The organism is Pseudomonas sp. JZ114, from assembly GCF_051027705.1.
Lineage (GTDB): Bacteria > Pseudomonadota > Gammaproteobacteria > Pseudomonadales > Pseudomonadaceae > Chryseomonas > Chryseomonas luteola.
On record NZ_CP069256.1, the window covers coordinates 2,926,598 to 3,041,940 of the forward strand.

Consider the following 115,343-nt stretch of genomic DNA (forward strand, 5'->3'; position numbering starts at 1 on the left):
CCGGAAGTTCTCTTCGGTAGCCGGCTTGCCTGCCAGCAATGCTTCAGCCTCAGGTTTACGCCAGGGTTTATGGGCCACACCTCCCAAGGCAATACGGGCTGTGCCTATGTTGTCGCCGTTGAGCTCCAGCGCCGCGGCAACCGAGACAAGCGCAAAAGCATAGGACGCTCGGTCACGGATCTTGATGTAGGCGTAGTTCTCGGCAAATCCTCTGGGAGGCAGCTCAACAGCAGTAATGAGTTCATGCTGCCCTAGATTGGTATCCAGATGCGGTGTATCACCAGGCAGACGGTGAAACTCGCTCATCGGAATCACGCGGTCACCCTCAGGCCCTGACACATGAACCGAGGCCTCCAACGCAGCCAACGCAACGGCCATGTCAGATGGATGGACGGCGATACACTGATCGTTGTGCCCCAGAACGGCATGGATGCGGTTCTGGCCATTGAGCGCCCCGCAGCCTGAGCCCGGCTCGCGCTTATTGCAGGGCGTGCCGATATCGTAGAAGTAATAACAACGCGTGCGCTGGAGCAGATTGCCCCCGGTGGACGCCATGTTGCGCAGCTGGGCCGAGGCACCCGCCAGAATGGCTTGAGAAAGCAAGGGATACACCCGCTCGACATCAGGATGGTAGGCAACCGTAGAGTTCTTGACCAATGCCCCGATATGCAAGCCCCCGGCCTGCGTCGTTTCGATCTCGCGCAAGGGCAACGCATTGATATCGACCAGCTGGTCGGGGCGTGCCACGTTTTCCTTCATCAGGTCGAGCAGGTTGGTCCCACCGGCGATGAACCGCCCCGTGTCACTTAACTGCTGGATGGCATCGGTGACTTGCTGGGGTTTTGAATAACTGAAGCGATTCATTCCCGTGGCCCTCCCTTGCAGGCAGGCATGGCCTGCTCGATAGCCGCCAGAATGTTGTTGTAAGCACCGCAACGGCACAGGTTTCCGCTCATTTGCTCACGAATCTCATCACGCGTCTGCGCCTTGCCTTCCTTGATCATGCCAATGGCAGAACAGATCTGCCCCGGAGTGCAATAACCGCACTGGAAGGCATCTTGCTCAACGAAGGCTGCCTGCATGGGATGTAACTCATCGCCGTTGGCCAGGCCTTCGATAGTTGTGATTTCAGCGCCGTCCTGCATGACGGCCAGACTCAGGCAGGAGTTGATGCGGGTTCCGTTGACCAACACGGTACAGGCACCACACTGTCCATGGTCGCATCCTTTCTTCGTACCGGTCATGTCCAGGTGTTCGCGTAGCAGATCAAGCAATGTCGTCCAGGGCTCGACGGTCAGCTCATGCTGTTTACCATTGATGATCAGGGAAATCGTATGGGTATCAGCACCGGCGTCGGGCCGAAGCTGGCGAGCAGGAGTCGCATTCATAAAGGCCTCACGGTCGTAAAGGGGAGTGATCTGAAGTCACTCTTTTTTTCATGAAAGGCATCGATTGGATGTCTATTTCATGAATACGACTGAAAGCTTCCGTCAAGGGTTCAGCACAAACCCATGGCAAGATGTGATGGAGGACTCAGTGCGATGCTCGACCAGAAACCGTTATTCACTACAGATATAAAAGGCTTCGCCTGAAGGCTCGGTTTTTGCACAGCCTTCATGGTGTTTGAGCGGTACGTGAAGGCAGTGAGGAAAAGCACTATGGCAATGAGTCCCTTGCAATCCATTGCACAAGCGTTCGAGGCGGATTTCAGTATCAATTTTCTGATCGAAAATCTGGAAGGTAGCGTCACGCTGGTACTGACCGACCAGAAAGGCTCGAAAATCCGCCGAATCATCACAGCGGAACAACTGGCAGACCCGGCAAGGGTTCAGCGCGTAATCGACACCATACGGTTTGGGCTGGCCATTGACGCAGGCCAAGGAATTTCGGTGATGAAAGCGCTTTCGGAGCCGGCCAATGATCAGGCACTTACGCCATCAATTGGCCGGCAAGGTGCGGCTTCCGATGGCACTGCCTAGGTGCGCCGTTGACCCACGACGGCGCACGGAACGTGCTATCAAAAGGGTGTCAGCAACGCCTCTGCAACGGTGTCGCGCTGTTCCTTACCCACAAGCTGATTGACCAGCTCAAGAGCAAACAGCTGGGCTGTACCGGGGCCTTGGCTAGTGACACAACGGCCATCCACTACGACGGGCTCGTTGACATATTGCCCTTGCTCGAGTTGCTCGATAAAGCTTGGGTAGCAGGTTATACGCTTACCCTCGACCAACCCCCAGGGTTCGAGAATGACAGCAGGCGCAGCGCAAATCGCTCCGTAGAGTCTGCCCTGTTCTACATGCCGTCGCATGAAATGGCGCAGCGCCGTGCAATCGGCCAACCGTTGAGCGCCTGGCATGCCGCCAGGCAAGACAATAAGATCAAAGCTCATGGCCTGCACTTCCAGTAAGGTCACATCGCTCATCAAGCGGGTACCTCTGGCCAGCGTAATCTGGCGACGCGCCTCGATACTGGTTACCAGTACCTCGATGCCAGCACGACGCAGTACATCGATCAGCGTAACGGTTTCGATATCCTCATTACCGTCCGCAACGGCAAGCAAAGCGCGAATCATGGAACCTCCTGCTGTCAGACACGCATACCTTAGTGCAAAGCATAGGTTCTAAAAACAACAAACGGTTCAGTTTGTTACCTTCGTTGAGGAGATCGGCAGGAATAGAATCAATCGCTGCCATTCATAATGCAGCTAAACTCGCCATTCCAGAGCGTCCGGCAAAAGTCGAGCCTTGTTTGTACTACTCGCAAGATAAGTCGGCCCACTGCAACGACATACTCCTTCCTGCTCGCCTGTCATAAGCAAAGTTTGTGAATATCATTGCGCCTTAATATTATGGGCTGGTATTACTTTGCTTTAAGAGAAAAGGCGTCGCAGGCTCTGCCGTGACGCCCCAGCTCAACAGGTAGGTTGGTTATTTATGGTGACCCTGTAGGTTACAAGGTCACTTAAACGCCGGCTTGATGCAGCGTTCTGGATGTTTTACGACCACGCAAGCTGGGCGACCATAGCCCCAGACGCGCCTGAAGTTGCTCGATACGTGCCAGCGCCTCAGCGTATGACTCGTTCAGTCCTTCGATAGTGTGCTTCTGCTGCTCAAGCTCTTTACGCAGCAGTTCATTTTCCTGGCGCAGGTTCAGTTCAAGCAGGATTTCATCAGAGTGGAAAAGATCATTCTGCATTACGAACACCCTTGATACTGTACACGCATACAGTAACTCAAAACTCCTCCTTGACAAATCAAAACCCGACCAAATGCACCTGTTTTTGAAGGGCAAAACCTCAGCAATGGCGCGGCCTCCAGCCCTCCTGGCAACCTCAATTGACTGAACGAGCAGACAAATCGAAAAAGAGACATTTGAAATCAAACAGATAGCTATATTTTCTCGGAATTTCATTAGCATTTATCAGCCGCTTCGCTGAAATTAATCATTTTCTCTTCTTTTCCAACCTTATTGGCTATACCCCACCCTTAACGATATCTGTAGGATGCTGTTGATCCATTTCCTGATGTTTCTCTCATGTCTTATTCCAAACGCCAGTCGACTTCTGTAGCCCTACTGGTAGCTGCCACCTTTTTCATGGAAAACCTGGACGCTACCGTGATCGCAACGGCACTTCCACAAATGGGAGAGTCCTTTCGGCGTTCGGCTGTCGATCTTAACGTTGGGATCAGTGCCTACATTCTGGCGCTTGCTGTGTTCATTCCTATCAGCGGATGGATTGCAGACCGCTTTGGTGCCCGCCGTGTCTTTGCGAGCGCTATAGGCTTCTTCACACTGGCCTCGCTGCTATGCGGCATTGCTCAGACACTTGAGCAATTCATTGCCGCCCGGGTGTTGCAAGGCATTGGCGGTGCCATGATGGTGCCCGTAGGCCGTCTGGTAGTGTTGCGCATCACTGAAAAGAAAGATCTGGTCAGAGCCATTGCCTTTATTACCTGGCCTGGCTTGATCGCACCTGTACTAGGTCCTCCGCTAGGTGGACTGATTACCACCTATACGTCTTGGCGCTGGATTTTCTACCTTAACCTGCCCCTGGGGCTGATCGCCCTTATTCTGGCTCTACGAATGATTCCGACCGGCACCGAAACGCGCCGGGCACCACTTGATTGGTTTGGCTTTCTATTAGTAAGCGGTGCCTGCCTTACGCTTATGTTCGGCATGGAGCAAATCGGTCAAGGTCACGATACGCTGGGCAGTAATCTGGTATGGATACTGGCAGGCCTCATGCTGGGTGGATTGGCCGTCTGGCATATGCGCCAGCAGGAACATCCACTGATCGACCTTTCGAACCTCGGCATTCAGACCTACCGCGTGTCGCTGTATGGCGGCACTCTGTTTCGTATCAGCATCAACACCGCACCCTTTCTGCTGCCATTGATGTTCCAGCTGTGCTTTGGCTTCAATGCGTTTCATGCTGGCCTGATTCTACTAGCGCTGTTTGCCGGAAACCTTTTCATGAAGGTATTTACCACACCGGTCATGCGTCTGTTCGGTCTGCGGCGAACCCTGATCGTCAACGGTCTGGTTTGCGCCGTGACGCTTCTGCTCTGCGCTCTGCTGTCCGAGCGCTGGCCCCTGCCCGCTATTCTGCTCCTGCTATTCGTAAGCGGCATGGCGCGCTCACTGCAATTTACCGCCAATAATACACTTGCCTTTGCCGACGTCCCCAAGCCCAGGATGAGCGACGCCTCCACCCTGTTCAGTACGGTATTTCAACTCTCGACCGGTATTGGTGTGGCTATTGGCGCATTGGCGCTCAGGGCCTCCATGGAGTGGAACGATCATGCCACAGCGCAGCTTACCGATTTCCACACGGCCTTCATCGTCATTGGCGTAATAGGCTTGTTAAGCGTAATAGACAGCCTTGGACTGGCCCGCAATGCAGGGGATGCCGTTACGGGACATCAACCGCGCCACGGATAAATAGGAGCGAGATGTCAGCCCTCTGCCAATGCGGCTTCGTCTGCTTATCGCTTTCAGAAAGATTATGAACGGAAACATCGGCTTGGGGACCTGCTATCATGCGCGCCCTTCGCTGACTTCAACTTATTCGGAGCCTTTTCCCATGCTGGAAAAACTCTTCCAACTCAAGGCCCATGGCACGAATGTGCGTACGGAATTGCTGGCAGGGGTTACGACCTTTCTAGCCATGGCCTATATCCTGTTCGTCAACCCGAGCATCCTCGGCGAGACCGGCATGGATAAAGGCGCGGTATTTGTTGCGACCTGCCTGGCAGCCGCTATTGGCTCAGCCATCATGGGCATGATTGCTAACTACCCCATTGCGCTGGCGCCAGGGATGGGCCTTAACGCCTTCTTTACCTATACCGTCGTGCTTCACATGGGGCATACCTGGCAGGCAGCACTGGGGGCGGTATTCCTGTCTGCACTGATGTTTTTCATCCTGTCGGTCTTTCGCATCCGCGAATGGATCATCAACAGCATCCCACTGGCGCTACGCTCAGGAATTGCAGCCGGTATTGGCCTGTTCCTGGCACTGATTGCCCTTCAAGGTGCGGGTATCGTTGTAGATAACCCTGCCACCCTGGTAGGCCTGGGTGATCTGACGAAACCCGGTCCGATCCTGGCGATCCTGGGCTTCTTCCTGATCGTGGCGCTGGAGGCCCGTGGGGTCACAGGTGCCGTCCTGATCGGTATTCTGGCCGTCACGCTCGTGGCTATCGGTATTGGTGCCACGCCGTTTGGCGGCGTGCTGTCCATGCCGCCCTCGCTGGCGCCAACCTTCCTACAGCTGGATATCAAGGGCGCGCTGGATATCGGTCTGGTGAGCGTGATATTCGCCTTCCTGTTCGTAGACTTGTTTGACAACTCCGGCACCTTGATCGGAGTGGCCAAGCGCGCCGGTCTAATGGGCCCGGACGGTCATCTGCCCAAGATGGGTCGCGCTCTGATCGCGGACAGCAGCGCGGCCATGTTTGGCTCGTTGCTGGGCACCTCTACGACAACCAGCTACATCGAATCGGCTGCAGGCGTCAGCGCTGGCGGTCGTACAGGTCTGACGGCGGTCGTGGTAGCCGGTCTGTTCCTGCTCGCCCTGTTCTTTGCACCGCTGGCGGGCAGCGTTCCGGCCTTTGCGACTGCACCAGCGCTGTTCTTCATCGCCGTGCTGATGGCCTCGGGGTTGGCCGAGATTGAATGGGATGATCTGACCACTGCTGCGCCCGTTCTGATCACGGCGCTGGCCATGCCGTTGACGTATTCCATTGCCAACGGCATCGCGTTCGGCTTCATCTCCTGGACAGTTATCAAGCTATTGTCGGGTCGCACACGTGACCTGAACATTGCCTTGGTCATCCTATCCATTCTCTTCGTCATCAAATTAGGCTGGTTCAACGCCTGATGTTGAGCACCGAGGGTGGGCCTAGCCCACCCTTTTTTACGCTGTGAGGCAGTGGTACTGCCTGATCAGTCTGGACGATGCGTAGCGACAAGCCGTTGCCCTAGGATTTTTCCCTATGGTTTCGGCCCGAGAAAATTCTCAGACTAATGGCATTGGCTGAATAGCAGCCTTTGCCTCCACCCTAGCTGAAAAGCCCACTACGTTCACTGAGCTGACCATGAATGTTCCCTCCTTCGAGCCTGCGGATTACGCAACGCAGTTAATGGCGAAAAAGAATCGCCTCATCGAACTGCTGGCTCCATTCGATGCACCTGAACCTGAAGTATTCGACTCGCCTCTTGCTAATTACCGACTGCGCGCCGAGTTTCGTCTATGGCGTGAAGAAGGCGAACGGCATTACGCCATGTTCGAACAGGGCGACAAACATACCCCTATCCTGATCGAACGCTTTCCCATCGCAAGCCCGCTCATCAATGAGCTTATGCCCCGCCTCAAGGCTGCCTGGCAGGTGAGCGAGACGCTGTCATTCAAGCTTTTTCAGGTGGAGTTCCTGACCACCTTGTCCGGGGAAGCGCTGATCACTCTGGCCTATCATCGGCCATTAGATGATGCCTGGGAAACTACTGCGGAATGCCTGGCCGCCGAGCTGAACGTCAATATCGTCGGACGTTCCCGTGGCAAACGGATCGTGGTCGGGCGGGATTACGTCAACGAAACGCTGACCATTGCAGGCCGCGAGTATCACTATCGCCAGCCGGAGGGTGCCTTTACTCAGCCCAACGGGATGGTAAATCAGAAGATGCTGGGCTGGGCCTACGATGTACTTGGCGAGCGGGACGATGATCTGCTTGAGCTGTACTGTGGGAACGGTAACTTCACCCTGCCGCTGTCTACCCGCGTTCGCAAGGTACTGGCCACCGAGATCAGCAAGTCATCGGTGAATGCTGCACTGGCAAACTTGGCAGATAATGGCATCGACAACGTGACCCTGGCGCGCCTGTCTGCCGAAGAGCTGACCCAGGCCCTCAATGAGGTGCGTCCGTTCCGTCGCTTGGCGGGTATTGATCTTAAAAGCTACGCCTTTGGAAGCGTGTTTGTAGATCCGCCTCGTGCGGGGATGGACCCGGACACCTGTGAGCTAACACGTCGCTTCGACCGTATCCTCTATATCTCCTGCAATCCGGAAACGCTGGCTCAGAATATCGCCCAGCTACAGGATACTCACCGTATCGTGCGTTGCGCCCTGTTCGATCAATTTCCCTGGACGCACCACATGGAAAGCGGCGTCCTGCTTGAGCGCCGCTAAGGTTTGACCGGGCGGTTATTCCGCCCGGCTACTATCACTGCTTATCTTCGTGGAACGGCTCGATGGTCTCACGTCGGCCGTACATGAATGCATCCGCCACATGCCGCAACGGCGCGACGTCCACATCGGACTGACCGCTTTTGACCAGCTCGGCAAAGCGGGCATACAGGCCGGGATACTCTTCATCCGGACCTTCTTTTTCAAGCTGATCATTGATGTAGATTTGGCTGCCGCCCTTGGACAGGGTCAGTTTGCCTTGATCGGTCTCGACATGAATGTCCCATGTCTGCGGTCCCGTTTGCAGGAAATCCAGGTCGGCCTGAATGGCTGCACCGCGCTCATAACTGAATTCCAGCTGCGCACGAATCGGCGTCTGGCAATTCTCCGGAACCTGCAACGCTGCCTGCTTAAGAAAGAACGGCTTGGGCAGGATTTCGGTCACGATGGACAAGGCATTAATGGCCGGGTCAAAAATGCCCATACCACCCGGCTCCCAGATCCAGGTTTGCCCCGGGTGCCAGACGCGTACATCTTCTTTCCAGTTGACCTGCACGGCTTTGATGGTTTTGTCGGCCAGCCAGGCTTTGGCCGGTGCCACTCCTTGAGCATAACGGGAGTGCCAGCTGGCAAACAGGGTCTTGCCCGCGGCCTTGGCCTGCTCCGACAGTGCCTCGACCTCACTGAGGGTTGCCCCTGGCGGCTTTTCAAGAAATACATGCTTGCCATGGGCAAGGGCCAGTTGAGCCTGTGCATAGCGTACGGCTGGCGGTGCGCAGAGGGAGACGGCGTCCAAATCCGGCACGGCGTCGAGCAGCTCTTCAAGGGTCTTGTAGTGAGCTACGCCATCAAGAGAAGCATTACGGCTGGCGACAGCAACGAGCTGATAGTCAGGATTTTTTTGCAAGGCAGGCAGGTGTTGATCCTGGGCAATCTTGCCGAATCCGACGATGGCGATTTTGATCATATGATTTTCTCAATCCTTTTTTCAAAGCGCATGAGAAAGCGCGCCTTTATTCTTGTTCACGGCCTGTGCAGTTTCGCATTCGTCATACGAATTTCAAGCACCAAAAGACTTAACCGCCACATTTGACACGTCACTCTGCAAGGCAATCCACGCTTTGAGATTTGCACCCTGGCGTCCCTTGCGCCACATGAGCCATGTAGTGGCCGTGGCGAAACGGGCCTCGAGCGGATGGCACGCAACGCGGTCGCGCCCGGGCAAGCTATCCAGCATGGCCTTGGGCATCATGGCAACGCCACCGGCAATCACGCAGGCCAGCATGCTGTGATAGGACTCGATTTCCATGATAGGCCCCATGGCACCGCCTGTCGCCGCAAACCAGGCCTCCAGCCTCAACCGGTAAGAGCAACCGGTTCGGAACGTAAATACAGGACGCCCGGCCACATCGGCTGCTGAATGTACCGGAGGATGATCAGCTCCGGTCACGAGCACCATGGGCTCCTCGAACAGCGGAACGCCTTCCAGGCCGTCATGCCGGGCAGGCCCGTCAACCAACGCAGCATCCAGCCGTCCTTGCAGCAATCCATCGATGAGCTCGCCGCTGGGACCCGTCTGCAGTTGCAGCTCTACACTGGGATACTGCTGATGGTAGGCCGCAATCATGGCCGGAAGATGAATAGCGGCAGTACTGTACATCGACCCCAACACAAAGGCGCCCGCCGGTGCACCATCCTGCACGGCCGCTCGGGCCTCGTCCGCCAAGGCGAATAATCGCTGGCTGTATCCCAACAGCACCGTACCTGCCGGAGACAAATGCAGCCGCTGACGCTCGCGCTCAAACAAATCCACGCCCAGCTTGTCTTCAAGCTGACGCAGGCGCGTCGACAGATTGGAAGGCACCCGATTTAACAGCTCCGCTGCACGGGCAATGGATCCTGTTTCAGCCACCGCCTGAAAAATGCGCAGTTCAGCCAGTTCCATAATCATTCTCTTTAAGTGAACAACCCATTCTTATTTATTCAGTTTTAGAGAACCTTAACAAGCCCTACCCTATATACATCAATCAAGAACCTACATAGGGACCACTCATGACCGCCCTGCACCGCCTGCTTGCCTGCCTGGTCGCCCTGTCCGTTGCGATGGGCATTGGCCGCTTCGCATTGACGCCTCAGCTTCCGCACTTGATTGCGGAAGGCCAGATAGACCTGACAGCCGCAGGCCTGCTGGCTGCTGCCAATTACCTGGGTTATCTGGTAGGTGCATTGGACGCCTTCTTTGCTCGCCAGACCCGCTTTCGGCTCGGTGCCGGCCTGTGGTTATGTGTAGGGCTGACCCTTCTCTCGGTGTGGGCCGAAGGGTTCTTGCCCCATGCCCTGCTCCGCTTTGGCGCGGGCCTGGCCAGTGCCTGGGTGCTGGTGATGGTTACCGGGCTCAGCCAGGGCGTAGCGGCACAGGCAAACATGCCGAAACTGGGCGCACTGGTTTTTGCTGGTCCTGGCGTAGGGATCGTACTGAGCGGCCTGCTGGCCCTGGTCACCAATCTGAACGGCCAGGGTTCGGCAACCCTGTGGCTGATCTATGCAGCGGTGGCGCTGGTGATGACCATCGCTGTACTGCCAGCCCTGCCGCGGGCGACTACTGCTCATGCAGTTACATCAACCAAGCCGATCTCGCCACGCATGGTCCGCCTGACAGCCGCCTATGCCCTGGTTGGCATGGGCTATATCGTTCCGGCTACATTTCTTTCCCAGATGGCTACGGCGCGCTTCCACGGCGAATGGGTAGCTGATCTGTTCTGGCCTGCCTTCGGTTTGGCGGCCGCGCTGGGTGTGGTGCTGGCCAGCTTTCGTCGCCAGCGGCCCGGTGCCACAAGACGTTGGCTCATCGCGACTCTATGGCTGCAGGCCGCTGGCGTCTTGCTATGCCTGCTGCCCGGCATGAGCGCGCTGTTTCTGGGTGTGCTGCTGTGTGGGGGACCGTTCCTGGCCTCCATGCAACTGGTGATGCAGCATAGCCGTGAGCTGGCTCCAGAAACGCCTCACCGCAATGCCGGTCTGCTAACCGCTGCGTTCGCAGGCGGCCAACTATTGGGTCCTCTGCTGGCGGCTGTCAGCAGCCATTTCGGTGGTGGGCTTGGCCCGGCACTCTGGATGGCGGGTGCCGGACTGATCATGGCCGGAGGGCTGATGCTGCAACCAGCCCCTCAGGCCGCAACGCAGCCCTCCGCCAGCTGAGTTTCAATCGTCTTCGTAATCTCCGTAGCGCTCGTCCAGCATGCGATTCCAGCGATCCAAAAGGCGCAGCGCTACAATCGCCAGGATGGCAATGACAATCTTGTAAAGCTGGCTGTACCAGTCGAAGTTGGCCTCGCCCGCATCTGCCAACAGGGCGCCAATAAGCCGAACGCTGGCAGTCGACAACTGCAAAAAGACGATTAACAGCAAGGCAGCCCGTACCAGTTGAGGGCGGAACACTGCAAAGCCGGTGAACAATGCCAGACCGAATTGCAGGCCGCCATAGAAGACCTGGGTTTCGGTAACCGAGGCGGAGTCCATGAGCAGCACTCCGCTGGCATTGGTCATTTCATAGGGCCTGAACCAATAGGCCAGCGCCAGACCCGCCCAGACCAGTGTCTGAACGATCAGAACCGCACGAGCAAAACGCGTGTAAAACATCCCCTGTTCTCCCTTGGGGTGTAGCCGCATGGGCCAAACCAGACAGATCCATTCAAAAAGCCAGAGAGCAACGAGCCTTTCGAACAGTCCTTAACAAGTGGAAGCACTTTGCACAGCGAAAGACCCAATGCCTCCTGCTCTTCGAGCGGCCGTGAGTTTATGCTGCCTGTATGCCAACCCGAAAGAGACCTTTACATGCGCCGCCTAGTTCTACTCGCCGCTTTGCTCGGCAGCACAGTTCACGCAGCCGAAGCCTTGACGATTGACGTATACCGCGATCCCAACTGTAGCTGCTGTAGCCAGTGGATCAAGCATCTGGAGGCAAACGGCTTTGCCGTTCACGATCACATGGAACCCAACATGAGCGAACTCAAGGCCCGGCTGGGTGTACCGCCACGATTTTCGTCCTGCCATACTGGTGTGATCGACGGAAAGTTTGTTGAAGGACACGTACCAGCCCACGACATTCTGACTCTTCGCCAGCGCCCTGACCTGCTTGGCGTAGCCGTACCCGGCATGCCCCTGGGTTCTCCCGGTATGGAGATGGGTAATCGGAAGGACGCCTATGAAGTGCTGGGGCTCAAAACGGATGGCAAGGATGAAGTGGTGTCACGGCACTAACGGCCCATGTCCCTTTCATAAACAGTACAACGCCTCCTTTATTGGATAAGGATCTGCAACCCTATGGCTTCCGAGACGCTCGGCTCTCCTCCTCTGGTACTTTCCATCCAGTCCCATGTTGCCTATGGCCATGTGGGCAATGCGGCGGCAACCCTGCCGCTACAATTGCTCGGCATTCAACCGGTCGTCGTCAACACCGTGCAGTTTTCCAACCATACGGGGTATGGCGAGTTCAAGGGGCAGGTCTTTCCCCCTGAGCATATCCATGATGTGCTTGACGGGCTGAGAGCACGCGGCATTCTCGCGCGCTGTGATGCGGTCCTGTCGGGCTATCTGGGCGACGCCGCCATTGGTGAGGTCATCCTGTCCGTGGTACAGGAGATCCGAAAGAACAAGCCGGGCGTGCACTACCTTTGCGATCCGGTGATGGGCGACGTAGGCCGCGGCGTCTTCGTACGACCGGGGATCCCTGAGTTTTTGCGTCGACGGGCCATTGAACAGGCCAGCCTGATTACACCCAACCATTACGAGTTCGAGCTGCTGTATGGATCATCGCTGGCGTCGACAGAACATGCTATCCAGGCCGCTCGCGAGTTACTCGGCACGCCTGAATGCCCCGGCCCGGACACCATTGTTATAACGAGTCTGCGAACGCCGGATCTTCCACTCGACAAGCTCAGTACGTTAGCGGTGACCACCCGAAGTGCATGGATGGTACAGACCCCCTACGTTGAGCTGCAGCCACTGCCTAATGGCATGGGCGATGTGTTTTCGTCCGTACTGCTGGGGCATCTGCTGGGTGGGGTCAGTACGCCTGAAGCCGTGGCCAATGCCGTTAGTACGCTTTATGCCCTGGTGGCCCGCACTACACCGGGTAGCCGCGACCTGCCCTTGATCGCAGCACGCGATCAGATCATGTCCCCAAGCGAGCACTTTGAGGCAATACGCCTGACCACCTGAGCCCTCTCATGATAAAACCCGCGTCAGGCGGGCTTTATCGGCGCAACGCTATGATCAGGGATTTTTGCCCGTGTTGGCAGCCGGCCCCATGCCCGGCGTTGAGCCTGCACCTGTACCGTTAGTGTTGCTGTCCATTCCCATACCCGCCCCAGTGCCGGTATGGCTACCCTGGCTACGGTGCGTGCCATGATCCATGGTGTCAGGCCCTGTCTTCGAACCGGTGCTGTGATTCATGCCATCCGGTGTTGTAGTCCTCGCGCCTTTGCCATTGTTGGGTGAACTGCCTGAGTCGGCGCTTGGCGTCACATCATTGCTGTTCACGCTAGGGCCGGGTGTTACCGGCTCGGTCGGGGATGTCGGATCGGTCGGGCCGGTTTGAGCAAAGGCAGACGTGGAAAGCAGACTTGCCAACGCCGCTATAGCGAGTTTCTTGTTCATCGGGCACCTCCTGGCTCTTGTATGTGTGTGCCTAGGGTTTGGCATCAAGAGACTCGGGAGGTGCAGGTGCAGTGACCAGCGGTCAGGGAATGATCCGCTCGGCCCGCAGGCGATTGAACAGGTCGATGAAGGATGCCCGGCTGTCGTGGTATCCCAGGAAGCCCAGATCTCGGCTCTTAGTCATGTCGTTCAGGCATTCGATTTCACGTCCCAGGTCTGCATCGCTGTGCCACCAGGAGGCCAGCTTGCCTATGTCGGATTCGACGAGTTCATAGCGACGCGCCATCTCCTCCCATACCGGTCCGATGTCCTTCATCTGCTCTTCCAGCGGTTGACGCTCGTCTGGGCAGGGCGCAGCCTCCAGCTCGAAAAAGTCCGCGATCTGTGTCCACATCCAGCGCCAGCGGAATACATCGCCATTGACGGTATTGAGCGCCTGGTTCTGCCCGCTGGGCGACAACGCTGCCCACTCCATCTGGCGCGCCAAAAGACCGGCATCGGTGATATCCGTCAGGCCATTCCATTGCACCTTCGAGCCTGGGAATACGAAGGGACGTCCGGTCTCCTTGCAGATGCTTGCATAGATAGCCAGGGTCACGCCCATGTTCATGGCATTACTGCCACGCGCCATGCCGATCATGCTGTGAGAACGGTGCACGCTCCAGCTGAAGCCGCGGCGCTCAGCATGTTCAAAAAGGATGTCTTCCAGCGTGTAATAAAAGTTCTCGCCCGGCAGACGCGGGTGCTCCTCGCGGAATGGCGTCTCGGCGGCATTCTGACCATAGCTTTCGAATGGGCCCAGGTAGTGCTTGGTTCCTGTTACCAGCGCCATATGCTGAAGAGGCGCGTTTTCCACCGCCTTGCAGAGGTTGCGCATCATGGCACCGTTGGCCTCGACATTCTCTTTCTCGGTGTCGCGGCGGGTCCATGTACAGAAGAAGGCATGGGTAATGGGGAGATCCTTCAACGCGGCGGTCAGCGACTGCTCATCCAGCAGATCACCGGTCACGGGAATGACACCTTCCTGGCTTGAGGGCGTGCGAGCCAGGCCATACACCGTCCAGCCACTGGATATCAACACATTGGCCAGGTTGTAGCCGGAAATTCCTGTCACACCAACAATGAGCGCTGTACCTTTCAACATGAATATTCTCCACGATGGGGATGCCGGGCATCCGCATGAAACAAAGATGAGTCGCGCCGATTACCGGCTTGGCATGAGCCGTTGCGTACACGTAGCCTTGTGGACTCACCAACCCTTGTTAGGAGCCCCTATGTCGCCATTGGTTTACTGGCATGTGGATGTTTTTGCGAATCGTCCGCTTGCGGGTAATGGGCTAGCCATCTTCCCGGATGCCTCGGGCCTGCCTGTCAGTACGCAGCAGAAACTGACCCAGGAGCTGCGCCAGTATGAATCCATCTTTCTTGAGCCACGGGCGCAGGCAAATACCTTTGGTGCACGTATTTTCACGATAGAGGAAGAGCTGCCTTTTGCCGGCCATCCGCTAATTGGGGCTGCCGCCCTGCTCCACCATCAGCACGGGCAGGCCGAGCAGGAGACCTGGCGGATCGAGCTTTCGGAAAAAACGGTTACCCTGATGACTCACCGCGCCGCAACAGGCTATTACGCCGAGATGGACCAAGGCCTTGTCCAATGGGGATGCCAGTTGGATCAGGCGCAGAGCCAGTGGTTTGCCCACGCCTTTTCACTACGACTACGAGACCTTGATGCTGATTACCCGCCCATGGTTGTCAGTACCGGGCTTCCCTATCTGATCCTGCCGGTCAAAGGTAGCCAACTGGGCCGTGCGCGGATCGCAGCGCAGGATCTGGAGGCGCGTTTGCACGGTATTGGCGCGGCATTCGTATATGTGCTGGATGTAGAACGTGGCGAAGGTCGCAGCTGGGATAATGCCGGCCTGGTAGAAGACATTGCGACAGGTAGCGCAGCGGGTGCAGCAGCGGCCTATCTGGTCCGCCATGGCTGCCAAGGCGCTGGAAAGCCCTTCGTTATTCATCAAGGCGGTTTCACCGGGCGCCCCAGCCAGATGGATGTTTCTGTAGATGAACAAGGTGCCGTACGGGTAGGTGGACATGTTCACCTACTGTCTCGCTCCGAGTGTGTGGTCGAACTGCGAGTTCGCCAAACGGCTGAGGGCTCGAGTCACCACGTTTCGTAACATTTTGGCGCACTCTGCCAAACGCCCGTGGTCTCACCCACAAAGCGTTCAAGCGAGGCGATGAGATGGATTGGGGTAAAGGGCGGCGTAGCGACAACGTTGAACAGGCCACCGGTGGTGGTGGCCGTGGGCTGCAAATCGGCGGTGGCCTCGGTGTTGGCGGGGTTCTGCTGGTCGTGGTGTTCAGCCTGGTGACAGGCCAGGACCCGCTCCAAGTCCTGAGCATGGTGACAGGTTCAGGCGGCGGAGCGCAGGTAGCCCAGCAAACCCAGGCGCCGGACGCCAACTCCAAACAGGTGGATTTTGTCCGCGCCATCCTGGGCGACACCGAAGACACATGGGGCGAAATCTTTGCGGCCCATGGAGAACACTATCAACAGCCCAAGCTGATTCTTTTCAACGGTCATGTGCAATCGGCCTGCGGCTCCGCCAGTGCCGCAACCGGCCCGTTCTATTGTCCGGCTGACCAGCAGGTTTATCTGGACCTTTCCTTCTTCGATGAGATGGAGCGCCGCTTCTCGGCAGCCGGGGATTTCGCCCGTGCCTATGTCATTGCCCATGAAATCGGTCACCACGTGCAGGACCTGGTCGGCACTACGGAAAAAATGCAGGCTGCTGAGCGCCGTGGCATGCCTGCCCAAGGTGCGCAGGGGTTATCCGTTCGCCTGGAACTGCAAGCCGACTGTTACGCCGGCGTTTGGGCAAATCATGCCCAGAAACGCCTACACTGGCTGGAGCCCGGTGATCTTGAAGAAGCCATCAACGCAGCCCATGCCATTGGTGACGACCGTCTCCAGGAGCAGGCTCAAGGGCGCGCCGTTCCCGACTCGTTTACCCACGGCACCTCCGAACAACGGGCCCGCTGGTTCAGGACCGGATTCGACAATGGTGCGGTAGAGCGCTGCGATACGTTTACAGCGTCTCGTTTATAACCTTGCAAAGGCGGGTACCCGATCGATCGGATCGGTACCCCTCTCTCAAGCCCGCGCGATGCGCTGCGCCAGTGCGAAACAGTCCACGGCATGATCATCAGCCAGCTCTGGCCAGGTATTCTCCGGTGCGTTGACCAATACCGTACGCGTACCGGCTGCGCGGCCACACTCCAGATCAATTCGATGATCGCCGACCATGACCACGTCGCTCGGCTGCACCTGCCAGCGCTCGATAAAATGCTGCAGCCCACCTGGATGCGGCTTGGGTGGCGCCTCGTCTCGCCCAAGCACTTCCGCCCGATTGAAACACTCGGCAATACCAATAGCTTCCAGCGTTACATAGGCCAACTCCTGAGCATTACGGGTCAGGATACCGATCCGGCAGTTGCGCGCACATAACGCCCTGATCAGCTCAACCGCCCCTGGGGCAGGCTTGGAACCCATAGCCAGCTCCCGCTCATGCTCAAGCAGCCAGGCATGCTTGGCCTTGCTGTCCGCCTCGGGCAAGGCGGCCAGGTAATGGAGGATATCAGCCTCAGGTGGTATCTCCAGGGCACGCCGAATGGCTGCGAAATCATGCACGGCAACCGTCAAGGTACCGTCCATATCAAATACCCAATGGGTGTAGTCACAAAGGTTCATGGTCTTCCTAAGTCAGAGATTGGGGAACTGCGCCGCACCTCTTTCCGTCAAGACAGTAGGTACTTCTTACGCAGGCGATGAATTCGCAATGAAGACGACAGTACACGCACTTTTGTTCGATGTGTTCGGCACCGTAGTTAACTGGCGGGGCAGTTTAATCGCCTCACTTGAGTCCTTTGGGGAGAAAAACGGCCTTAAAGCCGACTGGCCTGCCCTTGTCGATGCCTGGCGAGCTGAGGCCTACGGCCCGCTGATGGATGAGATTCGCGAGCGAACACTACCTTGGACGCCGCTTGACGATCTGCACCGTGTGGCGCTTGAGGAACTGCTGCCCCAATACGGACTGGTTGGCCTGACCAAGGCTGAAGTGGACTGGATTCATCGCCTCTGGCACCGGCTCGATCCCTGGCCGGATGCCGTCCCCGGTCTGACTCGACTCAAGCAGGGCTATAGCATCAGCGCCTTGTCCAATGGCAACGTTGCCATGCTGGTCAATATGGCACGCCACGGCGGTCTTCCCTGGGACATGGTCTTCGGCGCGGATCTGTTCAATCACTACAAGCCTGATGCCGAATGTTATCTCGGCGCCTGCACCCTGCTGGGCCTTGAACCTGAACGAGTCATGCTGTGTGCGGCTCATAACAATGACCTTCAGGCAGCCAGTGAGCTGGGTCTGCGGACGGCCTTTATTCAGCGCCCTCTGGAAAAAGGACCAAAAGGTCCGATCGAACAGCCAGCCGACGGCTGGGATCTGGTTGCCAGTGACTTGCAGGATCTGGCCGATCAGCTAGGAATGAAAACAACAACCCACGAGGATGAACCATGACGCTGACTGTTGCCCTGATCGCCCCAGGCTCCATGGGCGCTGCTGTGGGCCGCTATTTGCGCGATCACGGCCTGGATGTCTGTACCACCCTGGCCGGCCGCAGCGTGGCTACCCGCGAGCGCGCCGCAGCGGCAGGGTTGCGTGAGGTCGAACAGGAACAGCTGGGTGAAGCCGATATTCTGCTCTCCATTGTGCCGCCGTCCGAAGCCTTACCGTTGGCGCAAGAGCTGGCCCCCCTATTGGGCCGCATGAAAAAGACCGTTTATGTGGACTGTAACGCCATTGCTCCAGCCACCGTCGAGCAGGTCGGCCAGACCCTTACCGATGCAGGATGTGCCTTCGTCGACGCGGCCATCTTTGGCACGCCTCCTTCGCCTGAACGAACGTGCCCCTCGTTCTATGCCTCAGGCGAGCATGCCGCGCGATTTGCCCAGCTCAACGACTATGGCCTTCCGGTGAAGGTACTGGAAGCACCCATCGGTGCCGCGTCAGGACTTAAGATGAGTTATGCCGGTATTACCAAGGGGCTGACCGGCCTTATCGCTGCCATGGTGCAGGCTGCCGAGCGCAGTGGTTCCGGCCAGGCATTGCGCGATGAACTCAAATGCAGCCAGCCGATGCTTTACGAGTGGGCTAACGAGAAACTGCCCGACATGTACCCCAAAGCCTACCGTTGGGTAGCAGAAATGGAAGAGATCGCTGCCTTTGCGCAAAAAGACCGTCCCAGCGAGGCACTGTACCTTGCCATGGCACAACTCTATTGGCGCCTGGCCGAAAACCGGGCAGCCGGCGCCGGAAACGATGTGGCAGAACTGGAAAAGTGGCTGGCGCGTTGAAGCAGTGGATTAACGGCAGCGCTGACGCTGATTACGTTGCCGGTTGTGCCACATAGCTAAGCACAAAGGTTACGACGCCACACGCATCCAGAGGCTCATCGCGACCGTAATTGATTGGGCGCGCCTGACGATGCCCACCCAACAGCAGGCGACCGCCCTGGTTATCATGCGTGAGTCGGCGTATTTCATACTGGCCGTTCACATCCATGATAACCAGATGCCCCGGTCGGCATTCTACTGCCCGATCGATAATTAGCCGATCTCCCGGATAGATCCCGAACTCAAGCAGGCTTTCATCATCCACCATCACCACCCAGATTGGTGACTCGCCCAACCCCACCAGCCTATCCAGCGAGATGGCGTTTTCTTCCCATTGACCCGCCGCAGACTGAAAGCCGCTGATCCGCAGAGAGTCCGCCTCGGGCAATAAATGGCGAAGCCGCTCGCTTCGCCCTAGTACGGTAATCGACATACCTGATGACCCAGATAACTGTATATGCGTACAGATACCAGAGCAGCAACCTCAGGTCAATCAAAGACTTAAACCGCAACCCAATGATCCAGATCTACCGCGCGATAACGTTGCAAGGGAGCCTGATAACCACGTGGCTTGATAGGGTCAGGCGTTTCGACTTCCTTGAGCAGGCTTTTAAAGTCCTTGCGGTGATCCACATCCGGCATGGGCACAGCAGCCAATAGCCGCCGCGTATAAGCATGTTGCGGATTTCCAAGCACCTGATCACACTGACCGATTTCAACGATCTGACCGCAAAACATGACCGCCACACGATGACAGATACGCTCGACCACTGCCATGTCGTGGGAAATAAAGACGTAGCTCAGCTGATATTCCCTCTGCAAGCGCTCCAGCAGATCGAGCACCTGTGCTTGTACGGACACATCGAGCGCCGATACGGACTCATCCGCAATGATGACCTTGGGGTTGAGCGCCAGCGCACGGGCAATACAGATACGCTGCCGCTGTCCGCCCGAAAACATATGCGGGTAGCGCTCCATTGCCTCAGCCGGTAAGCCAACCTGATCCAGCAATTGGGCGACACGCCTCTTACGGGCCGCAAGATCGCCTTGTCCATGAATAAGCAAAGGCTCGCCTACGAGATCCAGGATTGTCTTGCGCGGATTGAGGGAGGCGTACGGATCCTGAAAGATCATCTGGATATCTTGCCGCACCGGCTTGAGCGCATTGCCGACAAGCCCATTCAACTCCCGCCCCATGAGCTTCACGCTGCCCTGGTAACTCAGCATGTTCATGAGCGCTCTGCCGGTCGTGGACTTGCCGCAGCCGCTCTCCCCTACGATTCCCAAGGTTTCGCCCTGGTGCAGAGTGAAGCTTACGTTTTCCACCGCGTGAACGTTGCGAGCTTCCTCGAACCAGCCGCCCCGCAGCGGAAAACGCACGGTGAGGTCTTGAATCTCCAGCACTACTGGCTGCATTGCTCGCGATTCAGGTTTGGCGGCTGTTCCCAGTACCGGCACGGCCGCCAGAAGCTTTTGCGTATACGCTGCCTTGGGCGTCCTGAAAAGCTCGCGTACCGGTGCCCGCTCCTCCATCACGCCCTGATTCATCACCACGACCTCATCGGCCATTTCCGCCACCACGCCCATGTCATGGGTGATCATTAACAGCGTGGTGCCAAACTCGCCCTGTAACTCGCGCATGAGTTCAAGGATCTGGGCCTGAATGGTGACGTCCAGGGCTGTGGTAGGCTCATCAGCAATCAGCACCCGCGGACGGCAGAGCATCGCCATGGCGATCATTACCCGTTGCCGCATCCCGCCGGACAACTCGTGGGGATATTGCGTAAGGCGCTTTTCCACCTGGGGTACACGCACCGCGTCGAGCATTTCACGGGCACGCTGCCGCGCTTGACCACGACTCACCGCCTCGTGCCGACGTACCGTCTCCTCCAGTTGCTGGCCGACGGTCATCAATGGGTTGAGCGACGTCATGGGCTCCTGAAAGATCATGCCGATGTCCTTACCCCGGAGCGCCTGCATCTGCCGCTCGGGCAGATCCAGCAGATTCTGTCCCTCGAAAAGGATAACGCCGCTGGGCAATCGCGCCATCTTGGGCAGCAACCCCATGATGGCCAGCGAGGTGAGGGATTTACCACTGCCGGACTCTCCGGCGATACACAGGGTCTTGCCACTGTGCAGGGCAAAGCTGAGGTCATTCACGACGCGCCTGCTGCCAAACTCGATGGACAGGTGCTCGACCGACAGCAAAGGCCGGGGTGTCTCGGCAGTCATGGCATTACCTCAGTTGAAGACTACTTTGGGGAAGTAGAACGAGACCACCCAGTTCGGCATGTCCACCACTTCACTGATTCGCAGATCACCGCAGACCGAGCACAGCATGTAGGCTTGCTCGGCCGGCATGCCGTGTTCACGGCAGAGCCAGTCGATTGTGCTACTCACCGCCTGGCGAGCCGCATCCATCAGGTCAGACGCGACACCGGTAAAGGCCTCGTACCCCATGGCATCCAGGTGACGGGTTACCGGCCCTGGCGTACTGAAGCGCGGTGCGGCCAAGGGAGTGGACTTGATAAGGTCCAGCTTCACCACCACGTCCATGGCGCTCTCGATGGCCGTCCCGCAGACCTCACCGTCACCTTGGGCTGCATGGGTATCCCCTATTGAAAACAACGCCCCCTCCACTTCCACGGGCAGGTACAGGGTAGTGCCGGCGGCCAGATCGCGGATGTCCAGGTTACCTCCCACGCGACGGGGCGGGACGATCGAATGCGGCCCTGGCGCAGCCGGAGCAACGCCAAGGGTGCCTGCAAACGGCTTGAGCGGGACTTTGCCGAACTGGCCGAACGCAGCGGGTGCCAGGCTCTCCTTGTCGTAATGCCACAAGGCCAACGCCGGTTCCTTGAACTGATCGGCCAACAGACCAAAGCCTGGAATGTTCGCGGTCCAGCCAAAGCCGCAAGGCTTGAAGCTGTCGATCGTCACCTTGAGTACATCACCCGGTTGGGCCCCTTCGACAAAGATCGGCCCGGTAACCGGATTAATCTTGTCGAACGGCATCGTGGACACATCGGCGGCGACCGACTGTGCGTTGAAGTAGCCGTTGGAGGAGTCATGGCACTGAAACTCCAGCTCGGTTCCGGGCGCAACCCGGGCCGTTGGTTCGAAGCTGTTGTCCCAGCCGAAATGGCTGTTGATGCTATGGATCGTTTTAACCAAGCAGTTCTGGCACATTCACTTCACCCAGATGTAGTCGTAGTTGACGGGGACGTGGACAGGGTCGACATACAGCGCATCGTCACCTCCCATGCGAGCAGATCGCACGGTAAAGCGCTGCTCGTTGAAGATCGGCACCCACGGCGCATCGGCCATGACATCGGTAAAGATCTTTTTCCATAAGGCAATCCGCTCGGCCTGCTGTTCGGGTTTGGCCATCGAATCAGCCCTTTTCGCTTCGGCATCCAGCGCCTTGTTGCAGTACAAGGCCCAGTTCCAGCCACCCGCTACCGCCCCCTCGCACCCCAGGATCGGGCCGTAGAAATTCGATGGATCGGGGAAGTCGGCGATCCAGGCCATACCGCCCGACCACACCATAGGTGCCTTGTCTTTCTCGCTACCTGCCGCAATCACGTTGGCCTGCGCCAGGGACTTGATCTGTGCACGAATACCCACCTTGGCCAGGTCCTGTTGGATGGACTGGGCGATACGTGGCTGCGGGTCGGTATTCATCACATACAGCTCGGTATCGAAACCGTTGGGAAAGCCTGCATCGGCCAGGAGCTTCTTGGCGCCCTCCACATCGTAAGCATAGCCCTTGAACGCAGCGTCATATCCGGGCATGGCAGGCGGCAGTGGCTGGTTGGCTGGCTTGGCGCGACCATTGATGATGCGAACGATCCGGTCCTTGCTGATCGCCATGTTTACGGCCTTTCGAACCTCAAGTTTGTCGAACGGAGGCAGCGTGGTCTTCAGCGTGAGGTATCCCGTTTGTAACTGGTCACCGATGACCATCAGCTCCTTCTGCTGCGGGTTATTCTTGAATTGCAGAAATTGCGCGGGGGGCACACCATCCCCGGCGATGTCCACTTCACCCTTTTGCAGGCGCATCAGGGAGACCGTCGGGTCCTGGCCGATCTCGAACTTGATGCTATCCAGATACGGTACGCCAGCATGGAAGTAGTTCGGGTTCTTCTTGAAGACCAGCTGCTGGCCCAGTTTCCACTCGGCCAGCTCGAAGGCACCGGAACCTACCGGATGCTTGCCGAAGTCAGCGCCCCACTGTTCGACCGCCTCTTTCGGAACGACCGAGGCGAAGTTGATCGCCATGATGTGCAGGAAGGTAGCGTTAGGCTGATTCAGCTTTATCTTGACGGTGTATTCATCAGGCGTCGTGACCCCGCTCAGCGTCTGGCTCTTGCCAGAGGTCATGTCTTCATAGCCCTGGATGGACGAGAAAAATCCGGCGCCCGGACTCTGGGTTTTCGGGTTGACGGCCCGCTCCAAGGAATATTTCACGTCGCTGGCCTTCAACTCGCGACCATTATGGAATTTGACGCCTTTCTTCAGCGTAAAGGTGTACTCGGTGCCGTCATCAGAGACGGTGTACTGCTCGGCCAGTGACGGGATCAGCTCCGTCGTGCCGGGCTTGTAGTCGACGAGCCTGTCAAACAGGCTTTTGATCATGGACCAGTTTTGCCAGTCGTAGCCAATAGCTGGATCCAGCGTCGCCACATCGTTCTGATAGGTGATGACCGCCTCGCCGCCCGTCTTGGGTTCGGCCGCCAGCAGGTTGCCAGCGAACAGCGTAGCCGCAATGGCCAGGGATAAAGCGTTCCTTCTCATGCTCCTGCCTCTTTTTAGATGTCGTTAGTGCTTTTTCACATCGATACGCGGATCAACCAGCGGAATCACCAGATCAGCCAGCAGATTGCCCACGACAATCGCCACGGCCGAGACGGTCGTAACGCCAACAATGACGGGAATGTCCACTTGCTGAATGGCCTGCCAGGCGAGCTGACCGATGCCAGGCCAGCCGAACACGGACTCCACGACCACCAGCCCACCCATAAAAATGCCGATATCGATTCCGATCATCGGAATGATTGGAACGATGGCGTTAGGCAGCACATGGCGGAACACCACACGCAGACGACTCAGCCCCTTGGCCCGCGCCGTCCGAATAAAGTCCTGATGTAAGGCCTCGATCATGGAGGACCGCACCATCCGCGAGTACCAACCGCTCCCCAGGAGCCCCAGTGTCAGAGCAGGCAACAGAATGTGGTGAAACTCGCCATACCCCCCCATGGGAAACCAGCCAAGCTTTACGGCAAAGAAGTACAGAAAAAGCATGGCGGCGATGAACTGGGGGGACGACACGCCTATGAAGGAAAAGGCCATGAGCAGGCGGTCGGCAAACGAATCCCGCTTGAGCGCGGCGATAATGCCCAGGCCGATCCCGATGATCAGCTCGAACAGGATGCCCATCCCCATGAGCTGCAGCGAAGGCACAAGACGTGAGCCGATCAGCTCAGAGACCTCCGAGCGCTGGATAAAGGAGCGCCCCAGGTCGCCGTGTAACAGCCCTTTCAGGTAGTTGAAGTATTGCTGGTAGAACGGTAGATCCAGCCCCAACTGATGGCGAATGTTCTCGACCACCTCGGGTGTCGCGCTGCGCCCGGCGATCTGTCGCGCCGGATCGGCTGGCAGCATGAACAGGAGCAGATAGGTAATCAGCGTAACCCCTAGCAGGATCAGCAATGCGTACGCCACTCGGCGGGTTATGAAGGTCAACATCAGCCTCTCCCCTTCAGCGTCGGATCAAGGGCATCGCGCAACGCGTCACCGACCAGATTGAACGACAGCGACAGCAGTACGATGGCCGCCCCGGGAAACAGCACCAGCCAGGGCGCTGACGTAAAGTAGGTCTGGCTTTCAAAAATGATGTTGCCCCAGCTGGGTGTTGGCGGTTGAACCCCCACCCCCAGAAACGACAACGTAGCTTCCAGCAATACGGTAGTGGAGATGCCCAGCGTGGCCCAGACCAGAATCGTAGGTACCAGATGTGGCAATAGGTGGGAAAACAGAATGCGCATGGAGCTTGCACCCAGGGTACGCTCGACCTCAACGAAATCCCGCGCAGACAGCGCCACGGTTTCCGAATAGATCACCCGGGCGATCTGCACCCAGTTCACCATGGCGATGACCAGCGCCACAATCCACACGCTGGGCTGAAAGATGGCCGCCAAGGCGATGGCCAGCAGTAACGCTGGAAAGGCCATCATGAGGTCGGTAAACCGCATCAGGGTCGTTCCGAGCCAACCGCGTATGAAGCCCGCCGCAAGACCAACCAGCGTGCCGATCAATACGGCGATTCCATTGGCCAGCACGCCGATGAATAACGAAGTTCGTGCGCCATAGAGCAGACGCGACAGCAGATCACGGCCCAGCAGATCCGTTCCCAGGTGATACGTCGCGTCCGGCGGTAATGGCGCACCTTCCAGGGTCAGCCCCTCGATGAACTGCTCAGAAGGATCATAGGGCGCCACCCAGGGTGCCAGTACAGCCAGCAGCACGATTGCCACAATGAACAGCAATGCGATCACGACGGAGGGCCGACGGTACAAAGTGGCTACGCCCGTCATGAGCGAGCCTCCCTTGCATCCTGCCGATGCGCCTGAGTCAGATCCAGGCAGATCTCTTCCAGGCTCCGGTTGGTTTGCATCGAAAGGTGACGGATACGCTCGTAGGCCTGGGTTTCGGTGATCTCCAGCTCGACCATCAGCCAGGCCAGCGCCTGAGCCACGAGAGGGCGGCTGTCCACCTTGTCTTGCAGACCTACGACTTTCTGCTGCTCATCACGCAGCCGGTCGCGCAGCCCGATGGCCATCATCAGCGTGGTGTAAACCGAGCCCTGCGTGATGGGCTTGTTCAACATGGCAGTCGCACCTAACTCCAGCGCACGCTGAATCTGTGACAGCGTCTCGTGCTGGGTCAGTGCGATGATCGGCAGAGCGCGCCTATTCGCCTCGGCCAACAGCACGGGGCTGGCGAACTGATCCAGTTCCACGACCAGCGCCAATACATCATTCAGGCCGGTTTCGGCATCCTGCGCCACGACCGATGCCGCAACACCCAGACGCTGCAGGCTTTTTTGCAGACTCGCCTGGGCGCGTTCATCACAATCCACCAGCAGCAAACGGGTATTCTCGAAATCGGGACGCTTAAGCAGAGTCATTTGACGATCCTCAAATGGCGGGACGGTACGGCATGCCGCCGGGTACGAAATACGCTGAGGTCAGTTGCCGTCAGGTACGGGTCCGCCTCACACAATGCGGGCTCGACATGCCGGATCACGAATCGCTCGTCTTCAAGCTCGGCGATGTAGCACGGCAGACTGGTGTGGTTATTGCGGGGCGATACCTGTAGGTCGCCCAACGCTGTTTTCACCGGTGCGGCATACAGGGCTTTACAGACTTCGGCTGGTTTATCGTTGCCGCCTCTCTGGCAGGCCTCCGCCAGCAGATACACTCCGGCGTAGGTACAGGCGTAATAGTGTGAATAAGGGTGCGGCCCATGCCGACGGCGTTGGCGCAAGCTGAACACCGGGTCCACTGCCTCGAAGTAAGGACCGCAGGAAAACAGCCGCAAGGCCTGCATGCGTCCGAGCTCGGCCAGCTCCCCTTCGGTAAAGTTGCAGCTGAGCACCGGCAGGCGCATATCACGCTCGACGCACACCTGGTCCAGCTGCTGCAAAAAGGCATAAGAAGATTCGCCAACCAAGTTGTTCAGTACGAACGTTGGCCGACTGGTGAGTAAACTCTCGATCACCTCGCCGAACGCAGTGATGCCCAAGTGGAAATACTTCTCACCACAAGTGACGCCACCCGCTGCCTCCATGATTTCGCGGGCAATACGGTTGCTTTCCCAGCCCCATACGTAGTTGGAGCCAATCAGCATGGCTCGGCCGCCAAATGCCTCGATGGCAAAACGCAGCAGGGGAATCAACGTCTGGTTAGGACAGCCCCCGAGGTATAAGACGTTTTCGCTGCTTTCGAACCCTTCATAAGGGCATGGAAACCAGAGCAGACTGTTGCGCTGCTCAAGATCAGGGATGATGTCCTTACGGCTGGCCGAAGTGATAGGCCCGAAAATGTGTCGGACTCCCCGTGCATGCAGCTCAGCCAGCCCCTCACTGTAGCGCTCTGGTCTACCTTCGGGGTTGAAATGATGCAGACGAAGCTCAAAGTCCAGGTGACCGCTTCCATTAAGCTCGGCAATGGCATGCTCTGCACCCGCTAACGCATTTCGGCCCATACGCCGGTAAGTGCCGTCGGTAGAGAATAAAGCGCCAATCGATACCACCTTACCGTGCATTTTTTCGCTCCAAAAAAAAGCCCGAACAGGTGTCGTGAAACACGTGTTCAGGCTTCGTTACCCGGGCGCATCGGGGCGCATAAAGAGTCAAGGCTTACAGGCACATCGCCATGCTTTGTGAAATAGACAAGAAAAAATGATGCCAACTCTCCCTCTATCAGGGAACAAGGGCTCTAGCTCGCGCTCTAACCGCTTACCTCCTCTGATGATGTGCACCACTTTCAGGCATGATCAGACGGGAAGGCCCTGTTTCGGAGCGTTTCCATACTTGGAAAGTGTTTCGAAAGGCCCCATTCATTAGGGCTGAAAAATAACGCAATACATTAAGAATAGGTGACAAGACCGTTTAGGCCTTATATAAATAGGGCTTAGCCTGATGGCCGTTCAGTAATCTTTTCAACTTGGCCATCGACTCGTGCGGTCAGTAGCAATACACGCTCGCCCTGAGCGTGTATCAACCGCCTTGACTACAACAAATAGTGAAGATTTAAATAAAGTGACGAAAGAAGAACTTCGCGCCGAACTGGAACGCCAGGCCCAGCGCTTTCAAAACATCTATGGTGGTGAAATCACCACATACGCGGCTCAATCGACTCCTGACCGTAAACCCTGGCGGAAACGTCCCAGCGTCATGGACAAGGTCTACGAAGCGGAAGTGCAGAAGATCGCTGAACAAAAAGCTCATTCCGAGCAGGACGTTCATGAACAGGAAGCCTGACCGGCACCTGTTGTCTACCAAGACTACGAAGGCGCTCGCCGTCAGGTGATCACCTCACTTAATGATAAAAGAGGCATTGTCATGCCTCTTTTATCATTGCCTTCACACTAATCCTTTTGCCGACATACCACTTGAGCTGACGGCTACTCGACCTATTTCTATTTCCTTTAACCCGCCTGAATTCCCTGTCAGGGCTATCCAGGCAGACTCGAAGGAAAAGAATCAGTGCTGATGATGATGCTCATGGGCGTCAGGCGCGTCATCCTGAACAGCCACTTGTACTTCAATATTGCCTGCCTTCTCGAAATGCAGCGTCAGCGGAAAACGCTGCCCTGCAACCAGAGGCTGCTTGAGCCCGACCAACATCAGGTGATTACCCTGAGGCTCCAGGCGCAACTCGGCACCGGACACGATCTCGGCCCCCTGCTCCATATGGCGCATACCCATCATCCCATCCTTGTTGATAGTGGTGTGCAGTTCAGCACTAGCCGCGACAGGCGAATCAGCGCTTAACAGCCGATCCGCCTGCTTACCATGATTGTGCACGACAAAGTAAACCGCTCCGGTGGGCACCCCGGGAGGCGTAGCGCGTGACCAAGGATGATCAATATGCAGCTGACCCATTTCATACTCATGTGCCATGGCATAGGGCGTGAGAAGCAGTGCAGCAACAAGACTCAACAAAATACGCATAAAAATACCTTACAGGCGTCAGACGCCAGCGTGAACAAACAGAATTACCGTGCCGTCGAGGCACCTAAAATATCGAGTTGCTCAAACACCTGCAGGCGGCGCCCGGGTCATGGCCCCTATAAAAACGGGCAGCCGCGCAAAGCCCCGTGCAGCCAGGCCCAGGTACACCGGGCTGTCATACAGTGTGCGTGGCGGACGCATGACGAATTCAGATGAAAGCGGCGGATTATTGAACAGCAGATCGCAATAGCCGCATTTCTCCCAGACATACACCCAGTGTGGTGTCTGTGTAATCTGCAAGGTATTCGATACAGACGGCTGCTTGTCCAGAGAATGGGTCATGCCATCGTGATGATGCTCATGTCTGTGGACGTGATGGGCTGCCAGAGCCTGGGACACCACCGGTGCGACAAAGGCCATGGCCATGGCAAACAAGCCAAGCCAGGCAAAACGTCGCGGGCGCCTCTGCGGTATCACGTATCAGCTTCCAGTCTCAGTGAGTCCTTATGGTCGCATGTTTGATATTCCCAAGCGACCAGACATCCGAACCATCGCTCGGACACCCTTTACGCGCATCAAAAAATAATCCAACAAACCTCTATTTTTTAAATTTTTATTGCTTTAAAAAGCGTCTGACGATGATTTATACCAATTTTTTAAACATGCTTGCCATTCAAGGCATTCCTCACTAGTGTTGAGGGTATGACTACTTCACATACCCTCATCCTGCTACGGCAACACGCCTGCCTGCGTCTGGTCAGTCCGCGACTGCGACCCTGAACTCGACACACATCGAATTCACTTGCCGCAGTGCTTTCTAGCGCCATGACCGGCAATTCAACTATGGCGCCGCTCTTACGGTCGCGGAAAGAAACAAGAACTAAAGGATTATTCTCATGGCCATGCTCAAAGATCCGTCCAAGAAATACCGTGCATTTCCCACTATCGACCTGCCCAACCGCACCTGGCCGTCCAAGACCATTACCGAAGCGCCCATCTGGCTAAGTTCGGACCTGCGTGATGGAAACCAGTCTCTGATCGAGCCAATGGACAGCGAGAAGAAAATGCGTTTCTTCAAGACGCTGGTGCAGGTAGGCGTAAAGGAAATCGAGGTAGGCTTCCCATCAGCCTCGCAGACCGATTTTGATTTTGTCCGTGAGCTGATCGAAAACGGCCACATTCCGGATGACGTTACCATTCAGGTATTGACCCAGGCGCGGGAGGACTTGATCGAGCGCACCTTCGAGTCGTTGAAAGGTGCCAAGCAGGCAATCGTGCACTACTACAATGCCTGCGCGCCCAGCTTCCGTCGCATCGTCTTCAACCAGGACAAGGAAGGCGTCAAGGCGATTGCCGTCAATGCTGGTCGTGTCATCAAGCGCCTAGCTGATGCCAATCCGCAGACGCAATGGCGTTTCGAGTACTCACCTGAGGTATTCAGCTCCACGGAAACGGATTTTGCCGTCGAAGTATGCAATGCCGTGATCGACGTTTTCCAGCCGACCCCACAGAACCGCCTGATCCTCAACCTGCCCGCCACCATCGAGGCGGCCACGCCAAATGTCTATGCGGATCAGATCGAGTGGTTCTGCCGTCATGTCAATCGTCGCGACAGCGTGCTTGTCAGCCTCCATACTCATAACGACCGCGGTACTGGCGTTGCAGCCAGCGAGCTGGGCCTGATGGCAGGCGCTGATCGTGTCGAGGGCTGCCTGTTCGGCAATGGCGAGCGCACCGGCAACGTGGACCTTGTGACACTGGCTTTGAATCTTTATACCCAGGGAGTCGATCCCAAACTGGATTTCTCCGACATCGATGCCGTACGCAAGGTGGTCGAGGAATGCAATCAGTTGCCGGTTCATCCCCGCCATCCCTACGTGGGTGATCTGGTGCACACCGCGTTTTCGGGCTCACACCAGGATGCCATCCGCAAAGGTTTCGTCCAGCAGAAGCCGGACACCCTATGGGAAGTGCCCTACCTGCCGATCGACCCCGCCGACATTGGTCGCAGCTACGAGGCGGTCATCCGGGTTAACAGCCAGTCCGGCAAGGGTGGTATCACCTATCTGCTTGAGCAGGAATATGGCATTACCTTGCCGCGTCGGATGCAGATCGAATTCAGCCAGGTCGTTCAGAAGGAAACCGATCGCCTGGGGCTGGAAATGACGGCACAGCAGATTTACGACTTGCTTGATAACGAGTATCTGAAGGCCGTTTCGCCTTACCAGCTCAAGCGTCACCGTTTGCAGGAAGAGAACGGTATCAGCGCGGTCAACGTTGAAGTCATGGCCAAGGGTGAAACCCAGCATTGGCAAGGCACCGGCAATGGCTCACTGGAGGCGCTGGTGTCAGCTCTACCGGTCCAGATCGAAGTCATGGATTATCATGAGCACGCTATTGGTGCAGGCGCCAATGCCAAGGCGGCGGCTTATATCGAGGTTCGCCTGGACGGTGGCCGCCCGTTGCATGGCATCGGCATCGACGAAAACCTGACAACCGCCAGCTTCCGCGCACTTTTTAGTGCCCTGAACCGCGCCGTTTCCCAGACACAGTAACGCCTTTGGCCCCGGTCAATGACCGGGGCCCCACCCTTTCGCTCCTCCTTCCTTACGCCCGCGTCCAGAACGATCCCTGCTCACTCTAGTCACACCTCCTTTGAGGTCTGTTCGCCGCTTGGCAGCGGACGGTCCTATCGTCGTTAAAAGGAGAACACCATGAGCACACGTCAACTCGGTCAATCCGGCCTGCACGTTTCTCCACTTGCCTTGGGTGGGAACGTATTCGGCTGGACGCTTGATGAAGCCAAGTCGTTCACTCTACTTGATGGGCTGGTCGACCACGGGCTCAACTTCATCGATACGGCTGACGTCTACGAGCGCTGGGTACCCGGCAATCAGGGCGGTGAGTCGGAAACCATCATTGGCAACTGGTTGAAGAAGAGCGGTAAACGCGACCAGATCGTTCTGGCTACCAAGGTCGGTATGGATATGGGGAACGGTAAGAAAGGTTTACGCGCCGACTATATTCAGCGGGCCGTAGAGGACTCCCTCAAGCGCCTGCAAACCGATCATATCGACCTGTATCAGGCCCATATCGACGATTCTGATACGCCTCTGGAAGAAACCCTGCAGGCCTTGGCCAAACTGGTCGAGCAAGGCAAGGTCCGCGCTATCGGCGCATCCAACTACAGTGCCGAACGCCTACGCGAAGCGCATCAGATCGCCCAGCGTCTTGGGATTCCGGGCTATATCAGTCTTCAGCCGCACTACAACCTCTACGATCGCGAGGACTATGAAAAGAATCTTGAGCCTGTGGTACAGGAATTGGGGCTGGGTGTGATCAGCTACTACTCATTGGCCAGCGGCTTTCTGACCGGTAAGTACCGCACCAAGGATGATATCAAGGGTGCCCGCAGCGATTCCGTGAAGAAATACATGACCGAGCGAGGCGTTACGATTCTGTCAGCTCTGGACGAAGTGGCCGAGGAGTATGACGCGACCCCAGCTCGTGTGGCCCTTGCCTGGCTCATGGCACGTCCCAGCGTCACGGCCCCCATTGCCAGCGCCACCTCGCTTGACCAGCTCAAGGAGTTGGCAGAGGCCACCCGCCTTCAGTTGAGTGCCGAAGATATCAGCACGCTGGATCACGCCAGCGCGTACTGATATTTGGCGCTTCGAAAGACGTCGCGTTCTATTTCCTGGCTCAGGTCTCCCTGCGGTAGCGCCGCAGGGAGACCCTGTCGTGTCTGTTCTTTAGCTAACGAAGCGAAAGCTTTCGCTCTAGAACAAGGTCTTAGCGAACGTCTTTTTACTGTAATGGTCCATTCATGGGCACAGGGAGAGAACATCTGAACGCATGAGCCTGCATTATCCTTTTTACCCACAATGCTCATGTCGGTGGTTTCAGACGGTTCTTATAAGAAGCCGAACGGAGGAAGCTCCATCGTGCATATTGCTGATATGACCATGTTTTATGCACCTGCCAGCGGCGGTGTGCGCACCTATATTGATGCCAAACACCGCCGTCTACGTCGTTATCCTGGGGTTCAGCACAGTGTGCTTGTTCCAGGAGAAAGCTATCGACAAAACGGCGGAATCTACGAGATTCCATCGCCCCCCCTACCCTTTGGAAAGGGCTACCGCTTTCCAGTCCGACGCGGCCCGTGGCGCAACGTACTGCACGAGCTGCAACCTGATCTGATTGAAGTGGGCGACCCCTATATGACAGCCTGGGCAGCACTGGACGCAGGTCGCCGGCTGGACGTGCCCGTTATCGGTTTCTATCACTCCGACCTTCCGCTTCTGGCCAGTAACCGGCTCGGCACCTGGTTCGGCAGCAACATGAGCACCTACATCGCGCGCCTGTACCGCAGCTTTGATCGTGTCCTGGCACCCAGCAAGGTCATGGTCGAAAAGCTTGAGCGCATGGGCGTGAGCAATGTATATGTGCAGCCGTTAGGGGTGGATCTTGAAACGTTCCATCCATCCTTGCGAGACCCACATCTCAAGCGCGAGCTCGGATTGGATGAGTCTACTCGTCTGATGGTGTTTGCCGGTCGCGGTTCACGGGAAAAGAATCTGCCCATCCTGCTGGAAACTGCTCGTCAGTTGGGCAAGCCCTATCACCTGCTGTTAGTGGGCTCGAATATGCCCAGCCATGTACCGGACAACGTTACGGTCATGAATGGCTTTCGCCCGGCATCCGAAGTTGCACGCCTGGTCGCCAGTTGCGACGTGCTGCTGCACGCAGGGCATCAGGAGACTTTTGGCCTGGTGGCGCTCGAGGCCATGGCCTGTGGTATTCCGGTTGTTGCCGTCAAGGCAGGTGCCCTGGCAGAAATCGTTCCCTTCAATACCGGACGCCTTTGCCAACCCCATGATCCAGCTTCCATGGCGGCCACCGTACGCGAGCTCTTCGAGGACGACGCTCGTCTCGTGGGCCGTCAGGCCCGCCAACATGTAGAGGCCCATCATGCCTGGGATACAGTAGTCGCGGGTCTGCTCTCTCACTATCATGCCGTGCTGGGTACGTCTGAAATGCCGGTAGCTGCACATGGTTGAACGCAATGTCATGCTGGTGCTACATGATGTGGCACCAGAAACCTGGAAAGATTATCAGCCCTTTGTGGAGGCGGTAGACGCACTGGGCAATGTGCCCATGACGCTGTTGGTCGTTCCCGATTTCCATCATCGTAACCCGATCGATCAGCATCCAGCCTTCATCAAAGTCATGGATCAGCGTCTGGCTCGCGGCGATGAACTGGCACTTCATGGCCACTTCCACTGTGATGATGCCCCAGCGCCCACGAATCCGCGTGACTGGTTCATGCGCAGGGTTTACACCTACGAGGGTGAGTTCTACACCCTCGATGAAGCACAGGCCCGTGAGCGTCTTGAGAAAGGCATTGCGCTGTTTGAGCGCTTTGGCTGGTCTCTGCATGGGTTTGTGGCGCCAGCCTGGTTGATGAGCGAAGGAACACGTCGTGCCCTGAGCCAGACCGACTTACGGTATACCAGCGATCCTCAGCATTTTTATCTGCTGCCTGACCATCGCCAGGTAGAAGCGCCTGGGTTGGTATGGAGTGCCAGAAGCCCATGGCGAAGAGGCATGTCCTGGCTTATGAGCGAGCAAGCCGCTCGCCGTCATCGATCAGCGCCCCTGCTTCGCCTGGGGCTACACCCTGTCGATATGCGACATGAATTTTCCAGAGCCTATTGGCTGGGGCTACTTAAACGCCTGATGGCAGAAGGACGCACCCCCATCAATAAAATCGATTGGCTCAACCGGCATTATTTCAACGAGCGTCTCGCGGCATGAGCCGTGGTGTATGGCTGCTGCTCAGTGCATTGCTGGCAGCAGCACTCATTCCCCTTCTATTAGGCGGCACCGGGCTACTAGGCAAGCTACGGGACTTTCCACTTGATCTGCTGCTGCTCATGCTGGGCATGATAGTGCTGTGCTGGAACGTCAATGCGGTTCGCCTGCGCCTGCTACTCAGACGCCTGCATCGCACTACTCACCTTCGCTCCCTGGGCATTGTGATGGCAACCGAATTTGCCATTTGCGCCACGCCTGGCGGTGCAGGCGGTCCGTTTACCATGATGGCGCTTCTTGCACGCCGCGGCGTACGACCGGCACAAGCCACCGCAGTCTTTGCAGTGGACCATATCAGCGATCTACTGTTTTTCGTCTGTGCGCTGATCGGCATCCTGATTTATGCCCTCTTCCATGCGCTGAATCCCCACGTAGGTTTGCTGCTGGGAGGCACGGCTGCCCTGATGACAGGAATTATCGTCCTGCTGTTCGGATTGGCACGCTTTCATCGCGCCGTTTTGCGCAGCAATGGACGAATCATGAAGCGCCTGGGCGTAAAACAGTCACGACGCCTGCGCTGGGGACGCAAGGTACTGCGCTTTCGCAATGCCTTGAAGGAAAGCTTGCGGATGCCTCACTCCACTCTGGCGGCGGTGTTTGGCCTGACAGCCCTGCATTGGTTGCTACGTAACAGCATCTTGTATATCACGCTGGTCGGTCTGGGAGCCGTCATTCCTTGGGCGTGGACCTTTCTGATACAGATGCTGGCCCTGACCGCTGGACAGGCAAGCCTGCTGCCCGGCGGCGCTGGAGGTGCGGAGTTGGCATCAGGTGCGCTGCTTACACCCATGGTGGGCAAGTCGACAGCAGCGGCAGCTATTCTGATCTGGCGAGCCGTGACGTACTACTTCTATCTCATAGCAGGCGCCCCGGTGTTCATTCACCTGGCGGGACGTCCCTTGCTTAATCGCCTGATTCGCTTTCGCCAGACGTAGAGCCAGCCAAGAGATTCTGCCAGAGCTCAGCGGCACCCGGAAAATCGGTGCCGCTGTCTTCATTGAGCGCATCCGGGTCGTAGCGCTGCGTACATCCCTCCCCCAGGACGGGAGGAGGAAAAGCCACTGCACGCTCGAAAGGATCGCTCATAAGACCTCAGGACCTATCAGTTGAAGACGACCGTCTTGTTGCCATGTACCAGCACACGGTCTTCCAGGTGATAGCGCAGACCACGCGACAGCACCATCTTTTCAACATCCTTGCCCAGACGCACCATGTCCTCGACATTGTCACGATGGGTGATACGCACCACATCTTGCTCGATGATCGGACCAGCATCCAGCTCCTCAGTCACGAAGTGACAGGTTGCCCCGATCAGTTTTACGCCCCGCTTGGCGGCCTGGTGGTAAGGCTTGGCCCCCACGAAGGACGGCAGAAAGCTGTGATGGATATTGATGACCTGATGCGCATAGCGCTGGCACAGATCCGGCGGCAGGATCTGCATGTAACGCGCCAGCACCACAGTATCGGCCTGATGCTCATCGATCAGCCGGGAGACCTCGGCAAAGGCGGGCTGCTTGTCAGTCGGGTCGACCGGCACATGGAAATAAGGAATACCATGCCATTCGACCATGCTGCGCAATGCATCATGATTGGAAATAACACAGGGAATTTCACAATCCAGTTCGCCACTGTGCCAGCGATGAAGCAAGTCTGCCAAACAATGGGATTCGCGGCTGGCCATAAGTACCACACGCTTTTTAACCGCAGAGTCGGTAATGCGCCACTGCATGGAGAACTCTTTGGCTATTGGCGCAAACGCCTGATAAAAACCCTTTAAATCGAAGGGTAAAGAATCGGCGCGTATTTCGTGACGCATAAAGAACCAGCCACTCTCGGTATCAGAGTGGTGGCTGGCTTCACTAATCCAACCATTGTAAGTCGCCAGGAAGTTACTTACCTTGGCCACTATACCTACGCCGTCCGGGCAGGCAATCACCAGACGAAAAGTGCGCATAGAACAACCTCGAAAAAACGGAGGCCGCCATTCTAGCCTTGCGCACGGAAAACTTCAGCTTCCATCGACTTGCGGCGACGAATATCGCGCCTGAGTTTTAATGTTAGTTGAACATTATCAACCTTATTAACTTGTTTTATGCTTGCAAAAAGTTAATAGTAGGTTTACTTGTTGTTACGCCAACACTATCATTAAAAAAGACCAGCCCTTGCATTGCAGGTAAATGTATGTCCCTTATCAATGAATACCGTGCCACTGAAGAAGCTATTAAAGAGCTGCAGGAGCGCCTGCGTAATCTTTCCCAAGACGATAAACTGAAAAAAGAACTGGAATTCGAAGAAAAGCTGCGCGCATTGATGGGCGAATACTCCAAGTCCCTGCGTGACATCATCGCTATTCTTGACACTGATGCCAAAAACACTCGTGGCACTCGCGGTAATGCCAAGAGCACTCAAGGCAGCGGCACCAAGCGTGCACGTAAAGTAAAGCAATACAAGAACCCGCATACAGGGGAAGTTATCGAAACCAAAGGCGGCAACCACAAAACTCTGAAAGAGTGGAAAGCCAAGTGGGGCGCCGATGATGTCGAGAGCTGGGCCACCCTGCTCGACTGATATCCGTCAGTTAGATAAAAACGCCAGCATTGCTGGCGTTTTTTATGGGTAGTTAAAAGGTTTTAAACTCCGAACCGAGTTCTCAACTGCTGCGCATGTACTCGCCATGTATTGAGCAGGGCTTGCTGTGATTCGCTGGCAGTCTGCACCAGTGCATGCAAGGCTTCCTCAAAAGAGGACAGTGTATTGGGTGCGCCCAATTCACTATTGATCAAACGATCACGGCAGAATGAATGCCAACGCCCTTGCTCCTCAGCCGTCAAAGTATGGGAAAAGTTACGAGCCCGATAACGGAAGTAAAGTTCAGGCAAACGTTCGTCTGTGAATAACCACCTTTTATCTACCAACTTAATAGGGTCACAGCTTCGAATCTCATCACATAAGCGTCTATCGCTCTCACATATAAAGCCATTGTACAGCTGCTGTTCAGGATCAAAGACTGCATTCTCAGCCTTTATTTGATAAAGCTGCGACAATTTGTCTCGCCATATTTTTGCCTTACTTTGTAAAAGAGCCGCACGTTGCTTGTACATCTGCATATTTATTTGCAGTCTTTCCTGATCCTGCTCTCTTAGAACAGCCAAAGGTGCCAACACCGGGCATCGGTTTATCTGGATAAGTTTAAGCGGTACTGGCAGTTCGTCATTGGCTAACAAGTCCTCACGCCGGGTATAGAGTTTTTGATGTAGCGTTTGAACGTCCAGCTCTAATATAGGGCTTGGGTCAAGATGAAGATCACAGACAACTAAGGCATTACGGTTATGAGGATGCCAGCAAAGCGGCAATACAATGGAAAGAAAATTACGCTCGGCTGAAAACCGTCCCGAAACATGGACTAGCGGTTTAAGTAACGTAATGTGCTCCAACACTGAACGTTTGTGTCTGAGCTGATACAAGAAATGATACAGCCGTGGCTGCCGGTCACGTACCAGCCGAGCGAGCTGTATCGTAGCGTGCACATCCGACAGAGCATCATGTGCCTGACCATGCTCCAAGTCGTTGGCCTGGGAAAGACGCTCAAGCTTCAAGGTCACCCGCCCCTCATCCTGAGGCCACTCGATGCCCTCCGGCCGCAAGGCATAAGCCGCACGTAGCAAATCGATCAGATCCCAGCGGGTATTCCCGCCCTGCCATTCCCGCGCATACGGATCGTAGAAATTTCGATACAGGCTATGCCGTGTCACTTCATCATCAAAGCGCAGCGTGTTGTAACCAGCCGTACATGTACCCGGCTGGCTTATATGAGCATGCAGGTGGGCCATGAAGGTGGCCTCGGGAAGCCCCTCGCGTTCGAGGCGCTCAGGCGTAATGCCGGTAATCAGGCAGGCAGCCGGATGCGGCAGGATATCGTCGCCCAAGCGGCAATACAGGTTGAGCGGCTCGCCAACAATGTTAAGGTCCTCATCCGTTCGCAAGCCGGCCACCTGTAGTGGGCGATCGCAGCGTGGATTGGTTCCTGTGGTTTCGAAGTCATACCAGAATATGGTGCGGCTCACGACAAAGCTCTCCTAGCTATCAGCGCCTCGAGTCGAGCACTCTGGATTTTTCAGTTGCCTATACGCCTGATGGGTCGCTAGGCTTATCATGTCGCAGGCTGCGACCGTATGTATGTCATTGAATTCATGATACCCATGGATTCCAAGCCGTGCGTCAGGATAGCCAAGCTGCGTTAACGTGCACAGACGCACCAGGCGTGGGTGATGACCTTATCAAAGGAGTGATAATGTGCTGAAGCGCTTGCCTGCCGACTGGTTATTTTTGTCGTTCCAGTCTGCGTAGGGGTTCTCATCCAATGACACCGTGTGAACACCGAGCAACCTCTTGTGCCGACCCACACTAGAGAAGGCTCACCTGTACCCATGCCACTTCCACTCGATACGTTGTTACGCGTCGAAACCCCGGAAGCCATCGACCTGATGTTGCGTCCTGCCAGCGTCATACCTCGCGCCCTGGCGTATGCCATCGACCTGGCTATTCGAGGCGCTATCATGGCGCTTGCCTACCTTGTGCTCGGCTTTCTGGGCCATGTCGGGGTTGGCTTGATCGCGCTGCTGACTTTTCTGATCAGCTGGTGGTACATGGTGCTGTTTGAAGTGCTCAACCAGGGCCGCTCACCAGGCAAGCAGCTCATGAAACTGCGCGTTTTGAATGATGATGGCACCCCGGTGGGCTGGTCCGGCTCGCTGCTACGCAATCTGTTGCGCGTCGTGGATCTTCTCCCCTTCGGCTATGCCATGGGTATCCTGAGCAGCCTGTTACATCCCAGCTTCAAACGCTTGGGAGATCTAGTGGCAGGCACCCTGGTCGTTCACCAAGAGCAACCACACGAGCGCTTTACCTTACAGGACGTCATTCCATTGTCCCCCCCGTTTGCGCTGGGGTTAATAGAGCAGCAGGCCATTCTCTCGTTTGCCGAGCGTCAGAACGGGTTGTCTCTATCCCGTCGGGACGAGCTGGCCGCACTACTGGCAGAGCCTCTGGGGGTAGACCGCAGCGAAGCCACTGAGCGCCTGAACCGAATTGCACAAGCCCTGCTAGGGGCTCACGTATGAGGCAGGCGCCTTTCGAACAGCGCTACCAGGCTGAGTGGGCTCGCTTCAGTGAGCAGTTGTCTGCGCTGGAAAAACGCACCCCGACTTCAACGCTCGAACACAGCAAGGCATTTGTTGCTAGCTACCGTCGTCTGTGCCAGCACTTGGCACTTGCTCAGGCACGTGGCTACAGCCCCCAGCTGATTGAGCACCTGCATCAACTGACGCTGCGTGGCCACCAGCTCATCTATCGCCATCCGGGCAATATTCGGCAGCGATTGCTCGGCTTCCTGCTGGCAGACTTTCCTCAACTGGTCCGGGCAGAATGGCGCCTGGTCGCTGTAGCAAGCGCCCTCTTCTATGGCAGCCTTCTCATAATGGGTTTACTGGTCTATTACATACCTGATCTGGTCTACAGCCTCCTGGACCCCGCCCAGGTTGCCAACATGGAAAGTATGTACAGGCCGGATGCCGAGCGCATAGGAGCCTTGCCCGAGCGGGCCAGCAGTCAGGACTGGCAAATGTTCGGCTATTACATTCGCAACAATATAGGAATCGCCTTTCAGACATTTGCAGGCGGGTTGCTGTATGGCCTGGGGACACTGTTCTTTCTGCTGTTCAATGGGCTTAACATCGGTGCGGTGGCAGGTTACCTGACGCAACTGGGCTCAGGCTCTACCTTCTGGCCCTTCGTGGTAGGGCACGGCGCATTTGAGCTGACAGCGATTACGCTGGCCGGCTCGGCAGGCCTGAAGCTGGGCTGGGCGCTGGTGGCGCCGGGCCGGCTGCGCCGCAGCGATGCCCTGCGACATGCTGCCAAACCCTGTGTTGGCATGATTGCCGGTGTCTTTGTACTGTTAACGTTGGCCGCCTTTGTCGAGGCCTATTGGTCCTCAAGCGCTGCACTCAGCCCTACCCTCAAGTACAGCGCAGGTGCGCTGTTGTGGCTGGCCGTTGGAGGTTATTTCGGGCTGGCAGGAAGAAATCGACATGCGCCTGAGTGAAAGCCAGGCGGTTATCCGCCCCCGTAGCCCTTGGGAAGCTCTGGATCTTGGCGTGAGACTCGCCCGTGAACACCTGCATATCTTGATGACCAGCTGGGCACTGCTCACCCTTCCTGTTCTGGCCCTGTTGAGCGCCGCCCTCTGGAATTATCCTTCCATCGTCATGCTGGTTTTCTGGTGGTTGAAGCCACTGTTCGAGCGGCTACCCCTGCATATTTTGTCCCGTGCGCTCTTTGGCGAAACGATTACGGCCAGACAAGCGCTGATGGCTTATCCACGGTTGCTGAGCGTACAGCTGCTGCCCAGCCTTCTATGGAGACGTTTTACGCCCAAGCGCAGCTTTCTATTACCCGTACAGCAGCTTGAAGGCCTGTCCGGCGCATCACGTCAGGCTCGTGTTCGGGTCCTGACGCAACAAGATACACAGGCCGCCTTCTGGTTGACCCTTACCGGTGCGCACATTGAAATGGCCCTTTATCTCGGTCTTCTGGGCCTGATTTATCTCTTCATTCCCTCGCAGATCGTCGAGCAACTCGATTGGCTCAAACTGATCGATGTTGAGGCTCATGGCCTGCTCTGGGTGGAGCACCTTACAAATTTGCTATATGCACTGGTTCTGCTTGTATGGGAGCCCGTGTATGTGGCGTGCGGCTTCAGTCTTTATCTGAACCGGCGTACAGCGCTGGAAGCTTGGGACATTGAGCTGGCCTTTCGACGCCTGCGCCAGCGTCTGACAGGTGCGATACCCATGCTGCTTGTGATCGGAGCCATGAGCGTTTTGCTCTCACCACCGCCCGTCCTGGCAGATGAGCCGTCAGCTGCGGCGATCTGCCCACTGCCACCTCAGGAAGCAGCCGGCCCGGATGCGCCTCGCCTGCTGAACCAGCCCCTGAACAGTCAGGTTGCCCGGCAGCACATCGGCGTCATACTGGCGAGCCCGCCCTTCAGGAATGAGCGCACCCAACTGGAATGGCACGTCGGCCAGCAAGACAAGAACAAGGCCTCGGTGACGTCATCCAATGGCCTGCACTGGCAGGACCTCGAAACACTTATTGCTCATGCGGCCCGCTTCATTGAGATCCTGTTATGGACGTTACTGATTGCAGGCCTTAGCGTGCTGCTCTGGCGTTACCGCGTCTGGCTAACCCTCTTTACCCGGCGAATCGCCACCAAACCTGCCAGACCTGTCGACACGCCTCGTCAGCTGTTTGGTCTGGAAGTCGCCCCGACCAGTTTACCTTCCGATATCCCTGGCGAAGCCGAGCGCCTTTGGCAACACGACCCTCGCAGCGCACTGGGGTTGCTTTATCGAGGCCTGCTGAGCCGTCTTTTGCATGACTTTCATCTGCCCTTGAAGGAGGCGCATACCGAAGGCGAAATCCTTGAGCTTGGCAGATCAATACCCAACGCCGATGTGGTCGGTTATCTGCACGGTGTGACGACCCAATGGCAGGCGCTTGCCTATGGCCATCGCATGCCTTCCCAGGAAACGCTTCAGGCGCTCTGTCACCAATGGCGTCATCTGTTTGGTCCGCAGGTGTCTGCATGACGCGTCGGCATTCGCTGTGGATTATTCTGATGGTGGCCGTCCTGCTGCTGACCGGGTTGTGGGCCTGGAAGTACATCACCCTGACAGAGACCCTGAAAGATGCAGGGCCCAGTCCAGAAGCCCGGAACAACCCCTATCTGGCTGCCGAGCGCTTTCTGAAGGAGCGGTCCATTACCATTCAACACAGTGACTCTTTTACGGTGCTGAATGGGCTGCCTTCGATAGGCCATACGTTGCTGCTGCTTGCAGAACGAGACCGTATGTCACCCGCCCAGAGTCAGCAGGTCCTGGACTGGGCCAGCCGAGGTGGACATGTCGTTTTCGTAGCCGAGCAGCTGTGGGATGAGCAGAGCAAAAAAAGCGGCGACTTCCTGCTTGACGCCATCGGTGTGCAGCAGTTGCTGACGCGCGACCTGGAGAATGAGGAGACGGATCAGCAGGACGCTGAACCCGCTCCTGCCGAAAAATGGGCTCCGTTGACCAAGCTTTACCTGGAAAACGAACAGGAGCCAGCCTATATCGGTTTCGACGACGAGTTTCATCTGTACGACTCCAGGAATCTAGCCCAGTCCTGGGCCAACAGCGAAGCCGCTACGCACATGATGCAGCTGCCATGGGGCAACGGTTTGATTACCGTCATGACGGACCCCTGGATCTGGCAAAACGCCCATATAGGCGAATATGACAATGCCTGGCTGCTCTGGTATATCACCCAGGACAGTGACGTCACGCTGCTATACCGCGCCGACAAGGAAAGCCTTGTTACGCTCATGGCACGCTACTTTCCTGAAACGCTGGCCGCCGCAGCCCTGCTTCTAGCGCTCTGGCTTTGGCAGTCAGCGCAGCGCCTGGGACCCCTGCTACCAAGTCCCGCCACCGGGCGCCGTCAGCTGAGTGAGCACCTGCGAGCCAGCGCCGAATTCATTCGCCGACATGCTGGGCTGGCCAGCCTGATCACGTTGCTGCAGAAAGATATTCAGCAGCACGCCCGACGCCGTCATCCCGGCTTCGAACGCCTCCCTGTTGCCGAGCAATGGCAGCTTCTAGGCCGCCTGGCTCGTTTGTCTGCGCATGAGATCAGCCAGAGCATGCGTCCGCTGACATCAGAGAAACTGTCTCCAATCGACTTCACGCGCCGCGTTGCACATTTGCAACGCATTAGGAAGGCACTATGACTCGCAGTGCACTCCCCTCGCGGCCTACTCAAGGAAATACGCCATGACCGAGCCTACTGCGACTCCCACGCCCCCTGATCATACGGCACAGCGTCAACGCGCCAGCAGCCTCGCTCAATCGCTGCGGCAAGCCCTCAACAAAGCATTGATAGGCCAGAGCACAGTAATTGATGATGTCCTGACCGCCCTGCTGGCTGGGGGGCATGTCTTGATCGAAGGTGCACCCGGACTGGGCAAAACCCTGCTGGTTCGCGCGCTGGCTCGCTGTTTCGAAGGCAGTTTTGCACGTATTCAGTTCACGCCGGACCTCATGCCCAGCGACATCACAGGTCATGCCATCTATGACCTGGCGACGGAGCAGTTCAAGCTGCGCAAGGGACCTGCCTTTACCAACCTTTTGCTGGCCGACGAGATCAACCGTGCGCCAGCAAAAACCCAGGCGGCATTGCTTGAAGTCATGCAGGAGCGGCAAATTACATTGGAAGGCCGAGCGCTGCCAGTTCCTCAACCCTTCATGGTATTAGCCACTCAAAACCCGATAGAGCAGGAAGGCACTTATCCGCTGCCAGAGGCGGAACTGGACCGTTTCATGTTCAAGCTCTATATCGACTATCCCGGCGAAGAAGACGAACGTGCCCTGGTCAGACAGGTCACTCGCTCCACACGCAGCGACATGTTGGATGTCACGCCTCTGCGCCCAATACTGCAAGCCAAGGAAATCATGGCCATGCAAAAGATTGCAGCGGACCTGCCGGTGGACGACCAAGTGCTGGATTATGCCGTGCGGCTGGCGCGCTCAACCCGTAACTGGCCCGGCATCATGCTGGGCGCCGGGCCACGTGCCTCTATCGCCCTGCTCCGCGGCGCGCGTGCGCGAGCCCTGCTGCGGGGTGGCGAGTTCGTTCTGCCCGATGACGTGAAGCAGTGTGCCCTGCCCGTTTTGCGCCACCGGATTAGACTGTCGGCAGAACTTGAAATCGACGGCATTACGGTTGATCAGGTGCTGCGGCAGATCATTGATCAATCCCCAGCCCCTCGCCTCTGATTCGCGCCTTTATGAAGCCCTCCAGACGTTTTCTGCTGATCCTGACCGGACTGCTTGGGACAGCACTGATCCTCGGTACGCTCGAGGCGCTGGGCCTCTCCGTGGCTGACACGCTACATACCGTCTGGTGGGGCGCTTTGCTGGCGCTTTTGCTGATGGCCGGAGGCGATGCTGTCAGTACCTATCGACGCGCCCCTCCCATCCTGAAGCGTACGCTGCCCGGGCAGTTATCATTGGGACGCTGGAGCGACGTTCAGCTTACGCTGTATCATTCCTATCCCCGCGAATGCTCCGTCACGCTGTTCGACCATATTCCCGCCTCCGTGGCCCACGAGCATCTACCGCTGGAGATGACTCTAAAGCCCGGCCAGCAGACCGAGGCGCACTACCGAATCAGGCCTCTGGAGCGAGGGCATATCCGCTTTCCGGCCTGTGATTGTATCCTGCCCAGCCCACTGGGATTCTGGCAGCGCCGTTACCGGCTGGAGCACCCTGGAGACGCACGGGTCTACCCGGACTTTGCCCGTCTTTATAGCTCATCGCCTCTGGCGGGCGAGCAATGGCTAGGTCAACTGGGTGTCAGGCAGAAACCTCGACGAGGCCTGGGGCTCGAGTTTCATCAGCTGCGAGAGTTTCGCCAGGGCGATACGTTGCGGCAGATGGACTGGAAAGCCACGGCACGCAAGAAAATGCCCATCGCCCGCGAATATCAGGAAGAACGGGACCAGCAGATCCTGCTGCTCCTGGACTGCGGCAGGCGTATGCGTAGCCAGGACGGTGAGCTGTCGCATTTCGACCAAGCTCTGGATGCGTGCCTGCTTCTGGCCCACGTTGCCCTTCGCCAGGGCGATGCCGTAGGTATCAGCACCTTTGCTCATGAGCAACCACGGCACGTGGCGCCTGCCAAAGGCCATGGGCAGCTGGGCCGACTGCTCAATGCCGTCTATGACATCAAGCCTACACTGACCCCTGCCGATTACAGTTCAGCCGCCCAGCAGCTTCTCAGCCGCCAGCGTCGCCGTGCACTGATCGTTCTGGTCACCAACCTGCGTGATGAAGACGACGATGATCTAAGGCTTGCCCTTGGCCATCTCGGTCGCCAGCACCGCATGCTGATTGCCAGCCTGCGTGAAGATATCCTGGATACGAAGATGCAGCAGGCGATAGAAACCTACGAGGATGCGCTGGAATATTGTGGGGCCATGGATTACCGCCAGGCCAGGGAGTCGCTGCACGAGCGCCTGTCGGCCCAAGGTGTTGCGCTCATCGATACACGTCCGGCCGCCCTAGGCCCTGAACTGGTCAATCAGTATCTCACCTGGAAACGCGCCGGAACCCTCTGACTAAGCCTTGCAGCGTTCGTCTGCCTAAACGGACTGCTGCATGGGGTGAAAGCTGAAATAGTTACGCAGCGATTCCACCAGCTCGGTGAACTCATGCGGTGGCGCCGAGATCGAGAAGCCTGAATCGTAATACCCTGGCGTTACGTCTTCCCGACTCCACTGACAGTTGGCATCGAAGTCAATGAAGTGCAACTGCCCATCCTGACCCGGCACCTTCAAACGCAATTCGAATCTGGCCCCAACCAGCAGCGGTAGCTGGCTAATGAGCAACATCCCGTCCAGGGAAATATTACCCAGATAGCCCATGGGCCTGTCAGTGAAACGATTGAACACCTTCAGAAAGTACGGTAACTGATGGCGCTCGATATGACGATTCTGTTTCATGGACCCATCCCGGAAGTCACTGCAGTCTGATGCCGCTCCAGTCGGCACCCATCAGACCACAAGCATAACCAGAAGCATGCGAAAGGGCATCTTTACTTGGCCAGCACCGGCTTGAGCGGCTGTGGCTGAACGATTACCGGTCTGGAACCATCGAGCCCCAGTTGGGTGAGCGTATCGATTCTGGCCCGGGCCCGGTACGCATACTCGCTGCTGGGGTAACGCCTCTCGATGAAGCGATAGGTTTCCACCGCATCGACATACAAACGCTGCCGCTCAAGGCATTGACCACGCAGCATGGAAATCTCCGGCTGAACCCACGGGCGAGCCCGGCTCTTGCGTTCGGCCTGGGACAGCTCCAGCATGACCTGATCGCAGTCACCTTCAGTATAGGCATCGTAAGCCTTGTCCATATGACGATTCATGGACGCACCCGTACAGCCGGCCAGCGACACGACGACGAGCGAAAATAAGATATGACGCATGATTGATCCTCCGTTGCCGGGTTATCGGCAGGCTCGTCCAGGCCTGAAGCGCAGCTCACCGGTTAATTCAAGCATTACTTTTTCAGGATTGCCGCACGGAGATGAAACCTTTCATGTGCCTGGACGCTCAGCAAGGCTACAATGCACAGTAGCCTTTGAAGCCAAACGTCAGATTCGGCCCATTTCATTGCCGATCACGGTTGAAACCATCTGAAAGGAAAACCTGAATGATTTATCGCCGTACCAAAATCGTTGCCACCCTTGGCCCAGCCAGCAATTCGCCTGAGGTGCTCGAGCAGCTCATCATTGCCGGTATCGATGTGGCCCGCCTGAACTTTTCTCACGGAACCCCGGATGAACACCGTGCACGGGGTCAGCTGGTACGCGAACTGGCTGCCAAGCATGGCCGCCATGTGGCCTTGCTGGGCGATCTTCAGGGGCCCAAGATCCGTATCGCCAAATTCACTGACAAGCGCATTCAGCTCAAGGAAGGCGACACCTTCCGTCTGTCCACGGCCCATCCACGTGATGCCGGTACCCAGGAGGTCGTTGGTATCGACTATCCGGGCCTCGTGACCGATTGCCATGTCGGCGATGAGCTGCTGCTCGATGACGGCCGCGTGGTACTACGCGTCGAAGGCGTAACGGCCAATGAACTGCATACCGTCGTTTTGATCGGCGGCCCGCTGTCGGACCACAAGGGCATCAACCGTCGCGGCGGCGGTCTGACCGCACCGGCCCTGACCGACAAGGATCGCGAAGACATCAAGCTTGCCAGCTCCATGGAAGTGGACTATCTGGCGGTGTCCTTCCCACGTGATGCGGCAGATATGCATGAAGCCCGTCGCCTGCTGGAAGAAGCCGGTGGCAAGGCCTGGCTGGTGGCCAAGATCGAGCGCGCCGAAGCTGTAGCCAATGACGAAGCACTGGACGGTCTGATTCAGGCCAGTGACGCAGTCATGGTGGCCCGTGGTGACCTGGGCGTCGAGATCGGCGATGCCGAACTCGTAGGCATCCAGAAACGCATCATTTCCCATGCGCGCCGCTTCAACAAAGCGGTTATCACGGCTACGCAAATGATGGAGTCGATGATTACCAACCCGATGCCGACACGCGCAGAAGTGTCTGACGTTGCCAACGCCGTACTCGACAACACCGACGCCGTGATGCTGTCCGCCGAGACGGCTGCCGGTGCGTACCCGGTTGAGGCCGTCAAGGCGATGGCCCGCATCTGTATCGGTGCAGAAAAGCAGCCTACCAGCAAGCTGTCCAGCCATCGCCTGGGGCAAACCTTTACCCGTTGGGACGAAAGTATCGCGCTGGCGTCCATCTATGTGGCTAACCACTTCCCGGGCGTGAAGGCCATCATCAGCCTGACCGACAGTGGTTATACCCCGTTGATCATGTCTCGCCTACGATCCTCCGTTCCGATTTTCTCGTTTGCTTCATCCCGCATAACACAGGCGCGCACTGTACTATTCCGCAACGTCTACACCATTCCGTTCGATCCCAAGTCAATGCCGGCCGACAAAGTCAGCCAGAATGCCGTAGACGAACTGCTCAAGCGCGGCATCGTGGAGCGTGGCGACTGGGTCATTCTGACCAAGGGCGACAGCTACACCAAGCGTGACGGCACCAACACCATGAAGATGTACCGTGTCGGTGATCTGCTCGTCTGATTATTGCTTACAAAAAAGCCGCCTTCGGGCGGCTTTTTTAATGCTAGAGAGCCTTGGACACAAAGGTCTCTGTCAGCAGTTGTCCCCGCGGAAGCCCTGCCATGAATAATCGACGGGACACAACCTCAACAAATGCGGGACTGCCACAAGCCAACGCGACCGTACGCCGACTGGATAGCCGCAAAGTCTTGAGCCACGGCTCCCACCCCTTTTCATCCAAGTACTCGACATTCAGCGCGGACTGCTCGGCGGCCAACCTATCCAATGCTGGCCTCAAGTAATGCCCAGACGCCTCACGCGCCCGGTGTACTACCGTGATCGGCCCAGCGTGCTCCTGATCCAGCGCTTCACGAAGAATGCCCCAAAGCGGCGCCAATCCTGAGCCGGAGCCCAGCAGCAGCAACGGAGAATCGGGTTGTTCTGCCGGATAGTGCAGCGCACTGGGATTCAATGCCCCCAGGCACAATCGATCACCTGGCTTTATTACGCGTGCGGCAGTGCTGAACTGGCCCGGACGGCTGCAATCGATGTGAAACTCAAGCCAAGGTACCTCGCCAGGCAAACTGGCTATGGAATAGGAGCGAGCAATACCGTTGAGCCAGAGCACTACGGACTGCCCCGGTCGATAACGTACGGACCGCTCCGGCTGCATACGTAAGCGAACCACATCTGCACCTAGCCAATCGACAGCCGTCAGCGTCGCAGGAATCCCATCTTCCTCAGGATTGAAGATCGACACCCGAACATCACCTACAATGCGGCACTGGCAGGCCAGCCGCCATCCTTCGGCCCGCTTTTCAGCAGGCAATGCTTCCGGCTGCGCGTCTGCAACATGCCCCTCAAGGCATCTAATCAGACACGCATGGCAACTGCCCGCCCGACAGCTGAAAGGCACTGCCAGGCCTACGTCGAGCAGGCTGTCGAGCAGGTTGCGATCCGACTCGACTGTCCAGGCCGATGCTCCTACCTCAAGCTTAGGCACGTCAGCTCTCCCATGAAACCTCACAGCGATTACGCCCATTACGCTTGGCACGATACAACGCCTGATCAGCCAGCAGTAACGACTCTTCAAGGGTACGTCCGGTCATGATGAGGCTCATGCCGATCGAAACGGTCAGGGTGCCCAGATCAGCGTGCTCGAAAACCGTCCTTGAAAAGGCTTCACGTAAACGCTCACAGCAGACTACCAGCTGCTGCGGATCGCTAAAGGGCAGCAGGAGGACGAACTCTTCTCCGCCATAACGCGCCAGGACGTCCTGCTCTCGCAAGCAGGCCTCGCCTACCTCGGCAAACGTTTTAAGCACCAGATCACCTATTCCGTGCCCAAACTGATCATTGATCTGCTTGAAAAAATCCATGTCGATCAATGCCAGCCCGTGCATTCGGCCATGCCCCAACCGATGAAGCGCCTCACTGGCTATTTGCAGAAAATAACGGCGATTACGCAGCCCCGTCAGCTCGTCCGTAATCACCTGAGCTTCCAACTGACGCATCACATGGCGCAGGTTGTCCTGATGCCGCTCCAGATCGTCCCGCCGAGCGTTGAGCTGGTAGCGGATACGGTGGTGGTAGCGAGCAAACAGCACCATGGAAACCAGAACAATGGCTAATATGATGCTCTGGACAATCATCATTCTGACGGTCCGGCTGTCTTGTGGCTCAAGGTTTATCCATAGGCACAGCCCTACATAGGCACCGTAGGCCAGCAGCGCACAGCGTACGAACGCCCCCAGTCGTATCTGAAAAATACCCAGCATCAATACAAGCACATAGGACACCAGAAAGGTGCCACGCAAATGCACGATATGAGTCAGAGAATACGTCAGAAACAGAATCGAGACGATGATATAGGGCTCGAGCGGCAAGGCCTTCAAATGCTTGCCTCCGCCCCAGACAATCACTCCCGTCATTACGGCGACTCCCACCAGAAAGCCTAGCGTGTCGGCAAAAAACGAGGCGATGGAAGATGAATAGAAGCCCACAGCCGTAGACAGCAGCAATGGGAGCAATGCCAGCACAACCACGGCTAGAGGCAATACCTGATGACCGATGGCAGACGCATTGATGCTGCGCGTGACAGTAAGATCCCGCATGGTGACGACACCTGATCCATGGCATAGCAATTAGCCAGCAGTTTACTCTGTTTCTGTGACGTATTTCCTTATCAGCTGGTCGGCTTCGCTCAAGCGTCTCATAGCGCTATACTGCCCCGCCTTTGTCGTGTCGGCTACACCTTAGACGTGGTGTCTGGACTTCTTTTCTCAGTGTTGGAAGCCGGACCTGCGCGCCCGGACGCTGCTTTTCGTGATCAGACGACTTTCGCCTGCTTCCAAAACGACGCCACGGACGAGACACGAGAACCGCGCAGTACTGATAGCCTAATAAGGAGCGCGTACATGACCGTGATCAAGCAGGATGACCTGATCCAGAGCGTTGCTGATGCCCTGCAGTTCATCTCCTATTACCATCCCGTGGATTTCATCCAGGCCATGCACGAGGCCTACCTGCGTGAGGAATCCCCTGCCGCACGCGACTCCATGGCCCAGATCCTGATCAACTCGCGCATGTGTGCGACCGGCCACCGTCCGATCTGCCAGGACACGGGTATCGTGACCGTATTCGTCAAGGTTGGCATGGACGTGCGCTGGGACGGCGCCACAATGAGCTTGGACGACATGATCAACGAAGGCGTTCGCCGCGCCTATAACCTGCCGGAAAACGTTCTGCGTGCATCCATCCTGGCCGACCCGGCCGGTGCGCGCAAAAACACCAAGGACAACACCCCGGCTGTCATCCACTACAGCATCGTTCCTGGTGACAAGGTTGAGGTTGATGTTGCAGCCAAGGGCGGCGGCTCCGAAAATAAATCCAAGATGGCCATGCTTAACCCGTCCGACTCTATCGTCGACTGGGTTTTGAAAACCGTTCCGACCATGGGTGCAGGCTGGTGCCCGCCCGGCATGCTGGGTATCGGCATCGGTGGTACGGCCGAAAAGGCAGCGGTTCTGGCCAAGGAATCGCTCATGGAGGAAATCGATATCCATGAGCTGAAAGCCCGCGGCCCGCAGAACCGTATCGAAGAGCTGCGCCTGGAGCTATTCGAAAAGGTCAACCAGCTGGGTATTGGCGCTCAGGGCCTGGGCGGCTTGACCACAGTTCTGGACGTCAAGATCAAGGACTATCCGACTCACGCGGCCTCGCTGCCGGTGTGCATGATTCCGAACTGTGCAGCGACACGCCATGCCCATTTCATTCTGGATGGCTCTGGCCCCGCTGCCCTGGAAGCTCCGCCGCTGGATGCCTATCCGGAAATTGTCTGGGAAGCTGGCCCTTCTGCACGTCGCGTCAACCTGGATACGGTAACCCCGGAAGAAGTATTGACCTGGAAACCAGGCGAGACCTTGTTGCTCAACGGCAAGATGCTGACCGGCCGCGATGCTGCGCATAAGCGCATGGTCGATATGTTGAACAAGGGCGAGACGCTCCCCGTAGACCTCAAGGGTCGCTTCATTTACTACGTTGGCCCGGTCGACCCGGTTGGCGACGAAGTCGTAGGTCCGGCAGGCCCCACCACGGCTACCCGCATGGACAAGTTCACCCGTCAGATTCTTGAGCAAACGGGTCTACTCGGCATGATCGGCAAATCCGAGCGCGGCCCAATCGCCATTGAAGCGATCAAGGACAACAAGGCGGTTTACCTCATGGCCGTAGGCGGTGCAGCGTATCTGGTGGCCCAGGCGATCAAGGCCTCCAAGACCCTGGCCTTCCCTGAGCTGGGCATGGAAGCGATTTACGAGTTCGAGGTCAAGGACATGCCGGTCACCGTTGCGGTCGATAGCAATGGTGAGTCCGTGCATAATACCGGCCCGCAAATCTGGCAGAAGAAAATCGCTGAAAGTCTGGCGGTTGAAGTTTCCTAAGCCCGTAGGATGAACAATAAAGCCCGGTACAGCCGGGCTTTATTGCATCTGCACCACTGACTCAAGGCTCGATACGTGTACCGAGCACTTCCAGAAACTTGCGCAACCACTCCACATGAGCGGTCCACACCGGACCGGTTACCAGCTTGCCGCTGACATGAGCACCGTCCATGGGTAATTCAATATAGGTCCCACCGCCCCCTTTGACATCAGGCGCACACGCCGGATAGGCATTGCACTCAACGCCATCCCTGAGCACGCCGGCCGCTGCCAGGATCAGGGGACCATGACACAGTGCAGCAACGGGCTTGTCAGCCTTGAAAAATCCTCTTACCAGCTCAAGCACCTGTTCGTTGACGCGCAAATACTCGGGTGCCCGCCCTCCAGGAATGACCAGAGCGTCATAGTCGTCTACACGTGCCTTGGCAAAGTCCCCATTGAGCGTAAAGCGATGGCCCGGCTTTTCACTGTAGGTCTGCTCACCAGTGAAGTCATGTATGGCGGTTTGCACAGTATCGCCGGGTGCCTTGCCTGGACAGACAGCATCCACCTGGTGTCCGGCAATCTGTAGCGCCTGGAAAGGCACCATCACTTCATAGTCTTCGATGAAGTCACCTACCAGCATGAGAATTTTCTTTGCCGCCATAGCAGTCTCCTTCCAAAGGTGGGTTCGACTGTTCTTCGAGCAGAGGGTCCACCTGCAGTTCCCTGGCAGACCCGGCGCCTGAATATTTCCTGTGCGCTATGTAGGCAGTTGCCTGGTCTTTTCTACCTTGGGCAACAAATGCCTGATCAACCATCGCCGGGTAGGTGCCACGGCCTGCTCCTGGAAAATCACACAGATGAAAATCACAAACAGCAGGAAGAGTCCGTAAACCTCAATGGCGTTCTCTACGTGACCGGCAGCCTCGATACACGCGCTCCAGTTGCTAAAGCACAACGGGAAGTCACCCATAATCCATTTCTCGAGCGTCATGAACAGTCCTGACAATGGCACATGCAGTGCGAACATGGACAGTGATGCCGCACCCAGCCGGGGCGACCAGTGTTTAAGCCATTCGCTCTTTGGTTCCTGCGCCAATGCGCTGAGATAGACCAGTATCAATTGAGACGGCAGTAACAGACCGTTATGAAGAAGGAAGTACCAGAGTTTGGGACCATGGGTAAACAGCGCGGTGGCCACTGCAAAACTCAATAGCAGATAGCCGGTCATCACCAGGCGGATGGCCCGGCTTGGCTGCGCGCCTCGCTCACTTTGCTGACGGAAGAGGCCATACGCCACGATGCCAGCCAGAAACTCCGGCAGGCGCAGCAATGGGACTCGTTGCAGCAAACCGGTATACGGCATGCCGTAATCCTGGCTCCAGATCACCAGAACAGGAGGAATCAGGTAGCACAGGCCTATGATGGCAAGCACACCCCATTTGTTGCGCGCACGCATCAGGCGCGGCGCCGCATAGGGAAAGACCAGATAGAAAAAGAATAACGCCGAAATGGACCAGAGCGGCGCATTGAAGGTGAGGTAGTAGGGATTCCAGGCCTGCAGCATCGTAATCTGCAGCAGCCCATTGAATGCAAGCTCCAGATTGGTCATGTAGTGCTGGAACAGTTCCGGATTGGTTCGGGCCAGCACCTCGTTGGTGTCGTAAACCACGAACCGGACGCTGGCCTTGGCTCCATCAGGCGGTATGGCCATGAAGCCGATCCAGGTTACGACGACTATGGAAAACAGCAGCGCGAATATATGAATCGGATACAGATTGGAGAATCGCTTAACCCAGAAACTCCTGGCAGGCTCTCGCATCTGATTATCAGTGAGATAGACGTGCGCCAGCAAGAACCCGGACAGAACAAAGAAGGTACTGGTCGCAAAAAAACCCATACTGGTCAGTTCGTCCAGCAACGGAACGGTTTTGCGTTCGGGATAAAAATGAATGGTGTGGTAGATGACCACATAAAGACCCATCAGGAAGCGAAGCCACTCAAGCCCAATGAATCGTTGTTTTTCTATTTTGAGCATTACGCTCACTCCTTACTGCAAGGCGCGTAGTGTATCGCCTTAAAAAAATGCAAGGCTTGCTTTACTCAAGACTTACGCTTGCTCAGAACGGTCAGCACCAGACGGTCCAGCGTACCCCAGAGACGCTCACGCAGGCGTTTCCACCAAGGGCGGTTGCGCCAATCCTTTAGCGTGATTTCGCGGCTTTGCTGGAAGTCCGCTAGAAAGCACTCACTGACGGCCTGACTCAGCGTCGGGTCAATGGCTTCCAGGTTGGCGTCAAGGTTGAACCGAAGATTCCAGTAATCAAAATTGCATGAGCCTACGCTGACCCAGTCATCGACCTGAACCATCTTGAGGTGGGAAAACCGCGGCTGATATTCATAGATCTTCACGCCTGCCCGGAGCAAGCGCGGATAATAGCGCTGCCCGGCAAAACGGACGGGGGGATTATCCGTATGCCGGCCCGTCAGAATCAGCCTCACGTCGACGCCTCGCTGAGCGGCCTTGCGCAAGGCTCGCCTGACCCGCCACGACGGTAGAAAATATGGCGTAGCAAACCAGATACGCTTCTTGGCAACAATCAGGGCTCGAACCAGGGACAGTACAATGTCCCGATGCTGGCGAGCATCAGCATAGGCCACCCGCCCAAGACCCGAAGTTGCCTGCGGCGGTCTTGGAACCAGAATACGACCACGGCTGGCCTCAGGCTTCCAAGCATGCCGCTGATGGCAGGCTTGCCATTGGCGCTGGAACAAGCTCATCCAGTCGGACACCAACGGCCCGCGCATGCTCACCATCACTTCATGCCACTGGCAAAGCTCCTCCCCTGGCGTCCAGAAGTCATTGGTTGCCCCGCTTCCACCCACAAAGGCCTGCGACTCGTCCACAATCAGGAGCTTGCGATGGTCACGGTATAGGTTGCGCCAGCCACGCCAGAGACCTACCGGATTATAGATACGCACCTGACCGCCCGCTTCGCTCAACTGGGTCCGGTGCATGTCGTCCATCTTGAGCGTACCAAAACCATCGAAAAGACAACGCACCTGTATTCCCCGATGCGCCGCCTCAATCAAGGCCTCCATCAGGGCAGTTGCACACGAGCCCTTTTCTACCAGATAGAGTTCGATGTCGATGCTATACCGGGCTTTGGATATGGCTTCCAGCATGGCAGGAAAAAAACACCCGCCATCAACCAGCAGCTCATATTCATTTTGTTCGCGCCATGGATACACCGCACCTGGCATGATGACGCTCCTGAAAAGCCCGCCACTCAGGTAGGGGTAGGCACGTGGCGAAGGGTTAACAGCACAGAAACGGGCACCTCAGGTGTAATCGAGGGGACACTGGCAATTTCCTTGAGCTTGTCCAGCCCTTCCAACAGGCTGAAGTCAATCGCCTTGATCAACACCGGCTGCAAAGTACTGACCTGAACCAATGTTTCCCCGATTCGGGTAACCGAAACATCCGCTTTCAAGCGCTGCTTCTGGCCGTTGATTTCAAGCTCGAAGTCCAGCTTTTCCTGGCGAATGCTTCCTACCGGCATTTGCTCCCAGGTAGGCAGATCGATCTGACTGGTAATGACCGCTTCCGGATACTGATCTGCCTTGAACAGAGTTTCTCTCATCCGCTCGGTTTGTAGCGCCAGGGTGTTGTCCAGTGACTCGTATGGAAGCGCCAATCGAGCACTACCATGCTGATCGATCACGCCCGTTACGGTGGAAAAAAATTGAACGTCAGCCATGTTGCCGCGCTTCACGGTTACAAAGCTGACACGAGAGTAGCTTGACTCAACCTGCCAATCCGCGAAGACAAAAGGACTGAAGGCCACTGTGAGGGCTAGGATAAATGCGCGCATGAGCTCTCCTGAGAGTTTGTCCGGCTCACCAGGACCTTGCCGCACAGTATTGACATGAGCCTCTTGCGAGCGCCTTCTATCCAACAGACTGAGCAGCGATAGACCCGACCGGACCTGATCCAATCACGGTATGGCTTATACGGCACCCATCACAACGGCGAGTTCCCTGCCCACATGAGGAGTGTGAGCAAGGACACTTCTATAGCGGGTAGTCGGGACGACGACTGCTCCAGTCCACGCGATCAGGAAAATGCTGGGTCACATCGGAATTGAGCGGCTTGGAAACCAGAAAGCCCTGCATGATCTCGCAGCCGTGCTCAAGCAGCCACTCCCGCTGCTCAAGTGTTTCGACACCTTCTGCCACCACCTCAAGCCCCAGGTTACGTCCCAACTCAAGAATAGTGCTGACGATTGCAGCATCACGTGGCGAGTCGAGCATATTGGCAATGAACAACTGGTCGATCTTCAAGGTATCGAGCTCGAAGTGACGCAGGTAGGCCAGTGAAGAATACCCCGTACCAAAATCATCCACGGCTGTTCGAACACCAAGCGCGCGCAGTTGTGCCAGTTGAGCACGGGTGTAATCAATGTCATGCATCAGAGCCGTCTCGGTTACCTCAATCTCGAGCTGATCGGGTCGCAAACCATAACTGTCGATGATCTGCCGAAGGCTTTCAGCCAACTGCGGCATGCCGAACTGGACAGGACTCAAATTGATGCTCAGCAAAAGCCCGTTGCCGTAGACTTCGGACAGGCTTTGCAGCTTCATAGCGCCTTCGCGAAAGATCCAATCACCGATGCGATTGATCAGCCGAGTCTCTTCCAGCAGCGGGATAAAGACGTTCGGTGAAACCTTGCCCGCCACGTTGTGCTCCCACCGCAACAAGGCCTCAAAGCCGCGCAGCTTGCCGTTTTTCAGGTATACCTGAGGCTGATAAGCCAGCACGAAATCCTTGTTATCGATGGCATTGCGGACGCTCTCCTCCAACATGAGGCGCGAGCGTGCACGGCCATTCATCTCCGGTGAGAAGAAGCGGTATTGCTGGCGGCCACCTCGCTTGGCTTCATACATGGCGATATCGGCCGAGCGCAGCAATCCGTCGACACTATGACCACACTCGGGATAGCTCGCGATCCCGATGCTTGCGCCCAAGCTGACCTCTACACCGTCAACAGTGTGCGTTTTGGTCATCAGCTCAAGCAGCTTTTCGGCGACCCGGGCGGCATCCTCGGGATGATCCAAGGTATCAAGCAACGCGGTGAATTCGTCACCGCCCATACGCGCCAGTACATCGTAAGGACGCATACAGGTTTTGAGCTGTTCGGCAATCATGCACAACACACGGTCGCCAGCCTCATGACCAAGCGAGTCGTTCACCTTCTTGAAGCCATCCAGATCAATGTAGAGAACGGCCATGCGCTTGCCGTTACGCCCCGTACGAGCCAGTGCTGCCTCCAGGGTCTGGTTGAAGCCCCGCCGGTTGAGCAAACCGGTCAAGGCATCGGTAACCGCCTGCGATTCCAGTTGATCCTGCAGCTCGCGCATCATGGACATGTCGAGTGCAATCATCACCATGGCGCGCTGCATCCGCGGCAGAGGCGCACAGGAAAGAGTCACCGGCAATATGCCGCCTCGGGATGTGCACAGACTGGCATCATGCAGGCGATAGGTTTCACGTCTTTCATAGTGCTCCATGAACGTCGAGTCGGCCCAGCTATCCCCTAGATCAGGATTGCTCAAGTGAGCCATGAACTCGGAATTCACGAGATCGCTGATATGACGCTTGAGCATGCGGGCAATCGCCGCATTGGCAAATGTGATCAGGCCATGCTCATTAACGACCAGAATGCCTTCCGCCGCATTATCGAGCAGGGAGTCACTAAATGCCTTGGCAAGCTCCAGCTGCTGACTCAGCTGCAGGAGTTCGCGACGATTGCGCTCATGTTCGAGAAGGGAGCGCACCTTGTGCCGTAGAATGTTGGGATCGACCGGCTTGAGCAGGTAATCCACCGCACCGGTAGCATAGCCTCGTAGAACAGCCTCGTAAGAGTGAGCCTCGGCAGAGACGAATATGATTGGTGTAAAGCGGGTGCGCAGATTGCCGCGTATCATCCGAGCGACTTCGAAGCCGTCCATGATGGGCATTTGCACATCCAGCAGTACGAGATCTATAGGCTCATCGAGCAAGTATCTCAAGGCACGCTCACCCGAGTTGGCGGTCAAGACACGCCAGTCCTCTATTTCAAGCAGTGCCTGCATGGCCATGAGGTTTTCTACCCGGTCATCGACAACGAGCAGTACAGGCCCCTGATTGATACTAGGAACTGGACTTTCCGTGTCGCCTCCTTTCAGTTCGTACTGCACTGAATACAACTCCTCCCTTCGAGCACTCGGCAAGGCTCTACTGCATGCCACTAATAGAACCGAGGTTTGGCGATAAGGTTATTATCCAGAACAACAAAAATACAGCGCCATTTTCTTGACCAAACCGTGACGCTACCAGATTCCGCTAAACGGTAGCATCACGGAGGGTGCACTTACTGGGTCACTGCACCAGGCAACGGCCTTAGATTGACCTCGACACGACGGTTCTGAGCACGACCATCAGCGGTCGCATTGGTCGCGATCGGTTGGTCCGGCCCGGCACCACGCGTACTAACACGTGAAGCATCGACACCCTGAGCGACGAGGTAGTTCGCTACACTCTGGGCACGTCGATTGGACAGATCCATGTTGTGCGCACGGCTACCTGTACTATCGGTATAGCCCACAATTTCGACACTGTTCTGATCGAACTGCTTAAAGGATGTCGCCAGATCGTTCAACGGCTTGTAGAAATTGCCAGCGATATCGGCCGAATCCGTTGCAAACGTGATGTTGCCCGGCATGATCAGCTTGATGTCATCACCCTGGCGCTGTACTTCTACGCCAGTGTTCTGCATTTGACGACGCAGCTCGGCTTCCTGACGATCCGCATAGTAACCATAGCCCGCTGCCGCTGCGCCTACCGCCGCTGCGCCAATCAAAGCGCCCTTGCCGCGATGGTTATGATCAATGGCTGCGCCGGCGACAGCACCCGCCAATGCGCCCAGGCCGCCATAGGTCGCGGTACGGGATCCGCCACTACCGCCCTGGTTTTCGTAAGGATTACTGGATGCACACCCTGCAAGTAGCGCACCGGCCAGTGCCAGAATCAAAGGACGCTTCATAGACGCCATGAACTTCTCCAACTTCTAACGGACCTGTGAAAACAGCTCTTTTCACAGAAAGAATAGCCATGAGCAGTCATGCTTTCGCATGAAAGTCCTAATGAACCCATGGCGAAAGAGCGGTTTACCGGTATCAGGACGAATAATCAATTCGCTTCAGCGAAACGGCTGAACGACCGCACAAGACTAGTCGATAAACGTGCCCCTCTCTGGACGAAACCGCTAAACGGTAGTGTACGACCAGATGCCGACGCACCTTCTTGAACAATCAGCGTATCTGCATCAGACATTAGGTAGCTAAACAACATTGTATATCGTGTCATTTCGATATAAGGTTCGCCTTATCCCGATAAACCGATATGTGAACATTATGGATATCGATGATCTGATCAAGGCGATAGCCAGCCCCGTCCGACGAGACATTCTGGCCTGGCTGCGTGAACCGGAAAAACACTTCATCCAACAGGACCACCCGTTGGAGATTGGCGTGTGCGCAGGCCTTATCGATCAGAAAACGGGACTTTCCCAATCCACAGTCTCGGCTCATCTAGCCACGCTTCAGCGTGCCGGCCTCGTTACAACCCGGCGTGTTGGCCAATGGGTCTTCTACAAGCGTAACGAAGCAGTGATCAATGCCTTCGTCGAGCAGCTGGGCCGAGAGCTCTGATTTTTCCGCCTTACCATAGAGAGATGCGATGCCCGCTTCATTGTTAGTGCTGGCGCTTAGCGCCTTTGCCATCGGCACCACCGAGTTTGTGATCATGGGGCTTTTGCCCAATGTAGCTAATGACCTTCATGTCAGCATCCCATCAGCTGGCTGGCTCGTCAGTGGGTATGCATTAGGTGTTGCAATCGGTGCGCCCTTCATGGCGATGGTGACGGCCAACTGGCCACGCAAGATGGCCCTGCTCGTGCTGATGGGCATCTTTATCATTGGCAATGTGCTCTGCGCCTTAGCCGGAGACTACAACGTCCTGATGCTGGCTCGCGTCATCACGGCGCTCTGCCACGGCGCATTCTTTGGTATCGGCTCGGTGGTAGCGGCCAGTCTGGTGCCAGCGAACCGCCGAGCCTCTGCCGTCGCGCTCATGTTCACAGGCCTTACGCTGGCGAACGTTCTTGGCGTACCGCTAGGTACAGCACTAGGACAGGCAACCGGTTGGCGTTCAACCTTTGCGGCCGTATCCCTCATCGGTGTCCTCGCGCTGGCAGGTCTCTGGCTTGTTCTGCCCGGCAAGGCGCCACAGGAAAAAACCGACCTGCGCCGTGAATTGGCGGCGCTGAAGGGGGCCGGTTTCTGGCTGTCCCTCTCGATGACAGTGATGTTCTCTGCCTCGATGTTTGCCCTCTTCACCTACATCACACCGCTGCTTACTGATGTAACAGGTCTGTCAGAGTATGGCGTAACCAGCACGCTGCTATTGATCGGTGTAGGCCTTACCCTCGGCAACATCCTGGGTGGACGCCTTGCAGACTGGCGTCTGTCCACAACGCTCATAGGTATCTTCATCGCGATGGCCGTCGTGTCATCCCTTTTGGCCTGGACCAGTCATAGCATGGTCGCTACCGAGATCACCCTGTTCCTGTGGGCAGCTTGCGCCTTTGCAGCGGTTCCCGCACTTCAAATCAACGTGGTCACCTTTGGCAAGGACGCACCCAACCTCGTTTCCACCTTGAACATTGGCGCTTTCAACGTCGGCAACGCGCTGGGCGCCTGGGTGGGAGGAAGCGTTATCGCCCATGGACTGGGCCTGACCAGCGTTCCGCTGGCTGCCGGGGGACTGGCCCTGATTGCCTTGATTCTGACCCTGTTGACCTTTAGCCATGCCCGGAAAAGCGGCTTGGCTGTCAGCCAATGATTCACCTACGGAGTCGTTACCATGCCCAACCTGTTTGATCCGATCAAAATCGGCGCACTGGAATTGCCGAACCGCTTCGTTATGGCACCGCTGACCCGTTGTCGCGCAGATGATAATCGCGTCCCTACCGACCTTATGGCCGAGTACTACGCGCAGCGTGCGTCGGCTGGTCTGATTTTAAGCGAGGCCACCTCCGTCGATCCAATGGGCGTGGGTTATCCAAATACCCCGGGCATCTGGTCCGACGAACAAGTGGAGGGCTGGAAAAAGATCACTTCAGCCGTGCACAAGTCAGGCGGTCGCATCATGCTGCAACTCTGGCACGTAGGTCGTATTTCCGCACCGCTTTACCTCCAGGGCGAAAAGCCGGTGGCTCCAAGCGCCATCGCCGCCAACGGTCATGTGAGCCTGGTCCGTCCCAAGCAGGAATACGTCATCCCGCGTGCTTTGGAAACCGAAGAGATTGCCAGTATCGTCGAGGCTTACCGCAAGGGTGCCGAGAACGCCAGAAAAGCGGGTTTCGATGGCGTAGAAGTTCACGGGGCCAATGGTTATCTGCTGGACCAGTTCCTGCAAACCAGCACCAACCAGCGTACCGATCAATATGGTGGCTCCATTGAAAACCGGGCTCGCCTGATGCTTGAAGTGACCGATGCCTGTATCGATGTCTGGGGCGCCGATCGTGTAGGCGTTCACCTTTCGCCTCGGTGTGACCTGCATGACATGGGCGACGAAAATCCGGCCGAGACCTTCGGCTATCTGGCCCGTGAGCTGGGCAAGCGCGGCATTGCCTTTATCTGCGCCCGTGAGGCTGAAGCTGATGACAGCCTTAGTCCACAACTTAAGGACGCTTTTGGCGGCGTTTTTATCGCCAATGAACGCTTCACCCATGACAGCGCCAATGCCTGGCTGGAAAGTGGAACCGCCGACGCTGTGGCGTTTGGTGTTCCGTTTATAGCCAACCCTGACCTGCCGGAGCGCTTTGCCCGTCAGGCCATGTTGAACGAGCCTCACCCGGAAACCTTTTACGTGCCTGGCCCTGTAGGTTATATCGACTACCCCCGGCTGTAATAAAAAAAGCCCCGCTCTGGCGGGGCTTTTCATGTCTGAAGAATGTCAGCGGCGGGTGTTAATCTGCTGCTGAAGGTTCTGCAGCTGGGTCTGAATCGTACTGATATTGCGCACGGTCTGGGCCCTGAACGCATCGAACGAAGCGGAATCCGGTCCACTGTTGTTGCTACGTGAGTCCAGCTCACTGCGCAGTACAAGAAGATCCTGCTGCAGGTTTTCGATAGCGCCAGAAGGGTCGCCCCGTTTCTTGAGCGCGGCGATATCTGCCTGCAAACTCTTGTTTTGCGCCGTGAGCGAATCGATCTGATCACTGAAGCGTTTCAAATCCCCTTGCGCCGCTTTCAGGACAGCCTGCTCATCAGCCAACGCCGTTATACGGCCATTCAGATCTGAAGCGTTGCCCTGCTGCGTCTTGATGTCAGCAGCCAGCTGGTCGATTCGCTTGTCCAGGGCACTTTGCGCATCCACCGCTGCCTGTTGCTGGCGGGCCACGTCTGCTACCTTGGTCTCGATATTCTTCAGCCGCAACAACAAGGACTCACGACTGGACGTCCCGCTTGACTCGCTGGCAACCAGCTTGCCCGAGATATCCTGAAGCCGACCCGCAGCTTCTTCACTGATTCGTGCAAAGTTCTCCTGGGTCGCGACGACCTGCTCCTGCATGAGCTGAATTTGCTGATGGCTCCACCAACCCAGCCCCGCCAACGCAATGATCATGGCCGCAATCAATGCCCATAGAGGACCTGTGCTCGGAACGCGGGCCGGTTTGGCTCCACGCGAAGCCCGTAATGGCTCTTGGGGATTAGCCGCGACATGGGCCTCGACTTCCCGCCCCTGTTCCACAGGCGCATGGCGATGATGCCGACCGTGGCTGGCACGCCCAAAGTCTTCGCTAAGGTCCTTGTCAGGCGTCAGGCTGGGTACATTGTCGAGTTCATCAAATGAATCGTTTCGCATGGCGGACCTTCATTGGTGAAAAAAGCATGAGCCGACAGGCACGGGGCTTGCTCTCAAAAAGCTAGTATACAAATGCCATCACAGCGCTGGCAGTCTGGCGTTATCGCCTTGCGGAGCGGTTTTCAATATATTCATCCAAAGCTTTCCAGACCGTGGTCTGGGGTTGAAAACCCAGGATATCGCGGGCCCGATTGATATCCAGTGTAAAATTGCGATCCATCAGGTGCAGAGGATCGGGTTCACGTTCTTTTCTGGCGGATTTGATTGCAGCAAGCATATCTTGCAGCAGAACCTTTGGCTGAATGCGAGCCGTGGCCTGCCCCAGAACCGGAAGCTTCAGACGGCGCATCAGATAATTCACCACGTCCCATACCGGCTGAGATTGCCCCTCGCTCAAGTTGAAAGCCTTGTTCAGCGCGTCTGGGTGCTCGGTCATAAGTGCAACACCCAAGGCTGTGCAAAGGCTGTTCATGCTAGTGAAGTCCCAGCGATTGAGACCGTTACCCAATTGACGCAAACGTTTTTGACGGTTGAGCTGAACAAGCTTTGGCGCCCAAGCGTTATCGGGCAGCCCAATAATCTGCGCAGGGCGCAACACAATGACGTCCAACCCGAACTCTGCTGCTGTAAAAACCAGGCGCTCGATCTGCAAGCGCCGCTGCGCCTCGACTGTCCGCGGCTTGGCAGGTACGGCATCCTCCTTGAGCGCCTCCCCTCCCGCTTCGTAAACATGGCTGGAAGATAGATAGACCAGGCGCGAGACCCGCATATGCAGGCAGGCCTCGATAAAGGAAAAACTGGCGTCCATGGCCTGCGCCGAAAGATCGCCTACGCCATCGGTACAATGTGCAACGGCATCGATATCATCACACAGGCGCCGCGCCTGCTCCGTGTCGGTCAGGGTCCCCGGGATATATTCAGCGCCCTGCTTTACCAAGGCATCGAGCATAGCTCCCGGCTGACCGTGAATACGCACCAAATGCTTGTCCGCCAATAGATCCAGGGCGAGGCGTGCACCAATGTAGTCACTCGCGCCCGTCACCAGAATTCGCATCAGATCTCCCCGTCAAGTCGCTACCAGCCAACAGGCTGCCTGGCTCTCCAGATGTCGAGTCAAGGCCGTCAGCAAATCACCACCGTTACGCCAGGAATGCCAGTACAGCGGCACATCGATCACCTGCCCCGGCACCAGATCAATTAATTCGCCTCGCTCGCGCTCCGCCTGGGTTTGCAGCTCGGGAAGCAACCCCCAGCCAAGCCCGTTGGCGACCATTTTCACGAAGCCCTCCGAAGAAGGACATAGATGATGATCGAAATGACCAGTAAAGCCCAGCCGTGCCAGGAAATGATGCTGAAGCTGATCATCCGGCCCATAGACGACTGCAGGCACCTGAGCGAGGCGCTCAGCCGTTACGTCCTCGGACAAGTAATGTGCATGAAAGGCGGGGCTGGCGACTGCCCGGTAACGCATGGCGCCCAGCAATACCGCCCGGGCACCGGCGACCGGACGTGCACTGGCACAGACGCAGGCGGCTACCTCCCCGGCCTGCATACGCTTGAGTCCCACCTCCTGATCCTCGACAACCAGATCCAGCAGGATCCCCTGTCTGGTACAGAAGGGGCCGATACTGGCCGCCCACCAGGTAGCCAGACTGTCGGCATTGATGGCGACCCGCAAACGCTCCACCGTCCTGGCTTCATCAAGCCCCGGCACCTGACCATGGAGGTCGCGTTCAAGCAATCGCACCTGCTGAACATGGTTTAGAAGCCTTTGCCCTACATCAGTAGAGGTGGGTGGTGATGTACGCACAATGACAGGCTGTCCAATGCGGGCCTCCAGCAGCTTGATTCGCTGTGAGACCGCAGACTGGGACAATCCCAGTACATGTGCCGCGCGCTCAAAACCGCCCTGCTCTACGACAGCGGCGAGCGCAGCCAAAAGTTTATAATCAAACATCAGTTTTCCTAATGACTGATCAGCACTATTTGTTTTTCTTATACAGGCTTTCTCTCCAGACTGGCCATCCCTTTCTGGAGAACACTGATGTCTCACGCCATTCATGATCTTTCGCTTCTGCTGAGCCAGATGCAGCCTGTGCTCAATCCAGGCCAATACGTGTTTTGCTCGTTGCATGAACAGACGTTGCCACAGGACGTAATCCCCCTGGCAACCTTCAGGGAGCAGGAAGGCCTGACCGTTGTACTGACCAGGCAAGATGCTGACCGCTTAGCGCTCTCCTATAACTATGTAGCTGCCTGGATTACCCTGAACGTTCACTCCGCACTGGAGGCTGTTGGTTTGACTGCCGCGTTTTCGAACGCCTTGGCACAGCAGGGCATCAGCTGCAATGTAGTCGCCGGCTTTTACCATGATCACCTCTTCGTCGCAGAGGCGGACCAAGCACGCGCCATGGCTGCCCTACTCACGCTGGCGGGCCAATAAGATGTGGCAGAGCTATCTGACAGGACTCATGACCATGGGCGGTCTGATCATAGCCATCGGTGCGCAGAACACATTCATCCTTGCCCAAGGATTGCGCAGGGAACATCACCTGCCTGTGGCCGCGCTTTGTCTGTTCTTCGATATCAGCCTGGTAACCATTGGCGTGTTTGGCCTGGCCACCTTACTGGCCGGGGATGCCTGGCTGATGGGCGTCTTCAAATGGGCTGGTATTATCTTTTTGCTCTATTACAGCATCTGTGCCTACAGACGAGCACTTACGTCACAGTCACTGCATAGCGCAGCGGCGGCACCCCGCTCATTGGGCAAGACGCTGGGCATTGCGCTAGCCGTTACGCTACTCAATCCCCATGTCTATCTGGATACCGTTCTGGTTCTCGGAGCGTTAGGTAACCAGCAGCCGGCACCACTGGCTTTTACGGTCGGTGCAGGCTGCGCGTCTGCTCTCTGGTTCTTCACATTGGCAATCGGCTCGGCGCAGCTGGCACCCTACCTGACCCGACCGCGCGTATGGCGCATGATCGATATGGCGATTGGAACCGTCATGCTGATCACGGCCATACAGCTCATCCTTTACAAGCCATAAGACCTTCTGTCGGGTTTGTTACATGGCGAGCTAACGAAGCGAGTGCTATGATCCCCCGCCGCGGTATTGAGCCTAATGCCTTACCGCAGGTTAGGCCGGCGCCTGATCGGTCGACCATTGCCGTGCAATGCCCTGACGAAACATTATGGAGAGATAACCATGGCTTTCGAATTGCCGCCGCTGCCCTATGAGAAGAACGCCCTCGAGCCGCATATTTCCGCCGAGACGCTGGAGTTCCATCACGGCAAGCACCACCAGACCTATGTCACCGCACTGAACAACCTGGTGCCCGGCACTGAGTACGAAGGCAAAAGCCTGGAAGACATCATCAAGACGTCCTCTGGCGCGATCTTCAACAACGCTGCCCAGGTATGGAACCACACGTTCTACTGGAACTGCATGACGCCTAACGGTGGCGGCCAGCCTACGGGCGCCCTGGCAGATGCCATCGCAACGGCATTTGGTTCCTTTGACAAATTCAAGGAAGAGCTGACCAAGACGGCCATCGGCACATTTGGTTCCGGCTGGGCCTGGCTGGTCAAGAAGGCGGATGGTTCCCTGGCGCTGGCCAGCACCATCGGTGCTGGCAACCCCATCACTTCGGGTGATAAGCCCTTGCTGACCATCGACGTGTGGGAACATGCCTACTACATCGATTATCGCAACCTGCGTCCAAAGTACCTCGAGTCCTTCTGGAATACGGTGAACTGGGACTTCGTAGCGAAAAACTTCGCCGCCTGATCCTGGTATCTCTCGACAAAACCCGGCTTTTCGCCGGGTTTTGTTTTTAAGTCATGCCTACTTTTGCGAAGAGACAGCTAGACTCGGTTATTACACATTTCATCCTGTAGTAGACATAGGATGGCAAAGCCATCCATGGAAAGGAGCACGGAGTGAAACTGAGCATTCGGCATAGCCTGTCGTTGAAGCTGCTGCTTGTAGCATTACCAACGGCCTTGCTCGTCGGACTGCTGTTAGGCATCGTACAGATTGCCTATGAGGCCAGACAGGTACGTGATCAGATTCAGACGGACGCACGCCAGACGCTGTCCATGTTCAGGGACCCTGCCACCCAGGCCATGTATCGCCTGGATGACACCATGGCCGAACATGTTACCCGTGGCTTATTCAAGCATCCCTCCATTCGTGAAGCTTACATTGGCACTCCCGGCGAGCAGCCCTTATCAGAGCACGCTCGCCCACTGCTCAGCGGCTCGACACGCCTGCTTACTGATAGGCTCTTTGACAAAGAGCAGCGCTTCAGCATCCGTCTTACAGGCGAGCCACCGGTTGAGGAGTATTATGGCGACTTGCGCATCGCTGTGGACACAGCCCCTTACGGGCAGAAATTTTTAAAGAACTCAGCCTTTATTCTCGTCTCGTTACTGGTTCGCGTCCTGATTCTGGTGCTGGCGCTTTATCTGGTCTATCACTGGATTCTGACGCGCCCCCTTTCCCGACTGCTCAACCATCTGGCGGCGATCAAACCCGGTCTGCCAGGCCACAAACCTCTCCCCCTCCTCAAAGGACATGAGCAGAACGAACTGGGCCGCTGGATAAACACTGCCAACCAGCTACTTGCCTCGATCGAGCAAAACACAGCGCTTCGTGAAGAGGCCATCAGCAACCTTCAACGGATCAGTCAGCATGACCTGCTGACCGGCCTTTCCAATCGACAAGCCTTTCATGGTCAGCTTGAGTGGACCCTTTCCGAGGCGGATCGACAAAACCTGAGCGTAGCCGTGCTGTGCCTGGGCCTTGATGATTTCAAAAGCATTAACGAGCAATACGGTTATCAGGTAGGCGACAGGCTTCTGCTCAAACTGGTAACCCGGCTGCGGGCGGGCTGCCCGGGAGTAGACGGTTTTGGGCGGCTGGGAGGGGATCGCTTTGCGCTCATCAAACTGATCAGGCAACCCGACGAAGCCGCTGAACTGGCCCATGCTGCTCTGGATGCACTCGATTCGCCATTCAGTGTCGAACAGTATCAAGCCCACCTGAGCGCTTCGATCGGCATCACGCTATACCCGGAGGATGGCCAGACCGCCGACCAGTTGATGCAGCGTGCCGAGCAGACGATGGCCCTGGTAAAAACCCAGGGTCATAGCGGCTACAAGTTCTACGTGGCCAGTGTAGATCAGGACATCCGCTTCAGGCGCGGGTTGGCAAAGGACCTTCGTGAAGCCCTGAGACGCCAGGAGCTTTATCTGGTCTACCAACCTCAGATTGACTATGCGAGCCAACGGATTAGTGGAGTGGAAGCCCTATTGCGCTGGAATCATCCTGTCCACGGATTCATTCCACCCGATGTATTCATTCCCCTGGCCGAGCGCACTGGCAGCATCGTAGCTCTCGGAGAATGGGTGCTTGAGCAGGCCTGCAGTCAACTGCATACCTGGTACGCAAGCGGTTACACCTCCCTGCGCATGGCCATCAATCTGTCGGCTGTGCAGCTACAACAGGAAAATCTGCCTGCGTTTATACAATCGCTCCTGTTACGCCACGGGATTCCGCCCAAGCGGCTGGAGCTTGAGGTTACTGAAACGGCACTGATGGAAGATGTGGACACTGCCGTGCAAACGCTGCGTCGTCTCAGGGAAGTCGGCGCGCTGATAGCACTGGATGATTTCGGCACCGGTTATAGCTCTCTGGCTTATCTGAAGCGACTGCCTCTGGACAAAATCAAAATCGACAAGAGTTTCGTGCAGGATCTGAGCGACGAAAAAGACGACGCCCCCCTGGTACGCGCCATCATCCAACTAGGCAAAAGCCTCAACAAAGAGCTTATCGCGGAAGGTGTGGAAACCGACCTGCAGGAGGCCTACATTGTGGAGCAAGGCTGTGACGAGGGTCAGGGTTATTTCTACAGCAAGCCAATCCCCGCTGATCAGATCCCCGCGGTTATCGAGGCGCGTACTCAAGGTCTGCCCATTTCACGGGTTATGCCAGTAAAGCACTGACCCCTGGCGAAAAGGGTTTTCAAAAATGAAAATCTTTCGCATTATTATCCGGCTTTTCTCCAGGCTCATGTAATGAGCACCCTATTTTAGAAAAGGATTCCGGAATGACCCGTATGCACTGGGCGAGCGTAAGCCTCCTCGCTATCGCCATTTCCCTGGCAGGCTGTGGTGACGACAAGAAAGAACAGGCACCCGCCAATCAAGCAGCAGCCCCTGCAGCCACCTCAGCGACAACGTCACAGGCGGCGAAACCGGATGAAGCCGCGGCCAAGGCCGTGATCAAGAATTACGCTGACATTGCCGAGGCTGTGTTCAGCGACGCCTTTACAGCGGGTCAGAATCTGCAGAAAGCCGTCGATGCCTTCCTGGCCTCCCCTTCCGACGCCACACTAAAAGCGGCTCGAGAGGCCTGGATGGCAGCGCGCACGCCCTATTCCCAGTCAGAAGCCTTCCGCTTTGGCAACCCTGTTGTGGATGACTGGGAAGGTCAGCTCAACGCATGGCCTCTGGATGAAGGCCTGATCGACTATGTTGCATCCGATTATCAACATGCGACCGGTAACCCGGCTGCTACTGCCAACATCATTGCCAACGAAGAGATTCAGATTGGTGAAGACAAGGTTGACGTCAAGGACATTACTGGTGAAAAGCTGGCCAGTCTGAATGAGCTGGCCGGCTCGGAAGCCAACGTGGCGACGGGTTACCATGCAATCGAATTTCTGCTGTGGGGTCAGGACCTTAACGGGACAGGCCCCGGTGCAGGCAACCGCCCCGCAACGGATTATCTTGCAGGGGATGGCTGCACGGGTGGTCACTGCGATCGCCGTCGCGCGTACCTGAAAGCGGTAACTGATCTCCTGGTTAACGACCTTGAGTACATGGCTGGTCAGTGGAAGCCGGGCGTACCTGATAACTACCGCGCGACGCTAGAACAGGAAAGTGCAGACTCCGGTATTCGCAAGATGCTGTTTGGCATGGGCAGTCTGTCGCTGGGAGAACTGGCCGGCGAGCGTATGAAGGTATCTCTAGAAGCTAACTCGACTGAAGACGAGCATGACTGCTTCAGCGACGATACCCATCACACCCTTTATTACGATGCACTGGGCATTCGCAATGTTTATCTGGGTCAGTACAAGCGTATCGACGGTACAGAAGTGAAAGGCCCAAGCCTTTCCGAACTGGTTGCCAAGGCTGACCCGCAAGCCGATGCCACGCTCAAGGCTGATCTCGACGATACCCAGGCCAAGATGCAGGCCATTGTTGATCGTGCCGAGAAGGACGGTGTTCATTACGACCAGATGATCGCTCCGGACAACACCGCCGACCAGCAAAAGATCCGTGACGCCATTCAGGCCCTGGTCAAGCAGACCGGCGCCATCGAACAGGCCGCGGCCAAGCTGGGCATCCAAGATCTGAAGCCCGATAACGCCGATCACGAATTCTGATCCGCCCCAAGGGCACGGCGTTTTTACGAAGCCACGGCAGGCCCTACCTGCCGTGGCTTCGATACGTTCAGGTCGATCATTTAACGGTACCGTTTGGCTCTGATGACACTAGCTCCCCTTCGTTTGGCCCCCCTGGCGCTTCTCGTCTCGCTTCTCAGTGCCTGTGATGACTCACCGCACTTTACCCACGCAGAACCGGGCGAGGCCTTGTCGGCGGGTACAACCAGCGTCAATGACCAGAGCGCCAATGCCTTTTCGTTTCCCTCCAACAACCTGACGCCCGTTCAGCGTCTGGATTTCAGCGTAGGTAACAGTTTTTTTCGCAATCCCTGGGTCATCGCGCCCTCCTCCACAACAGCGCGAGATGGTCTGGGGCCGTTGTTCAATATCAACGCCTGTCAGAGCTGCCACCTGAGCGACGGACGTGGTCATCCCCCGGGCCCGCACGTAACCAACGCCTTCACCATGTTGGTCAGACTATCCATACCCGGCGGACCGCAGGATCAGGAGACCCTGAAAAGACTGGGCGTTGTACCCGAACCCACCTATGGCGGACAGCTACAGGACAATGCCATTCCTGGCGTACCGCCAGAGGGCAAGGTCAGGTTCGATTACGCGGACGTACCGGTCACACTCAAGGACGGCACCGTCATCACCCTGCGAAAACCTACGCTGCACATAGAAAATCTCGGGTACGGTCCGTTTCATCCACAAGCCCAGTTCTCTGCGCGTGTAGCGCCACCCATGATTGGTCTGGGCCTTCTGGAAGCCATATCGGAAAGTGAAATCCTCAAGAATACTGACCCCAATGATGACAACAGGGATGGTATTTCTGGACGAGCCAACTGGGTCTGGAGCTTTGCGGAGCAGAAGACCATGCTGGGCCGCTTCGGCTGGAAGGCAGGCCAGCCCACACTTGACCAACAGAACGCCACGGCGTTTTCCGGCGACATGGGTCTGACGACCAGCCTGATCCCCAATGACGATTGCACAGAGGCTCAGACAGCCTGCAAGCAGGCACCCAAAGGGGGAGATCCGGAAGTCAGCGACAATATTCGCCGCATGGTGCTCTTTTATACGCGCAACCTTGCGGTTCCCGTCAGACGCGGAGTCGACAAGCCCTCCGTGCTGCAAGGCAAGACCCTGTTTTACGCATCGGGATGTCCTGCCTGTCATATACCCACCTTCCAGACGGCTGCCAACGCTGCGGTCCCTGAACTGGCCAATCAGACCATTTACCCCTACAGCGATCTTTTATTGCATGACATGGGCGAAGGACTCGCCGACAATCGCTCCGAATTTCTGGCCAGTGGTCGTGAGTGGCGTACTCCCCCCTTGTGGGGAATAGGCCTGACACAAAAAGTCAGTGGTCATACGCAATTTTTACATGATGGTCGTGCTCGCAACCTGCTTGAAGCCATTCTCTGGCATGGCGGAGAAGCCGAGTCGGCCAAGCAAAACGTATTGGGGCTCAACGCCGAAGAGCGTGCTGCCCTGCTTGAGTTTCTGAATTCGCTATAAGGAGCGTTGCATGTTCCGCCCTCGGCTTTTGCTAACCGGGCTTGCCCTGGCACTCGGTGCCTGCTCGCCACAGAATCAACAGGCCCAGACCAGCGCCGCCCTGGCCGAGCAGGTCCTGCTACCGGCGTACGCTCGCTGGGTGGAAACCGATCGGGCATTGGCGAGCAGCGCCGTAGCCTTCTGCTCCGGCAAGGAAGAGCTTGGCAAGGCTCGTGAAGCCTTTTTCAACGCACAAAAGGCCTGGGCCGAACTGCAACCGCTGTTGATCGGCCCGCTGGCCGAAAATAATACGGCTTGGCAAGTGCAGTTCTACCCCGACAAGAAAAACCTGGTCGCCCGCCAGGTGGAACAGCTGCTCAAGAGTAATCCTCAGGTTGATAAGGCCACCTTGGACAAAGCCAGCGTTGTCGTCCAGGGCCTGACGGCGTATGAATACATTCTGTTCGACAGCAATATCGAACTGGCTAATGCAGAACAGAGGGCACGCTACTGTCCGCTTCTGACAGCCATTGCCGAGCACCAGCAGGAACTGGCACAGCGTATCCTTACCCGCTGGAAGGATACGGATGGCATGCTGGCGCAGCTCTCCAAATTTCCGAATCAACGCTATGCCGATGCTCAGGAAGCTATTGCCGACCTTTTGCGGGTACAGGTCACAGCGCTAGACAGCCTGAAGAAAAAGCTGGGCGTTCCGCTGGGTAGACAAAGCAAAGGTATTCCACAGCCGTACCAGGCTGAAGCCTGGCGTAGCGAGTCGTCGCTTCTCAGTATTGCCGCGAGCCTTGCTGGCGCCCAGGCGCTGTGGAATGGCGTAGACGGTAAAGGGCTACGTGCCTTGTTGCCCAAGGAACAAAAACCCTTGGCTGATAAAATCGATACCGCTTATGCCGAGAGCAGCAAACAGCTGGCAGAGCTGCAACAACAGCCGCTGAAGTCCTGGCTCAGTAACGAGGCGGGCGTCGCCAAACTGAACGCCTTTTATGACAGCCTCAATACCGTACATCGTCTGCATGAAGGCGAGCTGGCTAAAGCCCTTGGCATCCAGTTAGGGTTCAACGCCAACGATGGTGATTGAGTAACGACATTGGGTATCCGTCATGTCCACTCTGTTGAGTAGTCTGTTCCATAACCTGCAACGCCTGGGTCGCTGGACGTTTACGTCAGGGTCCCAGGAACCCTTGCTGCTTTCTGCCCGCGACGATGTAGATGGCCGCCACTTTGCCGTGGGCTATCGCCTCAACGGCAAGCCTGTTTTCGTTACCGAGGTTACGCAACGATGCCATGCCATCGTCACGCACCCCAGCGAGCCCTTTGCTGTCTTCGTGGCTCGCCGCCCAGGTACGCAGAGCTATGTAATCGACCTGCGCGATGGAAAACTTGTCCAGACGCTCGACTCGCCTGCAAATCGTCATTTCTATGGGCACGGGGTTTTCCACGCAGAAGGCACGTGGTTCTACGCTACCGAGAACGACACGACGGACCCTGGCCGTGGCCTGCTAAGTGCCTATCGCTTCAGTGATGGAGCTCTGATTCGCTCCCATGAGCTAAGCACCCATGGTCTGGGCCCCCATGAAGTAGCCTGGATGCCGGATGGAGAGACGTTTGTTGTTGCCAACGGGGGAATTCGCACCGAGGCTGAAAGCCGGGTAGAAATGAACCTGGATGCCATGGAACCCAGCCTGGTCTTGATGAGCCGCTCAGGTGAGCTCCTTTCCAAGGAGACGTTGGACCTGCAGATGAACAGCGTTCGCCACTTGGCCATTGCAAAGGACGGCACCATTCTGGCCTGTCAGCAATATATGGGCGCAGCCACCGACGCAGCCGCCATGCTCGGAATCAAGCGTCCCGGAGAAGCCTTCAAAGCCTTTCCGGTGGCAGAGACGCAGCGTCAATCCATGGTCCAATACACGGCAAGCGTAGCAGTACATGACGAATTGAGACTGGTTGCCCTGACAGCCCCTCGAGGCAATCGTTTTTTTATCTGGGACCTGGACAGTGGCATGCTGCGGCTGGACGCACCTCTACCAGATTGTGCAGGCGTAGGCGCAGCGGCAAGCGGGTTTGTCGTGACTTCAGGTCAGGGCCGCTGCCGCCATTATGACTGCAGACAAACACAGATCGTGATGAAGCCACTCGAACTGCCTTCCGGCCTGTGGGATAACCATTTGCTGTTGCATTGATGAGTACTGCGTACCCATCAAGCCTTTAACTCAGGAAGCAACCCGAAAAACGTGCTTCAGGTAATAAACAAAATCCTGATCTTCACTTTGGGTTTTGCCAGGCACATCAGAGATCTTGGCGACGGGCTGACCATTGCAGGATGTCATTTTGAGCACAATATTCATTGGCGCAACGCCCGGCAAATCACACGTGAAGTTGGTGCCTATACCAAAGCTCACCTTGATTCGGCCCTTCAAGGCACGGTAAAGATTCAGCGCCTTTTCTAAGTTTAACGAGTCGGAGAACACTAAGGTCTTGTTCATCGGGTCGATGCCCAGGCTTTCGTAATGCCTGATCGCTTTTTCGGCCCATGTCAGTGGATCACCAGAGTCGTGGCGCAGGCCGTCGAACAGCTTCGCAAAATACAGATCGAAATCGCGAAGGAAGGCATCCATGGTCACAGTGTCGGTCAGGGCAATACCCAAAAGCCCACGATATTCACGCACCCAGCAGTCCAGTGCAGCGATCTGACTGTCGATCAGTCTTGGCCCTAGTTGCTGGTGTGCCATGAACCACTCATGCGCCATGGTACCCAGGGGGGTTACGCCCAGGCTAAGGGCCAGATGCACGTTGCTGGTCCCTACGAAACGCCCGGGAAAATCATCTCGCAGCGCCTTGACCACCATCTCCTGAACCGGAAACGAGAAGCGTCTGCGCGTCCCGAAGTCCGCCATTTTGAAATCGGCCAACTCGGCCGGACTGGCTTCCTGCTTCAGCCACTCAAATTTACGATAGAGCTGCTCACGGGCTTGCTCCAAGGTCTGCTCAGGGTAGCGATTGCGGTTGCGCACCTCGCTTATCAACGCAAGGATCGGCACTTCAAAAAGGATCAGATGCAGCCACGGGCCTCGCAGGCGCAGGCTGAACGCACCGTTCTCAACACCAATATGCACATAGCGCGGATTGAAGCGGAACAGGCGAAGAAAGCGGATAAAGTCGGGCTTGATGAAAGGGATACGCTCGAGGAACGCCAACTGCTCATCACTGATACTGATATCGGCAAGCCGTTCGATCTCGGCGCGAATCTCGGCCTCGTAGGGTCGAAGATCTTCATTGTTTCGGCATTTAAATGCCCACTCGACTTCCGCATTGGGATAGTTATGCAGGACAGCCTGCATCATAGTGAGCTTATAAAAGTCCGTATCCAGAAGGCTTTGAACGCTGCACCGGGAAAAAATACCATCAGCCATAGGTTTCGCTCGAGGTAATCAAATCAAACATCCACAGCATGCCCGAGCTCTGAATGAATAAAAACCCTTTTCCCGTACTTCGCAGCGTTAAATATCAATGAGCGCCTGCCGCGCGCTGGGTCATCCCATACAAGAACAGCATGAGGTTTTCATCGGACGGAACCGCTTTAACCATTCGTGCGTTGGCCGGAGTCTGGCAATAGGAGATTCCTTCATGCCCTTGGACTACCGTTGCACCCGGCTCGTGCCAAGCCGAAAACGCCACTGTTGTAACGCCGAGGGCACCCACTAAAAGCAAAGTTCTTGTGATTGTTAAGTTCATGGCTGCAACCCTTTGATGACCCTGCCAAATACTGCTTGGTAACCGTAGACCAAGGCCTGCCAGTCCGCATGACTGAGCGACGAATGGCGCTTAAGTTGCAGAAGATCCCGCCGAGCGGCACGACGCGCTGAGAAACGACGGCGGCATTTTTCGAGATCCAGTAATGCAACATCGAACTCAACCTCGCCTAGTGTTTCACGGACGCGCAAGAACACATGCTTGTCATACAGGCAACCATGCTGCCAGCGCGCCTTATGCAGCCGAGCCAGCATAGCGCCGAGTTGTTTCAGGAATATATCGCGGGTCGCCTGGTCATACCGCGTCTGGGCACCGCTGGCGTACCAGTCTTCCAGCGAGATATACCCATCGAGTTCGGCACTTACCAGCAGCGCACGCCAGCCTTGCTCATCCCGTCGAGCCTCGCAAAACAAGAGCTCCGGTACGCCCACGCCCAGCGCGGCGATAGAGGTCAAGGCATCTCGCTCACGCAGGGCTGTTGGCCGCCCAAACGGATGACGCAGACTCCGATAGATATGCCCTACCTGACGTTTGGCATAGGCAATGGTACCGTCATTGATCTGGATACGTTGGACGCCGCTTTCTCCACCCCGCCGCTCGTTAGGCGCCTCGACCCACTCTCCCGACATGCCCCACCAGTTTTCAAAGGAACGCTCTGTACCCTTGGACGACGTTGTACCCAATGGGAAAGACATATCGGACATAATCAAACCTTTCTTAAAACATAAACACGCCACATTGAGTAATGCGGCAAGAAATCAAGATGCTTTTCGACTTTGAAACCAGCCTGTACGAATTCGTGCTCGACCTGCTCGGCATTTAGAACAATGCGATTTTGATAACCCGTACTTTTGTTGCGGAGCTGCCGCTTGGCTTCTAGCTGCTTGCGGCGCCATGCCTTGAAGTTACCGTCCACCCATAATGACAGAATGACTGTATCGCGTGTTACACGATTGAATTCCTTAAACATTTCCAAGCGGTCTGCGCTATCAGCAATGTGATGCACCAGGCGCATGCAGAAAATGCTGTCCACTGCGTTATCAGGAAGATCGATAGCAAAAGCGGATGTTTGCAAGGTACGCACACGCTGAACTACTTCTTTGGGCTGGGAGGCACATGCGACGGCCAACATATCCGCTGAGTTATCAGCACCAATAATGACCCGATTCTGTTTTTCCGCGAGTAGCGGCCAGAAACGACCGGCGCCGCATGGTAGATCCAGGACTAAATTGGGCTGTCCCGCCAACCTCAGGGCGCGGCGGGCAAGTTGCTCATCTCGCCAATGAGACAAGCGGCGAGCCATGCCATCCTGGTGTTTCTTGAAGTACTGCTCGGCATGCGCGCGGTCATATTTCTCGGAGAAGGGAAGCTCAATCGTGGATTTCATGGCGGCACTCCATAAGTCAGATGAAGCCACCTTATGGAGCGCACCGTTAAATCAGGGTCAAGGTCATGTGAAAATTACGTCAATCGTTTTTGCCGCTTTCTGGCAATGCCAACTCAACCCGGAAACAGCAGCCGTTTGGCTGACGATTAGTCAATGCAACCTTCCATCCCTGCAACTGGCAGATACGATGGACCAGTGAGAGGCCAAGCCCTAACCCCTCGCCACGTCTTGCACTACCTCGTACAAAGGGCTTGAAGACCTCATCATGTTGAGCTTCAGGAATGCCGCTGCCCGTGTCTTCCACCGTAAAAGCAGCCTCCTCCAACGTCAGGCGAATTTCACCCGCATCCGTGTAATGAAGTGCGTTACGCAGCAGATTACTCATGACAGACCGCAGGAATGGGGCGTTGTAGGTCTGCTGATGTTCATAACCCCCAGGTTCATACCTCAAGGTTAGCCCCTTGGCCTCGATTGCTCCCTGCCACTGCAGCACCAGCTCATCGGCAATCGTTCTGAGCGAACTGCGAGGCGCAATGACCGCCCCGTCGCGCTGTGCCCTGGCCAACTGGAGAAAGGTTTGCACCAGATCCCGCATTTCCTCAGTAGCGCTCACCATTCGCTGTAGCTGCGCCTTACCTCTAGGACCAAGACCTGGATCCTCGGCCAGCAACTCACATGATGTGGCAATTACCATCAGTGGTGTTCGCAACTCATGGCTCACATCACTGGTGAACAACTGCTCTCGGGTAAGCGCATCACGCAACTGACCTAATGCATCGTCAAACGCCGCTGCCAATTCCCCTACTTCATCATTGGCATAATCCGGAGCCAACGGGGGAGCCATCAGCAGCATCTGGTCACGATGCCGAACCTGACGAGCCAGACGACTGACCGGAGCAATGACTCGGCGTGCCAGCAACCAGCCGAGAAGGCCTGACAACGCCACACTGAGCAAAAACCCCTTGAGCACGACCCGGTAAAGAGCCTTTTCCCGTCGCTCAAAATCACTTTGATCCTGCAAAAGGATGTAGTGCCGCCCATCCTGGAACCGAACCCAGGCATAGTAGTACCGACCGCCCTCCTTGACCTCACTGAAGCCCTGCTTGAGCCCCACCAAATCCGGCGGCAATGACTGTGGCTCATTTTCCGGCGCGTAGTAGAGCTTCATGCCTGGATCCAGTACCGGCTGACCACCGTTTCGCATGTCTCGTCGCAACATGCGATTCAGCTCGTTGCTCATGTCTTCGGAGATCAGCTGTTCTTCAACCAGGTGTACGACCTCGACAATACCAAAGGAGAACAGGCCACCCACCACTACGGTCATCAGCACAAATGCAATGATGATCCGGCGTAAAAGGCTCTGCTTATACTCCATTGCTATCATTCGTCAGGCGGTAGCCCACACCATGTACCGTATGGAGCAAGGACGTTTCAAAGGGTTTGTCTATAACTTGGCGGAGCTGGTGAATATGACTGCGCAGACTATCGCTGTCAGGGCAGTCATCTCCCCAAAGCGTCTCTTCCAGGACTTCTCGCCGAATCACATGCGGACTTTTTTGCATGAGCGCCGCAAGCAGCTTGAGACCGATGGGATTTAGCTTGAGCGATTTACCCCCACGGCTAACTTCCAGCGTGTCGAGATCATAAACAAGATCAGCCACCTGGAGCTGCCGCCTGCCTCCTCCACGCGTCCTGCGCATCACCGCTTCGATCCGAGCAGCCAACTCCGACAAGGCGAAAGGCTTGATCAGGTAATCGTCTGCGCCAGAGCGAAACCCCTTGAGGCGGTCATCCAGCTGATCTCGCGCCGTTAGCATGATAACCGGAGTATCGCGCCGGGCATCCTCACGCAAGCGCTGGCATAACGTGTACCCATCGATTCCCGGCAACATGATATCGAGAATCAACAGATCATAATGCTCGGTTGCCGCCAAGTGCAGGCCTGAGAGCCCATCCTGGGCACAGTCGACTGTATATCCCTTGAGACTCAAGTAATCCATCAGATTACTCAAGATATCGCGGTTATCTTCAACCACCAGAATACGCATGAACTCACCTCATAGCCTCGCGCGGTCGCAGCAGGCCTGTTTAACATTTTTTTCACTACCCATTCACTTGGGCATGACAAGGCACAGCGCACTGTACAGGAGCGCCCTGTTTCATCTGCTCAGATAGAAACTGCCTTCCCTGTAAACAATTGCCTCTCTCCTTCTAGGATACCCATGAACGCTTCTGCTTACTCTCGCCCGCTCAACTTTTTCTGGGCTCTGGGTCTGCCTTTGGCAGTAATGATTCTTTTATTGAGTGTTGAGCCCACACGCCTCGACTTTGCACTGGCCGATGCATTCTATGATCCAGGCACAGGGTTTATTGGGCGACACAGTGCCTTTCTTGAGGATGTTCTGCATGATCGGGCCAAACAGCTGGTTATCCTGATCGGTATTATTGCCATTGCAGGCTCGATCCTGAGCTTTTTCTGGACACCTCTGAAACCTTGGCGCAAGTCGTTGGGATACTTGGTGCTTGCAATGGGTACGTGTACAGCGCTTGTCATGCCACTGAAAAAGCTGACCGACGTCCCCTGCCCTTGGAGTCTGGTTCAATATGGCGGTGACCAGGTTTACTCCCCGTTATTGTCAGAGCGCCCTGCGACCAACAAGAACAATCTGTGCTGGCCCGGCGGCCATGCTTCCAGTGGTTTTACCTTGTTTGCATTCTATTTCTTTTTGCGCGATCGCCGTGCACGGCTGGCACGCGGCGCATTAGCTGCGGCCTTCGCGCTGGGCTGCATCTTTTCCATCGGAAGGATGATGCAAGGGGCTCACTTTCTTTCCCATAACATATGGACGGCACTTTTTGATTGGTTGGTGTGTCTGGCTTTTTACCGATTAATGCTTTACCGCCCGACCACTTCACCAGAAAAGACTGCTCCCGCCCCGTCTGCGCTTTAAGTATTGCCCATAAAAAAGCCCGACCATTAGGCCGGGCTTTTTCAGCTAGGTAGCTGGGTGGCTTACATCATGCCGCCCATACCGCCCATGCCGCCCATGTCAGGCATTGCCGGAGCAGCCTTGTCTTCTGGGATATCAGCAACCATGGCTTCGGTAGTTACCATCAGGCCGCCAATAGAGGCAGCAGCCTGCAGGGCGCTACGAGTCACTTTAGCGGGGTCAAGAATACCCATCTCGATCATGTCGCCGTATTCGCCGGTCGCAGCGTTGAAGCCGTAGTTGCCTTCACCGGCCTTGACCTTGTCAACCACGACGCTTGGCTCGCCACCCGCGTTGGCAACGATCTGACGCAGAGGTGCTTCAACAGCACGACGCAGCAGAGCGATACCTACGTTCTGATCTTCGTTGTCGCCTTTCAGACCTTCGATGGCCTGCAGGGAACGAACCAGGGCTACGCCACCGCCAGGCACCACGCCTTCTTCAACGGCTGCACGAGTTGCGTGCAGGGCGTCTTCCACACGCGCCTTCTTCTCTTTCATTTCAACTTCAGTTGCCGCACCTACCTTGATCACGGCAACACCGCCAGCCAGCTTGGCCAGACGCTCTTGCAGTTTTTCACGGTCGTAATCGGAAGAAGTCTCTTCGATCTGAGCACGGATCTGCTTGACGCGAGCTTCGATATCAACCTGAACGCCAGCACCGTCGATAACAGTGGTGTTTTCCTTGTTGATAACAACGCGCTTGGCTTGACCCAGGTGCTCCAGAGTGGTGCTTTCCAGGCTCAGGCCTACTTCTTCAGAGATCACAGTGCCGCCAGTCAGGATGGCAATATCCTGCAGCATGGCTTTGCGGCGATCACCGAAGCCAGGCGCCTTGACAGCAGCAACCTTGACGATGCCACGCATGTTGTTGACGACCAGAGTAGCCAGCGCTTCGCCTTCAACGTCTTCAGCAACGATCAGCAGCGGACGGCCAGCCTTGGCAACGGATTCCAGCACCGGCAGCATTTCGCGAATGTTGGAGATCTTCTTGTCAACCAACAGCAGCAGCGGGTTGTCCAGCTCGGCGGACATGGTGTCCGGCTTGTTGATGAAGTAAGGAGACAGGTAGCCACGGTCAAACTGCATGCCTTCTACGACAGACAGTTCGTTTTCCAGGCCGGAACCTTCTTCAACAGTGATCACGCCTTCCTTGCCTACTTTTTCCATGGCTTCAGCAATGATGCTGCCGATGGATTCGTCGGAGTTGGCGGAAATGGTACCTACCTGAGCGATGGCACGGAAATCGGCGCAAGGCTTGGACAGTTCCTTAAGCTGAGCAACGATCGCGATGGTTGCCTTGTCGATGCCGCGCTTCAGATCCATTGGGTTCATGCCGGCAGCAACAGCCTTCAGGCCTTCGTTCACGATGGACTGAGCCAGAACGGTAGCAGTGGTAGTACCGTCACCAGCTGCATCGTTAGCCTTGGACGCAACGTCCTTGACCAGCTGAGCACCCATGTTTTCGAACTTGTCTTTCAGCTCGATTTCTTTGGCAACGGAAACGCCATCTTTGGTGATGGTCGGAGCGCCAAAGCTCTTGTCCAAAACAACGTTACGACCTTTCGGGCCCAGTGTTGCCTTTACAGCGTCAGCCAGAACGTTTACGCCGACCAGCATTTTCTTGCGGGCGGAGTCGCCGAATTTGACTTCTTTAGCAGCCATGTTCTTTTTCCTCTAAACGAATTCGGTGGAAACAGGGATCGGCAATCAGCCTTCCAGTACAGCCAGGATCTCGGACTCAGCCATGATCAGCAGTTCTTCGCCATCAACCTTGATGGCGTTGCTGCCGGAATAGGGACCAAATACTACTTTGTCGCCAACCTTTACAGCTGGAGCGCGAACTTCGCCGTTATCCAGAACGCGACCGGTTCCTACCGCAACGACTTCACCACGATTCGGCTTTTCGGCAGCCGAGCCCGGCAGCACGATGCCGCCAGCAGTCTTGGTTTCTTCTTCGCTGCGACGGATCACGACGCGATCATGCAGAGGACGAAGCTTCATAGTCGTATCTCCTAATATGTAAGCGTTTCCAATTACCGGTGAAGACCACCGGCTGTTTTGTTTTAACCGGCTTCGCCGGGTGCACCCTGCAATGCAAGGTGCGAATTCAGCCTGCCAATGGCAAGAACCTTACGGTGTCCGCTACATGAGGTTGTAGAAAATCATTTCAAGGGGCAGAGCAAAAAAATTTTCTAATTCAGTGATTAAACGGCTTCTTATCATCTCGCCGTTCGTACTCACCTTCAATCACGCGAGGGGCCTCGGGGCGCTGATGATTTTGATGAAAATCACCCGGTCTGTGCTGATAAGTCTGCCCACCTCCGCGCACATTGATCCGCGCCATTACAGACCCTATCAGTAACTTGCGTGTAATGGGTAACAGCACTAGCAGCGCCAGCACATCACTGATAAAGCCGGGTAGGACAAACAAGGAGCCGCTGACGGCCATCGTCAGTCCCTGCATGATCTCTTTCTCAGGCACTTCACCCATGGCAATACGTATACGAGCCCGCCAAAGCGTCGTGAAGCCGGCCACCCGAAGCATGCCAATACCAATGAGAGTACTCAGGACCAGCAGGATCAACGTCCAGCCGACTCCAATGGAACTGCCAATCTTGATCATGACTGCCAGTTCCAACAGGGGAAACAGTAAAAACAGAAACAGGAATTTGCGCATCGCAGTGTCCTTTGGGGCCTCCAAGGCCGAACCTACCAAAACTCCAAGGTGGCGTTGACCAGGGATTAATTCAACCCTTGCGTGTGGAATCACGCTATCAATAGACACTCAAGGCCAGACGACACGGGCTTCTGCGCAATAGAAAGGAGTGTTACAAGGTATGGATTGATGAGGATTCAGCTGACTACTGGCTGGATAAGGCGCCACAAGGGCGCCCTAGCACAAGCAGTTACCACGTTACGCCAATCCCTGCGCTGTATTGGGTTTCGTTGAGACTTCCCTTGGCCCCGCTGACTAGCTGCTTTGACGCCTTCAGGTTAAGAGACGCCCAATTGGTGACCTTGTAGCGCAGCCCTAAATCCGTATCCAGGCTGAAGTCCGCGGTATTGTCCAGCGGGCGTCCTACTTCACCAGTAGTGAATAGCTGAACCGTCTGTCCGTATACGTAACGGTTGTAGTCCCACTTCATTGACACGGAGTAGAAGCTGTCCTTGTCACCATCGCGGTATTGATAGTCGGCGCGATCCAGCAGCGCTGTCAGGGAGAAGGATCCCAGTTCGTTATCCCAGAACTGATAGCCCGGGCCTGTACCAACGTTACGCTGGCGAGCGATGTCTTCGACTTTGTCCCTGTCATAGGACAGCCGTCCCTGCCAGAAAAACTTTTCATTGAAGAAACGATCCAGCGCGTACTGAAGCGACCAGTTATCCGTGGATACCGCTCCGTCCTTCTTTTCACGGTCGTAACTGCCCTGGGCATTGTGACGCCACATACCGTGCCGAGCCTGGGTCTTGAAGTCGATGTCGTAGTCGTCTGTATCCTTGTCGGCACGCTTGTAATTCAATGCCGCATCGATGTTGCCCTTCCAGGTAAAGTCATGCAGGAGCGGCTTTGGTGGCACAATCTGGCTGATGCTCGCCAGCGGTACGGTCTGCGCGCCCTGCTCTGCCGTTTCGACAATGACCTGACCCTGGCCGGCAGGCTTGAGGCTCTTGACCTCGACATCCTCCTCGTATTCACCACGCTGCACCAGCACGGGCTGATCGCGCTGCAGCGTAGCCACCTTGTCCCAGGACAAGGGAATGGAGCCACCGTAATCGGTCTGCAACAATAGCTTCTTGCTGTCTAAAAGCTTGATCGTCCCGGTCAAGCGGTCACCATTTTTCAGCCATACCGTGTCCGCAAAAGCGGTACTGGAAAGGGCTGAAAAAGCGGCAAGGCAAAAGAGAGTTCGTGACAACATAAAAGACGCCGTTGTAGAGATATGAACCGGTTATGTTTGTCCGGCCCTTGTTAAGAAAGCAGAAATAATCGCGGGTGAGGTTGAGCAACCTTTTCACGCCAAGCGCATATGACTGATTTTCATTAACAAATTCCACTGGCCCAGCATTTCTTTGCTTGTTTTTTGAAATACGTCGAGTTCAGTCCTATGCCTCACTCCCTTTTCCAACATTCAGACACACCCGAGACTCGCCAGGCAGCGCTTTTCGGCGTCATGGCAGAAATACCGCCTGGAAAGGTCGTCAGCTACGGTCAGTTAGCTGAACTGGCTGGCCTGGGCCGCGCGGCTCGATGGGTAGGACGTACACTTTCCCGTCTGCCGGAAGGGACCACCCTTCCCTGGCACCGAGTGATCGGAGCAGATGGTCGGATCAGCTTACCGTCCGACTCCCTTCCGGGTATCGAGCAACGACAGCGATTACGGGCTGAAGGCATCATTTTTCACAATGATCAGGTGGACATGCGTCGGCACAGGTGGAATCCACTTCAGGCTTGCGAGTAGAGTGTGTGTTTTTGTAAATACCGGTTCGCATGATCAGAAACTTCTGGCGAGAAGCCCTCGCCACGTACAAGTCCCCTGCCTGTCTGGCCTTGCTGCTGATGGGGTTTGCCGCAGGCCTTCCGACGATGCTGGTTTTCTCGACCCTGTCCGTCTGGTTGAGGGAGGCTGGCGTCTCGCGTGAAACCATCGGGTATGCCAGCTGGATCGGTCTTGCCTACGCCTTCAAATGGGTATGGTCGCCCATGCTCGATCAGTGGCGCCTGCCGGTCATTGGCAGTCTGGGCCGTCGACGCTCCTGGCTTGTGCTATCACAGGTATTGGTGGGGGTCGGTCTACTGGGCATGGCCTTATGTAATCCTCAATATGACTTGAGCGCCATGATTGCACTGGCAGTAATGGTAGCGTTCGCTTCGGCTACGCAAGATATCGCTGTGGACGCCTATCGGCTGGAGATTGCCGAAGATTCGCATCAGGCTGCGCTGGCCGCCTGTTATATGACGGGTTACCGAATAGCCTCGCTCCTGGCAAGTGCTGGCGCCTTGTTCCTGGCTGAAATATTAGGCTCAAGTGTCCTGAATTATAGTCAGTCCGCCTGGGCGACTACTTATATGCTGTTTGCCTTACTGGTATTACCTGGGCTGCTTACCAGTCTCCTGATTCGAGAACCTCCGCTGGCCGCTCCCATGGGCCTCGCTGATTCTCGATTCGGCTTTAATCACCAGTTACTGTCTGTGACCCTTGTGTTGGTAATGCTGGTTTCCATTCCGGCCATGATCAACGCAATTATTGATTTTGCCTGGCCACGCGCACTGCTCTATGCCCTGTTTATTATTGGTTGCATATCTCCTTGGGGTCGTCGGATCTATGAGCCCATCAAGGATTTACTTGAAAAAGTCCGCCAACCTATGGATCTGCATCAGACCGCCTGTAATGCAGACGAAGTGCCACGCTTTGACTTTGCACACCAAGCAGTCTCGGTCATCGTATTGATCGTGTTATGTATTGCCGTAACGGGTGGCTGCAAATCCTTTTTTGGAGGCTATTGGCCTCGCGGCCTTATGTACCTTCTTATCGCAGCGCTTTGCTTATCCAGTTCGGGACGCAAGCTTATGGGACCTGTTCTGACACCGGTCAGCGAGTTCATACAGCGCTATCGATGGCAGGCCCTAATGCTGCTGGGTCTAATTTCGACCTATCGCCTATCCGATACCGTTATGGGGGTGATGGCGGGTGTATTTTATATTGATGTGGGATACAGCAAAGAGACTATTGCCACCGTCAGCAAGGTATTTGGGGTGGTCATGACCCTGCTTGGCGCAGCGGCGGGTGGCGTATTAACAGCACGGATAAGTATTCTTCCGATTCTTTTTCTGGGCGGTCTTGCTTCAGCGTTGACTAATTTACTGTTTGCCCTGATTGCTACAACAGGCGCTAACACCATGCTGCTAGTGATTGCAATCTGTTGCGATAATTTCAGTGCTGGGTTAGCGTCCTCCGCCTTTATTGCCTATCTGTCGAGCCTGACTAACCTTCGCTTCTCTGCAACTCAATATGCGCTTCTAAGCTCGCTTATGCTCTTGTTGCCACGCCTGCTAGGTGGATACTCTGGAAGCATGGTTGAGCATGTGGGGTATGTTTCATTCTTCATGATCACATCCCTATTAGGAATTCCAACACTGATTCTGATTGCAGTGCTCTGGATAAGGCAGCGAAGCCAGTCCAGTCGGCAAACAAGCACAGGCGAGCCAAGCATTTCTCCGCCGTAATAAAAAGTCCGCCAGTAGGCGGGCTTCGCTTAGGCAGTCTCTTTTTTCTCTGAAACCATATGCAGAACACGTTGGGGAAAAGGAATTCCGATACCAACTTCGCCAAGTCGATCTCGGACCTGTTCGTTCAGCATGAACATCAACGGCCAGTAATCCCCACTGTTAGTCCAGAAGCGCAGAGACAATGTAATTGCACTATCACCCAAGGCAGAAACAACCACCTCTGGTGCTGGATCACGGTGGACACGTGCATCTTCAGCTAACTTGAGCAGAACCTCCCGCCCTTTTTGCAGATCTGCCTCATAGTCCACGCCTACATCAAAAATCACCTTACGCTTGGCCTGGCGTGAGTAGTTAGTAATGATGCCATTGGAAAGTGTTCCGTTCGGGATCGTAACTGTCTTGTTGTCCCCCGTTAACAGAATCGTATGAAAGATTTGCACAGAATCAACCGTTCCCATTACACCCTGGGCCTCAATGAATTCGCCCACGCGGTAAGGGCGGAACATCAAGATCAGCACACCACCTGCAAAATTTGCCAAGCTGCCTTGCAACGCGAGCCCGACAGCCAGACCTGCAGCACCAATCACGGCCACAAAGGAGGTCGTGGCAATGCCAATCATGGAAGCCACACTGACAGCGAGCAGTACTTTGAGAACAATATTAGCCAAGCTGCCTACGAAACCGAGCAGCTCGGCATCAACGCGACGAGCCCTTAATAGGCGGGACATGTTGTCTGTTACCTTATTAATAACCCACCAGCCAATAGCTAGGGTAATGAGAGCCAGTAACAGTTGCCCTATGTACTGCAGTATGACCGGCAGCCAGGCTTCAGAAGCAGCAAGAAGTCGGTCGAACTGCACACTTAGATCCATCGTTGGATTCTCCTTAAATCAATGGAAGATGACCGGCCTATAGCAGTTGGTCACGCTAAGTGCGACGTACCGGTACTAAGAAGGTTCCCGTCACGCGGGACGCCAAGTCATGCAGAAGGGCTAATCACGGAAATTATTGAACTGCAGCGGCATGCCCAATTCCTGGCCGCGCAACATGGCAATGGTTTCCTGAAGCTCATCGCGCTTCTTGCCAGTCACGCGGACCTGCTCGCCCTGGATTGCGGCCTGAACCTTGATCTTGCTGTCCTTGATGGTGGCAACGATTTTTTTGGCAAGCTCTTTATCGATGCCTTCACGCAGTACAACTTCCTGCTTGACACTTTTGCCAGAGGCATAGGCATCCTTAACTTCCAGACACTGCACATCGATCTTGCGCTTGGCTAAATTCATTTTCAGGATCTCCAACATCTGCTCAAGTTGAAAATCCGCTTCCGCCGTTAGCGTGACGGTAAGCTCTTTGAATTCAAAGGAGCCCTTTCCGCGTAGGTCATAGCGGCGATCCAGTTCCTTCATGGCATTTTCAACCGCATTGGTCACTTCATGTTTATCCAGTTCGGACACTACATCAAAAGAAGGCATGTCATATCTCCATGTAGGCCAGGCGCTTGACTTGATGCGACTGGCTTGACGATCAAAAAGGGGCAGCCATTATAACGACTGTGGTCGATTACCCGGAATTCCATCCTGCCCGGACATGAAACATGGGTTCCTTCTATTTTTGCTAACGAGGTATAACGTCATGAGCTGGCACATTCTGGGAGCGGGAAGTCTGGGGGGGTTGTGGGCAGCGCGCTTGTTTCGCGCAGGCATCCCGGTACGCCTGATCTTCAAAGACCGCTTGCGCCTGGCCCAATACCGGGCAGCCGGTGGACTCTCCTTACGTGAGGGTAAGCAGGACAGCCTTTACCCATTGCCTGCCGAAACACCTCAAGAGACCTCCCCCATCCGACGCCTGCTGGTGGCCTGCAAGGCTTACGATGCGGAGGACGCCGTCGCAGCCGTGGCATCCCGCCTCATTCCTGGCGCTGAAGTGGTTCTGCTGCAGAACGGCATTGGCAGCCAGGAACGCGTAGTCGAGCGTATACCGCGGGCTCGCTGCATACTTGCAAGCAGCACGGAAGGCGCCTTCCGTGAGTCCGATTTCAGCATCGTCCAGGCTGGGAAAGGCCACACTTGGCTGGGTGATCCGGCTCATCCCGATCATGTACCGGAGTGGCTGGATGAGCTCAACGAGGCGGACATACCGGTCCAGTGGTCAATAGAAATCATGGGGCAACTCTGGCGCAAGCTTGCCATCAACTGTGCCATCAACCCTTTAACGGTGCTCCATAAATGCCGTAATGGTGAGCTCAACGCCTACGCTGGCGAGATCAAAGCCCTCACCCTTGAACTGGGCGCGTTATTGGAGGCAGTCGGGCACGGAAACCTTGCCCCTGGCCTTCAGGAAGCGGTGCTGGCTGTAATTGATGCGACTGCCGACAACACCTCATCAATGCTTCAGGACGTTACTCATGGGCGTCGTACGGAAATCAGTTTTTTGCTTGGCCATGCACTGCAAGAGGCCCAGCGCCATGGACTCAAGCTGGGAGCCCTTGAGCAACTCCATCGCCACTTGATCGATCATCTGGAGACCCATGGATTGCCGGTAGACTAAGCGCAGGCTACCCTTTCCGATCCTATTGCAGCGATGTAAGCCATGATTCTGCGCGAGCGACTCAGAAATCTTCCGGTTGGCCAGAAGTTGTTGGCTGCGCTTCTTGTACTGTTAAGCGCTGTGTTGCTGGTAGCTAACATTACCTTCATCTCTGCAGCCTACTGGATTTCCCAGGAAAACATGACGCCCCAGGCGTTGCAAACGGTTGGCAGGCTGCTGGCAATCCCCACGCTGAGCCAGGAGGCGCTGAGCTCCAAGGAGCGGGCTGAAGCGCTTCTGCATCGACTCGACAATTACAGCCCGCTCCGCCTGGCCGCCATTTACAACCAGGACGGGCATCTACTTGCCGAAATACAAAATGGCACGTTGCTAAAGCTGCCTACGCATTACACAAGCCTTGAAAACTGGCGCTTGCGTGAGTTTCGTACGAATGTGCTGATCGACCTTCCTCAAGAAGATGGCCGCTCCGGCCATTTGCTGCTGGTCGCCAGCAGCGAGTTACCCGGGGCCTTCTATACCGGAACGCTGACCGCCAGTATCGCCATTCTGGTGTTCAGTCTCCTGCTCTGGTTTGTTGTGGCCAGACAGATTCGTCTGTTGATCACCCGGCCGATCCTTCAGTTGGAAGAGCTGTCTCGCCAGGTTACCCGCGAGGAAAATTACTCGCTGCGCGCTGGCAAGGGTAGTGACGACGAAATAGGTCGGCTGGCAGATGCTTTCAATACGATGCTGACCCGCATCGAGGGCCGCGAGCAACAGCTCAAACGCGCCCGTGATGACGCCCAGTCCGCAGTGCTTCAGGCTCAAACCCTGGCCGAAGAAACACGTCGCTCGAACCGAAAGCTCGAACTGGAAGTTCAGGTACGGGGCAAGATCGAGAAAAAGCTCACCGGCTTTCAAAATTACCTAAACAGCATCATCGACTCGATGCCATCGGCACTGATTGCTGTCGATGAACAGTTCTATGTGACGCAGTGGAACCAGGAGGCAACCAACCTCTCAGGCACCAATCTGGATGAGGCGTTGAATCAACCTATTTTTCTGGCCTTCCCCTCAATCAAACCGTTTCTTCCCCAGCTAAGTCGCGCGGCCGAACATATGCGTGTGGAAAAAGTAGAGCGTGTCACCTGGGCGCTGATTGACGCTCCCCGACATTACACGCTGACCTTTTATCCACTCATGGGCGGTGCCGGACGCGGAGTCGTCATCCGAATCGATGACATCACCCAGCGCCTGAACATGGAAGAGCTGATGGTGCAGTCCGAAAAAATGCTCTCGGTCGGTGGATTGGCTGCGGGCATGGCGCATGAAATTAATAATCCGCTCGGTGCCATCCTGCATAACGTTCAGAATATCCGCCGCCGACTTTCACCAGAGCTTCCCAAGAATATCGATCAGGCAGCAGAGTGCGGCGTGGGACTGGAGGATGTGAACTGCTACCTGGAGGGACGGGAAATCCCCCGTCTTCTTGATGGGATTCATCAGGCAGGAAGCCGTGCCGCCAAAATCGTCAGTCACATGCTGGCTTTCAGTCGTCGAAGCAACCGCAAGATGGTCGCCTGCGACCTGCCCTCCCTGATCGACCAAGCCATCGAAATTGCTGGCAATGATTTTGACCTGGCAGAAGGTTTCGACTTCCGCGCACTCAATATCCAATGTGAATTTGATCCGGATCTGGGCCCCGTACCGGTTATTGCCAATGAACTTGAGCAGGTTCTCCTCAATCTGTTGAAGAACGCGGCCCAGGCCATTCATCAACGGGATGATGAAGAAGAAGGCGAAACGGGCCGTGTGGTGCTGCGTACATACCGCCGAGGCGATTGGGCAGAAATTCAGGTTGAGGACAATGGGATCGGGATTCCGGAATCAATTTGCAAGCGGATCTTCGAACCCTTCTTTACCACCAAGGAAGTGGGACAAGGGACCGGACTGGGTTTGTCCGTGTCTTATTTCATCATTACCAACAACCACAAGGGTCAAATGGAGGTCCATTCCAGACCTGGTGAAGGCACCTGCTTTACCCTGCGCTTGCCGCTCAATCAGCCGGAGGCAGGCAACAACTGATACCAAGGAGCTTGTACATGGGCTATCGCCTGTCAAAAATCTACACCCGAACCGGTGACACAGGCGAAACAGGTCTGGCAGACGGCAGCCGCGTCCGCAAGGACCATCCTCGTATCGAGGCCATTGGTGATGTGGACGAACTCAATAGCATGCTGGGCGTTCTGCTTGCAGAGCTGGAGGATCAGCAGGTTCACATCCCCGAGCTTGCCTCCGTCATTGACGTCCTGGCGCCCTGCCAGCATCGCCTGTTCGATCTGGGTGGTGAATTGGCCATGCCAGATTATCGCGCGCTGGACCACGATGAGATCGAACGACTGGAGCAGGCGATCGATACCTGGAATGAAGAGCTGGGGCCCCTGGAGAACTTCATCCTGCCCGGCGGTTCACGTGCCGTTGCGTTGGCTCATACCGCACGCAGCATCGCTCGACGTGCCGAGCGGCGTTGCCAGACGTTAAACCTAAGCGAGCCGCTCGAAGGTGTAGGGATGGCTTATCTCAACCGCCTTTCGGACTTGCTGTTTGTTGTCGCACGTATCATTGGTAGGCGTCAGGGTATTGCCGAGCACTTGTGGAAGCCGGCTCAGAAAGCGGGACATCATGATGGCTGATCCCACCGCCCTTCCACCGACACGTCGCCGCGAAGGGCTCCATGCCGCCTGGGATGGATTCATTCTCGTATTGGTATGCGCCAATCTGGCATTGATTCTGTTTGATAGCCTTTATTCGATTGGCCCGTTGAATCGTCTGGTTGAGCTGGCCAGCCCCACTGCACATGGCTGGTATGCTCATTATGTGCATGCACACTTCCAGATAATCGATCTTTGCTTTGTTGCATTTTTCATTCTGGATGTACTGCTGGGCTGGGCGATTGCCATTGCAGAGCGTTGTCATGGCAAATGGTGGTACTACCCTTTTATTCACTGGTATGACGTTCTAGGTTGCATTCCCCTGAGTGGTTTCCGCCTCTTGAGAGCCTTGCGCGTCGCCTCCCTGCTTATTCGTCTGCAACGGCTGGGCCTCATCGACATTCGTCATTGGCGCCTCTACGAGTTTCTCAATCACTACTATCAGCTCTTGATGGAGGAAATCTCCGATCGCGTCATGATCAAAATCTTCGGTGAGATACAGGAAGAGCTTCGTACGCAGGACGACTTTTCCAGCCGCGTGATCGACGATGTCATTCGACCACGCAAACAGCAGCTGATAGATGCGGTCGCCTCGCGGTTACAACGCATGATCAATGAAAGCTATGCTCATAACCAGGCTACGCTACATCGCTATGTCAGCGAATTGATCAGCTCGGCAGTAGCCGAAAACGAGGACATCAAATCCCTGAAGCGACTTCCTATGGGCGATCGCCTCGCCAAGTCTCTCGACAATACGCTTGCCGATATCGTCAATCGCCTGATCCGTGAGGCGGTTGTTGGTCTGCAGTCAAGAGACTTTAAGGCGTTGGCCAGCCGTATTGCTGATCGTAGCTTCGATGAAAGTCTACCTCGAGGACAAACGGATCTTGATGAAGTACTGGTCGAAATTCTTGAAGTATTCAAGCAAAAGGTTATTGCTCGCCGGGCTAGCGAGCTGGGTGAACTACTGCTGCCCACCCCGCTGACTGACTCCTCTCAGCTAACGGGGCCAGACAGACCTCGTTAGATAGATTCCGGTGACCGTATCAGCACCGGAACTCAACGTTCACTCCGCAGGCCAAAAAGCGCGGATACCCGCTACCCCCTGGGCACCCGACGCCCAGGCACGGGACAAGTCAGCCGGCCTTAGGCCGCCTAGCAGATATGCAGGATGGTTAAATGCCTTCAAAAGCGCTTCCGCGGCTTCCCATCCCAGCGTCGGCGCTCCTGGGTGAGACTCGGTAGGTTGAACAGGAGAAAGCGTTACGAAGTCCACTCCCATCTGCCTGGCAAGCTCAAGCTCCTCAGCATTATGACAAGACGCTGCCAGCCAACGGTGCTCAGGAAAAGGCCGCCCATTGTCAGCGTAACGGCGCAGCTGCTGGCTGGTTATATGCCATCCGGCAGCCGGAAAGTCACCCAACCATTCCAATGGCCCCTTGAGCATGAGCTGAGCACGGCCAGCACAGAGTCCTTGCGCATCCACTGCGAGGTCACGGTATTGAGGATCGAATGAGGCAGGCGTGCGCAGCTGAACCAGCTCGATACCTGCATCCAATGCTCTGGCAAGCCCATTAAGCAACGCCTTCGGCTCAAGATCCCCTGGCGTGATCAGATAAGTGCGTGGTAGCCGGGCAGCCTTGACGATAGGAATGTTTGCCTCGGGAAATTCATAGTCGGGCAAGTCACGTGGCCGTACCCAAGCCAACGGTTGGCCTTCGAGTCCTTTGGCCTCCCCTGCAAATGAAGTGACCTCCCATACGTCGAGTAGAACCGACTTATCCGTATAGTCATGGCAAACCTGGATCAATGGACGGCAGGCCTCTACCTGAATACCTAACTCTTCGCTCAGCTCACGAGCCAGGGCGACCTGAACATCCTCGCCAGGCTCGACCTTTCCACCTGGAAACTCCCACAAACCACCCTGGTGCTGCTCCTTTGATCGCTTTGCTATCAGGATTTCACCTTGAGGATTGCGAATAACCGCTGCTGCGACGTGAACTCGACTCATGAAATAACCTCTTTCTCTTTCAATGCCTCCTCATACCAGCGTTGGAATGCAGGCCATGCGTAAATGGCATCTACATATCCATCAGCATCGGATGCAAGAGACACAGAATAACTTCTCAGGCGTGTAGCGACAGGGGCATAAAAAGCGTCAGCAATACTGGCACGACCAAACAGGAACGGCCCCTCTGCACCAAAACGCTCACGGCACTCTGCCCATAAGAAACAGATACGCTTGATGTCATTTTCAGCTTCGGCAGGTATCGTCGCGAGCCGTTGGCGGCGCTTCAGGTCCATGGGCAGATGATTACGCAACGCTGAAAAACCGCTGTGCATTTCAGCACACAATGAACGGGCCATTGCCCGCGCGGCAGCGTCAGACGGCCACAGTCCTGCTTGCGAGTAGTTTTCGGCCATATACTCGGCAATTGCCAGAGAATCCCAGATGACGCCTTCCGGGGTCTTCAGAACAGGTACCTTACCGGTAGGAGAGTGCTGTCTAAGCCGCGCACGGCTGTCTGGTGTGTAGAGCGGAATTTGGAGCTCGTCATAGGTAGCACCGGACAGCTCCATGACCAGCCAGGCTCTAAGCGACCAAGACGAGTAATTTTTGTTACCGATAACCAGGGTAAGAGACACGCGCCTCTCCTTATCCACAATCATGCATCTATAGGAGCACAAGAGAGGCGCGTTATGAAACGATTCCTCAATAAATCGGGAATGTTTCGCGTCAGGTGCGGTATTCCGCGTTGATCTTCACGTATTCATGGGACAGATCCGTTGTCCAGATCGTCTCACTGCAATGTCCACGACCCAATTCAATACGAATGCCAATTTCCTCTTTGCTCATGACTTCAGCGCCTTGCGCCTCGGTATAGGTCGCGGCGCGACCGCCTTTTTGAGCAATACAGACATCACCAAGGAAAACATCGATCAGGCTGACATCCAGCTCCGGAACGCCTGCTCGGCCAACTGCCGCCAGAATGCGTCCCCAATTGGGGTCAGAGGCAAACAATGCTGTCTTGATCAGTGGGGAATGTGCCACAGCATAGGCTACGTCTAGGCATTCCTGATGATTCTTGCCGCCGTTGACTTCCACCGTTACAAACTTGGTTGCACCCTCGCCGTCTCGAACGATGGCCTGGGCAAGCTCCATGGACACCTCGAAAATCGCTCGTTTGAGCTGTGCGAACAGTTCGCCCTCGGCTCTATCAATCTCGGGGAGCAATGACTTGCCGGTAGCGATCAGCATGCAGCAGTCATTGGTGGAGGTATCGCCATCAATGGTGATGCGATTGAAGGATTTATTGGAAGCGTCACGCAACAAATCCTGCAGAACGGGTTGAGCCACCTTCGCGTCCGTCGCAATGTAGCCCAGCATGGTAGCCATGTTGGGACGAATCATCCCGGCGCCCTTGCTGATGCCCGTCACGGTGACGGTTTGCCCGTCAAAGGTAAACTGCCGGCTCGCCCCTTTGGGCAGGGTATCAGTCGTCATGATACCGCTGGCCGCTTGGGCCCAATTGTCTGCCTTAAGATCAGCCAGCGCTGCAGGCAGGGCAGCTTCGATCTTCTCGACAGGCAACGGCTCGCCAATCACGCCTGTTGAAAACGGCAGAATGGTTGAGGCTTCCACTCCGGCCAAATCGGCAAGCGCTTGACAGGTACGTTCCGCAGCGGCCATTCCAGGCTCGCCGGTACCTGCATTGGCGTTACCTGTGTTGGTCAGCAGATAACGCACATCACCTGCAAATCGTTTACGCGCCAAAACAACCGGAGCGGCACAAAATGCATTGGTCGTAAAAACCCCAGCGACCCGCGCACCCTCTTCACAACGCATTACAACCACATCCTTGCGTCCAGGACGCTTGATGCCGGCAGATGCAATACCAAGCTCGAATCCTGGAACAGGATGTAACGTAGACAACGGGCCGAGACCAACAGCCATGAGGTTTCTCCTGTAGCTAACAATGAAACGCCGCGAGCGGCTGAGCCGGTCGCGGCGATAGGGTCATAACGTGTGCACGTCAGCCAGGCATTAGTCCAGCTTGCCGTGGCAATGCTTGTACTTTTTACCGGATCCGCACGGGCAAGGCTCGTTACGGCCTATTTTCTGCTCGTTGCGTGCAGGCTCAAGGGGTACGACTGTGTCTTCGCCCTCTTCCGGTACCTGTACCTCAGGCTGCGCAATGGAAGGCGCTTCGGCATGCTGGAATTGCATACGCTTGGCCAGCTCCTCGGCCTCATGACGCATGCGCGCCTCTTCTTCGGCAGCGTCTTCACGACGAACCTGAACGTGAGAGAGCACACGAATCGTGTCACGCTTGACGCTTTCCAGAAGCTCCTGGAACAGGTTGAAGGACTCGCGCTTGTACTCTTGCTTCGGATTCTTTTGCGCATAGCCACGCAGGTGAATACCGTGACGCAGATGATCCATTGTAGTCAGGTGATCTTTCCACAGATCGTCCATGACACGCAGCAGCATCTGCTTCTCGAAGCTGCGCAGAGCCTCGGCACCTGCCATCTCTTCCTTCTCATGATAGGCCGCCACCAGCGTTTCGAGAATTTTCTCGCGAAGTGTTTCCTCGTACAGCTTGTCGTCTTCATCCAGCCACTGCTGAATCGGTAGCTTGAGTCCGAAGTCGTTATAGATCGCTTCTTCAAGCCCTGCCACATCCCACTGCTCAGGCAAGGATTGCGGTGGAATATGGGCGCTGAATGTTTGCGCCAACGCATCACGGCGGAACTCGTTGATCGTCTCACCCACATCCTGCGATTCCAGCAGGGTGTTACGCATGTGATAGATCACCTTACGCTGTTCATTGGCGACATCATCATATTCGAGCAGCTGCTTACGAATATCGAAGTTCCGACCTTCCACTTTGCGCTGAGCTTTCTCGATGGCATTGGTTACCATGCGGTGCTCGATGGCCTCGCCTGCTTCCATGCCCAACGCCTTCATGAAATTCTTCACGCGATCAGACGCGAAGATACGCATCAGGTTATCTTCAAGGGACAGGTAGAAACGGCTGGAGCCCGGGTCACCCTGACGGCCTGCACGACCACGCAGCTGGTTATCGATACGGCGTGATTCGTGGCGTTCAGAGGCAATCACATGCAGGCCACCCGACTCGATGACCTGCTGATGACGCTTCTGCCACTCGGCCTTTATCTGAGCGATCTGTTCTTCAGTAGGATTCTCAAGGGCTGCAACTTCAGCTTCCCAGTTACCCCCCAAGAGGATGTCTGTACCACGGCCAGCCATGTTGGTAGCAATCGTTACCATACCGGGACGCCCCGCCTGAGCAATGATCTCAGCCTCACGATCGTGGTACTTGGCGTTCAGTACCTTGTGCTCGATACCTTCCTTCTGCAGCAGATGGGACAGGTATTCGGAGCTTTCAATCGACGCGGTACCTACCAATACCGGACGACCTGACTCCTGGCATTGCTTGACGTCAACGATAATCGCCGCATATTTCTCTTCCTGGGTCAGATACACCAAGTCGTTGAAATCCTTACGTGCCAGCGGTCTGTGGGTTGGAATCACAATAACGTCCAGACCATAGATCTGACGGAATTCAAACGCCTCGGTGTCCGCCGTACCGGTCATGCCAGCCAGCTTGTTATACAGCCGGAAATAGTTCTGGAAGGTAGTAGAAGCCAATGTCTGGCTTTCAGCCTGGATAGGCAGACCTTCTTTCGCTTCGATCGCCTGATGCAGGCCCTCGGACAGACGACGTCCGGGCATCGTGCGGCCGGTATGCTCATCAATGAGCAGGACCTGATTGTCCTGAACAATATATTCCACGTTACGGTGGAACAGCTTGTGTGCACGAAGCGCTGCGTAGACATGAGTGAGAAGAGAAAGATTATGCGCTGAGTACAGGCTTTCACCTTCAGCCAGCAGGCCCGCCTGGGTAAGCAGTTCCTCAATGAACTGGTGCCCCTGCTCGGTTATTTCCACCTGACGTGTTTTTTCGTCAATGGTGTAATGGCCTTCCTTCTCCTCCTCTCCCTCCACAGCCTCAACGTGCTGCTGAAGACGAGGAATGAGCTTATTGATCTGGATGTACAGCTGTGAGCTGTCTTCCGCCTGACCAGAAATAATCAGTGGCGTACGCGCCTCGTCGATAAGAATGGAGTCTACTTCGTCGACAACGGCAAAATTCAGCTCACGCTGATATTTCTCCTCGATACTGAACGCCATGTTATCGCGCAGATAATCAAAGCCGAATTCATTGTTGGTGCCGTAGGTGATATCCGCTGCGTAAGCCGCACGCTTTTCCTCCGGCGGCTGGAAAGGCATGACAATGCCTACCGTCAGCCCTAAAAATTCATACAGCGGGCGCATCCAGTTCGCGTCACGGCGAGCCAGATAGTCGTTCACGGTGACTACGTGGACGCCTTTACCAGACAAGGCATTCAGATATACCGGCAGCGTTCCTACCAACGTCTTACCTTCACCGGTACGCATCTCGGCAATCTTGCCCTCGTGAAGCGTCATACCGCCGATGAGCTGGACGTCGAAATGGCGCATACCCATTACGCGCTTGCCCGCTTCGCGAGTTACGGCAAAGGCTTCAGGCAGGATATCGTCCAGTGTCTCGCCTTTAGCCAAACGCTCTTTGAACTCGAACGTCTTGGCACGCAATTGCTCGTCAGACAACCCAATAATCTGCTGTTCCAACGCATTAACGGCCTGTACGGCCTTGCTCATGCGCTTTACTTCTCGCTCGTTTTTACTTCCAAAGAGTTTCTTTAACAAAGGCGCAAACATATCGACTTGGGTCTTCCACTCGGAGAAATGGGGGGCGGCGGATCGGTGCCATCGCCCGCGCCGTCAAAAAGACAATGGGGCATTCTACTCGGAAACGCCGACGAGAAAAGGTTGACATCACTCAAAGGTCGGATTTCTGAATAGGTTTATCCGACTCATGAGGTTCATCTGTTAACATGCCAACCCCTGTCTGGAGTGCGCACACATGGTTTTTCGTCCTATTGTTGCCGTAGCGCCTGCCACCTTGCTTCGGCAGGCCAAACCCTTGAAACCACTACTATATCAGGCAGAGCGTCTCGAACGCCTACAACGCCTAGTCGATGCACAGCTACAACCTGCAGCACGCGAGCACTGTAAAGTCGCAACCTGGCAGGACGGGTGTCTTCTGCTCATTATTACGGATGGACATTGGGCTACACGTTTGCGTTACCAGCAGCGCCGCTTGCTTCGACAGCTTCAGCAGTCCTCAGAATTTACAGCTCTTCAAAAGATACTGTTCAAGGTCAAACCCAACCCTGATCCAAATCGAAAGCCAGGCCCGCGACGCGAGCTTTCCAATGTCGCTGCAGAAAGCCTGCTATCCACGGCTGAAGGTATCTCAGACCCTTCACTGCGCGCCGCGCTTGAGCGACTGGCCAGTAGAGCGCAGCCGAAAAAGACAGAAGAATAAAAAAGCCACCTTAAAGGTGGCTTTTTTAACACGCGTTCCTTACACCGCAGCAGCTGGCCGCATGTAAGAAATAGGAGCATCGCTAGAGCCTTCGAACGTTACAACTTCCCACGCATCAGGCTGAGCAATTAATGCACGTAGCAAGCGGTTGTTCATGGCATGCCCGGACTTATAGCCCCGGTACTCGCCAATCAAGCTTTTGCCTAGCAGATAAAGATCGCCAATGGCGTCTAGTATCTTGTGCTTTACAAACTCATCCTCATAACGAAGACCGTCTTCGTTGAGTACACCGTGCTCATCAACAACGATAGCGTTTTCAACGCTTCCGCCCAGAGCCAAGTTATGAGAGCGCAGGAATTCCAGATCCCGCATAAAGCCAAAGGTACGAGCCCGGCTGACTTCCTTGAGGAAGGAGGTGCTGGAAAAATCTACGGAAGCCTTCTGAGTACGACCGCTGACCACTGGATGGTCGAAATCGATCTCAAAGCTGACCTTGAACCCGTCAAACGGTACAAACGTCGCACGCTTATCACCGTCTACGACGCTGACTTCACGCTTGATACGAATGAACTGCTTTGCAGATTCCTGTTCTTCGATGCCAGCGGACTGGATCAAGAACACGAACGGACCGGCGCTTCCATCCATAATTGGAACTTCAGCGGCGGACAGTTCTACATACGCATTGTCGATGCCCAGACCTGCCAGTGCAGACAACAAATGCTCCACAGTGCCGACCTTGACACCACCCTGAATGAGATTGGTCGACATCGTGGTTTCGCCTACATACTCAGCCCAGGCGCGGATTTCCACGACCGGGTCCAGATCAATGCGGCGAAACACGATTCCGGTGTCTACGGGCGCTGGCTTCAGAGTGAGATATACCTTCTCCCCCGAATGCAGGCCAACGCCTGTAGCGCGAATAGTGTTCTTTAATGTGCGTTGTCTAATCATGACAGTTGCCGTTCATCGCTGATCGCGAATAGTTGTCAATAATGGGTCGATCATAACAGAACGACCCATTAATTCCCACCAATCACACAGATTGCATCGATTAATCTATTCAATCAGCCTGACGACGCAGGAACGCCGGAATATCAAGATAATCCAGGTCATCGTTTGGATTCATCTTGGCTGCAGCAGCAGAGCTTGTATGGTTCTGACTACGCATGACGGTCGGGCGATCCAGATCACGATAGTTGACGGCAGCATGCTCCTGACGCGGCGCAACGTTAGCCTGCTGAGTAGAGTTATCGACCACCTTGACCGGCTTTTCAAGACGGGCGCCTAAACCGGTAGCAACCACGGTAACGTGGAGTTCATCGCGCATTTCCGGGTCGATTACTGCACCGACCTTGACGGTTGCATGCTCAGAAGCGAAGTCTTCAATGATTTCGCCCACTGCAGCGTACTCACCCAGGGATAGATCCAGACCTGCAGTAATGTTGACCAGAATACCGCGAGCCCCATGCAGGTTGACGTCTTCCAGAAGTGGATTACGGATAGCGGCCTCAGTCGCTTCACGTGCACGGTTCGGGCCGCTGGCATGACCAGTTCCCATCATGGCCATGCCCATCTCACCCATAACCGTCTTGACGTCAGCAAAGTCAACGTTCATCAAGCCAGGACGCTGCATGATGTCCGAGATACCACGAACTGCGCCAGCCAATACATCGTCAGCCTTGGCGAAAGCGGCTAGCAGACTGGCATCCTTGCCGAGAATGGTCAGCAGTTTCTCATTGGGGATGGTAATGAGAGAGTCGACGCATTCGGAAAGGGAGCGAATACCCTCATCAGCCACCTGCATGCGCTTGCGACCTTCAAAGGGGAACGGGCGAGTTACCACGGCGACGGTGAGGATACCCATCTCCTTGGCAACTTCAGCAATAATCGGGGCGGCACCCGTACCTGTACCACCACCCATACCGGTAGTGATGAAAACCATATCGGCGCCTTCCAGAACTTCCGCGATACGCTCGCGATCTTCCATGGCTGCCTGACGGCCAATCTCAGGGTTCGTACCTGCGCCCAAGCCCTTCGTTACCCCTGGGCCAAGTTGCAGCACTGTACGAGAGCTCACATTTTTTAGCGCCTGGGCATCCGTGTTGGCACAGATGAATTCGACGCCTTCCACGCCGCTCTTCACCATGTGGTTAACGGCGTTACCGCCACCACCACCTACACCGATGACCTTAATGACTGCGCTCTGTGGAATATTGTCTACGAGCTCGAACATAATCCCCTCTCTTCCTCTCGGTTTTCGCCTACTGCTGCCGCGATTGAATTAGATTACAAATTGCCCTGGACCCAGCGCTTTATACGCTCCAGGACTGAATTCTTGGGTTCGTCACTGCTGTATCCGCCGGTGACAACCGGCACATTGTCGGATTGCTTCTGCAACCCATAGAGCAACAGGCCTACACCTGTTGAATAAATTGGGTTACGTACAACATCGGTCAGCCCCTTGACCGTCTGCGGTACGCCAAGACGCACCGGCATATGGAAAATCTCCTCGGCAAGTTCAACTGCCCCTTCCATCTTTGCAGTACCGCCGGTTAATACGATCCCTGCCGGAATCAAGTCTTCATATCCGCTGCGGCGCAACTCTGCCTGAACAAGCGTGAAGAGCTCATCGTAACGCGGCTCTACTACCTCAGCCAATGCCTGACGCGAAAGTTCGCGAGGCGGCCTTTCTCCCACACTGGGCACCTTGATGGTCTCCCCAGCCCCCGCCAGCTTTGCCAGAGCACAAGCATACCGAATCTTGATCTCTTCCGCATATTGTGTAGGCGTTCGCAAAGCCATGGCGATGTCATTTGTGACCTGATCGCCTGCAATGGGAATAACCGCCGTATGACGAATGGCGCCCTCTGTAAAAATGGCTATATCAGTCGTTCCGCCACCAATATCCACCAGGCATACGCCCAGCTCCTTCTCATCATCCGTCAGAACGGAATATGCAGAAGCCAGTTGCTCAAGAATGATGTCGTCGACCTCCAGTCCGCAACGACGAACACATTTCTCGATATTTTGGGCAGCATTAACGGCACAGGTCACTACGTGGACTTTAGCCTCCAGACGAACACCAGACATACCAAGCGGCTCACGTACACCTTCCTGGTTGTCGATGACATAGTCTTGAGCCAAAGTGTGCAAGACCCGTTGATCAGCTGGTATCGCCACAGCTTGAGCTGCGTCAAGAACACGATCGATATCAGCAGGGCTGACCTCCCGATCACGAATAGCCACGATACCGTGGGAATTCAGGCTACGGATATGGTTGCCTGCAATGCCTACAAATGCCGAATGAATACGGCAGCCCGCCATGAGCTGGGCCTCTTCTACTGCGCGCTGAATCGACTGGACCGTGGATTCGATATTGACCACTACGCCTTTTTTCAAACCGCGGGAAGGATGCGTGCCGATGCCCACAATCTCGACCTGACCATCGGAAGACACCTCACCCACCAAGGCCACAACCTTTGAGGTTCCGATGTCCAGTCCGACGATCATCTTGCCGCTCTGCACGTTCGCCATGTTTATTGAATTCTCCTCAATTCTTTATTCGGCACGGGCTGACGCTACAGTTGTGGGAGCTACCGGCTCACGCCACGCTACCGCCAGCCCGTTTGGATAACGCAAGTCGATGCGAGCAATATTGGCCATCTGATCCTTGAGTACTTGGTCATACATCTTGACGAAGCGCCGCATCTTGTCCACGAGGTCATCACGACCAAAAATCAATTCAACGCCCTGACCCGTAGTCAGGAACCAACTCCCCCGATCATGCATTTCCAGCCGCGTAACCGTGAATCCAAGTGGACGCAGCATCTGACTGAACAATTGATACTGCTGCATTACCTGCTGCTGCGCACGTTGCGGCCCATAGAGGCGTGGCAGGTTGTCGTAATGTGCCAGATCCTTAGGTGCAAAGGCCTCGCCCTGGTTATTCAGCAGGGCTTCGTCCCCCCAGCGCGCAACAGGGAGCTGCTCCTCAAGATGGATGGCGACTTCATCCGGCCAAACACGGCGAACCTCTGCATGAGCAATCCAGGGCATCTGCTCAAGTGCCTGACGCATATTGGCCAGATCGATTGAAAAGAATGTCCCGTCAGCATAGGGCGCGATACGTTGCTGAACAGCCTCTCGGCTGATGTAGCTCAGGTCACCTTCGACATTCACCTTCGTGATTGGACGATCCGCATAAGGCAGCAGCTGTTGAGACAGCTCATATGTGCCGAAGCCAAGCCCTACCAGCAGAAGTGGCCAGGCCACACGCTTAAAGAGATTGAAGCTGGGCTTTGGCAGCCGAGCCGAGACAGGCTCCTTTTCCACCAGGCGGCTTGCACCACGCGGCGGCACCTTGCCACGAAGTGGCGTACGACCCAATCCAGGTTGTGTATGACGAAGTGTCGTGACCATGTTAGCCCCTCGACTCCATTGTGCCTGCCAGAACCGTCAGGACAAGTTGTTGATAATCAAGGCCTGCGGCCTTGGCTGCCATGGGAACAAGGCTATGGTCCGTCATGCCGGGGACTGTATTGACTTCCAGCAGCCAGAACCGACCCTCTTTATCCTGCATGACATCAACGCGCGCCCAGCCAGTAGTCCCCACGACCTCACAGGCATGACGAGCCAATACCTTGAGTTCCAACTCACGCTCCTCATCAAGGCCACACGGAACCTGATAGCGAGTGTCGGATGCCAGGTATTTGGCGTCATAGTCATAGAAGTCGTGGGTAGTACCCAGACGAATAGGCGGCAGTACCTGATCGCCCAACAGGGCGACAGTAAACTCAGGACCGCTAATCCATTGTTCGACAAGAACTTGCGAATCGTACGTCGAGGCGGACTGCCAAGCAGTGATCAGCTCATTAACACTGTTCACCTTGGCCATACCAATGCTGGAACCTTCATGGGCGGGTTTGACGATAAGTGGAAACCCGAGTTCCTCAGCAGCCTTCCGACAATCAGACTCACAGCACAAAACGGCGTATTTAGGCGTGGACAGACCCTGGCTCAACCAGAGGTGTTTTGTTTTCAGCTTATCCATGGCCAATGCGGAAGCCAGCACCCCACTTCCTGTATAGGGTATACCCAGGCACTCCAACAGCCCTTGCATGCTACCGTCTTCCCCACCCCGTCCATGCAGGACGATAAAGGCACGGTCTACCTGTTCAGTGTTCAAACGCTGCAGCAGGTCCTGACCAACATCGATACCGAACGCATCAACGCCCGCAGCCTGCAGCGCAGCCAGCACCATTTTCCCTGAATTAAGGGAAACTTCGCGCTCGGCACTCTTGCCACCATACAACACGGCAACACGACCGTAATCGGCTGGCTGGATCGACATTGGATCAAGGATGGCGCTCATAGCGACTTCCTCAGAAAGTCAGAATTGAACAAGGGGCTTTTTATCAATTGCGGAGCCAGAGTGCCGATATCACCAGCACCTTGGCAGAGGAGAATATCCCCAGCCTTCAGGAGAGGCTTGATAAGAGGAGCAAGCTCGGTACCACGCTCGATGTAGATTGGGTCTAGCTGACCACGTTGACGGATACTATGACAGAGACGGCGGCTGTCGGCACCTGGAATCGGCTCTTCACCTGCCGGATAGACTTCCATCAACAACAATACATTGGCATCAGCCAGGACCTGCACGAAATCATCGTACAAATCACGTGTACGGCTATAGCGATGGGGCTGATAAACCATGACCAGGCGGCGCTCAGGCCAACCACCACGAACGGCCTTTATTACCGCAGCCACTTCACGGGGATGATGACCATAATCATCTACCAGCATCACACTGCCATTTTCGACAGGCAGTTCACCGTATACTTGAAAGCGACGACCTACTCCCTGGAATTCAGACAGGCCCGCCACGATGGCGTCATCGCTAAGCCCTTCATCTGTTGCAATGGCGATAGTCGCCAGGGCGTTGAGTACATTGTGTACTCCTGGCATGTTCACAGACACCGCCAAGGGTTCACGACCATTGCGAAGTACGGTGAAATAGGTACGCATGCCTTTTTGACGGATATCGACTGCGCGTACGTCTGCATCCTCGCTGGTGCCGTAAGTCACCGTGGGACGCGCAACCTGAGGAATAATCTCACGCACGACCGGATCGTCAACGCACAATACAGCCAGTCCATAGAAGGGCAGATTATGCAGAAAATCGATAAAGGTTTTCTTCAGCCGACTGAAGTCCCCTTCATACGTATCCATGTGATCGGCGTCGATATTGGTTACTACCGCCACCATAGGCTGAAGATGCAGAAAGCTCGCATCACTTTCATCAGCCTCGGCAACGAGATAACGACTGGTTCCAAGTTGAGCATTAGTCCCCGCTGCATTCAGGCGACCACCGATGACAAAGGTAGGATCGAGGCCTTCGGCCGCCAGCACGGAAGCAATCAGACTTGTAGTTGTGGTTTTCCCATGAGTACCTGCTACTGCAATTCCATGCCGGTACCGCATCAGCTCAGCCAGCATTTCAGCGCGAGGAACCACAGGAATACGGTTTTCCAGGGCGGCTGCCACTTCAGGGTTGGACTTGTTGATAGCGCTGGAAACGACTAGTACGTCCACGCGCTCAAGGTTTTCGGCGCTATGACCTATATAAATCTTGGCACCAAATTGCTGCAAGCGCTCGGTAACAGGAGAAGCCCGGAGGTCGGAGCCGGATACTTCGTACCCCAGATTGAGCAGAACCTCGGCAATTCCACACATGCCTACGCCGCCGATTCCTACAAAATGAATTCGCCGAATGCTACGCATACGACGCACTTCTGCCTGGATTGCGCTCTGGGATTTAACCATTGGCCACCTCCAGGCAGGCATCTACCACGGCTCGGGTTGCATCAGGCTTAGCCAGGGCATGGCTACGAGTGGCCATGGCAGTTAATCGTTCGGGTTGCATCAAAACCTCAGTTAGCTGTGCGGCAATCGCCGTCGCATCAGTCATTTTCTGCGGGAACAAAAGGGCTGCGCCCTCGTTCACCAAAAATTCAGCATTGCGTGTCTGGTGATCATCAATGGCATGAGGCAGTGGGATCAGAAATGCCGGCAAGCCTGCGGCCGTAAGCTCACTTACCGTCAGTGCACCTGCGCGGCAGATCACAAGGTCAGCCCAGGCATAAGCCTGAGCCATATCCGAGATGAATGGCATCACCTCTGCATCAAGATTCGAGGAGCTATAGCGCTGCAGTGTTACTTCAGCATGCTGCCGCCCTGCCTGGTGTTTCACGTTAGGACGCAGGCCGGCGGATACCTGAGCAAGCGCTTCAGGCACAAGTTTATTGATAGGCTCTGCACCAAGGCTGCCACCCAAAATCAGCAGATTGACCCTACGCCCTTCAAAAGAAGGCCGCACGGTTTGCAGGAAAAGCTCCTTGCGAACGGGGTTACCTGTACTTAACCGCTTGGGAGACGCGGCGAACGTGGCAGGAAAACCTTCGCATACTTTTTTTGCGATAGGCGCAAGCAAGCGGTTTGCAGTACCGGCAACTGCATTCTGCTCGTGAATAATAAGAGGAACGCCAGACAGACGAGCCGCCATACCGCCAGGCCCCGTGACGAAGCCACCCATACCCAGCACACAGACAGGCTTGAGAGTACGCATGATGCCGAGCGCCTGCATTAGGGCTCCGCTGAGCTGAAAGGGAGCTTTCAGCAGTGACTGCATACCCTTACCACGTAGTCCGGTAACGGTAATACGGTGTAAGGGAAGACCTGCTTGCGGGACGACATCATTTTCAATACCACGAGGCGTACCCAGCCAATGAACGGTATACCCCCGACCTTCAAACTCCTTGGCGCAGGCCAGCGCGGGAAAAACGTGTCCCCCAGTACCGCCTGCCATGATGAGGACATTACCGGACATCAGCAAAATCCTCTTCCGAAAACTCAACTTCCTCGTCGTTCATGAGTGTCCGTCTTTCCCACTCGATCCTAAGCAACAATGCCATGCTGATGCAGCAGATGATCAGCGAACTTCCGCCATAGCTTAAAAATGGCAGTGTCAGTCCCTTGGTAGGCAATAGCCCGACATTTACGCCGATATTGATCAGGAACTGGCCAATCCAGAGCATGGAAAGTCCATACGCCATATAGGCTGCAAAATACTGTTTGGCCTGCTCTGCCCAATAGCCAATGTAAAGGCCGCGTACGCATACAAAGAGAAACAACCCGACGGTGGCCAAGGCTCCGACAAGCCCCAACTCTTCTGCCAGAACGGCAAATACAAAGTCAGTGTGAGCCTCTGGCAGGTAGAACTGCTTCTGGATGCTGTTACCCAAGCCAAGCCCGAACCAGCCTCCTCGGCCAAAAGCGATTAATGCTTGAGTGAGCTGGTAGCCCGACCCAAATTGATCAGCCCAAGGGTCGGTAAAGGTGATGAGACGCTGCATACGGTACTCCTGGGTCTGAACCAGGATAAACACCGCCAGAACAGCCAGGGCCACCATTAGAATGAAACGGAACAACCCTACGCCACCCAGAAACAGCATGACAGCGGCTGCACCCATCATGACAACCGTTGCCCCGAAGTCTGGCTCACGCAGCAGAAGCATGGCCAGCGGAAGCAACACAATGAAAGGTTTGAAAAAACCGGCCCAGCTACGTCGCACTTCCTGCTCTCGCCGCACCAGATAGCCGGCCAGGTAAATCACAACGAATACCTTGGCTATTTCAGAAGGCTGAACGTTAAATAAACCGAAGCCGATCCAGCGCAGCGATCCATTTACTTCACGGCCAATTCCGGGAATCAACACCATAATCAGCAAGGCGAATGCGGCAATTAGCAGAGTTCCACCAAAACGCTGCCAGGTAGCCATTGGGATCATGAGCGTGGCTCCGCAACCCACGATACCTATAGCCAGATAGATCAGGTGTCGAATCATGTAATAGAGGGGGTTTCCAGCCTGAGCGGCTGCTACTTCCGACGATGCGGAAGTGATCATGACCAAGCCCAAACCGAGCAAGGCCAGACAGCCAGCCAGCAAAGGAAAGTCAAGATCAACACCGTTCCGGCTGATGAGCGGCGAAGGATAAGGGCGCAGCAAGGAAAACATCAATTAAGCGCCTCCACGGCCTGAGCAAACAACCGCCCACGCTCTTCAAAATTACGGAACATGTCCAGGCTTGCGCACGCTGGAGACAAGAGAACAGCATCACCAGGCTCGGCTAACGCTGCGGCTCTCTCGACGGCTTGCTCTAGTGTGGAGACATGAACGATCGTGATATCGGTATTCAAGGATTCAGCCAAGCGTTCAGCGTCCCGTCCAAGCAGAACGACTGCGCGGCAGAAAGCACTTATCGGTTTGCGGAGCGGTTCGAAATCGGCTCCTTTGCCATCGCCGCCAGCCAAAAGCACCAGTTTGCCTGCGATATCGCTTCCCAATCCTTCGATAGCAGCCAACGCAGCACCTACGTTGGTAGCTTTTGAATCATTGTAATAGTGCACACCAGCCTTCTCACCTACCCACTGGCAACGGTGAGCCAAACCTGAAAACTCGCGAAGTGCTTCCAGCATCGGCTCGAAAGGCAATCCGGCAGCATGTCCCAAGGCTAACGCAGCCAAGGCATTGGCCTGATTATGGGCGCCACGAATCTTTAGGTCCTTTACAGGCATGAGCGGATCGAACTGAAAAGCCAGCCACTTCTCACCGTCGTGCTCACGCAGGCCGAAGCCGTTGAAATCCGGCTGACCACAACCAAATGTCCAACATGGGACTTGCTCGGACACCAACGGGCGAGACAAGGGATCATCCCGATTGACGACCACCTGACGTGCGCCTCTGAAGATCCGGTGCTTGGCCAGATGGTAAGCAGCCATACCACTGTAGCGATCCATGTGATCTTCACTGACGTTCAATACCGTGGCCACCTCAGCGCTCAACCGCTCACAGGTTTCCAATTGAAAACTGGACAGCTCAAGCACATAAAGGTCGACATTGTCGTCCAATAGATCCAACGCTGGCGTCCCAAGGTTTCCGCCTACGCCGACGTGTTTGCCCGCCTTGCAAGCCATTTCACCAACCAGGGTCGTTACGGTACTTTTAGCATTAGACCCAGTAATCGCAACGATAGGCGCCTTGGCCAGACGGGCAAACAATTCAATGTCACCGGAAAGCCTGACGCCCTGCTCCGCCGCCCTCTGAATTGCAGGCGTCTGCAATGACAAGCCGGGGCTGACATAAAGCTCACTGGCGCGGCTCAAGAAATCGGCATCCAATTCACCACAGCGCACCTCTACCTGTGGATAATGGGTGCGCAGTGTTTCCAGCTCAGGCGGGTTTTCCCGCGTGTCCACCACAGCGAATGGAACACCTTGGCGCGCTAAATGGCGAACCAGCGACATGCCACTCTTGCCAAGGCCTACAACAATGCGGAACTGGTCGGAAGCGATCAGGCTCATGGTTGTCTTACCTCAGCTTCAACGTAGCCAGGCCGATCAGCACCAGAATTACGGTGATAATCCAGAACCGGACGATAACGCGCGGCTCAGGCCAGCCTTTAAGTTCAAAATGGTGATGTATCGGTGCCATGCGAAAAACACGACGACCGGTGAGTTTGAAGGAGGCAACCTGAATCATTACTGACAGGGTCTCCATCACAAACACCCCACCCATGATGAAGAGCACAATTTCCTGTCTGACAATGACCGCAATGGTGCCCAGTGCCGCACCCAGCGCCAGTGCGCCCACATCCCCCATGAAGACCATGGCGGGATAGGTGTTAAACCATAGAAAGCCCAGTCCGGCTCCGATCAGCGCGCCACAAAAGACGATTAGCTCACCAGAACCTTCTACGTAGGGAATCAGCAAATAATCAGCAAACTTTACGTTACCGGATAGGTAGCAAAAGATACCCAGGGCACCACCTACCATTACGGTCGGCATAATGGCCAGACCGTCCAGGCCATCAGTCAGGTTAACGGCGTTACTGGATCCGACGATCACAAAGTAGGTCAGCACAACGAAGAAAATCCCAAGCGGGATTTCGATGTTTTTCAGCAGCGGGACAATGAATGTCGTCTCGATAGGTGTCTTGGCTGTCATATAAAGGAAGATTGCTGCTCCCAAGCCGAAGACCGATTGCCAGAAATATTTCCACCGGCTGGGTAAGCCTCGAGAATTTTTTTCGATTACCTTGCGATAGTCATCCACCCAGCCAATGGCACCGAACAAGAATGTAACGGCCAGCACGGTCCACACATATCGATTGGAAAGATCAGCCCAAAGTAGCGTGCTGATACCGATCGACGTCAGGATCAGCGCGCCCCCCATCGTAGGTGTACCCGACTTTGAAAGGTGCGACTGCGGCCCATCGTTACGTACTGCCTGACCAATCTGCCGTATCTGCAAGGTACGAATCATCCACGGCCCCAAGGCAAGCGAAAGCACGAGCGCTGTCAACACGCCAAAAATGCCGCGTAGGGTCAGGTACTGAAAGACCGCGAAGCCCTTGTAAAACTGTTGCAGGAACTCCGCCAACAGCAGCAACATCAGTGTTTCTCCTCAACATCTTTATTGCACAGCGCGAAAACGACGTTATCCATCGCCGCACTACGCGAACCTTTGATCAAAAATGTGGATTCAGGAGCCGCCTCGAGAAGCAATGCCTCGATTAACGCAGCCCGATCATCGAAATGCCGTGCATCGGCCCCAAATGCCTCAGCGGCATGCTTCATGAGAGGACCTACGGCGTAGAAAGCGGATACCTTACCTTTCGCATACTCGCCGACTTCGCGGTGAGCAGATTCGGCCCATTCTCCCAATTCACCCATATCGCCCAAGACAAGAACGGTACGGCCAGAAAACCCTGTCAGTACATCGACAGCAGCTTTCATGGAGCCGGGGTTGGCGTTATAGCTGTCATCGATAACACGTGAATCGTTGATACCCAGCTTGCTTACCGTCCGCCCCTTGACCGGCTGCAACGCCTCAAGCCCCTGGACAATATGCGCAAGCTCCACTCCCAGGACATGGGCAGCCGCGGCCGCGGCCAGTGCATTGACAACATTGTGCTCGCCCAGCAGATTTAGCTGAATGTCAGCAGAACCCGCCGGGCTGAGCAGCGTGAAGGAAGGGCAGCCACGAGCATCACGAACAATATTCGCAGCCCGGAACATAGCCATGTCATTCAGGCCAAAGCTGATAACGTTGCGCCCCTTGGCACGCTTTCTCCATATTTCGAAGGCCTGATCGTCTCGATTCAATATGGCAGTGCCGTTTGCTGCCAACCCCTCCAGGATTTCACCCTTGGCTTCGATAATCTTTTCGACGCCACCAAACTCTCCTACATGGGCTCGTCCTGCATTGGTAATGATCGAGACGTGGGGATGGGTCAGTCCTACGGTATAGGCGATCTCGCCTAGGCGTGAGGCTCCCAGCTCGATAACGGCATACTGATGGCTCTGCTCCAGCCTCAATAGCGTCAGCGGAGCACCCAGGTCGTTGTTCAGATTGCCTTGAGTTGCCAGTGTCGAGCCCAGCGTATTCAAAATGGCAGCCAGCATTTCCTTGACTGTGGTCTTGCCGCTTGACCCCGTCACGGCAACCACAGGGCCAGAAAACGAGAGCCGGTTAAGCTCACCCAACTGCCCCAGGGCGACACGGGTGTCTTTGACGATCAGCTGAGGAATGTTCAGGTCAGGCTGCGCTTTTTCTACCAATGCAGCGACAGCGCCTTTCGCCGCTACGCTGGATAGATACGCGTGACCATCGAACCGAGGCCCTGTAAGCGCAACAAAGAGCTGTCCAGCCTCAAGTGTACGACTGTCCGTAGAGACCGCTGTAAAACTTACATTTCCACCTTTCAGGGAAGCTGAAAGCGGCTCGGTCAAATCCTGGAGAAACATTGGTTTAAGCATGGCTTTCATCCCTTGCAACCAGTTCGCGAGCGGCCTGCTCCAGATCAGAGAAAGGCATCCTGACCCCGTTGACCTCCTGATAGTCCTCATGCCCTTTTCCAGCAATGAGCACTACGTCGTCACGGGAAGCCTCTCCAATGGCATACGCAATGGCTTCGTCGCGAGCGGGTATAAATGTGGCACGCGCCGGTTCATTAAAGCCGGCACGAATATCGTCGATAATTCGAGCGCTGGACTCGGTACGAGGATTGTCATCGGTAACGATAACGGCATCGGCCAGCCGCTCAGCAATGCGAGCCATCAGCGGGCGCTTGCCACTGTCTCGATCGCCGCCACAGCCAAACACGCAAATCAATCGCCCCTTGGCATGAGGGCGTAAGGCAACCAGAACCTGCTCAAGCGCGTCAGGAGTATGGGCATAATCGACAACGACCAGGGGTTGCGTACCGCCTCCCAGGCGCTGCATTCGCCCGACGGGTCCCTGAAGCTCAGGCATTACACGCTGGATATGGCTCAAAGTGAATCCCATACCCAGCAGAGCCCCTATCGCTGCGAGCAAATTGCTGAGATTGAAGCGACCAATCAATGGGCTGACCAGCCTGGCCTCTCCCTCTGGCGTTACAAGACTCGCCTCGATACCCGCATCGCTAAAAGCGATGTGTTTGCAATACAGCGTAGCGGCGGGATTTTCCAGGCTGAACGTAATAAGCCGAGAGGCATGCTCGACTTCAGCCAGACGACAGCCCTGCTCATCATCCAAATTGATTACACGTGCCCGTAAAGACGGCCACTGGAAAAGCTTGGCCTTTGCGGCGGCGTAAGCCTCCATCGTGCCATGATAATCAAGATGATCTCGAGACAGGTTGGTGAACACGGCCACATCAAACTGCACAGCCGCCACACGGCCCTGCTCCAGACCATGAGAAGAAACCTCCATTGCAACAGCTTGAGCACCCTGCTCCTTGAGTGCAGCCAACGCTGCCTGAACCGCAAAGGGATCCGGCGTGGTATGTCGACCGGCCTCAAGTGCTCCCCAAAACCCTGTCCCCAACGTGCCTACGATGCCGCAGCGTTGCCCTAGGCGATCACAGGCTTGGGCGATTAGCTGCGTCACGCTGGTCTTACCATTAGTACCGGTAACGCCTATCAGCGTAAGAGCAGCGCTGGGCTCGCCATAAAAACGCCCTGCAATGGCTGAAAGCTCGGCGCCCAGCTCTTTGACTGGCACAAGAGGTACCGAAGCGGGAGGCAAATCGGGGGCTTGATCTGCCTCATAGACGATTGCCGAGGCACCATTGGCAATCGCTTCGGCAATATGTAAACGCCCATCACGCACTCCGCCAGGTACTGCAAAAAAAACGGATCCTGGCTGGATACGTCGACTGTCCAGGCAAAGTGCTTTTACAGAAACATCACTACTGGCCTGCGGTATCAACCGGGTGAGAGACATCATCAGCCACGCCCTCCACTGGATACTTCAGTAGCGCTGGCTTGCTCCTGCTCTGGCAACGGAGCGACATTGTCGGGGGAAACATTCATGAGTCGCAAAGCACCCGCCATGACTCGGCTGAAAACAGGCGCAGAGACCACGCCGCCGTAATATCCGCCCTTGCTGGGCTCATCAATGACGACCACCATGGCAATACGCGGATTGCTGGTCGGCCCGAAGCCGGCAAAAAGGGAACGGTAGGAATTCTGTGTATATCCTTTGGCACCCACTGCGGCCTTACGGGCGGTACCACTTTTGCCAGCCACGTGATATCCCGGCACCTGAGCACGGAACACACCGGTAGGCGCTTCAACTACCTGCTGCAGCATTCCCTGAAGGGTTTTGGCTACCTGTTGAGGAACCACCTGGGAGCCTTGAGGGGAACGTTCAACACGTGTCAGGGACAACGGGATAAAACTTCCATCATTGGCTAGCGTGGCGTAGGCATGCGCCAGCTGGATAGCGGTGATGGAAAGACCATAGCCATATGACAATGTGGCTGTTTCTGCTGGATGCCACTTACGGTAGTTGGGTAGATTGCCTACACGCTCACCGGGAAAGCCCAGACCAGTGTCCTGCCCAAGGCCAAACTGGCGCATGGTGTTGTAAATGGTTTCGCCGCCGATATCGAAAGCAATCTTGCTCATGCCCACGTTACTGGACTTGATCAGAATACCTGTTAGATCCAGGGGGCCCTGGCTGCGAGCCACGTCCTTGATCGTGTAACGGCCGATCTGCAGATAACCAGGATAAACATTCACCGTGTCCGATGGCTTCCAGCGTCCACTTTCAAGAGCAGCGCTCATCGAAAGCGGCTTCATGGTGGATCCTGGCTCGAACACATCGATCATGGCCCGGTTGCGCATGCTGGCCGGGTTCAGATTGCGACGGTTGTTCGGATTGTAGGTAGGCTGGTTAACCATAGCGAGGATCTCGCCAGTCTTGACGTCAACCATCGTCAGGCTACCGGACACTGCGCCAAACTGCGCGAGTGCGTTGCGCAATTCGCGATTTGCAAGGTACTGAAGGCGCAGGTCAATGGACAAGGCAATCGAATTGCCCGGCTTAGCGTTTTTTGCAACCTGAACGTCCTTGATGACCCGACCTCGCCGGTCTTTCAGAACCTGCCGTTTGCCTGGGACACCAGCCAGCCAGTCATTGAACGCCAGCTCAACGCCTTCACGGCCGCGATCATCAATGTCGGTAAACCCCACGACATGTGCAGCCACTTCACCCGCCGGATAAAAACGGCGAAATTCCTCGATGTCATAAACACCAGGAATCTTGTGCTGCTTGACCGTAGCCATGACGGCTTCGCCCTGCTCCGGTGTTATTCCCCGAACCAGGTAAAGAAACTCTCGATTGGAATTCTGCTCCAGACGCTTTGCCAAATCGCCGTAAGGCTGACCTACAGACTCCGCCAGAATCGACCATTTTTCCTTGGCGCCGGCCAGCTCCTTGGGGTTTATCCAGATTGTGCTGACAGGCGTACTGACAGCCAGCGGCTCACCATTACGATCCGTGATCAGGCCGCGGTGGGCAGCAATAGGAATAGTTCTGACGCTTCGGGCATCTCCCTGCCCCTTGAGGAAGGCACGATCAATGACATGCAGGTCAACGACACGCCAGCCAATAGCGGCGACCATACCTGCCAAGCCAATGACAACCAGGCGAAATCGCCATGGATGTTGAATGCCCCCCAGCTTCATCATGGCGCCACCATCTTGATCTCTTCAGGATCAGGAATGCGCATCTTGAGTTGATCGCTGGCTAATGCCTCGATGCGGCTGTGAGCCGTCCAGGTGCTTTGCTCAAGCAACAGACGCCCCCATTCCGCCTGGGCCTTGTCTCGAACGCTCAACTCGGAATACAGGGTATTAAGCAACTGCCGGTTCCAGTGGGCGCTGTAA

Annotated in this window: 110 protein-coding genes (2 of these 110 running past the window's edge); 45 read left to right on the forward strand and 65 right to left on the reverse strand. The window is 55.8% G+C overall.

Annotated elements, in window-relative coordinates:
* Positions 1-864, reverse strand: the 5' portion of a protein-coding gene (locus tag JQR90_RS13790; RefSeq protein ID WP_434140070.1) for an FAD binding domain-containing protein. The gene continues 126 nt to the left of window position 1, outside the view; the window shows 864 of its 990 coding nt (coding positions 1-864); it begins with the start codon at positions 862-864; the stop codon falls past the left edge of the window.
* Positions 861-1,388 (reverse strand): (2Fe-2S)-binding protein, encoded by a 528-nt coding sequence (locus tag JQR90_RS13795; protein WP_434140071.1) that lies wholly within the window; start codon positions 1,386-1,388, stop codon positions 861-863. Before JQR90_RS13795 ends, JQR90_RS13790 begins: the two co-directional genes overlap by 4 nt.
* Positions 1,389-1,658: 270 nt before the next feature.
* Here JQR90_RS13795 and JQR90_RS13800 point away from each other — a divergent pair, with 270 nt between their 5' ends.
* Complete coding sequence (locus JQR90_RS13800) at positions 1,659-1,979, forward strand: DUF3509 domain-containing protein (RefSeq protein ID WP_010795211.1); 321 nt, start codon at positions 1,659-1,661, stop codon at positions 1,977-1,979.
* Positions 1,980-2,017: 38 nt separating this feature from the next.
* On the opposite strand, the gene JQR90_RS13805 is transcribed toward JQR90_RS13800, so the two are convergent.
* Together JQR90_RS13805 and JQR90_RS13810 are read right to left on the reverse strand one after the other, a co-directional pair.
* A complete protein-coding gene (locus JQR90_RS13805) occupies positions 2,018-2,572 on the reverse strand; it encodes a DJ-1 family glyoxalase III (RefSeq protein WP_019366336.1) in 555 nt (184 codons plus the stop codon).
* 389 nt (positions 2,573-2,961) lie between these two features.
* The gene (locus JQR90_RS13810) at positions 2,962-3,195 is read right to left on the reverse strand and encodes a hypothetical protein (protein ID WP_010795213.1); all 234 of its coding nucleotides are present in this window, start codon (positions 3,193-3,195) and stop codon (positions 2,962-2,964) included.
* A 339-nt stretch (positions 3,196-3,534) separates the two neighbouring features.
* Between JQR90_RS13810 and JQR90_RS13815 the strand changes: the two genes are divergently transcribed.
* The 3 genes from JQR90_RS13815 (at position 3,535) to trmA (ending at position 7,685) form a co-directional block, all read left to right on the forward strand.
* Entirely contained in the window at positions 3,535-4,941 is a 1,407-nt protein-coding gene (locus JQR90_RS13815) for a DHA2 family efflux MFS transporter permease subunit (protein WP_122042008.1), read from the forward strand.
* 142 nt (positions 4,942-5,083) lie between these two features.
* Positions 5,084-6,379, forward strand: a complete 1,296-nt coding sequence (locus JQR90_RS13820; RefSeq protein WP_122044747.1) for an NCS2 family permease — start codon at positions 5,084-5,086, stop codon at positions 6,377-6,379.
* Between the two features lie 217 nt (positions 6,380-6,596).
* Positions 6,597-7,685 (forward strand): tRNA (uridine(54)-C5)-methyltransferase TrmA, encoded by a 1,089-nt coding sequence (trmA, locus tag JQR90_RS13825; protein ID WP_434140072.1) that lies wholly within the window; start codon positions 6,597-6,599, stop codon positions 7,683-7,685.
* Positions 7,686-7,719: 34 nt separating this feature from the next.
* Here trmA and JQR90_RS13830 read toward each other — a convergent pair whose 3' ends face one another.
* On the reverse strand, positions 7,720-8,649 hold the full coding sequence (locus tag JQR90_RS13830; RefSeq protein ID WP_010795220.1) for a Gfo/Idh/MocA family protein: 930 nt from the start codon (positions 8,647-8,649) through the stop codon (positions 7,720-7,722).
* Between the two features lie 93 nt (positions 8,650-8,742).
* Complete coding sequence (ptrR, locus tag JQR90_RS13835; RefSeq protein WP_010795221.1) at positions 8,743-9,627, reverse strand: putrescine utilization regulator PtrR; 885 nt, start codon at positions 9,625-9,627, stop codon at positions 8,743-8,745.
* Positions 9,628-9,734: 107 nt separating this feature from the next.
* On the opposite strand from ptrR, the gene JQR90_RS13840 reads away from it, so the two are divergent.
* On the forward strand, positions 9,735-10,880 hold the full coding sequence (locus tag JQR90_RS13840; RefSeq protein WP_010795222.1) for a YbfB/YjiJ family MFS transporter: 1,146 nt from the start codon (positions 9,735-9,737) through the stop codon (positions 10,878-10,880).
* Positions 10,881-10,883: 3 nt separating this feature from the next.
* Here JQR90_RS13840 and JQR90_RS13845 read toward each other — a convergent pair whose 3' ends face one another.
* Positions 10,884-11,321, reverse strand: a complete 438-nt coding sequence (locus JQR90_RS13845) for a DUF4345 family protein (RefSeq protein WP_010795223.1) — start codon at positions 11,319-11,321, stop codon at positions 10,884-10,886.
* Between the two features lie 195 nt (positions 11,322-11,516).
* Between JQR90_RS13845 and JQR90_RS13850 the strand changes: the two genes are divergently transcribed.
* Both JQR90_RS13850 and pdxY read left to right on the forward strand, forming a co-directional pair.
* A complete protein-coding gene (locus tag JQR90_RS13850) occupies positions 11,517-11,942 on the forward strand; it encodes a DUF411 domain-containing protein (RefSeq protein WP_010795224.1) in 426 nt (141 codons plus the stop codon).
* 63 nt (positions 11,943-12,005) lie between these two features.
* Positions 12,006-12,902 (forward strand): pyridoxal kinase PdxY, encoded by an 897-nt coding sequence (pdxY, locus tag JQR90_RS13855; protein WP_010795225.1) that lies wholly within the window; start codon positions 12,006-12,008, stop codon positions 12,900-12,902.
* A gap of 54 nt (positions 12,903-12,956) precedes the next feature.
* On the opposite strand, the gene JQR90_RS13860 is transcribed toward pdxY, so the two are convergent.
* Positions 12,957-13,340 (reverse strand): hypothetical protein, encoded by a 384-nt coding sequence (locus tag JQR90_RS13860; protein WP_010795226.1) that lies wholly within the window; start codon positions 13,338-13,340, stop codon positions 12,957-12,959.
* An 82-nt stretch (positions 13,341-13,422) separates the two neighbouring features.
* Positions 13,423-14,481, reverse strand: coding sequence for an SDR family oxidoreductase (locus tag JQR90_RS13865; protein ID WP_218186941.1), 1,059 nt, complete (start codon positions 14,479-14,481; stop codon positions 13,423-13,425).
* Between the two features lie 133 nt (positions 14,482-14,614).
* Between JQR90_RS13865 and JQR90_RS13870 the strand changes: the two genes are divergently transcribed.
* Positions 14,615-15,520: a PhzF family phenazine biosynthesis protein gene (locus JQR90_RS13870; protein WP_010795228.1), complete on the forward strand. Its 906-nt coding sequence runs from the start codon at positions 14,615-14,617 to the stop codon at positions 15,518-15,520.
* A 65-nt stretch (positions 15,521-15,585) separates the two neighbouring features.
* Positions 15,586-16,452, forward strand: a complete 867-nt coding sequence (ypfJ, locus tag JQR90_RS13875) for a KPN_02809 family neutral zinc metallopeptidase (protein ID WP_073449416.1) — start codon at positions 15,586-15,588, stop codon at positions 16,450-16,452.
* Between the two features lie 45 nt (positions 16,453-16,497).
* Here the strand turns inward: ypfJ and JQR90_RS13880 are convergent, their stop codons facing one another.
* Positions 16,498-17,094, reverse strand: a complete 597-nt coding sequence (locus JQR90_RS13880; RefSeq protein WP_010795230.1) for an HAD family hydrolase — start codon at positions 17,092-17,094, stop codon at positions 16,498-16,500.
* Positions 17,095-17,182: 88 nt separating this feature from the next.
* On the opposite strand from JQR90_RS13880, the gene JQR90_RS13885 reads away from it, so the two are divergent.
* Together JQR90_RS13885 and JQR90_RS13890 are read left to right on the forward strand one after the other, a co-directional pair.
* The gene (locus tag JQR90_RS13885) at positions 17,183-17,920 is read left to right on the forward strand and encodes a haloacid dehalogenase type II (protein ID WP_010795231.1); all 738 of its coding nucleotides are present in this window, start codon (positions 17,183-17,185) and stop codon (positions 17,918-17,920) included.
* Complete coding sequence (locus JQR90_RS13890) at positions 17,917-18,756, forward strand: NAD(P)-dependent oxidoreductase (RefSeq protein WP_010795232.1); 840 nt, start codon at positions 17,917-17,919, stop codon at positions 18,754-18,756. The genes JQR90_RS13885 and JQR90_RS13890 overlap by 4 nt, the downstream gene beginning before the upstream one ends.
* A gap of 31 nt (positions 18,757-18,787) precedes the next feature.
* Here the strand turns inward: JQR90_RS13890 and JQR90_RS13895 are convergent, their stop codons facing one another.
* The 8 genes from JQR90_RS13895 to JQR90_RS13930 all read right to left on the reverse strand — a co-directional run bounded on the left by JQR90_RS13895 (position 18,788) and on the right by JQR90_RS13930 (position 27,123).
* A complete protein-coding gene (locus tag JQR90_RS13895) occupies positions 18,788-19,228 on the reverse strand; it encodes a S24 family peptidase (RefSeq protein ID WP_010795233.1) in 441 nt (146 codons plus the stop codon).
* Between the two features lie 68 nt (positions 19,229-19,296).
* Positions 19,297-21,027 (reverse strand): ABC transporter ATP-binding protein, encoded by a 1,731-nt coding sequence (locus tag JQR90_RS13900; protein ID WP_073449419.1) that lies wholly within the window; start codon positions 21,025-21,027, stop codon positions 19,297-19,299.
* A gap of 9 nt (positions 21,028-21,036) precedes the next feature.
* Positions 21,037-21,984: an acetamidase/formamidase family protein gene (locus JQR90_RS13905; RefSeq protein ID WP_010795235.1), complete on the reverse strand. Its 948-nt coding sequence runs from the start codon at positions 21,982-21,984 to the stop codon at positions 21,037-21,039.
* Positions 21,985-23,592, reverse strand: a complete 1,608-nt coding sequence (locus JQR90_RS13910) for an ABC transporter substrate-binding protein (protein ID WP_010795236.1) — start codon at positions 23,590-23,592, stop codon at positions 21,985-21,987.
* Positions 23,593-23,616: 24 nt separating this feature from the next.
* Complete coding sequence (locus JQR90_RS13915) at positions 23,617-24,543, reverse strand: ABC transporter permease (protein WP_010795237.1); 927 nt, start codon at positions 24,541-24,543, stop codon at positions 23,617-23,619.
* Entirely contained in the window at positions 24,543-25,391 is an 849-nt protein-coding gene (locus JQR90_RS13920; RefSeq protein ID WP_010795238.1) for an ABC transporter permease, read from the reverse strand. Before JQR90_RS13920 ends, JQR90_RS13915 begins: the two co-directional genes overlap by 1 nt.
* Positions 25,388-25,984 (reverse strand): ANTAR domain-containing response regulator, encoded by a 597-nt coding sequence (locus JQR90_RS13925; protein ID WP_010795239.1) that lies wholly within the window; start codon positions 25,982-25,984, stop codon positions 25,388-25,390. Before JQR90_RS13925 ends, JQR90_RS13920 begins: the two co-directional genes overlap by 4 nt.
* Positions 25,981-27,123, reverse strand: a complete 1,143-nt coding sequence (locus tag JQR90_RS13930) for a transporter substrate-binding protein (protein ID WP_010795240.1) — start codon at positions 27,121-27,123, stop codon at positions 25,981-25,983. The genes JQR90_RS13925 and JQR90_RS13930 overlap by 4 nt, the downstream gene beginning before the upstream one ends.
* A 496-nt stretch (positions 27,124-27,619) precedes the next feature.
* Here JQR90_RS13930 and JQR90_RS13935 point away from each other — a divergent pair, with 496 nt between their 5' ends.
* A complete protein-coding gene (locus JQR90_RS13935) occupies positions 27,620-27,841 on the forward strand; it encodes a hypothetical protein (RefSeq protein ID WP_037029664.1) in 222 nt (73 codons plus the stop codon).
* A 222-nt stretch (positions 27,842-28,063) separates the two neighbouring features.
* Here the strand turns inward: JQR90_RS13935 and JQR90_RS13940 are convergent, their stop codons facing one another.
* Both JQR90_RS13940 and JQR90_RS13945 read right to left on the reverse strand, forming a co-directional pair.
* A complete protein-coding gene (locus JQR90_RS13940; protein ID WP_010795242.1) occupies positions 28,064-28,534 on the reverse strand; it encodes a copper chaperone PCu(A)C in 471 nt (156 codons plus the stop codon).
* Between the two features lie 81 nt (positions 28,535-28,615).
* Complete coding sequence (locus JQR90_RS13945; RefSeq protein ID WP_010795243.1) at positions 28,616-29,011, reverse strand: DUF2946 domain-containing protein; 396 nt, start codon at positions 29,009-29,011, stop codon at positions 28,616-28,618.
* A gap of 419 nt (positions 29,012-29,430) precedes the next feature.
* Here JQR90_RS13945 and leuA point away from each other — a divergent pair, with 419 nt between their 5' ends.
* The 5 genes from leuA (at position 29,431) to JQR90_RS13970 (ending at position 35,343) form a co-directional block, all read left to right on the forward strand.
* The gene (gene leuA / locus JQR90_RS13950; RefSeq protein ID WP_010795244.1) at positions 29,431-31,089 is read left to right on the forward strand and encodes a 2-isopropylmalate synthase; all 1,659 of its coding nucleotides are present in this window, start codon (positions 29,431-29,433) and stop codon (positions 31,087-31,089) included.
* A gap of 159 nt (positions 31,090-31,248) precedes the next feature.
* On the forward strand, positions 31,249-32,196 hold the full coding sequence (locus JQR90_RS13955) for an aldo/keto reductase (RefSeq protein WP_010795245.1): 948 nt from the start codon (positions 31,249-31,251) through the stop codon (positions 32,194-32,196).
* Between the two features lie 282 nt (positions 32,197-32,478).
* Positions 32,479-33,594, forward strand: a complete 1,116-nt coding sequence (locus tag JQR90_RS13960) for a glycosyltransferase family 4 protein (protein WP_010795246.1) — start codon at positions 32,479-32,481, stop codon at positions 33,592-33,594.
* A complete protein-coding gene (locus JQR90_RS13965; protein ID WP_010795247.1) occupies positions 33,587-34,351 on the forward strand; it encodes a DUF2334 domain-containing protein in 765 nt (254 codons plus the stop codon). Before JQR90_RS13960 ends, JQR90_RS13965 begins: the two co-directional genes overlap by 8 nt.
* Entirely contained in the window at positions 34,348-35,343 is a 996-nt protein-coding gene (locus tag JQR90_RS13970) for a lysylphosphatidylglycerol synthase transmembrane domain-containing protein (protein WP_010795248.1), read from the forward strand. The genes JQR90_RS13965 and JQR90_RS13970 overlap by 4 nt, the downstream gene beginning before the upstream one ends.
* On the opposite strand, the gene JQR90_RS13975 is transcribed toward JQR90_RS13970, so the two are convergent.
* Both JQR90_RS13975 and purU read right to left on the reverse strand, forming a co-directional pair.
* Entirely contained in the window at positions 35,312-35,494 is a 183-nt protein-coding gene (locus JQR90_RS13975; protein ID WP_010795249.1) for a hypothetical protein, read from the reverse strand. The two genes, JQR90_RS13970 and JQR90_RS13975, sit on opposite strands and share 32 nt — an antisense overlap.
* A 16-nt stretch (positions 35,495-35,510) precedes the next feature.
* Positions 35,511-36,362 (reverse strand): formyltetrahydrofolate deformylase, encoded by an 852-nt coding sequence (gene purU / locus JQR90_RS13980; protein WP_010795250.1) that lies wholly within the window; start codon positions 36,360-36,362, stop codon positions 35,511-35,513.
* Between the two features lie 227 nt (positions 36,363-36,589).
* Between purU and mvaT the strand changes: the two genes are divergently transcribed.
* Complete coding sequence (mvaT, locus tag JQR90_RS13985; RefSeq protein ID WP_010795251.1) at positions 36,590-36,976, forward strand: histone-like nucleoid-structuring protein MvaT; 387 nt, start codon at positions 36,590-36,592, stop codon at positions 36,974-36,976.
* A gap of 62 nt (positions 36,977-37,038) precedes the next feature.
* Here the strand turns inward: mvaT and sbcB are convergent, their stop codons facing one another.
* Entirely contained in the window at positions 37,039-38,472 is a 1,434-nt protein-coding gene (sbcB, locus tag JQR90_RS13990) for an exodeoxyribonuclease I (protein WP_416614095.1), read from the reverse strand.
* 363 nt (positions 38,473-38,835) lie between these two features.
* Here sbcB and JQR90_RS13995 point away from each other — a divergent pair, with 363 nt between their 5' ends.
* The 6 genes from JQR90_RS13995 to JQR90_RS14020 are packed head-to-tail and all read left to right on the forward strand — an operon-like array spanning position 38,836 to position 45,623.
* Positions 38,836-39,528 (forward strand): RDD family protein, encoded by a 693-nt coding sequence (locus JQR90_RS13995; RefSeq protein WP_125887685.1) that lies wholly within the window; start codon positions 38,836-38,838, stop codon positions 39,526-39,528.
* On the forward strand, positions 39,525-40,511 hold the full coding sequence (locus JQR90_RS14000; RefSeq protein WP_286790171.1) for a stage II sporulation protein M: 987 nt from the start codon (positions 39,525-39,527) through the stop codon (positions 40,509-40,511). The genes JQR90_RS13995 and JQR90_RS14000 overlap by 4 nt, the downstream gene beginning before the upstream one ends.
* Positions 40,498-42,060: a DUF4129 domain-containing protein gene (locus tag JQR90_RS14005; protein WP_434140073.1), complete on the forward strand. Its 1,563-nt coding sequence runs from the start codon at positions 40,498-40,500 to the stop codon at positions 42,058-42,060. Before JQR90_RS14000 ends, JQR90_RS14005 begins: the two co-directional genes overlap by 14 nt.
* Positions 42,057-43,235 (forward strand): DUF4350 domain-containing protein, encoded by a 1,179-nt coding sequence (locus JQR90_RS14010; protein WP_286790169.1) that lies wholly within the window; start codon positions 42,057-42,059, stop codon positions 43,233-43,235. Before JQR90_RS14005 ends, JQR90_RS14010 begins: the two co-directional genes overlap by 4 nt.
* Positions 43,236-43,278: 43 nt before the next feature.
* The gene (locus tag JQR90_RS14015; RefSeq protein WP_010795257.1) at positions 43,279-44,280 is read left to right on the forward strand and encodes an AAA family ATPase; all 1,002 of its coding nucleotides are present in this window, start codon (positions 43,279-43,281) and stop codon (positions 44,278-44,280) included.
* 11 nt (positions 44,281-44,291) lie between these two features.
* Positions 44,292-45,623 (forward strand): DUF58 domain-containing protein, encoded by a 1,332-nt coding sequence (locus tag JQR90_RS14020; protein ID WP_286790168.1) that lies wholly within the window; start codon positions 44,292-44,294, stop codon positions 45,621-45,623.
* A gap of 24 nt (positions 45,624-45,647) precedes the next feature.
* On the opposite strand, the gene JQR90_RS14025 is transcribed toward JQR90_RS14020, so the two are convergent.
* Positions 45,648-46,007, reverse strand: a complete 360-nt coding sequence (locus JQR90_RS14025; RefSeq protein WP_010795259.1) for a PilZ domain-containing protein — start codon at positions 46,005-46,007, stop codon at positions 45,648-45,650.
* Positions 46,008-46,099: 92 nt separating this feature from the next.
* Entirely contained in the window at positions 46,100-46,489 is a 390-nt protein-coding gene (locus JQR90_RS14030; RefSeq protein ID WP_010795260.1) for a tetratricopeptide repeat protein, read from the reverse strand.
* Positions 46,490-46,716: 227 nt separating this feature from the next.
* Here JQR90_RS14030 and pyk point away from each other — a divergent pair, with 227 nt between their 5' ends.
* On the forward strand, positions 46,717-48,168 hold the full coding sequence (gene pyk / locus JQR90_RS14035; RefSeq protein WP_010795261.1) for a pyruvate kinase: 1,452 nt from the start codon (positions 46,717-46,719) through the stop codon (positions 48,166-48,168).
* A 43-nt stretch (positions 48,169-48,211) separates the two neighbouring features.
* Here pyk and JQR90_RS14040 read toward each other — a convergent pair whose 3' ends face one another.
* Complete coding sequence (locus JQR90_RS14040; RefSeq protein ID WP_286790167.1) at positions 48,212-49,150, reverse strand: iron-sulfur-binding ferredoxin reductase; 939 nt, start codon at positions 49,148-49,150, stop codon at positions 48,212-48,214.
* Position 49,151: 1 nt separating this feature from the next.
* Complete coding sequence (locus JQR90_RS14045) at positions 49,152-50,261, reverse strand: GGDEF domain-containing protein (protein ID WP_286790166.1); 1,110 nt, start codon at positions 50,259-50,261, stop codon at positions 49,152-49,154.
* A 303-nt stretch (positions 50,262-50,564) separates the two neighbouring features.
* Between JQR90_RS14045 and JQR90_RS14050 the strand changes: the two genes are divergently transcribed.
* On the forward strand, positions 50,565-52,088 hold the full coding sequence (locus JQR90_RS14050; RefSeq protein ID WP_010795264.1) for a fumarate hydratase: 1,524 nt from the start codon (positions 50,565-50,567) through the stop codon (positions 52,086-52,088).
* A gap of 61 nt (positions 52,089-52,149) precedes the next feature.
* On the opposite strand, the gene JQR90_RS14055 is transcribed toward JQR90_RS14050, so the two are convergent.
* The 6 genes from JQR90_RS14055 to JQR90_RS14080 form a co-directional block, all read right to left on the reverse strand.
* Positions 52,150-52,734: a DJ-1/PfpI family protein gene (locus JQR90_RS14055; protein WP_010795265.1), complete on the reverse strand. Its 585-nt coding sequence runs from the start codon at positions 52,732-52,734 to the stop codon at positions 52,150-52,152.
* A gap of 96 nt (positions 52,735-52,830) precedes the next feature.
* Positions 52,831-54,108: an acyltransferase family protein gene (locus JQR90_RS14060; RefSeq protein WP_010795266.1), complete on the reverse strand. Its 1,278-nt coding sequence runs from the start codon at positions 54,106-54,108 to the stop codon at positions 52,831-52,833.
* 65 nt (positions 54,109-54,173) lie between these two features.
* A complete protein-coding gene (locus tag JQR90_RS14065) occupies positions 54,174-55,334 on the reverse strand; it encodes a phospholipase D-like domain-containing protein (RefSeq protein WP_010795267.1) in 1,161 nt (386 codons plus the stop codon).
* 26 nt (positions 55,335-55,360) lie between these two features.
* Entirely contained in the window at positions 55,361-55,945 is a 585-nt protein-coding gene (locus JQR90_RS14070; RefSeq protein ID WP_010795268.1) for a YceI family protein, read from the reverse strand.
* 199 nt (positions 55,946-56,144) lie between these two features.
* Positions 56,145-58,211 carry an EAL domain-containing protein gene (locus JQR90_RS14075; protein ID WP_230382121.1) on the reverse strand — a complete coding sequence of 689 codons (2,067 nt, stop codon included), beginning with the start codon at positions 58,209-58,211 and terminating at the stop codon, positions 56,145-56,147.
* Positions 58,212-58,483: 272 nt separating this feature from the next.
* The gene (locus tag JQR90_RS14080) at positions 58,484-59,164 is read right to left on the reverse strand and encodes an OmpA family protein (protein ID WP_010795270.1); all 681 of its coding nucleotides are present in this window, start codon (positions 59,162-59,164) and stop codon (positions 58,484-58,486) included.
* A 361-nt stretch (positions 59,165-59,525) separates the two neighbouring features.
* Here JQR90_RS14080 and JQR90_RS14085 point away from each other — a divergent pair, with 361 nt between their 5' ends.
* The 3 genes from JQR90_RS14085 to JQR90_RS14095 are packed head-to-tail and all read left to right on the forward strand — an operon-like array spanning position 59,526 to position 62,085.
* Complete coding sequence (locus tag JQR90_RS14085; RefSeq protein WP_010795272.1) at positions 59,526-59,822, forward strand: ArsR/SmtB family transcription factor; 297 nt, start codon at positions 59,526-59,528, stop codon at positions 59,820-59,822.
* A gap of 28 nt (positions 59,823-59,850) precedes the next feature.
* Entirely contained in the window at positions 59,851-61,014 is a 1,164-nt protein-coding gene (locus JQR90_RS14090; protein ID WP_074824730.1) for an MFS transporter, read from the forward strand.
* 21 nt (positions 61,015-61,035) lie between these two features.
* Positions 61,036-62,085 carry an alkene reductase gene (locus JQR90_RS14095; RefSeq protein ID WP_286790164.1) on the forward strand — a complete coding sequence of 350 codons (1,050 nt, stop codon included), beginning with the start codon at positions 61,036-61,038 and terminating at the stop codon, positions 62,083-62,085.
* A 45-nt stretch (positions 62,086-62,130) separates the two neighbouring features.
* On the opposite strand, the gene JQR90_RS14100 is transcribed toward JQR90_RS14095, so the two are convergent.
* The 3 genes from JQR90_RS14100 to JQR90_RS14110 form a co-directional block, all read right to left on the reverse strand.
* The gene (locus tag JQR90_RS14100) at positions 62,131-63,042 is read right to left on the reverse strand and encodes an ATPase (RefSeq protein ID WP_434140074.1); all 912 of its coding nucleotides are present in this window, start codon (positions 63,040-63,042) and stop codon (positions 62,131-62,133) included.
* Positions 63,043-63,142: 100 nt separating this feature from the next.
* A complete protein-coding gene (locus tag JQR90_RS14105) occupies positions 63,143-64,096 on the reverse strand; it encodes an NAD-dependent epimerase/dehydratase family protein (protein ID WP_125887701.1) in 954 nt (317 codons plus the stop codon).
* A gap of 12 nt (positions 64,097-64,108) precedes the next feature.
* A complete protein-coding gene (locus JQR90_RS14110; protein ID WP_010795277.1) occupies positions 64,109-64,999 on the reverse strand; it encodes a LysR family transcriptional regulator ArgP in 891 nt (296 codons plus the stop codon).
* Between the two features lie 87 nt (positions 65,000-65,086).
* On the opposite strand from JQR90_RS14110, the gene JQR90_RS14115 reads away from it, so the two are divergent.
* From JQR90_RS14115 to JQR90_RS14150, 8 genes are all read left to right on the forward strand, one after another.
* On the forward strand, positions 65,087-65,485 hold the full coding sequence (locus JQR90_RS14115; protein WP_010795278.1) for an ACT domain-containing protein: 399 nt from the start codon (positions 65,087-65,089) through the stop codon (positions 65,483-65,485).
* Position 65,486: 1 nt separating this feature from the next.
* Positions 65,487-66,089 (forward strand): LysE/ArgO family amino acid transporter, encoded by a 603-nt coding sequence (locus JQR90_RS14120; RefSeq protein ID WP_037029672.1) that lies wholly within the window; start codon positions 65,487-65,489, stop codon positions 66,087-66,089.
* A gap of 159 nt (positions 66,090-66,248) precedes the next feature.
* On the forward strand, positions 66,249-66,830 hold the full coding sequence (locus JQR90_RS14125) for a superoxide dismutase (RefSeq protein WP_010795280.1): 582 nt from the start codon (positions 66,249-66,251) through the stop codon (positions 66,828-66,830).
* Positions 66,831-66,982: 152 nt separating this feature from the next.
* Complete coding sequence (locus JQR90_RS14130; RefSeq protein ID WP_010795281.1) at positions 66,983-69,049, forward strand: putative bifunctional diguanylate cyclase/phosphodiesterase; 2,067 nt, start codon at positions 66,983-66,985, stop codon at positions 69,047-69,049.
* Between the two features lie 104 nt (positions 69,050-69,153).
* A complete protein-coding gene (locus tag JQR90_RS14135) occupies positions 69,154-70,494 on the forward strand; it encodes an imelysin family protein (RefSeq protein ID WP_010795282.1) in 1,341 nt (446 codons plus the stop codon).
* Positions 70,495-70,596: 102 nt separating this feature from the next.
* Positions 70,597-72,015 (forward strand): di-heme oxidoredictase family protein, encoded by a 1,419-nt coding sequence (locus JQR90_RS14140; RefSeq protein ID WP_286790161.1) that lies wholly within the window; start codon positions 70,597-70,599, stop codon positions 72,013-72,015.
* Between the two features lie 10 nt (positions 72,016-72,025).
* Positions 72,026-73,090, forward strand: a complete 1,065-nt coding sequence (locus JQR90_RS14145; RefSeq protein WP_286790160.1) for an imelysin family protein — start codon at positions 72,026-72,028, stop codon at positions 73,088-73,090.
* 22 nt (positions 73,091-73,112) lie between these two features.
* Complete coding sequence (locus JQR90_RS14150; protein ID WP_010795285.1) at positions 73,113-74,195, forward strand: DUF1513 domain-containing protein; 1,083 nt, start codon at positions 73,113-73,115, stop codon at positions 74,193-74,195.
* A gap of 30 nt (positions 74,196-74,225) precedes the next feature.
* Here the strand turns inward: JQR90_RS14150 and pncB are convergent, their stop codons facing one another.
* The 5 genes from pncB to JQR90_RS14175 all read right to left on the reverse strand — a co-directional run bounded on the left by pncB (position 74,226) and on the right by JQR90_RS14175 (position 79,200).
* On the reverse strand, positions 74,226-75,425 hold the full coding sequence (gene pncB / locus JQR90_RS14155; protein WP_010795286.1) for a nicotinate phosphoribosyltransferase: 1,200 nt from the start codon (positions 75,423-75,425) through the stop codon (positions 74,226-74,228).
* 318 nt (positions 75,426-75,743) lie between these two features.
* Positions 75,744-76,469 (reverse strand): lipopolysaccharide kinase InaA family protein, encoded by a 726-nt coding sequence (locus tag JQR90_RS14160; protein ID WP_010795288.1) that lies wholly within the window; start codon positions 76,467-76,469, stop codon positions 75,744-75,746.
* A gap of 2 nt (positions 76,470-76,471) precedes the next feature.
* Positions 76,472-77,152, reverse strand: coding sequence for a class I SAM-dependent methyltransferase (locus tag JQR90_RS14165; protein WP_010795289.1), 681 nt, complete (start codon positions 77,150-77,152; stop codon positions 76,472-76,474).
* Between the two features lie 79 nt (positions 77,153-77,231).
* Positions 77,232-78,527: a sensor histidine kinase gene (locus JQR90_RS14170; RefSeq protein ID WP_010795290.1), complete on the reverse strand. Its 1,296-nt coding sequence runs from the start codon at positions 78,525-78,527 to the stop codon at positions 77,232-77,234.
* On the reverse strand, positions 78,517-79,200 hold the full coding sequence (locus JQR90_RS14175; RefSeq protein WP_010795291.1) for a response regulator transcription factor: 684 nt from the start codon (positions 79,198-79,200) through the stop codon (positions 78,517-78,519). The genes JQR90_RS14170 and JQR90_RS14175 overlap by 11 nt, the downstream gene beginning before the upstream one ends.
* A 174-nt stretch (positions 79,201-79,374) precedes the next feature.
* On the opposite strand from JQR90_RS14175, the gene JQR90_RS14180 reads away from it, so the two are divergent.
* Positions 79,375-80,103 (forward strand): phosphatase PAP2 family protein, encoded by a 729-nt coding sequence (locus tag JQR90_RS14180; protein WP_010795292.1) that lies wholly within the window; start codon positions 79,375-79,377, stop codon positions 80,101-80,103.
* A gap of 62 nt (positions 80,104-80,165) precedes the next feature.
* Here JQR90_RS14180 and groL read toward each other — a convergent pair whose 3' ends face one another.
* From groL to JQR90_RS14200, 4 genes are all read right to left on the reverse strand, one after another.
* The gene (gene groL, locus JQR90_RS14185; RefSeq protein ID WP_010795293.1) at positions 80,166-81,806 is read right to left on the reverse strand and encodes a chaperonin GroEL; all 1,641 of its coding nucleotides are present in this window, start codon (positions 81,804-81,806) and stop codon (positions 80,166-80,168) included.
* Positions 81,807-81,851: 45 nt separating this feature from the next.
* Positions 81,852-82,145 carry a co-chaperone GroES gene (locus JQR90_RS14190; RefSeq protein ID WP_010795294.1) on the reverse strand — a complete coding sequence of 98 codons (294 nt, stop codon included), beginning with the start codon at positions 82,143-82,145 and terminating at the stop codon, positions 81,852-81,854.
* A 196-nt stretch (positions 82,146-82,341) separates the two neighbouring features.
* The gene (locus JQR90_RS14195; RefSeq protein WP_010795295.1) at positions 82,342-82,821 is read right to left on the reverse strand and encodes an FxsA family protein; all 480 of its coding nucleotides are present in this window, start codon (positions 82,819-82,821) and stop codon (positions 82,342-82,344) included.
* A 229-nt stretch (positions 82,822-83,050) separates the two neighbouring features.
* Complete coding sequence (locus JQR90_RS14200; RefSeq protein ID WP_073449434.1) at positions 83,051-84,064, reverse strand: DUF481 domain-containing protein; 1,014 nt, start codon at positions 84,062-84,064, stop codon at positions 83,051-83,053.
* Between the two features lie 186 nt (positions 84,065-84,250).
* Here JQR90_RS14200 and JQR90_RS14205 point away from each other — a divergent pair, with 186 nt between their 5' ends.
* Both JQR90_RS14205 and JQR90_RS14210 read left to right on the forward strand, forming a co-directional pair.
* A complete protein-coding gene (locus JQR90_RS14205; RefSeq protein ID WP_073449436.1) occupies positions 84,251-84,604 on the forward strand; it encodes an MGMT family protein in 354 nt (117 codons plus the stop codon).
* A 29-nt stretch (positions 84,605-84,633) separates the two neighbouring features.
* Positions 84,634-86,370 carry an AmpG family muropeptide MFS transporter gene (locus tag JQR90_RS14210; RefSeq protein ID WP_010795298.1) on the forward strand — a complete coding sequence of 579 codons (1,737 nt, stop codon included), beginning with the start codon at positions 84,634-84,636 and terminating at the stop codon, positions 86,368-86,370.
* Positions 86,371-86,399: 29 nt separating this feature from the next.
* On the opposite strand, the gene JQR90_RS14215 is transcribed toward JQR90_RS14210, so the two are convergent.
* Together JQR90_RS14215 and JQR90_RS14220 are read right to left on the reverse strand one after the other, a co-directional pair.
* Positions 86,400-87,245, reverse strand: coding sequence for a mechanosensitive ion channel family protein (locus JQR90_RS14215; protein WP_010795299.1), 846 nt, complete (start codon positions 87,243-87,245; stop codon positions 86,400-86,402).
* Positions 87,246-87,365: 120 nt separating this feature from the next.
* Entirely contained in the window at positions 87,366-87,845 is a 480-nt protein-coding gene (locus JQR90_RS14220) for a YajQ family cyclic di-GMP-binding protein (RefSeq protein WP_010795300.1), read from the reverse strand.
* A gap of 160 nt (positions 87,846-88,005) precedes the next feature.
* Here JQR90_RS14220 and JQR90_RS14225 point away from each other — a divergent pair, with 160 nt between their 5' ends.
* The 4 genes from JQR90_RS14225 to JQR90_RS14240 are packed head-to-tail and all read left to right on the forward strand — an operon-like array spanning position 88,006 to position 92,637.
* Positions 88,006-88,920 (forward strand): putative 2-dehydropantoate 2-reductase, encoded by a 915-nt coding sequence (locus tag JQR90_RS14225; protein WP_010795301.1) that lies wholly within the window; start codon positions 88,006-88,008, stop codon positions 88,918-88,920.
* Positions 88,921-88,962: 42 nt separating this feature from the next.
* Positions 88,963-90,984 carry a sensor histidine kinase gene (locus tag JQR90_RS14230; RefSeq protein ID WP_073449438.1) on the forward strand — a complete coding sequence of 674 codons (2,022 nt, stop codon included), beginning with the start codon at positions 88,963-88,965 and terminating at the stop codon, positions 90,982-90,984.
* Positions 90,985-91,001: 17 nt separating this feature from the next.
* Positions 91,002-91,592, forward strand: a complete 591-nt coding sequence (locus JQR90_RS14235) for a cob(I)yrinic acid a,c-diamide adenosyltransferase (RefSeq protein ID WP_010795303.1) — start codon at positions 91,002-91,004, stop codon at positions 91,590-91,592.
* Entirely contained in the window at positions 91,582-92,637 is a 1,056-nt protein-coding gene (locus JQR90_RS14240) for a hypothetical protein (protein WP_037029678.1), read from the forward strand. The genes JQR90_RS14235 and JQR90_RS14240 overlap by 11 nt, the downstream gene beginning before the upstream one ends.
* A 39-nt stretch (positions 92,638-92,676) precedes the next feature.
* Here the strand turns inward: JQR90_RS14240 and JQR90_RS14245 are convergent, their stop codons facing one another.
* From JQR90_RS14245 to secA, 4 genes are all read right to left on the reverse strand, one after another.
* Positions 92,677-93,621: a Nudix family hydrolase gene (locus JQR90_RS14245; RefSeq protein ID WP_010795305.1), complete on the reverse strand. Its 945-nt coding sequence runs from the start codon at positions 93,619-93,621 to the stop codon at positions 92,677-92,679.
* Positions 93,618-94,256: a glutathione S-transferase family protein gene (locus JQR90_RS14250; protein WP_010795306.1), complete on the reverse strand. Its 639-nt coding sequence runs from the start codon at positions 94,254-94,256 to the stop codon at positions 93,618-93,620. The genes JQR90_RS14245 and JQR90_RS14250 overlap by 4 nt, the downstream gene beginning before the upstream one ends.
* A gap of 91 nt (positions 94,257-94,347) precedes the next feature.
* Positions 94,348-95,565: a bifunctional glutamate N-acetyltransferase/amino-acid acetyltransferase ArgJ gene (gene argJ / locus JQR90_RS14255; RefSeq protein WP_010795307.1), complete on the reverse strand. Its 1,218-nt coding sequence runs from the start codon at positions 95,563-95,565 to the stop codon at positions 94,348-94,350.
* A 90-nt stretch (positions 95,566-95,655) separates the two neighbouring features.
* Positions 95,656-98,397, reverse strand: a complete 2,742-nt coding sequence (secA, locus tag JQR90_RS14260; RefSeq protein WP_010795308.1) for a preprotein translocase subunit SecA — start codon at positions 98,395-98,397, stop codon at positions 95,656-95,658.
* Positions 98,398-98,602: 205 nt separating this feature from the next.
* Here secA and JQR90_RS14265 point away from each other — a divergent pair, with 205 nt between their 5' ends.
* Positions 98,603-99,067 (forward strand): DciA family protein, encoded by a 465-nt coding sequence (locus JQR90_RS14265; protein WP_010795309.1) that lies wholly within the window; start codon positions 98,603-98,605, stop codon positions 99,065-99,067.
* 39 nt (positions 99,068-99,106) lie between these two features.
* On the opposite strand, the gene lpxC is transcribed toward JQR90_RS14265, so the two are convergent.
* The 14 genes from lpxC to ftsL form a co-directional block, all read right to left on the reverse strand.
* Positions 99,107-100,018 (reverse strand): UDP-3-O-acyl-N-acetylglucosamine deacetylase, encoded by a 912-nt coding sequence (lpxC, locus tag JQR90_RS14270; protein ID WP_010795310.1) that lies wholly within the window; start codon positions 100,016-100,018, stop codon positions 99,107-99,109.
* A 109-nt stretch (positions 100,019-100,127) separates the two neighbouring features.
* Positions 100,128-101,300 carry a cell division protein FtsZ gene (ftsZ, locus tag JQR90_RS14275; protein WP_010795311.1) on the reverse strand — a complete coding sequence of 391 codons (1,173 nt, stop codon included), beginning with the start codon at positions 101,298-101,300 and terminating at the stop codon, positions 100,128-100,130.
* A 53-nt stretch (positions 101,301-101,353) separates the two neighbouring features.
* Positions 101,354-102,601, reverse strand: a complete 1,248-nt coding sequence (gene ftsA / locus JQR90_RS14280; RefSeq protein WP_010795312.1) for a cell division protein FtsA — start codon at positions 102,599-102,601, stop codon at positions 101,354-101,356.
* Between the two features lie 24 nt (positions 102,602-102,625).
* Positions 102,626-103,486 carry a cell division protein FtsQ/DivIB gene (locus JQR90_RS14285; RefSeq protein WP_010795313.1) on the reverse strand — a complete coding sequence of 287 codons (861 nt, stop codon included), beginning with the start codon at positions 103,484-103,486 and terminating at the stop codon, positions 102,626-102,628.
* A 1-nt stretch (position 103,487) separates the two neighbouring features.
* Positions 103,488-104,438, reverse strand: a complete 951-nt coding sequence (locus JQR90_RS14290) for a D-alanine--D-alanine ligase (RefSeq protein WP_073449440.1) — start codon at positions 104,436-104,438, stop codon at positions 103,488-103,490.
* Positions 104,435-105,889, reverse strand: a complete 1,455-nt coding sequence (gene murC / locus JQR90_RS14295; protein ID WP_010795315.1) for a UDP-N-acetylmuramate--L-alanine ligase — start codon at positions 105,887-105,889, stop codon at positions 104,435-104,437. The genes JQR90_RS14290 and murC overlap by 4 nt, the downstream gene beginning before the upstream one ends.
* A complete protein-coding gene (gene murG, locus JQR90_RS14300; RefSeq protein WP_010795316.1) occupies positions 105,882-106,952 on the reverse strand; it encodes an undecaprenyldiphospho-muramoylpentapeptide beta-N-acetylglucosaminyltransferase in 1,071 nt (356 codons plus the stop codon). The genes murC and murG overlap by 8 nt, the downstream gene beginning before the upstream one ends.
* Entirely contained in the window at positions 106,942-108,141 is a 1,200-nt protein-coding gene (gene ftsW, locus JQR90_RS14305; RefSeq protein WP_010795317.1) for a putative lipid II flippase FtsW, read from the reverse strand. The genes murG and ftsW overlap by 11 nt, the downstream gene beginning before the upstream one ends.
* The gene (murD, locus tag JQR90_RS14310; RefSeq protein WP_434140075.1) at positions 108,141-109,487 is read right to left on the reverse strand and encodes a UDP-N-acetylmuramoyl-L-alanine--D-glutamate ligase; all 1,347 of its coding nucleotides are present in this window, start codon (positions 109,485-109,487) and stop codon (positions 108,141-108,143) included. Before murD ends, ftsW begins: the two co-directional genes overlap by 1 nt.
* Positions 109,488-109,494: 7 nt before the next feature.
* On the reverse strand, positions 109,495-110,577 hold the full coding sequence (gene mraY, locus JQR90_RS14315) for a phospho-N-acetylmuramoyl-pentapeptide-transferase (RefSeq protein ID WP_010795319.1): 1,083 nt from the start codon (positions 110,575-110,577) through the stop codon (positions 109,495-109,497).
* Complete coding sequence (locus JQR90_RS14320) at positions 110,577-111,944, reverse strand: UDP-N-acetylmuramoyl-tripeptide--D-alanyl-D-alanine ligase (RefSeq protein WP_010795320.1); 1,368 nt, start codon at positions 111,942-111,944, stop codon at positions 110,577-110,579. The genes mraY and JQR90_RS14320 overlap by 1 nt, the downstream gene beginning before the upstream one ends.
* Positions 111,937-113,400 (reverse strand): UDP-N-acetylmuramoyl-L-alanyl-D-glutamate--2,6-diaminopimelate ligase, encoded by a 1,464-nt coding sequence (locus JQR90_RS14325; protein WP_037029698.1) that lies wholly within the window; start codon positions 113,398-113,400, stop codon positions 111,937-111,939. Before JQR90_RS14325 ends, JQR90_RS14320 begins: the two co-directional genes overlap by 8 nt.
* Complete coding sequence (locus JQR90_RS14330) at positions 113,397-115,145, reverse strand: peptidoglycan D,D-transpeptidase FtsI family protein (RefSeq protein WP_010795322.1); 1,749 nt, start codon at positions 115,143-115,145, stop codon at positions 113,397-113,399. Before JQR90_RS14330 ends, JQR90_RS14325 begins: the two co-directional genes overlap by 4 nt.
* Positions 115,142-115,343: the 3' portion of a cell division protein FtsL gene (gene ftsL / locus JQR90_RS14335; protein ID WP_010795323.1), read on the reverse strand. The gene runs 92 nt beyond the window's last position; 202 of the gene's 294 nt are visible here — the last part of the coding sequence; its start codon lies off the right edge, out of view; the stop codon is at positions 115,142-115,144. Before ftsL ends, JQR90_RS14330 begins: the two co-directional genes overlap by 4 nt.

Bases quoted from the DNA above. Each gene is read 5' to 3' on its own strand.
- JQR90_RS13795 (WP_434140071.1), bottom strand. From the start codon at position 1,388: ATGAATGCGACTCCTGCTCGCCAGCTTCGGCCCGACGCCGGTGCTGAT.
- JQR90_RS13800 (WP_010795211.1), top strand. From the start codon at position 1,659: ATGGCAATGAGTCCCTTGCAATCCATTGCACAAGCGTTCGAGGCGGAT.
- JQR90_RS13805 (WP_019366336.1), bottom strand. From the start codon at position 2,572: ATGATTCGCGCTTTGCTTGCCGTTGCGGACGGTAATGAGGATATCGAA.
- JQR90_RS13810 (WP_010795213.1), bottom strand. From the start codon at position 3,195: ATGCAGAATGATCTTTTCCACTCTGATGAAATCCTGCTTGAACTGAAC.
- JQR90_RS13815 (WP_122042008.1), top strand. From the start codon at position 3,535: ATGTCTTATTCCAAACGCCAGTCGACTTCTGTAGCCCTACTGGTAGCT.
- JQR90_RS13820 (WP_122044747.1), top strand. From the start codon at position 5,084: ATGCTGGAAAAACTCTTCCAACTCAAGGCCCATGGCACGAATGTGCGT.
- trmA (WP_434140072.1), top strand. From the start codon at position 6,597: ATGAATGTTCCCTCCTTCGAGCCTGCGGATTACGCAACGCAGTTAATG.
- JQR90_RS13830 (WP_010795220.1), bottom strand. From the start codon at position 8,649: ATGATCAAAATCGCCATCGTCGGATTCGGCAAGATTGCCCAGGATCAA.
- ptrR (WP_010795221.1), bottom strand. From the start codon at position 9,627: ATGGAACTGGCTGAACTGCGCATTTTTCAGGCGGTGGCTGAAACAGGA.
- JQR90_RS13840 (WP_010795222.1), top strand. From the start codon at position 9,735: ATGACCGCCCTGCACCGCCTGCTTGCCTGCCTGGTCGCCCTGTCCGTT.
- JQR90_RS13845 (WP_010795223.1), bottom strand. From the start codon at position 11,321: ATGTTTTACACGCGTTTTGCTCGTGCGGTTCTGATCGTTCAGACACTG.
- JQR90_RS13850 (WP_010795224.1), top strand. From the start codon at position 11,517: ATGCGCCGCCTAGTTCTACTCGCCGCTTTGCTCGGCAGCACAGTTCAC.
- pdxY (WP_010795225.1), top strand. From the start codon at position 12,006: ATGGCTTCCGAGACGCTCGGCTCTCCTCCTCTGGTACTTTCCATCCAG.
- JQR90_RS13860 (WP_010795226.1), bottom strand. From the start codon at position 13,340: ATGAACAAGAAACTCGCTATAGCGGCGTTGGCAAGTCTGCTTTCCACG.
- JQR90_RS13870 (WP_010795228.1), top strand. From the start codon at position 14,615: ATGTCGCCATTGGTTTACTGGCATGTGGATGTTTTTGCGAATCGTCCG.
- ypfJ (WP_073449416.1), top strand. From the start codon at position 15,586: ATGGATTGGGGTAAAGGGCGGCGTAGCGACAACGTTGAACAGGCCACC.
- JQR90_RS13880 (WP_010795230.1), bottom strand. From the start codon at position 17,094: ATGAACCTTTGTGACTACACCCATTGGGTATTTGATATGGACGGTACC.
- JQR90_RS13885 (WP_010795231.1), top strand. From the start codon at position 17,183: ATGAAGACGACAGTACACGCACTTTTGTTCGATGTGTTCGGCACCGTA.
- JQR90_RS13890 (WP_010795232.1), top strand. From the start codon at position 17,917: ATGACGCTGACTGTTGCCCTGATCGCCCCAGGCTCCATGGGCGCTGCT.
- JQR90_RS13895 (WP_010795233.1), bottom strand. From the start codon at position 19,228: ATGTCGATTACCGTACTAGGGCGAAGCGAGCGGCTTCGCCATTTATTG.
- JQR90_RS13900 (WP_073449419.1), bottom strand. From the start codon at position 21,027: ATGACTGCCGAGACACCCCGGCCTTTGCTGTCGGTCGAGCACCTGTCC.
- JQR90_RS13905 (WP_010795235.1), bottom strand. From the start codon at position 21,984: ATGTGCCAGAACTGCTTGGTTAAAACGATCCATAGCATCAACAGCCAT.
- JQR90_RS13910 (WP_010795236.1), bottom strand. From the start codon at position 23,592: ATGAGAAGGAACGCTTTATCCCTGGCCATTGCGGCTACGCTGTTCGCT.
- JQR90_RS13915 (WP_010795237.1), bottom strand. From the start codon at position 24,543: ATGTTGACCTTCATAACCCGCCGAGTGGCGTACGCATTGCTGATCCTG.
- JQR90_RS13920 (WP_010795238.1), bottom strand. From the start codon at position 25,391: ATGACGGGCGTAGCCACTTTGTACCGTCGGCCCTCCGTCGTGATCGCA.
- JQR90_RS13925 (WP_010795239.1), bottom strand. From the start codon at position 25,984: ATGACTCTGCTTAAGCGTCCCGATTTCGAGAATACCCGTTTGCTGCTG.
- JQR90_RS13930 (WP_010795240.1), bottom strand. From the start codon at position 27,123: ATGCACGGTAAGGTGGTATCGATTGGCGCTTTATTCTCTACCGACGGC.
- JQR90_RS13940 (WP_010795242.1), bottom strand. From the start codon at position 28,534: ATGCGTATTTTGTTGAGTCTTGTTGCTGCACTGCTTCTCACGCCCTAT.
- leuA (WP_010795244.1), top strand. From the start codon at position 29,431: ATGGCCATGCTCAAAGATCCGTCCAAGAAATACCGTGCATTTCCCACT.
- JQR90_RS13955 (WP_010795245.1), top strand. From the start codon at position 31,249: ATGAGCACACGTCAACTCGGTCAATCCGGCCTGCACGTTTCTCCACTT.
- JQR90_RS13965 (WP_010795247.1), top strand. From the start codon at position 33,587: ATGGTTGAACGCAATGTCATGCTGGTGCTACATGATGTGGCACCAGAA.
- JQR90_RS13970 (WP_010795248.1), top strand. From the start codon at position 34,348: ATGAGCCGTGGTGTATGGCTGCTGCTCAGTGCATTGCTGGCAGCAGCA.
- JQR90_RS13975 (WP_010795249.1), bottom strand. From the start codon at position 35,494: ATGAGCGATCCTTTCGAGCGTGCAGTGGCTTTTCCTCCTCCCGTCCTG.
- purU (WP_010795250.1), bottom strand. From the start codon at position 36,362: ATGCGCACTTTTCGTCTGGTGATTGCCTGCCCGGACGGCGTAGGTATA.
- mvaT (WP_010795251.1), top strand. From the start codon at position 36,590: ATGTCCCTTATCAATGAATACCGTGCCACTGAAGAAGCTATTAAAGAG.
- JQR90_RS13995 (WP_125887685.1), top strand. From the start codon at position 38,836: ATGCCACTTCCACTCGATACGTTGTTACGCGTCGAAACCCCGGAAGCC.
- JQR90_RS14000 (WP_286790171.1), top strand. From the start codon at position 39,525: ATGAGGCAGGCGCCTTTCGAACAGCGCTACCAGGCTGAGTGGGCTCGC.
- JQR90_RS14005 (WP_434140073.1), top strand. From the start codon at position 40,498: ATGCGCCTGAGTGAAAGCCAGGCGGTTATCCGCCCCCGTAGCCCTTGG.
- JQR90_RS14010 (WP_286790169.1), top strand. From the start codon at position 42,057: ATGACGCGTCGGCATTCGCTGTGGATTATTCTGATGGTGGCCGTCCTG.
- JQR90_RS14015 (WP_010795257.1), top strand. From the start codon at position 43,279: ATGACCGAGCCTACTGCGACTCCCACGCCCCCTGATCATACGGCACAG.
- JQR90_RS14020 (WP_286790168.1), top strand. From the start codon at position 44,292: ATGAAGCCCTCCAGACGTTTTCTGCTGATCCTGACCGGACTGCTTGGG.
- JQR90_RS14025 (WP_010795259.1), bottom strand. From the start codon at position 46,007: ATGAAACAGAATCGTCATATCGAGCGCCATCAGTTACCGTACTTTCTG.
- JQR90_RS14030 (WP_010795260.1), bottom strand. From the start codon at position 46,489: ATGCGTCATATCTTATTTTCGCTCGTCGTCGTGTCGCTGGCCGGCTGT.
- pyk (WP_010795261.1), top strand. From the start codon at position 46,717: ATGATTTATCGCCGTACCAAAATCGTTGCCACCCTTGGCCCAGCCAGC.
- JQR90_RS14045 (WP_286790166.1), bottom strand. From the start codon at position 50,261: ATGCGGGATCTTACTGTCACGCGCAGCATCAATGCGTCTGCCATCGGT.
- JQR90_RS14050 (WP_010795264.1), top strand. From the start codon at position 50,565: ATGACCGTGATCAAGCAGGATGACCTGATCCAGAGCGTTGCTGATGCC.
- JQR90_RS14055 (WP_010795265.1), bottom strand. From the start codon at position 52,734: ATGGCGGCAAAGAAAATTCTCATGCTGGTAGGTGACTTCATCGAAGAC.
- JQR90_RS14060 (WP_010795266.1), bottom strand. From the start codon at position 54,108: ATGCTCAAAATAGAAAAACAACGATTCATTGGGCTTGAGTGGCTTCGC.
- JQR90_RS14065 (WP_010795267.1), bottom strand. From the start codon at position 55,334: ATGCCAGGTGCGGTGTATCCATGGCGCGAACAAAATGAATATGAGCTG.
- JQR90_RS14070 (WP_010795268.1), bottom strand. From the start codon at position 55,945: ATGCGCGCATTTATCCTAGCCCTCACAGTGGCCTTCAGTCCTTTTGTC.
- JQR90_RS14075 (WP_230382121.1), bottom strand. From the start codon at position 58,211: ATGGCCATGCAGGCACTGCTTGAAATAGAGGACTGGCGTGTCTTGACC.
- JQR90_RS14080 (WP_010795270.1), bottom strand. From the start codon at position 59,164: ATGGCGTCTATGAAGCGTCCTTTGATTCTGGCACTGGCCGGTGCGCTA.
- JQR90_RS14085 (WP_010795272.1), top strand. From the start codon at position 59,526: ATGGATATCGATGATCTGATCAAGGCGATAGCCAGCCCCGTCCGACGA.
- JQR90_RS14090 (WP_074824730.1), top strand. From the start codon at position 59,851: ATGCCCGCTTCATTGTTAGTGCTGGCGCTTAGCGCCTTTGCCATCGGC.
- JQR90_RS14095 (WP_286790164.1), top strand. From the start codon at position 61,036: ATGCCCAACCTGTTTGATCCGATCAAAATCGGCGCACTGGAATTGCCG.
- JQR90_RS14100 (WP_434140074.1), bottom strand. From the start codon at position 63,042: ATGCGAAACGATTCATTTGATGAACTCGACAATGTACCCAGCCTGACG.
- JQR90_RS14105 (WP_125887701.1), bottom strand. From the start codon at position 64,096: ATGCGAATTCTGGTGACGGGCGCGAGTGACTACATTGGTGCACGCCTC.
- JQR90_RS14110 (WP_010795277.1), bottom strand. From the start codon at position 64,999: ATGTTTGATTATAAACTTTTGGCTGCGCTCGCCGCTGTCGTAGAGCAG.
- JQR90_RS14115 (WP_010795278.1), top strand. From the start codon at position 65,087: ATGTCTCACGCCATTCATGATCTTTCGCTTCTGCTGAGCCAGATGCAG.
- JQR90_RS14120 (WP_037029672.1), top strand. From the start codon at position 65,487: ATGTGGCAGAGCTATCTGACAGGACTCATGACCATGGGCGGTCTGATC.
- JQR90_RS14125 (WP_010795280.1), top strand. From the start codon at position 66,249: ATGGCTTTCGAATTGCCGCCGCTGCCCTATGAGAAGAACGCCCTCGAG.
- JQR90_RS14135 (WP_010795282.1), top strand. From the start codon at position 69,154: ATGACCCGTATGCACTGGGCGAGCGTAAGCCTCCTCGCTATCGCCATT.
- JQR90_RS14140 (WP_286790161.1), top strand. From the start codon at position 70,597: ATGACACTAGCTCCCCTTCGTTTGGCCCCCCTGGCGCTTCTCGTCTCG.
- JQR90_RS14145 (WP_286790160.1), top strand. From the start codon at position 72,026: ATGTTCCGCCCTCGGCTTTTGCTAACCGGGCTTGCCCTGGCACTCGGT.
- JQR90_RS14150 (WP_010795285.1), top strand. From the start codon at position 73,113: ATGTCCACTCTGTTGAGTAGTCTGTTCCATAACCTGCAACGCCTGGGT.
- pncB (WP_010795286.1), bottom strand. From the start codon at position 75,425: ATGGCTGATGGTATTTTTTCCCGGTGCAGCGTTCAAAGCCTTCTGGAT.
- JQR90_RS14160 (WP_010795288.1), bottom strand. From the start codon at position 76,469: ATGTCCGATATGTCTTTCCCATTGGGTACAACGTCGTCCAAGGGTACA.
- JQR90_RS14165 (WP_010795289.1), bottom strand. From the start codon at position 77,152: ATGAAATCCACGATTGAGCTTCCCTTCTCCGAGAAATATGACCGCGCG.
- JQR90_RS14170 (WP_010795290.1), bottom strand. From the start codon at position 78,527: ATGGAGTATAAGCAGAGCCTTTTACGCCGGATCATCATTGCATTTGTG.
- JQR90_RS14175 (WP_010795291.1), bottom strand. From the start codon at position 79,200: ATGCGTATTCTGGTGGTTGAAGATAACCGCGATATCTTGAGTAATCTG.
- JQR90_RS14180 (WP_010795292.1), top strand. From the start codon at position 79,375: ATGAACGCTTCTGCTTACTCTCGCCCGCTCAACTTTTTCTGGGCTCTG.
- groL (WP_010795293.1), bottom strand. From the start codon at position 81,806: ATGGCTGCTAAAGAAGTCAAATTCGGCGACTCCGCCCGCAAGAAAATG.
- JQR90_RS14190 (WP_010795294.1), bottom strand. From the start codon at position 82,145: ATGAAGCTTCGTCCTCTGCATGATCGCGTCGTGATCCGTCGCAGCGAA.
- JQR90_RS14195 (WP_010795295.1), bottom strand. From the start codon at position 82,821: ATGCGCAAATTCCTGTTTCTGTTTTTACTGTTTCCCCTGTTGGAACTG.
- JQR90_RS14200 (WP_073449434.1), bottom strand. From the start codon at position 84,064: ATGTTGTCACGAACTCTCTTTTGCCTTGCCGCTTTTTCAGCCCTTTCC.
- JQR90_RS14205 (WP_073449436.1), top strand. From the start codon at position 84,251: ATGCCTCACTCCCTTTTCCAACATTCAGACACACCCGAGACTCGCCAG.
- JQR90_RS14210 (WP_010795298.1), top strand. From the start codon at position 84,634: ATGATCAGAAACTTCTGGCGAGAAGCCCTCGCCACGTACAAGTCCCCT.
- JQR90_RS14215 (WP_010795299.1), bottom strand. From the start codon at position 87,245: ATGGATCTAAGTGTGCAGTTCGACCGACTTCTTGCTGCTTCTGAAGCC.
- JQR90_RS14220 (WP_010795300.1), bottom strand. From the start codon at position 87,845: ATGCCTTCTTTTGATGTAGTGTCCGAACTGGATAAACATGAAGTGACC.
- JQR90_RS14225 (WP_010795301.1), top strand. From the start codon at position 88,006: ATGAGCTGGCACATTCTGGGAGCGGGAAGTCTGGGGGGGTTGTGGGCA.
- JQR90_RS14230 (WP_073449438.1), top strand. From the start codon at position 88,963: ATGATTCTGCGCGAGCGACTCAGAAATCTTCCGGTTGGCCAGAAGTTG.
- JQR90_RS14235 (WP_010795303.1), top strand. From the start codon at position 91,002: ATGGGCTATCGCCTGTCAAAAATCTACACCCGAACCGGTGACACAGGC.
- JQR90_RS14240 (WP_037029678.1), top strand. From the start codon at position 91,582: ATGATGGCTGATCCCACCGCCCTTCCACCGACACGTCGCCGCGAAGGG.
- JQR90_RS14245 (WP_010795305.1), bottom strand. From the start codon at position 93,621: ATGAGTCGAGTTCACGTCGCAGCAGCGGTTATTCGCAATCCTCAAGGT.
- argJ (WP_010795307.1), bottom strand. From the start codon at position 95,565: ATGGCTGTTGGTCTCGGCCCGTTGTCTACGTTACATCCTGTTCCAGGA.
- secA (WP_010795308.1), bottom strand. From the start codon at position 98,397: ATGTTTGCGCCTTTGTTAAAGAAACTCTTTGGAAGTAAAAACGAGCGA.
- JQR90_RS14265 (WP_010795309.1), top strand. From the start codon at position 98,603: ATGGTTTTTCGTCCTATTGTTGCCGTAGCGCCTGCCACCTTGCTTCGG.
- lpxC (WP_010795310.1), bottom strand. From the start codon at position 100,018: ATGATTAGACAACGCACATTAAAGAACACTATTCGCGCTACAGGCGTT.
- ftsZ (WP_010795311.1), bottom strand. From the start codon at position 101,300: ATGTTCGAGCTCGTAGACAATATTCCACAGAGCGCAGTCATTAAGGTC.
- ftsA (WP_010795312.1), bottom strand. From the start codon at position 102,601: ATGGCGAACGTGCAGAGCGGCAAGATGATCGTCGGACTGGACATCGGA.
- JQR90_RS14285 (WP_010795313.1), bottom strand. From the start codon at position 103,486: ATGGTCACGACACTTCGTCATACACAACCTGGATTGGGTCGTACGCCA.
- JQR90_RS14290 (WP_073449440.1), bottom strand. From the start codon at position 104,438: ATGAGCGCCATCCTTGATCCAATGTCGATCCAGCCAGCCGATTACGGT.
- murC (WP_010795315.1), bottom strand. From the start codon at position 105,889: ATGGTTAAATCCCAGAGCGCAATCCAGGCAGAAGTGCGTCGTATGCGT.
- murG (WP_010795316.1), bottom strand. From the start codon at position 106,952: ATGTCCGGTAATGTCCTCATCATGGCAGGCGGTACTGGGGGACACGTT.
- ftsW (WP_010795317.1), bottom strand. From the start codon at position 108,141: ATGTTTTCCTTGCTGCGCCCTTATCCTTCGCCGCTCATCAGCCGGAAC.
- murD (WP_434140075.1), bottom strand. From the start codon at position 109,487: ATGAGCCTGATCGCTTCCGACCAGTTCCGCATTGTTGTAGGCCTTGGC.
- mraY (WP_010795319.1), bottom strand. From the start codon at position 110,577: ATGTTGCTGCTGTTGGCGGAGTTCCTGCAACAGTTTTACAAGGGCTTC.
- JQR90_RS14320 (WP_010795320.1), bottom strand. From the start codon at position 111,944: ATGCTTAAACCAATGTTTCTCCAGGATTTGACCGAGCCGCTTTCAGCT.
- JQR90_RS14330 (WP_010795322.1), bottom strand. From the start codon at position 115,145: ATGATGAAGCTGGGGGGCATTCAACATCCATGGCGATTTCGCCTGGTT.